The 115,343-nt window shown below is 51.2% G+C and carries 107 protein-coding genes, 1 tRNA gene, 2 pseudogenes and 1 riboswitch (2 of these 111 running past the window's edge); of the genes and pseudogenes, 68 read left to right on the forward strand and 42 right to left on the reverse strand.

Going from position 1 to position 115,343, the window contains the following annotated elements:
• The 6 genes from OGY83_RS19255 to ttdA all read right to left on the reverse strand — a co-directional run.
• Positions 1-44, reverse strand: the start of a protein-coding gene (locus OGY83_RS19255; protein ID WP_071446135.1) for an urease subunit beta. The gene continues 277 nt to the left of window position 1, outside the view; the window shows 44 of its 321 coding nt (coding positions 1-44); it begins with the start codon at positions 42-44; the stop codon falls past the left edge of the window.
• Positions 45-53: 9 nt separating this feature from the next.
• Positions 54-356, reverse strand: coding sequence for an urease subunit gamma (locus OGY83_RS19260; protein ID WP_003024678.1), 303 nt, complete (start codon positions 354-356; stop codon positions 54-56).
• A gap of 10 nt (positions 357-366) precedes the next feature.
• Entirely contained in the window at positions 367-1,191 is an 825-nt protein-coding gene (locus OGY83_RS19265) for an urease accessory protein UreD (RefSeq protein ID WP_286636767.1), read from the reverse strand.
• Between the two features lie 123 nt (positions 1,192-1,314).
• On the reverse strand, positions 1,315-2,778 hold the full coding sequence (locus tag OGY83_RS19270) for an anion permease (RefSeq protein ID WP_286636669.1): 1,464 nt from the start codon (positions 2,776-2,778) through the stop codon (positions 1,315-1,317).
• A 48-nt stretch (positions 2,779-2,826) separates the two neighbouring features.
• Positions 2,827-3,432 (reverse strand): L(+)-tartrate dehydratase subunit beta, encoded by a 606-nt coding sequence (ttdB, locus tag OGY83_RS19275; RefSeq protein WP_003828447.1) that lies wholly within the window; start codon positions 3,430-3,432, stop codon positions 2,827-2,829.
• Positions 3,429-4,337 (reverse strand): L(+)-tartrate dehydratase subunit alpha, encoded by a 909-nt coding sequence (ttdA, locus tag OGY83_RS19280; RefSeq protein ID WP_003828445.1) that lies wholly within the window; start codon positions 4,335-4,337, stop codon positions 3,429-3,431. The genes ttdB and ttdA overlap by 4 nt, the downstream gene beginning before the upstream one ends.
• Positions 4,338-4,550: 213 nt before the next feature.
• On the opposite strand from ttdA, the gene ttdR reads away from it, so the two are divergent.
• Positions 4,551-5,492 carry an L-tartrate utilization transcriptional activator TtdR gene (gene ttdR / locus OGY83_RS19285; RefSeq protein ID WP_079939810.1) on the forward strand — a complete coding sequence of 314 codons (942 nt, stop codon included), beginning with the start codon at positions 4,551-4,553 and terminating at the stop codon, positions 5,490-5,492.
• Between the two features lie 31 nt (positions 5,493-5,523).
• Here the strand turns inward: ttdR and plsY are convergent, their stop codons facing one another.
• Complete coding sequence (gene plsY, locus OGY83_RS19290; protein WP_003828443.1) at positions 5,524-6,141, reverse strand: glycerol-3-phosphate 1-O-acyltransferase PlsY; 618 nt, start codon at positions 6,139-6,141, stop codon at positions 5,524-5,526.
• 106 nt (positions 6,142-6,247) lie between these two features.
• On the opposite strand from plsY, the gene folB reads away from it, so the two are divergent.
• Complete coding sequence (gene folB / locus OGY83_RS19295; protein WP_003024659.1) at positions 6,248-6,616, forward strand: bifunctional dihydroneopterin aldolase/7,8-dihydroneopterin epimerase; 369 nt, start codon at positions 6,248-6,250, stop codon at positions 6,614-6,616.
• A gap of 86 nt (positions 6,617-6,702) precedes the next feature.
• The gene (bacA, locus tag OGY83_RS19300; protein ID WP_003828439.1) at positions 6,703-7,521 is read left to right on the forward strand and encodes an undecaprenyl-diphosphate phosphatase; all 819 of its coding nucleotides are present in this window, start codon (positions 6,703-6,705) and stop codon (positions 7,519-7,521) included.
• Between the two features lie 109 nt (positions 7,522-7,630).
• Here the strand turns inward: bacA and OGY83_RS19305 are convergent, their stop codons facing one another.
• A complete protein-coding gene (locus OGY83_RS19305; RefSeq protein WP_286636672.1) occupies positions 7,631-8,866 on the reverse strand; it encodes a multifunctional CCA addition/repair protein in 1,236 nt (411 codons plus the stop codon).
• Between the two features lie 62 nt (positions 8,867-8,928).
• Positions 8,929-9,549 carry a TIGR04211 family SH3 domain-containing protein gene (locus OGY83_RS19310; protein WP_003828434.1) on the reverse strand — a complete coding sequence of 207 codons (621 nt, stop codon included), beginning with the start codon at positions 9,547-9,549 and terminating at the stop codon, positions 8,929-8,931.
• A 241-nt stretch (positions 9,550-9,790) separates the two neighbouring features.
• On the opposite strand from OGY83_RS19310, the gene OGY83_RS19315 reads away from it, so the two are divergent.
• The 4 genes from OGY83_RS19315 (at position 9,791) to glgS (ending at position 16,055) form a co-directional block, all read left to right on the forward strand.
• Positions 9,791-11,092 carry a CYTH domain-containing protein gene (locus tag OGY83_RS19315; protein ID WP_286636673.1) on the forward strand — a complete coding sequence of 434 codons (1,302 nt, stop codon included), beginning with the start codon at positions 9,791-9,793 and terminating at the stop codon, positions 11,090-11,092.
• Between the two features lie 125 nt (positions 11,093-11,217).
• The gene (gene glnE, locus OGY83_RS19320; RefSeq protein ID WP_286636674.1) at positions 11,218-14,058 is read left to right on the forward strand and encodes a bifunctional [glutamate--ammonia ligase]-adenylyl-L-tyrosine phosphorylase/[glutamate--ammonia-ligase] adenylyltransferase; all 2,841 of its coding nucleotides are present in this window, start codon (positions 11,218-11,220) and stop codon (positions 14,056-14,058) included.
• 59 nt (positions 14,059-14,117) lie between these two features.
• Positions 14,118-15,551, forward strand: coding sequence for a bifunctional D-glycero-beta-D-manno-heptose-7-phosphate kinase/D-glycero-beta-D-manno-heptose 1-phosphate adenylyltransferase HldE (hldE, locus tag OGY83_RS19325; RefSeq protein WP_003828429.1), 1,434 nt, complete (start codon positions 14,118-14,120; stop codon positions 15,549-15,551).
• Between the two features lie 297 nt (positions 15,552-15,848).
• On the forward strand, positions 15,849-16,055 hold the full coding sequence (gene glgS / locus OGY83_RS19330; RefSeq protein WP_123267894.1) for a cell surface composition regulator GlgS: 207 nt from the start codon (positions 15,849-15,851) through the stop codon (positions 16,053-16,055).
• Between the two features lie 33 nt (positions 16,056-16,088).
• Here glgS and ubiK read toward each other — a convergent pair whose 3' ends face one another.
• Positions 16,089-16,385, reverse strand: coding sequence for a ubiquinone biosynthesis accessory factor UbiK (gene ubiK, locus OGY83_RS19335; RefSeq protein WP_079939815.1), 297 nt, complete (start codon positions 16,383-16,385; stop codon positions 16,089-16,091).
• A gap of 132 nt (positions 16,386-16,517) precedes the next feature.
• Positions 16,518-16,667, forward strand: a riboswitch (FMN riboswitch).
• 106 nt (positions 16,668-16,773) lie between these two features.
• Between ubiK and ribB the strand changes: the two genes are divergently transcribed.
• Positions 16,774-17,427, forward strand: a complete 654-nt coding sequence (gene ribB, locus OGY83_RS19340) for a 3,4-dihydroxy-2-butanone-4-phosphate synthase (protein ID WP_038633931.1) — start codon at positions 16,774-16,776, stop codon at positions 17,425-17,427.
• 85 nt (positions 17,428-17,512) lie between these two features.
• Here the strand turns inward: ribB and dsbI are convergent, their stop codons facing one another.
• From dsbI to assT, 3 genes are read right to left on the reverse strand one after another with little or no spacing between them, the layout of a single operon-like run.
• Complete coding sequence (gene dsbI, locus OGY83_RS19345; RefSeq protein WP_191213917.1) at positions 17,513-18,190, reverse strand: protein-disulfide oxidoreductase DsbI; 678 nt, start codon at positions 18,188-18,190, stop codon at positions 17,513-17,515.
• 14 nt (positions 18,191-18,204) lie between these two features.
• The gene (locus tag OGY83_RS19350) at positions 18,205-18,873 is read right to left on the reverse strand and encodes a thiol:disulfide interchange protein DsbA/DsbL (RefSeq protein ID WP_079939817.1); all 669 of its coding nucleotides are present in this window, start codon (positions 18,871-18,873) and stop codon (positions 18,205-18,207) included.
• 23 nt (positions 18,874-18,896) lie between these two features.
• Entirely contained in the window at positions 18,897-20,693 is a 1,797-nt protein-coding gene (gene assT / locus OGY83_RS19355; RefSeq protein ID WP_286636676.1) for an arylsulfate sulfotransferase AssT, read from the reverse strand.
• Between the two features lie 395 nt (positions 20,694-21,088).
• On the opposite strand from assT, the gene OGY83_RS19360 reads away from it, so the two are divergent.
• Positions 21,089-21,265 carry a hypothetical protein gene (locus tag OGY83_RS19360; protein ID WP_079940016.1) on the forward strand — a complete coding sequence of 59 codons (177 nt, stop codon included), beginning with the start codon at positions 21,089-21,091 and terminating at the stop codon, positions 21,263-21,265.
• Positions 21,266-21,330: 65 nt separating this feature from the next.
• Here OGY83_RS19360 and zupT read toward each other — a convergent pair whose 3' ends face one another.
• Positions 21,331-22,104, reverse strand: coding sequence for a zinc transporter ZupT (zupT, locus tag OGY83_RS19365; protein WP_003024600.1), 774 nt, complete (start codon positions 22,102-22,104; stop codon positions 21,331-21,333).
• 147 nt (positions 22,105-22,251) lie between these two features.
• Here zupT and ygiD point away from each other — a divergent pair, with 147 nt between their 5' ends.
• Positions 22,252-23,040: a 4,5-DOPA-extradiol-dioxygenase gene (ygiD, locus tag OGY83_RS19370; protein WP_123267902.1), complete on the forward strand. Its 789-nt coding sequence runs from the start codon at positions 22,252-22,254 to the stop codon at positions 23,038-23,040.
• A gap of 85 nt (positions 23,041-23,125) precedes the next feature.
• Here the strand turns inward: ygiD and OGY83_RS19375 are convergent, their stop codons facing one another.
• From OGY83_RS19375 to tolC, 3 genes are all read right to left on the reverse strand, one after another.
• On the reverse strand, positions 23,126-24,286 hold the full coding sequence (locus tag OGY83_RS19375; RefSeq protein WP_123267903.1) for a glutathionylspermidine synthase family protein: 1,161 nt from the start codon (positions 24,284-24,286) through the stop codon (positions 23,126-23,128).
• Positions 24,287-24,291: 5 nt separating this feature from the next.
• Positions 24,292-24,969, reverse strand: a complete 678-nt coding sequence (locus OGY83_RS19380; protein WP_079940011.1) for a DUF1190 family protein — start codon at positions 24,967-24,969, stop codon at positions 24,292-24,294.
• A gap of 147 nt (positions 24,970-25,116) precedes the next feature.
• Complete coding sequence (tolC, locus tag OGY83_RS19385) at positions 25,117-26,607, reverse strand: outer membrane channel protein TolC (RefSeq protein ID WP_286636679.1); 1,491 nt, start codon at positions 26,605-26,607, stop codon at positions 25,117-25,119.
• A gap of 199 nt (positions 26,608-26,806) precedes the next feature.
• Here tolC and nudF point away from each other — a divergent pair, with 199 nt between their 5' ends.
• The 5 genes from nudF to parE are packed head-to-tail and all read left to right on the forward strand — an operon-like array spanning position 26,807 to position 31,212.
• Positions 26,807-27,439, forward strand: coding sequence for an ADP-ribose diphosphatase (gene nudF, locus OGY83_RS19390; protein WP_048225550.1), 633 nt, complete (start codon positions 26,807-26,809; stop codon positions 27,437-27,439).
• Complete coding sequence (locus OGY83_RS19395) at positions 27,436-27,858, forward strand: DUF1249 family protein (protein WP_003024582.1); 423 nt, start codon at positions 27,436-27,438, stop codon at positions 27,856-27,858. The genes nudF and OGY83_RS19395 overlap by 4 nt, the downstream gene beginning before the upstream one ends.
• 24 nt (positions 27,859-27,882) lie before the next feature.
• Positions 27,883-28,710: a 3',5'-cyclic-AMP phosphodiesterase gene (gene cpdA, locus OGY83_RS19400; RefSeq protein WP_008785825.1), complete on the forward strand. Its 828-nt coding sequence runs from the start codon at positions 27,883-27,885 to the stop codon at positions 28,708-28,710.
• Positions 28,710-29,291: an esterase YqiA gene (gene yqiA, locus OGY83_RS19405; RefSeq protein ID WP_286636681.1), complete on the forward strand. Its 582-nt coding sequence runs from the start codon at positions 28,710-28,712 to the stop codon at positions 29,289-29,291. Before cpdA ends, yqiA begins: the two co-directional genes overlap by 1 nt.
• 28 nt (positions 29,292-29,319) lie before the next feature.
• Positions 29,320-31,212, forward strand: a complete 1,893-nt coding sequence (parE, locus tag OGY83_RS19410; protein WP_003024571.1) for a DNA topoisomerase IV subunit B — start codon at positions 29,320-29,322, stop codon at positions 31,210-31,212.
• 107 nt (positions 31,213-31,319) lie between these two features.
• Here parE and OGY83_RS19415 read toward each other — a convergent pair whose 3' ends face one another.
• From OGY83_RS19415 to qseB, 4 genes are all read right to left on the reverse strand, one after another.
• Positions 31,320-31,634 (reverse strand): putative quinol monooxygenase, encoded by a 315-nt coding sequence (locus OGY83_RS19415; RefSeq protein ID WP_003024557.1) that lies wholly within the window; start codon positions 31,632-31,634, stop codon positions 31,320-31,322.
• A gap of 30 nt (positions 31,635-31,664) precedes the next feature.
• Entirely contained in the window at positions 31,665-32,246 is a 582-nt protein-coding gene (locus tag OGY83_RS19420; RefSeq protein ID WP_003838153.1) for an NAD(P)H-dependent oxidoreductase, read from the reverse strand.
• Between the two features lie 109 nt (positions 32,247-32,355).
• Positions 32,356-33,705 carry a quorum sensing histidine kinase QseC gene (gene qseC / locus OGY83_RS19425; protein WP_286636682.1) on the reverse strand — a complete coding sequence of 450 codons (1,350 nt, stop codon included), beginning with the start codon at positions 33,703-33,705 and terminating at the stop codon, positions 32,356-32,358.
• Entirely contained in the window at positions 33,702-34,361 is a 660-nt protein-coding gene (gene qseB, locus OGY83_RS19430) for a quorum sensing response regulator transcription factor QseB (RefSeq protein ID WP_123267910.1), read from the reverse strand. The genes qseC and qseB overlap by 4 nt, the downstream gene beginning before the upstream one ends.
• A 150-nt stretch (positions 34,362-34,511) precedes the next feature.
• Here qseB and OGY83_RS19435 point away from each other — a divergent pair, with 150 nt between their 5' ends.
• From OGY83_RS19435 to ftsP, 4 genes are all read left to right on the forward strand, one after another.
• Positions 34,512-34,910, forward strand: coding sequence for a YgiW/YdeI family stress tolerance OB fold protein (locus OGY83_RS19435; protein WP_079940003.1), 399 nt, complete (start codon positions 34,512-34,514; stop codon positions 34,908-34,910).
• A 118-nt stretch (positions 34,911-35,028) separates the two neighbouring features.
• The gene (gene parC / locus OGY83_RS19440; protein ID WP_123267912.1) at positions 35,029-37,287 is read left to right on the forward strand and encodes a DNA topoisomerase IV subunit A; all 2,259 of its coding nucleotides are present in this window, start codon (positions 35,029-35,031) and stop codon (positions 37,285-37,287) included.
• 195 nt (positions 37,288-37,482) lie between these two features.
• Positions 37,483-38,220: a 1-acylglycerol-3-phosphate O-acyltransferase gene (gene plsC, locus OGY83_RS19445; RefSeq protein ID WP_003024540.1), complete on the forward strand. Its 738-nt coding sequence runs from the start codon at positions 37,483-37,485 to the stop codon at positions 38,218-38,220.
• Positions 38,221-38,291: 71 nt separating this feature from the next.
• Positions 38,292-39,704: a cell division protein FtsP gene (gene ftsP, locus OGY83_RS19450; RefSeq protein WP_008785819.1), complete on the forward strand. Its 1,413-nt coding sequence runs from the start codon at positions 38,292-38,294 to the stop codon at positions 39,702-39,704.
• 16 nt (positions 39,705-39,720) lie between these two features.
• Here the strand turns inward: ftsP and OGY83_RS19455 are convergent, their stop codons facing one another.
• Positions 39,721-41,196 carry a TrkH family potassium uptake protein gene (locus tag OGY83_RS19455; protein WP_079940000.1) on the reverse strand — a complete coding sequence of 492 codons (1,476 nt, stop codon included), beginning with the start codon at positions 41,194-41,196 and terminating at the stop codon, positions 39,721-39,723.
• Between the two features lie 199 nt (positions 41,197-41,395).
• Between OGY83_RS19455 and OGY83_RS19460 the strand changes: the two genes are divergently transcribed.
• Positions 41,396-43,567 (forward strand): YgiQ family radical SAM protein, encoded by a 2,172-nt coding sequence (locus OGY83_RS19460; protein WP_003024532.1) that lies wholly within the window; start codon positions 41,396-41,398, stop codon positions 43,565-43,567.
• A 103-nt stretch (positions 43,568-43,670) separates the two neighbouring features.
• Here the strand turns inward: OGY83_RS19460 and OGY83_RS19465 are convergent, their stop codons facing one another.
• From OGY83_RS19465 to yqhD, 4 genes are all read right to left on the reverse strand, one after another.
• The gene (locus OGY83_RS19465) at positions 43,671-44,126 is read right to left on the reverse strand and encodes an HIT family protein (protein ID WP_008785817.1); all 456 of its coding nucleotides are present in this window, start codon (positions 44,124-44,126) and stop codon (positions 43,671-43,673) included.
• 44 nt (positions 44,127-44,170) lie between these two features.
• Positions 44,171-45,625, reverse strand: a complete 1,455-nt coding sequence (locus OGY83_RS19470) for a DASS family sodium-coupled anion symporter (RefSeq protein WP_286636685.1) — start codon at positions 45,623-45,625, stop codon at positions 44,171-44,173.
• 188 nt (positions 45,626-45,813) lie between these two features.
• Positions 45,814-46,641, reverse strand: coding sequence for a 2,5-didehydrogluconate reductase DkgA (gene dkgA, locus OGY83_RS19475; RefSeq protein ID WP_286636686.1), 828 nt, complete (start codon positions 46,639-46,641; stop codon positions 45,814-45,816).
• A 103-nt stretch (positions 46,642-46,744) separates the two neighbouring features.
• Positions 46,745-47,908 (reverse strand): alcohol dehydrogenase, encoded by a 1,164-nt coding sequence (gene yqhD / locus OGY83_RS19480; protein ID WP_048215537.1) that lies wholly within the window; start codon positions 47,906-47,908, stop codon positions 46,745-46,747.
• Between the two features lie 194 nt (positions 47,909-48,102).
• Here yqhD and OGY83_RS19485 point away from each other — a divergent pair, with 194 nt between their 5' ends.
• Positions 48,103-49,002 (forward strand): AraC family transcriptional regulator, encoded by a 900-nt coding sequence (locus OGY83_RS19485; protein WP_153983661.1) that lies wholly within the window; start codon positions 48,103-48,105, stop codon positions 49,000-49,002.
• Between the two features lie 90 nt (positions 49,003-49,092).
• Here OGY83_RS19485 and yghB read toward each other — a convergent pair whose 3' ends face one another.
• Positions 49,093-49,752, reverse strand: a complete 660-nt coding sequence (gene yghB / locus OGY83_RS19490) for a DedA family general envelope maintenance protein YghB (RefSeq protein WP_003024510.1) — start codon at positions 49,750-49,752, stop codon at positions 49,093-49,095.
• A gap of 131 nt (positions 49,753-49,883) precedes the next feature.
• Positions 49,884-51,071, reverse strand: a complete 1,188-nt coding sequence (gene metC / locus OGY83_RS19495) for a cystathionine beta-lyase (protein WP_286636687.1) — start codon at positions 51,069-51,071, stop codon at positions 49,884-49,886.
• A 250-nt stretch (positions 51,072-51,321) separates the two neighbouring features.
• On the opposite strand from metC, the gene exbB reads away from it, so the two are divergent.
• Both exbB and exbD read left to right on the forward strand, forming a co-directional pair.
• A complete protein-coding gene (gene exbB, locus OGY83_RS19500; protein ID WP_079939993.1) occupies positions 51,322-52,056 on the forward strand; it encodes a tol-pal system-associated acyl-CoA thioesterase in 735 nt (244 codons plus the stop codon).
• Positions 52,057-52,062: 6 nt separating this feature from the next.
• Complete coding sequence (exbD, locus tag OGY83_RS19505) at positions 52,063-52,488, forward strand: TonB system transport protein ExbD (RefSeq protein ID WP_003828370.1); 426 nt, start codon at positions 52,063-52,065, stop codon at positions 52,486-52,488.
• 77 nt (positions 52,489-52,565) lie between these two features.
• Here exbD and OGY83_RS19510 read toward each other — a convergent pair whose 3' ends face one another.
• Together OGY83_RS19510 and OGY83_RS19515 are read right to left on the reverse strand one after the other, a co-directional pair.
• Complete coding sequence (locus OGY83_RS19510; protein WP_079939990.1) at positions 52,566-52,973, reverse strand: cytoplasmic protein; 408 nt, start codon at positions 52,971-52,973, stop codon at positions 52,566-52,568.
• Between the two features lies 1 nt (position 52,974).
• Complete coding sequence (locus tag OGY83_RS19515) at positions 52,975-53,379, reverse strand: hypothetical protein (RefSeq protein WP_286636689.1); 405 nt, start codon at positions 53,377-53,379, stop codon at positions 52,975-52,977.
• 104 nt (positions 53,380-53,483) lie between these two features.
• Between OGY83_RS19515 and OGY83_RS19520 the strand changes: the two genes are divergently transcribed.
• Positions 53,484-53,987 carry an ESA_00282 family adhesion-associated protein gene (locus OGY83_RS19520; RefSeq protein ID WP_079939988.1) on the forward strand — a complete coding sequence of 168 codons (504 nt, stop codon included), beginning with the start codon at positions 53,484-53,486 and terminating at the stop codon, positions 53,985-53,987.
• Between the two features lie 68 nt (positions 53,988-54,055).
• On the opposite strand, the gene OGY83_RS19525 is transcribed toward OGY83_RS19520, so the two are convergent.
• A complete protein-coding gene (locus tag OGY83_RS19525) occupies positions 54,056-55,096 on the reverse strand; it encodes an aldo/keto reductase (protein WP_079939987.1) in 1,041 nt (346 codons plus the stop codon).
• A 155-nt stretch (positions 55,097-55,251) separates the two neighbouring features.
• Here OGY83_RS19525 and yghX point away from each other — a divergent pair, with 155 nt between their 5' ends.
• The 11 genes from yghX to hybG all read left to right on the forward strand — a co-directional run bounded on the left by yghX (position 55,252) and on the right by hybG (position 65,120).
• Positions 55,252-56,139: a YghX family hydrolase gene (gene yghX, locus OGY83_RS19530; RefSeq protein WP_286636768.1), complete on the forward strand. Its 888-nt coding sequence runs from the start codon at positions 55,252-55,254 to the stop codon at positions 56,137-56,139.
• Positions 56,140-56,354: 215 nt separating this feature from the next.
• Positions 56,355-57,995: a methyl-accepting chemotaxis protein gene (locus OGY83_RS19535; protein ID WP_123267921.1), complete on the forward strand. Its 1,641-nt coding sequence runs from the start codon at positions 56,355-56,357 to the stop codon at positions 57,993-57,995.
• An 84-nt stretch (positions 57,996-58,079) separates the two neighbouring features.
• Complete coding sequence (locus OGY83_RS19540; RefSeq protein WP_003024490.1) at positions 58,080-58,367, forward strand: DUF2623 family protein; 288 nt, start codon at positions 58,080-58,082, stop codon at positions 58,365-58,367.
• 189 nt (positions 58,368-58,556) lie between these two features.
• Positions 58,557-59,675 (forward strand): hydrogenase 2 small subunit, encoded by a 1,119-nt coding sequence (gene hybO, locus OGY83_RS19545; protein WP_003024486.1) that lies wholly within the window; start codon positions 58,557-58,559, stop codon positions 59,673-59,675.
• 2 nt (positions 59,676-59,677) lie between these two features.
• Positions 59,678-60,664 carry a hydrogenase 2 operon protein HybA gene (hybA, locus tag OGY83_RS19550; protein WP_003828357.1) on the forward strand — a complete coding sequence of 329 codons (987 nt, stop codon included), beginning with the start codon at positions 59,678-59,680 and terminating at the stop codon, positions 60,662-60,664.
• Complete coding sequence (gene hybB / locus OGY83_RS19555) at positions 60,654-61,832, forward strand: Ni/Fe-hydrogenase cytochrome b subunit (protein WP_003828354.1); 1,179 nt, start codon at positions 60,654-60,656, stop codon at positions 61,830-61,832. Before hybA ends, hybB begins: the two co-directional genes overlap by 11 nt.
• Entirely contained in the window at positions 61,829-63,532 is a 1,704-nt protein-coding gene (gene hybC / locus OGY83_RS19560) for a hydrogenase 2 large subunit (protein WP_003828353.1), read from the forward strand. Before hybB ends, hybC begins: the two co-directional genes overlap by 4 nt.
• Positions 63,532-64,026, forward strand: a complete 495-nt coding sequence (locus tag OGY83_RS19565; protein WP_032944999.1) for a HyaD/HybD family hydrogenase maturation endopeptidase — start codon at positions 63,532-63,534, stop codon at positions 64,024-64,026. The genes hybC and OGY83_RS19565 overlap by 1 nt, the downstream gene beginning before the upstream one ends.
• A complete protein-coding gene (gene hybE / locus OGY83_RS19570; RefSeq protein WP_286636690.1) occupies positions 64,019-64,507 on the forward strand; it encodes a hydrogenase-2 assembly chaperone in 489 nt (162 codons plus the stop codon). The genes OGY83_RS19565 and hybE overlap by 8 nt, the downstream gene beginning before the upstream one ends.
• Positions 64,500-64,841, forward strand: coding sequence for a hydrogenase maturation nickel metallochaperone HypA (hypA, locus tag OGY83_RS19575; RefSeq protein WP_003828349.1), 342 nt, complete (start codon positions 64,500-64,502; stop codon positions 64,839-64,841). Before hybE ends, hypA begins: the two co-directional genes overlap by 8 nt.
• Positions 64,842-64,871: 30 nt before the next feature.
• Positions 64,872-65,120, forward strand: coding sequence for a hydrogenase maturation factor HybG (gene hybG / locus OGY83_RS19580; RefSeq protein ID WP_003024459.1), 249 nt, complete (start codon positions 64,872-64,874; stop codon positions 65,118-65,120).
• A 94-nt stretch (positions 65,121-65,214) separates the two neighbouring features.
• Here hybG and yghU read toward each other — a convergent pair whose 3' ends face one another.
• The gene (gene yghU / locus OGY83_RS19585; protein ID WP_286636692.1) at positions 65,215-66,081 is read right to left on the reverse strand and encodes a glutathione-dependent disulfide-bond oxidoreductase; all 867 of its coding nucleotides are present in this window, start codon (positions 66,079-66,081) and stop codon (positions 65,215-65,217) included.
• Positions 66,082-66,299: 218 nt separating this feature from the next.
• On the opposite strand from yghU, the gene OGY83_RS19590 reads away from it, so the two are divergent.
• From OGY83_RS19590 to OGY83_RS19730, 28 genes and pseudogenes are all read left to right on the forward strand, one after another.
• Positions 66,300-68,588: an FdhF/YdeP family oxidoreductase gene (locus tag OGY83_RS19590; protein WP_286636694.1), complete on the forward strand. Its 2,289-nt coding sequence runs from the start codon at positions 66,300-66,302 to the stop codon at positions 68,586-68,588.
• Between the two features lie 153 nt (positions 68,589-68,741).
• Positions 68,742-70,604 (forward strand): bifunctional glutathionylspermidine amidase/synthase, encoded by a 1,863-nt coding sequence (gss, locus tag OGY83_RS19595; RefSeq protein ID WP_191213930.1) that lies wholly within the window; start codon positions 68,742-68,744, stop codon positions 70,602-70,604.
• Positions 70,605-71,072: 468 nt separating this feature from the next.
• Positions 71,073-71,570 (forward strand): type VI secretion system contractile sheath small subunit, encoded by a 498-nt coding sequence (tssB, locus tag OGY83_RS19600; RefSeq protein ID WP_286636695.1) that lies wholly within the window; start codon positions 71,073-71,075, stop codon positions 71,568-71,570.
• Between the two features lie 65 nt (positions 71,571-71,635).
• On the forward strand, positions 71,636-73,165 hold the full coding sequence (gene tssC, locus OGY83_RS19605; RefSeq protein WP_194211388.1) for a type VI secretion system contractile sheath large subunit: 1,530 nt from the start codon (positions 71,636-71,638) through the stop codon (positions 73,163-73,165).
• Between the two features lie 23 nt (positions 73,166-73,188).
• Positions 73,189-74,526 carry a type VI secretion system baseplate subunit TssK gene (gene tssK, locus OGY83_RS19610; protein ID WP_286636696.1) on the forward strand — a complete coding sequence of 446 codons (1,338 nt, stop codon included), beginning with the start codon at positions 73,189-73,191 and terminating at the stop codon, positions 74,524-74,526.
• 5 nt (positions 74,527-74,531) lie between these two features.
• Positions 74,532-75,173, forward strand: coding sequence for a type VI secretion system protein TssL, short form (gene tssL, locus OGY83_RS19615; protein WP_286636698.1), 642 nt, complete (start codon positions 74,532-74,534; stop codon positions 75,171-75,173).
• A 3-nt stretch (positions 75,174-75,176) separates the two neighbouring features.
• Entirely contained in the window at positions 75,177-76,841 is a 1,665-nt protein-coding gene (locus OGY83_RS19620; RefSeq protein ID WP_286636699.1) for an OmpA family protein, read from the forward strand.
• Positions 76,842-76,857: 16 nt separating this feature from the next.
• The gene (tssD, locus tag OGY83_RS19625; RefSeq protein ID WP_003024437.1) at positions 76,858-77,349 is read left to right on the forward strand and encodes a type VI secretion system tube protein TssD; all 492 of its coding nucleotides are present in this window, start codon (positions 76,858-76,860) and stop codon (positions 77,347-77,349) included.
• Between the two features lie 161 nt (positions 77,350-77,510).
• Positions 77,511-80,135 carry a type VI secretion system ATPase TssH gene (tssH, locus tag OGY83_RS19630; RefSeq protein ID WP_286636701.1) on the forward strand — a complete coding sequence of 875 codons (2,625 nt, stop codon included), beginning with the start codon at positions 77,511-77,513 and terminating at the stop codon, positions 80,133-80,135.
• Positions 80,128-80,820 carry a hypothetical protein gene (locus tag OGY83_RS19635; RefSeq protein ID WP_286636769.1) on the forward strand — a complete coding sequence of 231 codons (693 nt, stop codon included), beginning with the start codon at positions 80,128-80,130 and terminating at the stop codon, positions 80,818-80,820. The genes tssH and OGY83_RS19635 overlap by 8 nt, the downstream gene beginning before the upstream one ends.
• Before the next feature lie 6 nt (positions 80,821-80,826).
• Entirely contained in the window at positions 80,827-81,228 is a 402-nt protein-coding gene (locus OGY83_RS19640) for a hypothetical protein (protein ID WP_286636702.1), read from the forward strand.
• Between the two features lie 54 nt (positions 81,229-81,282).
• A complete protein-coding gene (locus OGY83_RS19645; protein ID WP_286636703.1) occupies positions 81,283-83,793 on the forward strand; it encodes a type VI secretion system Vgr family protein in 2,511 nt (836 codons plus the stop codon).
• Between the two features lie 23 nt (positions 83,794-83,816).
• The gene (locus OGY83_RS19650) at positions 83,817-85,178 is read left to right on the forward strand and encodes an S-type pyocin domain-containing protein (protein WP_286636704.1); all 1,362 of its coding nucleotides are present in this window, start codon (positions 83,817-83,819) and stop codon (positions 85,176-85,178) included.
• Positions 85,179-85,685, forward strand: coding sequence for a DUF6392 family protein (locus OGY83_RS19655; protein WP_286636705.1), 507 nt, complete (start codon positions 85,179-85,181; stop codon positions 85,683-85,685). It begins immediately after the preceding gene.
• Between the two features lie 94 nt (positions 85,686-85,779).
• Entirely contained in the window at positions 85,780-85,956 is a 177-nt protein-coding gene (locus OGY83_RS19660) for a hypothetical protein (RefSeq protein ID WP_286548020.1), read from the forward strand.
• Positions 85,953-86,831: pseudogene (locus OGY83_RS19665) on the forward strand (S-type pyocin domain-containing protein); the annotation flags it as partial. The gene OGY83_RS19660 and the pseudogene OGY83_RS19665, both read left to right, overlap by 4 nt.
• Complete coding sequence (locus tag OGY83_RS19670) at positions 86,832-87,341, forward strand: DUF6392 family protein (RefSeq protein WP_286636706.1); 510 nt, start codon at positions 86,832-86,834, stop codon at positions 87,339-87,341.
• A gap of 451 nt (positions 87,342-87,792) precedes the next feature.
• Positions 87,793-88,506 (forward strand): hypothetical protein, encoded by a 714-nt coding sequence (locus OGY83_RS19680; RefSeq protein WP_286636708.1) that lies wholly within the window; start codon positions 87,793-87,795, stop codon positions 88,504-88,506.
• A gap of 14 nt (positions 88,507-88,520) precedes the next feature.
• Positions 88,521-88,835 (forward strand): annotated as a pseudogene (locus OGY83_RS19685) (SUMF1/EgtB/PvdO family nonheme iron enzyme); the annotation flags it as partial.
• Positions 88,836-88,946: 111 nt separating this feature from the next.
• Positions 88,947-89,213 (forward strand): PAAR domain-containing protein, encoded by a 267-nt coding sequence (locus OGY83_RS19690; protein WP_071692255.1) that lies wholly within the window; start codon positions 88,947-88,949, stop codon positions 89,211-89,213.
• Positions 89,214-89,217: 4 nt separating this feature from the next.
• Entirely contained in the window at positions 89,218-90,402 is a 1,185-nt protein-coding gene (locus OGY83_RS19695) for a KPHS_23130 family T6SS system protein (RefSeq protein ID WP_286636710.1), read from the forward strand.
• Entirely contained in the window at positions 90,374-93,760 is a 3,387-nt protein-coding gene (locus OGY83_RS19700; RefSeq protein ID WP_286636712.1) for an ImcF-related family protein, read from the forward strand. The genes OGY83_RS19695 and OGY83_RS19700 overlap by 29 nt, the downstream gene beginning before the upstream one ends.
• Complete coding sequence (gene tssA, locus OGY83_RS19705; protein WP_286636713.1) at positions 93,757-95,355, forward strand: type VI secretion system protein TssA; 1,599 nt, start codon at positions 93,757-93,759, stop codon at positions 95,353-95,355. Before OGY83_RS19700 ends, tssA begins: the two co-directional genes overlap by 4 nt.
• A gap of 19 nt (positions 95,356-95,374) precedes the next feature.
• Complete coding sequence (gene tssF / locus OGY83_RS19710) at positions 95,375-97,141, forward strand: type VI secretion system baseplate subunit TssF (RefSeq protein ID WP_286636714.1); 1,767 nt, start codon at positions 95,375-95,377, stop codon at positions 97,139-97,141.
• Positions 97,102-98,190 (forward strand): type VI secretion system baseplate subunit TssG, encoded by a 1,089-nt coding sequence (gene tssG, locus OGY83_RS19715; protein ID WP_286636715.1) that lies wholly within the window; start codon positions 97,102-97,104, stop codon positions 98,188-98,190. The genes tssF and tssG overlap by 40 nt, the downstream gene beginning before the upstream one ends.
• The gene (gene tssJ / locus OGY83_RS19720; RefSeq protein WP_286636717.1) at positions 98,165-98,698 is read left to right on the forward strand and encodes a type VI secretion system lipoprotein TssJ; all 534 of its coding nucleotides are present in this window, start codon (positions 98,165-98,167) and stop codon (positions 98,696-98,698) included. Before tssG ends, tssJ begins: the two co-directional genes overlap by 26 nt.
• Positions 98,698-99,141, forward strand: coding sequence for a type VI secretion system baseplate subunit TssE (gene tssE / locus OGY83_RS19725; protein ID WP_286636719.1), 444 nt, complete (start codon positions 98,698-98,700; stop codon positions 99,139-99,141). The genes tssJ and tssE overlap by 1 nt, the downstream gene beginning before the upstream one ends.
• Before the next feature lies 1 nt (position 99,142).
• The gene (locus tag OGY83_RS19730) at positions 99,143-100,483 is read left to right on the forward strand and encodes a VasL domain-containing protein (RefSeq protein WP_286636720.1); all 1,341 of its coding nucleotides are present in this window, start codon (positions 99,143-99,145) and stop codon (positions 100,481-100,483) included.
• Positions 100,484-100,537: 54 nt separating this feature from the next.
• On the opposite strand, the gene OGY83_RS19735 is transcribed toward OGY83_RS19730, so the two are convergent.
• The 4 genes from OGY83_RS19735 to OGY83_RS19750 form a co-directional block, all read right to left on the reverse strand.
• Positions 100,538-101,134, reverse strand: a complete 597-nt coding sequence (locus OGY83_RS19735; protein ID WP_286636721.1) for a dienelactone hydrolase family protein — start codon at positions 101,132-101,134, stop codon at positions 100,538-100,540.
• Between the two features lie 48 nt (positions 101,135-101,182).
• A complete protein-coding gene (locus OGY83_RS19740; RefSeq protein ID WP_286636723.1) occupies positions 101,183-102,316 on the reverse strand; it encodes a methyl-accepting chemotaxis protein in 1,134 nt (377 codons plus the stop codon).
• A 552-nt stretch (positions 102,317-102,868) separates the two neighbouring features.
• Positions 102,869-102,944: transfer RNA gene (locus OGY83_RS19745), tRNA-Phe, on the reverse strand.
• Between the two features lie 105 nt (positions 102,945-103,049).
• Positions 103,050-103,757 (reverse strand): DUF554 domain-containing protein, encoded by a 708-nt coding sequence (locus tag OGY83_RS19750; RefSeq protein ID WP_003825390.1) that lies wholly within the window; start codon positions 103,755-103,757, stop codon positions 103,050-103,052.
• Positions 103,758-104,225: 468 nt separating this feature from the next.
• Between OGY83_RS19750 and OGY83_RS19755 the strand changes: the two genes are divergently transcribed.
• The gene (locus tag OGY83_RS19755; protein ID WP_286636725.1) at positions 104,226-106,361 is read left to right on the forward strand and encodes an ornithine decarboxylase; all 2,136 of its coding nucleotides are present in this window, start codon (positions 104,226-104,228) and stop codon (positions 106,359-106,361) included.
• A 52-nt stretch (positions 106,362-106,413) separates the two neighbouring features.
• Here the strand turns inward: OGY83_RS19755 and OGY83_RS19760 are convergent, their stop codons facing one another.
• The 4 genes from OGY83_RS19760 to mutY all read right to left on the reverse strand — a co-directional run bounded on the left by OGY83_RS19760 (position 106,414) and on the right by mutY (position 110,402).
• Positions 106,414-107,670, reverse strand: coding sequence for a nucleoside permease (locus OGY83_RS19760; RefSeq protein ID WP_079938676.1), 1,257 nt, complete (start codon positions 107,668-107,670; stop codon positions 106,414-106,416).
• Between the two features lie 210 nt (positions 107,671-107,880).
• The gene (mltC, locus tag OGY83_RS19765; protein WP_003825397.1) at positions 107,881-108,966 is read right to left on the reverse strand and encodes a membrane-bound lytic murein transglycosylase MltC; all 1,086 of its coding nucleotides are present in this window, start codon (positions 108,964-108,966) and stop codon (positions 107,881-107,883) included.
• An 86-nt stretch (positions 108,967-109,052) separates the two neighbouring features.
• The gene (locus tag OGY83_RS19770; protein WP_003027126.1) at positions 109,053-109,322 is read right to left on the reverse strand and encodes an oxidative damage protection protein; all 270 of its coding nucleotides are present in this window, start codon (positions 109,320-109,322) and stop codon (positions 109,053-109,055) included.
• Between the two features lie 27 nt (positions 109,323-109,349).
• Positions 109,350-110,402, reverse strand: a complete 1,053-nt coding sequence (gene mutY / locus OGY83_RS19775; protein ID WP_286636727.1) for an A/G-specific adenine glycosylase — start codon at positions 110,400-110,402, stop codon at positions 109,350-109,352.
• 160 nt (positions 110,403-110,562) lie between these two features.
• Here mutY and trmB point away from each other — a divergent pair, with 160 nt between their 5' ends.
• The 4 genes from trmB (at position 110,563) to ansB (ending at position 113,612) form a co-directional block, all read left to right on the forward strand.
• Positions 110,563-111,282: a tRNA (guanosine(46)-N7)-methyltransferase TrmB gene (gene trmB / locus OGY83_RS19780; RefSeq protein ID WP_003825406.1), complete on the forward strand. Its 720-nt coding sequence runs from the start codon at positions 110,563-110,565 to the stop codon at positions 111,280-111,282.
• A complete protein-coding gene (locus OGY83_RS19785; protein WP_043017549.1) occupies positions 111,282-111,608 on the forward strand; it encodes a YggL family protein in 327 nt (108 codons plus the stop codon). Before trmB ends, OGY83_RS19785 begins: the two co-directional genes overlap by 1 nt.
• Positions 111,609-111,657: 49 nt before the next feature.
• Positions 111,658-112,377, forward strand: a complete 720-nt coding sequence (locus tag OGY83_RS19790; RefSeq protein ID WP_079938671.1) for a YggN family protein — start codon at positions 111,658-111,660, stop codon at positions 112,375-112,377.
• Between the two features lie 188 nt (positions 112,378-112,565).
• Complete coding sequence (ansB, locus tag OGY83_RS19795; protein ID WP_286636728.1) at positions 112,566-113,612, forward strand: L-asparaginase 2; 1,047 nt, start codon at positions 112,566-112,568, stop codon at positions 113,610-113,612.
• Between the two features lie 116 nt (positions 113,613-113,728).
• Here the strand turns inward: ansB and hemW are convergent, their stop codons facing one another.
• Complete coding sequence (hemW, locus tag OGY83_RS19800; RefSeq protein WP_286636730.1) at positions 113,729-114,865, reverse strand: radical SAM family heme chaperone HemW; 1,137 nt, start codon at positions 114,863-114,865, stop codon at positions 113,729-113,731.
• Positions 114,858-115,343 carry the 3' portion of an XTP/dITP diphosphatase gene (locus OGY83_RS19805; protein ID WP_286636732.1) on the reverse strand. 108 nt of this gene lie beyond the right edge of the window, so 486 of the gene's 594 nt are visible here — the last part of the coding sequence; its start codon lies beyond the right edge, outside the window; it ends in the stop codon at positions 114,858-114,860. Before OGY83_RS19805 ends, hemW begins: the two co-directional genes overlap by 8 nt.

Consider the following 115,343-nt stretch of genomic DNA (forward strand, 5'->3'; position numbering starts at 1 on the left):
AGTGCGATACTGCCTTTTGCGATCTGATATTCACCGGGGATCATTGCCGCTCCTTAGACGATCGGGTTGTGGACAGTGACCAGCTTCGATCCGTCCGGAAATGTGGCTTCAACCTGAATATCCGGGATCATCTCCGGTACGCCTTCCATCACCTGATCGCGGCGCAGGACGTGACGCCCGTCCTCCATCAGCGCGGCTACGGTTTGCCCGTCGCGTGCCCCTTCCATGATGAAAGCGCTAATCAGCGCCACCGATTCCGGGTAGTTCAGCTTCAGCCCGCGGGCCAGGCGACGTTCCGCCACCAGCGCGGCGGTAAACAGCAACAGCTTGTCTTTTTCTCTGGGGGTCAGTTCCATTAGGGTTCTCTTAGGTTTGCCAGATGCGCGGGAGTACGGGCGCTTTGTGTGTCAGCAGCGGGCGCAGAAATTGCCAGATGTCACGCATAACGCGCTGAACAATCAGGTTGTCGTCAGTAAGAAAACGGATTGTCAGCAGCGAGTCGTTAAGCGTTGCCCCAGCGTAATCGCCAAGCGCCGTAAGCCGCTCGCGCGTGCCCTCCAGCATGTGCTCGCTGGCCGGATAACACAGTAACGTACCGACCCAGGGATGATGTGCGACGCCGCTCAGATTCCCCTCCTGCAACTGCAAGCGTTCTATCAGCAGCGGCTGCCCATCTCGCCACACTTCCAGGCGATTTTGCAGCGTGCCGTGGCTGAAAGTTTCCTGCATGACAGGGCGTCCGAGACACAGCAGATCCCAGGCCAGCAGGCGGCTTGCGGATGTCAGATGAAAGACGGTCTGAATAGCGGCGTTGGCGCCGGGAAAGAGGATCGTATCCTGCGGTAGCCACTCCAGCGTCGCGTGAGGAGTGAGGGTAAAATGCTGGCGCAGTAATGCCTGTGGTCCACGACTGCGGTAAAACTTTCCCGCGCCAGGCTGGGTGATTAAGGCGTGGCTGTATTCGTCGAGCGTTACGGCGATATGGAGCTCATCTCCGCCGACGATCCCCGCCGGTGGATGAAGCAGATAAAGATGGCAGACGTCTTCTTCGGGGTAAAATGGGCGCTGAACCGTCAGTGGACCATGATGACGCGCCGAGGCGAGCACCGTTTTGTGCCCGGTGCGGGTAAAATGCAGATCCAGTTCGGCCTGCCAGCCCCGTGTGAGTGTCTCGTGCGCAACTGTGTCCAGGGCGTTTCCCCTATCAGCATGAGGGTGTTTGCATACAAAAAAGTATGCCTCAGCGCATCGGGAAATCGATCATATGAGAAGCTTATGGATAAAGGGGCGACGATACGCCGCCCCACCAGGGTTTTACAGTAAAACGAGGGGCATCCAGACCAGACCGGTAATCACCAGCAGCACGAGGAAAATCAGGCCAAAAATAGCACCGAGTCGCCAGTAATCCGCCGTTGGTAAATAGCCGCTGCCGTAGTAGATAGGGCTAGGGCCGGTGGCGTACGGGGTCAGAATGCTGCCCAGACCAATGGCGGCGCCGACCATCAGGCAGAAGACCGGTAGCGGGATTTCCGGCATCGCCAGCGCGGCGGCAATCATCATCGGCGCGAGGGCGGAGGTATAGGCCGTGGCGCTGGCAAAGAAGTAACGCAGCAGATAGAACACTACGATGAGCGCTACCATCACCATCATCGGCGAATAACCGCTCAGCCCGTTTGCCAGCAGCTTACCGAACCAGGTAATAAAACCGGTGTTATTGAGCCCGGTGGCCAGTGTTATCAGCGAGGCCAGCCAGAAAAAGACGTTCCATGCGGCTTTATTGCTGACGATGTCATCCCAGCTAATGATGCGCAGTACCAGCATCAACGCTACCACGCTGTATCCGACCATCGCGGCGTCAATATAATCACCGCCGAAGATCCACAGCACCAGTGCGCCGACCATCAGCACCAGCATCTTTTTCTCGCGAGCGCAGAGCGGTCCCATCGCTTTTAGTTCGGTATCCGCCCAGCGTGGAACCTGATCGCCGGATTTCAGCACCGGTGGATACAACACGTACGCCAGCCACGGCACAATCAGCACCAGCAAAATGCTCAGTGGCAACATGCCTAAGAACCAGTCGCCCCAGCTCAGCGCCGTGTGGGATGCGCCTTTCATCAGGCCTATCAACAGCAGGTTCGGCGCCATTGCCGTTAAGAAAATAGCGCTGGTAACGCAGTCGGCGACAATCCCCATCCACATGATGTACGAGCCAATGGAGCGTGAACTGGCGCTATTGGGCTGTGAGTTATACAGCGGCGGCAGGTTGCGGATAATCGGGTAGATTATTCCGGCCCCGCGCGCGGAGTTGGAAGGCGTGACGGGAGCGAGGATAAGCTCAGAGAACATCACCGCATAGCCGAGAAACAGCGTCCGGTGCCCCATCTTTTTCACCAGCATTAGCGCGATACGCCGACCAAGTCCGGTTTTCTCATAGCCAGTACCAAACATAAAGGCCGCGAAGATCAGCCAGATGACCGAGTTTGAGAATCCAGATACCGCCCACGACAGCGATTTGGCGGTAAATTTAAAACCGTCCTGCGCGAGTTGCTCCGGGCTGAACAGTAGCCACGGTGATAGGACGGCGATGATCGAAATACCAATCATCGCCACCACCGCGCCCGGTACAGGTTCCAGAATAAGTCCCACAATCACACCGGTAAAGACGGCAAAATAGAGCCAGGTGTGGCTCTCAAGACCGGTGGGAACGGGCAGAACAGCAATAATGGCGATGACCACCAGCGGAGCCAGGTATCGCCACCAACCAGCTAAAGGTGCCATTGTTGTATCCCTGCGAAAGGGGAGAGGCGTAGCGCCTCTCCGGGAGGGTTATTTGATGTAGTGCACGTGCTCGCAGATTTCATCGACGATAGGGTCGCGACGTTCAGCGAACAGCTTTTTGTTTTCAGCGATCAGGTTATTGCCGTGGGTATCGATGGAAACGATCAGCGGGCCGAACTCTTTTACCCGACACACCCACAGAGATTCCGGCATGCCGAGTTCCGTCCAGTGCACCTCTTCGATCTCTTCAACCTGGGTTGCCGCCACGACTGCGCAGCCTGCCGGGAAGATAACGTGCAGCGCTTTAAACTGCTTGCAGCCTTCTTCCGTCAGCGGTCCCATGCCGCCCTTGCCGACCACCAGCTTGACACCCGTCTGCTCGATAAAGTCTTTCTCAAACGCTTCCATACGCATGCTGGTGGTTGGGCCGACGGAGACCATTTCCCATTTTTCACCGTTCTTACGTACGATCGGGCCCGCGTGGAAAATAGCTTTGCCGTTCAGGTCATAAGGAATCGGGCGCTTTAGTTCGATCAGGCGGCGGTGGCAAACGTCACGGCAGGTCACCAGCGTACCGGTCAGGTAAATGACATCGCCAACGCGAATGTCTGCCAGATCTTCGGCTTTGATCGGGGTTGTGAGGATCTTTTTCATAACGCGCTCCGGGTGTGAGACAGGTTTTCGAAGGAGAGGTCAGCATGAACCAACAGCGTGCCGCGACGGTGGGCCCAGCAGCCGGTAGAGACGGCAACGCCGATAGTCGACGGGTGGCGGGCGGCGGATTCAATATGCACGCCCATCACCGAGCTGTTACCGGTCAACCCTTGCGGACCAATGCCCAGACGGTTAAGTCCTTCTTCCAGACGCAGTTCCAGTTCGGCCGCTTTCGGATTCGGATGACGTGAGCCGATAGGGCGCAGCACCGCTTTACGAGAAAGCACGGCGGCGGTTTCTACGGAGGTGGCAATACCGACGCCCACCAGCACCGGCGGACAGGCGTTGACTGCCAGCGTGGAGATATTTTCAAAAACAAATTTCACCACGCCTTCGTAGCCCTCAGAAGGCATTAACACCTTCGAGCGTCCCGGCAGCGTACAGCCGCCGCCTGCCATGTAGACTTCGATTTCCGCGTCATCGTTATCAGGGATGATGTCCCAGGTGACCCACGGCACACCGGTACCGGTATTTTTGCCGGTATTCACTTCGTCAAAAATCTCGACCGCGTTATGGCGCAGCGGCGCTTTTACCGTGGCGTCTTCAACGGCCTGCTTCAGGATGCTTTGCAGTTCTCCCAGTAGCGGAAAACGGGAACCGACCTTCACGAAGAACATAATTTCACCGGTGTCCTGACAGGCAGGGCGGTTCAGGTCGATAGCTTTCTGCATGTTGTCAAACATGGTGTGGTAAATGATTTTACCCATCGGCGAGGTTTCGCCTTCACGCAGCTGTTTTAATTTATCCACGACGTCGTCGGGCATGCGGGTAGAAATCATGGCGGTAAAATCGGCGACAATGTTCGTCAGCGTATTTATCGCATTTTGGTTATTTTGATTGCTCATCTTGTTAACTCCAGTTCTTTTATTTATCTGGAAATAAATTCTCCGTGACAAACTACCACTAAAAATGTGGTTTTATATTATTTGCCACTGTGAATATCCAATTAACAGTTCGTGAATGATGTCCGGATAAGGCAATAAAAATTGCGCAAAGGCAGGGTTTAATATGTATGAGGGAATTACACTGCGGTGAACAACATTACGGATAGACCGATCATGCTGAACACGTATCCCCTGGCGAAAGATCTGCAGGTGCTGGTTGAAATTGTGCATAGCGGCAGCTTCAGCGCCGCCGCCGCGACGCTGGGGCAAACGCCCGCGTTTGTGACGAAACGCATTCAGATCCTTGAGTCTACGCTGGGGACGACGCTGCTAAGCCGCTCCGCGCGTGGCGTGGCGCTCACGGAAAGTGGTCAACGTTGCTATGAACATGCGCAGGCGATCCTCGCGGGCTATCAGCATCTGGTCGATGACGTTACGCAACTCAAAACGCGCCCGGCAGGGATGATTCGTATCGGCTGTAGTTTTGGCTTTGGGCGCAGTTATATTGCACCAGCAATTACAGAATTGATGCATAGCTACCCTGAATTACAGGTGCATTTTGAACTTTACGATCGGCAAATCGATTTGGCACAGGATAATATCGATTTGGATATTCGTATTAATGACGAGATTCCGGATTATTATATTGCGCATTTGTTAACGAAAAACAAAAGAATATTGTGTGCGGCCCCGGCCTATTTACAAAAATACGGTCAGCCGACGACGTTACAGGAATTAAGTCGTCATGATTGTCTGGTCACTAAAGAACGCGATATGACTCACGGGGTGTGGGAACTGGACAATGGTCAGGAGAAAAAGTCGGTCAAGGTGGCGGGACATCTTTCCTCTAACAGCGGTGAGATTGTGTTGCAGTGGGCGCTACAGGGAAAAGGGATTATGTTGCGTTCTGAATGGGATGTGCAGCCGTTTCTGGCCAGCGGTGAACTGGTGCGTGTGCTGCCAGACTATGCGCAAAGCGCCAATATCTGGGCGGTTTATCAGGAACCACTGTATCGCAGCGTGAAGCTGCGCGTGTGCGTGGAGTTTCTGGCGACGTGGTGTCAGAACCGATTAGGCAAACCGATGGAGGGGTATCACATCCCCCACGCCGGATAAGACGCCGTTGCGTCGCTATCCGACAATAAAATCACTCGGGGTCTCGTTCGCGTTTTTTCTTCAGCTTGGTCCAGATCTTTGGCTCCTGACGACGCCACAGACGCTGAATGTTGTCATGGTGACGAAGCAGAATTAAGCACGACAACATGGAAACCGGGAAAGTGAACTGGGGATTGAACCACCAGACGTAAAAAGGGGCGATCAGCGCGCTGACGATAGCGCCTAACGACGAGTAGCCGCTTAATAAGACGGTCAACAGCCAGGTCCCGGCCATCACGCCGGTTAAGTCCCAACCAATCGGCGCTATCGCGCCAAAAGCGGTGGCAACGCCTTTGCCACCTTTAAAGCCGAAAAATACCGGCCAAATGTGGCCCAGACAGGCGGCGATTGCGATCAATCCCAGCCAGAAGGGGCTGACGCCTAGCGCATAGGCCCCCCAGACGGGTAACATACCTTTCAGGACGTCGAAAATCAGTACCGCGACGGCGGCTCCCTTGCCACCGATGCGCAGCACGTTTGTCGCGCCCGGATTCCCAGAGCCGCTGTCGCGCGGGTCCGGCAATCCAGCAAGGCGGCATACCAGAATAGCACTGGAAATTGAGCCACAGAGGTACGCGAAGATAATCATTCCAGGCGCGATTGCACTCATAAGCTGTTCCGTTTTGAAAATGTCGTGTAAAACGCTACTTCTGTGGATAATACGCATATTTCGCCGGAAGTGGTATCCGGGTTAGCCAAAAAGCAGGCAGGTCGTGATGGATATTGTATTTATAGAGCAACTTTCTGTAATCACCACTATTGGTGTTTACGACTGGGAACAAACGATCGAACAACGGTTGGTGTTCGATATCGAAATGGCTTGGGATAACCGTAAATCAGCTAAAAGCGATGATGTGGCTGATTGCCTGAGCTATGCTGATATTGCTCAAACGGTTGTTAATCATGTGGAAGGTGGGCGCTTTGCGCTGGTAGAACGGGTTGCGGAAGAGGTGGCAGATCTCCTGCTTAGCCGCTTTAATTCTCCCTGGGTACGGATCAAACTCAGTAAACCTGGCGCGGTAGCCCGTGCGGCGAACGTCGGGGTTATCATTGAGCGTGGCAATAATCTGAAAGAAAATAATTAATTTAATAATTTCTAAAACAAACGGGTATAAAAGGGTCCTTTCGTCGGCTCTTTTTTGCCGTGGTTTCTCTATCTAGGGGTTTATTAATGAGTGATATGCACTCGCTGCTGGTGGCGGCAATTTTGGGTGTGGTCGAAGGATTGACGGAATTTTTACCCGTTTCCAGTACCGGCCATATGATTATTGTTGGCCACCTGTTGGGTTTTGAGGGTGATACCGCAAAAACATTCGAGGTGGTTATCCAGCTAGGTTCTATTCTGGCAGTCGTGGTGATGTTCTGGCGACGTTTGTTTGGTTTGATTGGCATTCACTTCGGCAAGGCTCCGCATGAAGGCACTGGCAAAGGTCGGTTGACGCTGGGACATATTCTGTTGGGGATGATTCCAGCCGTTGTACTGGGGCTGATATTCCACGACACCATCAAATCGCTGTTTAACCCAATCAACGTGATGTATGCGCTGGTGGTGGGTGGTGTACTGCTGATTGCCGCAGAATGCCTGAAGCCGAAAGAGCCGCGCGCGCCGGGTCTTGATGATATGACCTATCGCCAGGCGTTTATGATTGGCTGTTTCCAGTGTCTGGCGCTGTGGCCGGGCTTTTCTCGCTCCGGGGCGACGATTTCTGGCGGTATGCTGATGGGCGTGAGTCGTTACGCGGCCTCTGAGTTTTCTTTCCTGCTGGCGGTGCCGATGATGATGGGCGCGACGGCGTTAGATCTCTACAAGAGCTGGTCTTTCCTCAGTGCATCAGATATCCCGATGTTTGCAGTCGGATTTGTGACGGCGTTTATCGTGGCGCTGGTAGCGATCAAAACCTTCCTGCAGCTGATTAAACGCATCTCGTTCATTCCATTTGCGATTTACCGCTTCATTGTGGCGGCTGCCGTTTACGTCGTGTTCTTCTGATGACTTACCGTGGTGCCGGATGGCGGCGTTCCGCCTTATCCGGCCTACGGGTTATATCCGTTTCGAACCTGCAGGCCGGATAAGCACAGCGCATCCGACAACGCAGTGTCTACGCTTTCGGGCACCGCTGCTCCTTCCAACTGGCCACCGCCGCGATGCGACGCCGGGTCAGTTCTTCACGAATTGCCTGACCTTTGAATCCCGCCTCAACGACGTCTTTCGTTGGCACTGCCTGCGCAACCTGCCAGGCTTCACGCAATAGCCTGCCTTGCGGATAATCTGCCGCTTCAAAACCGGTTCGCCCACGCACATCGGCCTCGCTGGTGAGGGCGATTTGCTCCACGCGCTGCGGTTTGCGCCAGGCATCGATGGAATCAAACAGCTTAACGACGGTTTTCGGCTGCAGGATCGGGAAGGTATGAATGAGGTCGTGGAACTCGGCAACCAGTTTGGCTAAATCACGGATGTCATTCGGTACGCGCAGGCGCTGGCACAGTTGTTCAACAAGCTTAACACCTGCCGGACCGTGACCATGATGGCGCGGCCACAGCGCTTTAGGCGTCAATGCCTTGCCAAGATCGTGGCACAGCGTAGCAAAACGCACATCGACTTCCGGACTTAACATGGCTGCCATCGACAGCGTCATCAGCGTATGAATGCCGGTGTCGATTTCCGGATGCCACTGCGCGGGGGCAGGAACGCCAAACAAAGCATCCACTTCCGGAAACAGGACGCGCAGTGCGTCGCAGTCGCGCAGGACCTGAAAAAATATCTGTGGGTTACGGGTGGTTAATGCGCCTTCGGTTTCTTTCCACACCCGCTCTGGTGTCAGATGTTCCAGTTCACCAGCGGCGGTCATGTCACGCATCAGCGTCATGGTTTCTTCAGCGATACGAAAACCGAGGTGCGCATAGCGGGCAGCAAAACGCGCCACGCGCAGCACGCGCAGCGGATCTTCGCTAAAGGCAGATGAAACATGGCGCAGCAGACGGTTTTCCAGATCGTCGCGTCCGTTATACGGGTCGATAATCTCCCCGTCGTCATCGCGGGCCATTGCGTTGATGGTCAGGTCACGACGCTGAAGATCGGCCTCCAGCGTGACATCTGCGGCGGCATAGCAGGTGAACCCGGTATACCCCGAGCCTGACTTACGTTCGGTACGTGCCAGCGCATACTCTTCACGGGTTTGCGGATGCAGAAACACGGGAAAATCGCGGCCTACCTGCTGGTAGCCCGCGTCGAGCATCTCTTGCGGCGTGGCGCCAACAACAACCCAATCTTTATCTTTAATCGGTAGCCCTAATAACGCATCCCGAACAGCACCCCCGACCAGATAAATCTTCACGCCACTTTCCTTTTGAAAACTATGATCCCTTAATCATATGTCAGTGTGGCGGAGAAGGCGATTCAGTTCATCCAGCGATCTTTGCGTTTACGGCTTGGTATCATGTGTGGCAGAACCAGGCCGAGCAGCAGACCAAGACCCAGCACGCCGCCACCGTACATAAACCACTGCATGATGATGGTGCGCTGTTTGTCATCAAGCTGAAGATTGGCTGCGCTGACCTTCTTTTGCGCCACGATAAGCTCGTTTTTCAGCTTCTGGTTTTCTTGTTTCAGCCCGTCGATCACGCTGTCACTTTGCGCGACCTTTTGCTGCATATCGGCGGTGCGCTGGTTCCACGTGGTATCGATATTATTGAGCTTATCGGTCAAGGTCTTAACCTGGTTTTCCAGGTCGGGAACGCGGGTACGCAGGCTCGGCGTACTGTTCAGCTCTTTCAGTGGGATCCAGGCGGTACGTCCGGTGCTGTCTTTCACCTGACCGTAGTTAGTGTTGGCATCGGTCTGTAATAGCGTGACTTCCTCGCCGGCGTTAACCGTACCCACGAGGCGATAATTATCTCCCGGACCGCTGCGGACCCAGGTGTTCAGTTCGTCAGAGACATAGCGCTTTTCTTCGGCATGAGAGACTGCAGTGGCGCTAAGTGCGAGTAAAGTTAATCCAATCAGGCGTAATTTTGGCATCAGGCTGTCGTTATTGTCATAGAAAGTGGAACGATAGTAGTGGCATCAGTGTCTCTACGCAAAGCATTCGACATCAATCGGAATCATCTGTGTCCTTTTTGCCACCACTCGAAACTTTTACGCCCGTCAAATTGCTCGTTGCATGGCAATTTGGCGCAAAATACTATCTACTGACCATAAAGAACGAACTTAGTTCGCAGTCAGTTTTCTCAACTGTGACATAACCCATAAGTACAAGACCATGGCCCAGGAAATCGAATTAAAATTTATCGTTAATAGTGACGCTGTAGATGCGCTACGTGAACGTCTGAATACGCTGGGGGGAGAGCATCATGCGCCCAGCCAGTTGCTGAATATCTACTACGAAACGCCGGATGCGTGGTTGCGTGGTCACGATATGGGGCTGCGTATTCGCGGTGAAAACGGCCATTACGAAATGACCATGAAAATTGCCGGACGCGTGACGGGCGGACTGCATCAGCGGCCGGAATATAACGTTGCGCTAAACGCGCCTGAGCTGGATCTCACCTTGTTCCCAACGGAAGTCTGGCCTGATGGTGAGCTGCCCGCTGAACTTGCTTCTCAAGTGCAGCCGTTGTTCAGCACCGATTTTTTCCGTGAGAAATGGTTGGTTGATGTTGATGGCAGCCGGATTGAAATGGCCCTCGATCTGGGGGAAGTGAAAGCGGGCGAGTTTGCAGAACCTATCTGTGAGCTTGAACTTGAACTGCTAAGCGGCGATACCCGTGCGGTACTGAAGCTGGCAAACCAGCTGGTTTCGCAAACCGGTTTACGCCAGGGTAGCTTGAGCAAAGCAGCGCGCGGTTATCATTTGGCTCAGGGGAATGCGCCGCGCGAACTCAAACCGACGCGTATTTTGAAGGTTCCGGCGAAGGCGAGCATTGAACAGGGGCTGGAAGCGGCGCTGGAGCTGGCATTATCACAGTGGCAGTACCATGAGGAGCTGTGGGTGCGCGGCGTCAAAGGGGCGAAAGCCGAGGTGCTGGCGGCAATGGGCCTGGTGCGCCACATTCTGATGCTGTTTGGCGGCAATGTGCCACGAAAAGCGAGCGCTCACTTACGTGATTTATTGACCCAGTCGGAAGCGATCATTGCGTCGGACGTTTCTGCCATTTCGGCGGTTTACAGCACGCAAACGGCAATGGCCAAGCTGGCGCTGACCGAATGGCTGGTGACCAAAGGATGGCAGCCATTCCTTGATGCGAAGGCGCAGGGAAAAATTGCCGACTCCTTTAAGCGCTTCTCTGATACCCATCTTTCACGCCATGCCGCTGAGCTGAAAACCGCTTTTGCGCAGCCGCTGGGCGATCAGTACGCCGATCAGCTTCCACGTTTGACGCGCAACATTGATAGCATGCTGATGCTGGCGGGATACTACGACGAAAATGTCGCATCAGAATGGATCGCCAACTGGCAGGGTTTGCGCCACGCCATTGCGGCCAACCAATATATTGAAATTGAACACTTCCGTAACGAGGCGATTGCACTGGAGCCGTTCTGGCTGCATAGCGGAAAACGTTAATCAGGGCCGAGGCCGGGATGCCTGATGGCGCTGTGCTTATCAGGCCTACGCGATGTGTGTAACTGTCATGTAGGCCGGATAAGGCGAAAAGACGCATCCGGCACCATTCAAAGGATAACCCGTAAATGAAGCAGCTCTCTTCACCGTTACAGCAGTACTGGCCGACCGTTGTTGAGCGGCTGCCAGCAGCAATATCTGAGTCCTCGCTTAGCGTTCAGGCGAAGTCAGTACTTACATTCAGTGATTTTGTCCGTGACAGCATTATTGCCCATCCCGAATGGCTGGCTGAGTTGGAAAGCGCTCCACCCCTGGCGGATGAATGGCAACACTATGCCGACTGGTTACAGCAAGCATTGGCTGACGTTAGTGACGAAAACACGCTGATGCGTGAGTTACGCCTGTTTCGCCGTCGCATTATGGTGCGTATCGCCTGGGCACAGACGCTGTCGCTGGTGACGGAAGAGAGTATTTTGCAGCAGCTAAGCCATCTGGCTGAAACGCTGATTATCGCCGCGCGTGACTGGTTATACGCCGCCTGCTGTCGCGAGTGGGGAACGCCCTGCAATTCTGAAGGTGTTGCGCAGCCGCTGCTGATTTTAGGCATGGGGAAACTGGGTGGCGGCGAGCTGAATTTTTCCTCCGATATCGACCTGATTTTCGCCTGGCCGGAACACGGCAGCACACAGGGTGGGCGACGCGAGCTGGATAACGCGCAGTTCTTTACCCGCATGGGCCAGCGGCTCATCAAGGTATTAGATCAGCCTACAATGGATGGGTTTGTCTATCGGGTGGATATGCGCTTACGCCCGTTTGGCGACAGCGGCCCGTTGGTACTGAGCTTCTCTGCGCTGGAGGATTATTATCAGGAACAAGGGCGCGACTGGGAACGCTATGCGATGGTCAAAGCTCGCATTATGGGCGATGCAGACGGCACTTACGTCAGCGAACTTCGCGCCATGCTGCGGCCTTTTGTCTTCCGCCGCTATATTGATTTCAGCGTGATCCAGTCGCTGCGTAACATGAAAGGGATGATTGCGCGTGAAGTGCGCCGCCGTGGCCTGAAAGACAACATCAAGCTGGGGGCGGGCGGTATTCGTGAAATCGAATTTATCGTGCAGGTATTCCAGCTGATTCGCGGTGGGCGCGAGCCGTCGCTGCAATCCCGCTCGCTGTTACCGACGCTTAGCGCCATCAATGCGCTGCATCTGCTGTCTGATACCGATGCGGAACAACTGCGAGCAGCCTATCTCTATTTACGCCGCCTGGAAAACCTGCTGCAAAGCATCAATGATGAACAGACCCAAACGCTGCCTGGCGATGAACTGAATCGCGCGCGGCTGGCGTGGGGAATGAACGTTGATGACTGGCAGCAGTTAACCGATGTACTGGCCAATCATATGGACAACGTGCGCCGGGTATTTAATGAGCTGATTGGCGATGACGAAGCCGAAACCCAGGAAGAATCGCTCTCAGAACAGTGGCGCGAACTGTGGCAGGACGCCTTACAGGAAGATGACACCACGCCGGTGCTGACGCATCTGGCGGATGACGATCGCCGGCGCGTGCTGTCTCTGATAGCCGATTTCCGCAAAGAGCTGGATAAACGCACCATTGGCCCACGCGGACGCCAGGTGCTGGATCATTTAATGCCGCATCTGCTGAGCGATGTCTGTTCGCGTGATGACGCTTCAGTACCGCTGTCGCGCATTACCCCTCTGCTGGTGGGGATCGTTACCCGTACGACTTATCTGGAACTGCTGAGCGAATTTCCCGGAGCGCTTAAGCATCTGATTTCTCTCTGTGCGGCCTCGCCGATGGTCGCCAGCCAGCTGGCGCGGTATCCACTGTTGCTCGACGAACTGCTGGATCCAAACACCCTGTATCAACCCACCGCGACGGACGCCTACCGTGATGAGCTGCGCCAGTATTTGCTGCGCGTGCCGGAAGATGACGAAGAGCAGCAACTGGAGGCACTGCGCCAGTTTAAGCAAACGCAGCTGTTGCGCATTGCCGCGGCTGATATTGCCGGTACGCTGCCGGTGATGAAGGTGAGCGACCATTTAACCTGGCTGGCGGAAGCTATTATTGATGCGGTAGTCCAGCAGGCGTGGACGCAGATGGTCGCACGCTACGGGCAACCCACCCATCTTGGCGAACGCGAGGGTCGTGGTTTTGCCGTCGTCGGCTATGGCAAACTGGGCGGTTGGGAATTGGGGTACAGCTCGGATCTCGATTTGATCTTCCTGCATGACTGTCCGATGGATGTGATGACGGACGGCGAGCGTGAGATTGACGGGCGACAGTTCTATCTGCGTCTGGCGCAGCGCATTATGCACCTCTTCAGTACCCGCACTTCGTCCGGTATTTTGTACGAAGTGGATGCGCGTTTGCGTCCGTCCGGGGCGGCGGGGATGCTGGTGACATCAGCCGATGCTTTCGCCGATTATCAGCGTAACGAAGCCTGGACATGGGAGCATCAGGCGCTGGTGCGTGCGCGCGTAGTGTACGGCGACCCGCAGTTGACCTCTCAGTTTGATGCGATTCGTCGCGATATCATGACCCTCGTCCGCGATGGGAAAACCTTGCAGACCGAGGTGCGTGAAATGCGTGAAAAAATGCGTGCCCATTTGGGCAATAAGCATCGCGATCGTTTTGATATCAAAGCAGATGAAGGCGGCATCACCGACATTGAGTTTATTACGCAGTATCTGGTGCTGCGTTTTGCGCATGAAAAACCGAAGCTGACGCGCTGGTCGGATAATGTGCGCATTCTGGAATTACTGGCGCAAAACGACATTATGGACGAGCAGGAAGCGCTGGCGCTTACTCGTGCATATACGACACTGCGTGATGAACTTCACCATCTTGCATTGCAGGAACTTCCGGGCCATGTGGCGCCGGAGCACTTCGACGCTGAACGTACGCTGGTGCGTGACAGCTGGCAGAAGTGGCTGGTTGCCGAGTGAAGTGTGCTATTATCGCGCGCAAATTTTAAGACACTCAGAGAATCTCTCAGGAGACAGGAATGAAAGTAACTCTGCCAGAGTTTGAACGTGCAGGAGTCATGGTTGTCGGTGATGTGATGCTGGATCGCTACTGGTATGGTCCTACCAGCCGTATTTCACCTGAAGCGCCTGTTCCGGTGGTAAAAGTGGATACCATCGAAGAACGTCCCGGTGGCGCAGCAAACGTGGCGATGAACATTGCCTCTCTGGGAGCGAATTCGCGTCTGGTGGGCCTGACTGGTATTGACGATGCGGCGCGTGCGCTGAGCAAAACGCTAACGGATGTGAACGTAAAATGTGACTTCGTGTCTGTACCGACCCATCCGACGATCACCAAACTGCGCGTGCTTTCCCGCAACCAGCAGCTGATTCGCCTGGATTTCGAAGAAGGTTTTGAAGGTGTGGATCCGCAGCCGCTGCATGAGCGTATTAACCAGGCACTGGGTTCAATCGGCGCTCTGGTGCTCTCCGACTACGCCAAAGGCGCGTTGGCAAGCGTGCAGCAGATGATTGCGCTGGCGCGTAAGGCGGGGGTGCCGGTGCTTATCGATCCGAAAGGAACCGATTTTGAACGCTACCGCGGCGCAACGCTGCTGACGCCGAATCTGTCTGAGTTTGAAGCGGTGGCGGGCAAGTGCAAAAGCGAAGATGAACTGGTTGAACGCGGTATGAAAGTGATTGCTGATTTCGACCTTTCCGCACTGCTGATCACGCGTTCCGAACAGGGCATGACGTTGCTGCAACCGGGAAAATCGCCACTTCATATGCCGACGCAGGCGCAGGAAGTGTATGACGTGACCGGTGCGGGCGATACGGTTATCGGCGTGCTGGCGGCGACGCTGGCGGCGGGTAATTCACTGGAAGAGGCGTGCTATTTTGCTAACGCCGCAGCCGGTGTTGTCGTTGGTAAGCTGGGGACTTCTACCGTTTCTCCGATTGAACTGGAAAACGCCGTGCGCGGTCGGGCCGATACTGGCTTTGGCGTGATGAGCGAATCTGAGCTGAAACAGGCCGTTGCCAGCGCCCGCAAGCGCGGCGAGAAAGTGGTAATGACCAACGGTGTGTTCGACATCCTGCATGCGGGCCATGTTTCCTATCTGGCGAATGCGCGCAAGCTGGGCGATCGCCTGATCGTGGCGGTAAACAGCGATGCTTCGACCAAACGTCTGAAAGGCGAAACGCGTCCGGTCAACCCGCTGGAACAGCGTATGATCGTGCTGGGTGCGCTGGAATCTGTCGACTGGGTGGTCTCTTTTGAAGAAGATACGCCGCAGCGTCTGATTGCTGGCATTCTGCCGGACCTGCTGGTCAAAGGCGGCGACTATAAGCCGGAGCAGATTGCGGGCAGCGAAGAGGTGTGGGCGAACGGCGGTGAAGTGCTGGTGCTGAACTTCGAAGATGGCTGCTCAACGACCAATATCATCAAGAAGATCCAGAAAGACAGCGATAAGTGAACTCTGACCTGATAGCCGGATAAGCGAAGTTCCGTCCGGCCTACAGGATGTATCGATTACAGGCCGGATAAGACGCTTGCGCGTCGCAATCCGGCTTTTTTTTCGCTTTAGTCTTCAGCCGCAGCGCCTCTTTCCCTGATATACCCGCCATATTTCAAGCCCTCTTAAATTTCATAGGAAACTGTGAACCCGCGCAGTGGATTTGCGCACAATATGTACAGAATAACTTCGTATCCAGGGAAATACTGAAATTAGAAAAAGCATATGGCCTTAGCAGATATTCAATAACTGGAGGGTATGCTCATGAACAGCAATATGTATTCACTGAACAATTTCGATTTCCTGGCCCGTAGCTTTGCCAGGATGCAGGCTGAGGGCCATCCCGTTGATATCCAGGCGATAACCGGGAATATGGATGAAGAACATCGTAGCTGGTTTTGTAAACGCTATGCGCTGTACTGCCAGCAGGCGACGGAAGCCAGGAAGCTAGAACTGGAACACTAACAGAAAAACGGGCCTTGCGGCCCGTTGTCGTTTTTACTCTTGCGGATCGACTGACGGGATCGCGGGGGCAGGTTTAACTTCTGCCGTTTTTTCACGCGATTCCAGCTCAGTCAGACGTTGCTCAAGCATCGCCAGCTTTTCACGCGTGCGCAATAAAACCTGAGTCTGTACATCGAATTCTTCGCGGCTTACCAGATCCAGGCGGGTCAGCTGGGACTGCAGCGTTTGACGAATTTTCTTCTCGACGTCTTCGCCAAACTCGCGGATCCCTTTCGGCATCGACTCGTGAACCTGACGAGCAATCTGCTCAATTTTTTTCGGGTCAATCATTGTGGTTTCCCTGAACTGGTACGTGTTGCTGCCTATTGTAGTGCGAACTGGCACAGGCATAAACCAGAATTGTGTGAAGCTAAGACGAGTAAAGGCGTTGATGAAGGTAATCAATAGCGTTATAGTTAACCCGCTTATTCTCAGGGCGGGGCGAAATTCCCCACCGGCGGTAAATCAACTGATGTTGAAAGCCCGCGAGCGCTTTTTGTTACGGCAAAAAGGTCAGCAGATCCGGTGTAATTCCGGGGCCGACGGTTAGAGTCCGGATGGGAGAGAGTAACGATCCAGTCGGGCATGGACCCGCTCACGTTATTTTTTTGCCGCTTAGACGGTACTCCTAAGACTGCCCTGATTCTGGTAACCATAATTTTAGTGAGGTTTTTTTACCATGAATCAGACGCTACTTTCCTCTTTTGGTACGCCTTTCGAACGTGTTGAACATGCGCTGTCTGCGCTGCGTGAAGGACGCGGTGTGATGGTGCTTGACGACGAAGATCGTGAAAACGAAGGCGATATGGTTTTCCCGGCAGAAACCATGACTGTTGAACAGATGGCGCTGACCATCCGTCACGGCAGCGGTATTGTATGCCTGTGCATCACTGAAGACCGACGCAAACAGCTCGATCTGCCAATGATGGTGGAAAACAACACCAGCGCTTACGGTACCGGTTTTACCGTGACCATTGAAGCCGCTGAAGGCGTGACCACCGGCGTTTCCGCAGCAGACCGTGTTACTACGGTGCGTGCGGCAATTAAGGATGGCGCTAAACCTTCCGATCTTAACCGTCCGGGGCACGTTTTCCCGCTGCGAGCTCAGGCTGGCGGCGTGTTGACCCGTGGTGGTCATACTGAAGCAACCATCGACCTGATGACGCTGGCAGGATTTAAACCGGCGGGTGTGCTGTGCGAACTGACCAATGACGATGGCACCATGGCGCGTGCGCCAGAATGCATCGAATTTGCCGGTAAGCATAATATGGCTGTGGTTACTATCGAAGACCTGGTGGCTTACCGTCAGGCGCATGAGCGCAAAGCCAGCTAATTGCTGACTACCGCGACAACCGTGGTAGGGATAAAAAAACCGAAGTCAGTTTTCTGGCTTCGGTTTTTTTGTTATTACAGCCTGGCTATTTTTTTCTGGCCAGTTTAAGTGCCCATGCTCCACTCATTACCAGCAACAGCACTAAACACAAACCAAAGGCGAGTAGGCAGGCCTGCGCCATATTCATAAAATGCCATGGCGGAAGCAGATACCAGCCTTCTGACTGTTGGTATAGATCGACAAACCACTTTTGCGTACTGCTGAGCGCCACGCCGTCGGGAACGATGGGCGCGTCATAGCCGCAATCTCCAGTGGGTTTAAACCACTCAGGAGCCCAGTTTGCCAGCGGCAAATTGAAAGGGAATGTCGGATCGGTGGAACATCCCTGTACACCAAAGAGTGAGTCCGGGTCCGGGTTATGTACTGCATAATGGATGCCATTAAGTTTGATGGAGAACTTAATACCCATAATGCTGCCATAAAATGCCGCAATGCAGCCGACCAGTTTTAGGATGAGGTTTTTAGGGTTTATTGCCGCGATCAGCCCACCGAAAACCATCACAAACATGGCAAAGCGGATGTATACACATTGCTCGCAGGGGGCCATGTAGAGATAGATTTGGAAGAACGAGTGCGCCAGAATAATTAACCCACCCATAGCACAAGCCATTAGCAACCACAAAAAGCGCCGCTCCTGCCATCGCACCAGGGTATCAACTGGTGTGGTACATAAGTCTCGCCACAATCCTTTAATAAAAGCCATAGCCGGTTCCCTGTTTATTTTGCCGCCAGCTCTCTGACAAGCTCAGCCATGGAATCAATCGATTTGATGCTTTTGGTGTAGATCAGGTACTTACCATTGACTACGTAAGCCGGAACCCCCTGGATTTTGGCAACATCATAGGCCGCTTTCCATTTTTCCAACGTTTGCTGGACGGCGGGGTCCTTCAATGCTGCGTCAAAGTCAGCCTGACTCATGCCGGCTGCATCCAGCCCTGTTTTGATGAATGACGCGGGATCTTTACCGTCAGACCAGCGTTCTTTTTTGTCGTGGTAGGCAGTGTAGTAAGCGAACTTGGCTTTTTTGAACTGTGATTTGGCGTCAAACAATGAGACCCCTGCGGCCTGATCCTTCGCAATCATGACTGCAAATACTTCACTGGCCTGTTTACCGTATTCTCCTTTGGTCTCGAGATGAAAAGGAGTGAAGGTCACGACATCGGCAACTTTGTCTGACACTGGGCCTGTCACGGCTTTATCATATTTGTAGCAGAATGGGCAGGCATAGCTGAATACTTTGATCAACGTTTTATCAGCATTGGGAATCGGTTTCTCCAGCACCATATAGTCAGTACCTTCAGTAAAAGCCGATGCTGCAAATGGTGTTGCCAGCGCCGCCGTTAATACCACGCTTTTAAATAATGAAGTAATCCATTTAGATGACATAATTAATCCTTAATCTAACGATATTATTTAAACATTTGTTGTGGGTGAACCAGTAATGCGCGGTAGTGCGTTTGGTTTGGTTTATCAGAAAGGACATCAATTTCGACTTTGACTTCTTTTGTTTTGTAGTCAATTTCGTTGATTTTTCCGATGGTTGGCTGTCCAACGTCAAATAAATTAATAGAACCACCAAATCCAAACATGGTGTCGCGGTCTTTTTGATATTCAATTACCGACGTGATAGGACTGTAGAAATCATAACCGCGCTCTTTCCCGTACTCCCAAATTTGCTGAACGGTTCCTTTTTTCTCGTCAATTTTATATTCGACGAACCGGGAATATTTCATTGTTGGTAGAGCCGGTTGTTCGAGTCCACGGCCATCGCCATTGTCAAAGATGGTTAGCGTTCCTTTGCTGGAAATCCAGGCGGTGTGTTGGGTGTAGGTAAAATCGAAATCAGTATTCTCGCATTTACCGTTTTCATCACACTTCAGCGCATTGCCCTTATCATCAACCGGTTTTAACAGTTTGCTTGCCAGCGACTTATTCCAGCCTTTAGACGGTGCCAGAATCCATTTAACCTGTTTATCACGACCGATTTTGACGACACCCTGATGGCGGGAAGAAAGAATGATGGAGTCATCTTTAGCGTCATAGGCAATGGAGTTGACGTGAGCCCAGTTACGGCCCGCACCAACGCCAAGGGCGTCACCATAGGGAGTATCGGGCTCCAGTTTCGCCTGTTGGCCTGCGTGAGCGAGATCCACGTTGACGCATACCGCGCCTGCGTCCAGCGCACCCAGCAGCGCGTCACGCATCGGGTCGAGAATTTTGGTTAGATCCCACACGTCAACAACACGTCCAGATTTATCGACCTCAATAATCTGGTCGCGGATGGTATGCACGTGAATGCCATCTTCCTTGCGATAGTCGCGTTTACCTACGCGCAGCAATACAGTGTTATTGACCGTTTCGATCGATTCATGTGATGCATCCATGAATCCACGGGGCAGCTTATGGTCGGCCAGAATCTGGCCCAGCATATCGAATTCATACCAGTGCTGGCCTTGTACGGCGGTGAATGTGCCGCGCGGTGTTTCGCGAATACCCATCAGGTAGCCGCGCTTGTTGATATCCATGTCGTGGCCGTCATAGAAGGTGTCCTGATCCAGCCACCACCGATATTCACCTTCCGTATCAACGACAAAGGTAAAGGGGGCGATATCAAAAGGGAGTGCGCCGCCAGCCGGACCCGCATCCAGGATGCCGGCATTTTTATCTTTTTCACCATGCCAGTGGAATTCTGCACCCTGCGGGGTAAAGGTATGGGTATTCACCAGATAAAGGCGATCTTCAAAACCAGGTGCTACTTTAATCACTTTTGTTTGCTGTAAATCAGATATAGAGCGGTTATCCATATAGTGATTAACGATGGCGGATGTTTGCACCACGTAATCATCTTTCATGGCTTTGCCATTTTCTTTATATTCAACGGTTACCTTATTTGCGAACTTTTGATAAAGGCCAAAAATAGGAATGCCATCGTACGTGGCGAGCGACTCTTTGCCGACGGTATAAGTTACCGGAACACCTTTTTCACCTTTACCATGGACGGTAACTTTAACATCTGAAATAACGTGGCTGTCTAATTCAACCAGCGCAGTAAGCGGGGCATTTCCATACGGGTCAACCACTATTGCGCCCAATTTTCCTGCAGGTTGGGCCGGCTGAAAACCAGCGGCAAGAGAGTTTCCTGCTGCTAATCCAAATGTTAGTGCCAGAGTCCCTGCCAGAAGTGTTTTTCGGTATTGTGTAAACATGGATATATCTCCTTATATTACCTATAAATATAATTTTGCTGAATATATTATGTTTTTACGATTTTGATAAAACAAAATGGTATTACTAATGCTACTTTCACAATGTATTAATTAATGTTGATGAAATGTATTATTCTGCAGGAGCTAATTTTTATTATTTTTGGATAGTATGAGTGAGATATTTTAAGAACAATATTTATTATTGCGTAGTGTGATCTTATCTACATTGTTTTAATTGTTTATAACGAGTTTGGCTAATAGCTTAGCCGCTGATTTATATGATCGAAATCATATATTTGTTTCTGAAATATGCCACTATATGAGTATGTCAGAATAAGGTTGTGTAAAATTTTAACGTTAAATGTTTAATGATGTTAAATTTTAAGGGTAAAATAATGTTTATTGCCTGGTATTGGATTGTATTAATTGCACTCGTTGCGGTGGGTTATTATTGTCATATGAAACGTTATTGTCGGGCGTTCCGCCAGGATAGAGATGCCTTACTCGAAGCGCGTAACAAACTCTTCCGTCGTTCTGGTGAGGACAACAGCGCGATCAAGGAACAGGAATAGCCTCTCAGGTTCTGCTATGGATGAGCGGATGCTGTAAATTCGTAGGGTGGCATCCGCCCTCAGGATTATCCTATACCCATGGACTGGAGGATGACGAGACTTAACCCCATCACGGACATTCCACAAAGTACCCCATAGCTGGGATTATTATTTGGGTCGATCTCTTTTGCCAAAGGCATCAATTCATCAACGGACAGCGCCACCATAATACCTGCGACTGCCGCCATTATTGCCGCCATCACCACCGGTGATATCAGACTACCGAGAATTAACCACGCCAGTACGCCGCCCAATATTTCTGCCATGCCCGAGATCCCGGCCCAGAATATCGCCGTACGTTTGGAGCCTGTGGCGGCATAGACGGGACCCGCCACGGCTAATCCTTCAGGAATATTGTGCAATGCGACGGCAAGAGCAATACCAAAGCCCAGTTCAAGATTGCTACTGGCGGTAACAAACGTCGCAATCCCTTCCGGAAAGTTGTGCAGGCTGATGCCGAGCGTTAATAAAATCGCGGTGCGTTTAATCGATCCGGGTAGAGGTTGCGTTGTTTTCTGTACCAGATCCTGAGGGTGCGCGTGCGGCAATAGACGGTCCAGGCCAAAGTAACCCAGTAAGCCAACGATGAACATTCCGTAGCCTAATACCGGCGACATGCCTTCTGCGGCCAGCGCAGCAGGTAGCATCTCCATCAGAGAGATCAGTAGCATAATCCCGGCGGCGAAGCCTAAAGAAAAGGCGAGAACACGGTTAGACGGTTTTTGCCCTAACACGCCGAGAAATGCGCCGATAAACGTGGCGGCACCTGCCAGTAAAGTCAGAAGTAAGGGTACTGACATCGACAAATAAAACTCCTTATCAATCTGCTTTCCGGGTTGGATCGTCAAAATAACTGATGATCTTCATCATGGTTATCTGAGTTCTTCATCAACCGAATAAGCGTATTGTGGTGGTATCAAAATGACTCCCTCAGTAAGGATATCATCATGTCTTCAACTCGTATGCCAGCATTGTTTTTGGGTCACGGTAGCCCGATGAATGTTCTGGAAGATAACGTTTATACCCGTGCCTGGCAGCAACTGGGGGAAACGTTGCCGCGTCCGAAAGCCATTGTGGTGGTCTCGGCGCACTGGTTCACCCGTGGAACGGGTGTGACTGCGATGGAAGCCCCCAAAACGATCCACGATTTTGGCGGTTTTCCGCAAGCATTATATGACACCCATTACCCGGCTCCTGGCTCGCCTGAACTGGCGCAGCATCTGGTTAACTTGCTTGCTCCAGTGCCTGTTACCCTGGACAAAGAAGCGTGGGGTTTTGACCACGGTTCCTGGGGCGTGCTGATCAAGATGTACCCGAATGCGGATATTCCGATGGTGCAACTGAGCATTGATAGCACCAAACCCGCGGCCTGGCATTTTGAGATGGGCCGTAAGCTGGCGACGCTGCGTGATGAGGGCATTATGCTGGTGGCCAGTGGTAACGTGGTGCATAACCTGCGCACTGCGCGCTGGCACGGTGAGAACACGCCTTATCCGTGGGCGACCTCATTCAATGATTATGTTAAGGCAAACCTGACATGGCAGGGACCGGTTGAGCAGCACCCACTGGTGAACTATCTCGATCATGAAGGTGGATCGTTGTCGAATCCGACGCCGGATCACTACCTGCCGCTGCTGTATGTACTCGGGGCTTGGGACGGTAAAGAGTCTGTCACGATCCCGGTAGATGGTATTGAGATGGGAAGTTTAAGTATGTTGTCAGTGCAGGTTGGATGATGAATGCCCGATGGCGCTAAGCTTATCGGGCATTAAGTTCGTGCCGTAGGCCGGGTAAGGCGAAGCCACCACCCGGCACTCTCAATCATTCGACAAAAATATGCGGATAGAAACGAGACAGATCCTGCGTGATCAACGCGCGGTCTTCTCGAATACCGATCCCGGCTGGTTGATCGTTGATCAGCCAGCTGCCAATCAGCATATAGCTGTCGCCAAACTTCGGTAGCTGATGGAACTGCTGCACGATCATACCCTCTTCACCGTACGGACCTTCCACGGATTCGATGGTTTTACCGTTCTCAATGATGGAGACGTTAGCTCCCTCGCGCGAGAAGATCGGTTTGACGACGAATTTATCCATCTGCGGGTAGTCGTCTTCGGCGAAGTACGCTGGCAGCAGGTTCGGATGATTCGGGAACATTTCCCATAACAGCGGTAACAGTGCTTTGTTGGAAATAATGCTCTTCCAGGCCGGTTCCAGCCAGCGAACGCCAGCGTCTTCCAGCTTGGTGGAGAACATTTCACGCAGCATGAATTCCCACGGATAAAGCTTGAACAGGTTAGCGATTACCTGATCCTGCATATCGGTGAACTGACCTTTTTCACCAAGACCAATATCTTCCACATAGAGGAATTCAGTGGCGATTTCAGCTTCGGCCGCGCAATCCTGTAGATACTGGATCGTACCGCGATCTTCCACCGTATCACGACAGCAGGTCAGATGTAGCAGTTGAAAGCCATACTGCTCACGCAGCTCAGTGAAACGCTCGATCAGCTTTTCCTGCAGACTGTTGAACTGATCGCTGCCTTCCGGCAGGTTGCCCGCATTGAGCTGATCTTCCAGCCAGATCCACTGGAAAAACGCGGCTTCGTACAGTGAGGTTGGCGTATCGGCGTTGTTTTCTAAAAGCTTGGGTTCACCCGTGCCATCCCACGCCAGATCGAGACGTGAATAGAGCGACGGTTGCTGAGTCTGCCAGGACTGGCGGACAAAGCCCCAGGTATGCTTCGGAATGCGAAACTTGGTCATCAGCTCATCGCTGGCGATGACCTTTTCCACCACCTTGAGGCACATTTGATGCAGCTCTGCGGTGACCTCTTCCAGCTTTTCAACCTGAGCAAGGGTGAGTTTGTAGTACGCGTCTTCACACCAGTACGGCTCGCCATACATAGTGTGAAAATTAAAACCGTATTCGGTAGCTTTGTCGCGCCAGTCCGGGCGCTCAACAATACTGACTCTTTCCATGACGATCAGCCACCCATTGAACGAGTGGTGGTGCCGCTTGCGCTACGCTGCATGGTGCTCTGTTTAGCCACAGACTCACCAAATCCGCCGCGGGTTACGGTAGAGGTGGTGGCAGGTTTCGGTGCCATTGCGGTTTTCGGTACGGTCATGGTGCGACCCGGCGTTGCTGCGCCGTAGTTTTTACCGCCTGCATCCGTATATTTGCCGTAAGCCGGGCTGGCCGGATTTTTCGAGCTGAACAGCGGTTGCTGAGCGCCCATTCCGCCACCCATCAGTCGGCCCATCATGTAGCCCGCCATCAGTGGCATCCAGAAGCTGCCGCTGCTTTGATTCTGCGCCTGTGCCTGGCCTTCACCGGTCGGCGCCATACCTGCTTGCGCAGGAGCCTGCTGGCACTGGCCTTCGCCGAATTCAGCAATACAGTCTTCGCGAGTGGCGTATTTTGGCGCGGTACGTTCAGCTTCTTTCAGCGCATTGTTAAACGCGGTAGTACATTCGGCACTTTTACCCGGATTTGCCGCAGAGCAGTCGTCAGCGTTCTGATAAAGCGAAACCGTTTCGTCGCTCTTTTCACAGCCCGCGAGCATAAACACAGCGGTAACTGCCAGGGCGACAGGAGTCAGGTGGCGCGCGCTCCAGCTTTTGCGGAACGAGGCGTGATGTATAGATTTTGTCCGTTTCATTTATGTCTTCCAGGACCCAGTGGTAACTCTGCTCAGAATAGTGGATGACTGGTCGAAATTGAAGCGTTAAGAGGCGAGAATGCGGAAGAAGGGGGAGATCTTTACGTTGTCTTACGTTCAGACGGGGCCGAAGCCCCGTCATCAGCATCAGTTACGGAACGGGTTGTTGCCGTTGCTACTGGTTGAACGTGCAGCAGTTGGCTGAGCTGCAGGCAGATTGCCGGTACCGTTGAAGTCATTCACGGCGGCATCTTGTTGCGGATTTTGCGGTGCCACGGTATCCGGCGTTGTGGATATCGGTTTACCCAGCGTACTATTCAGAGCCACCAGATCCTGCTCGTTCAGCGTACCGAGCGCAAATTTGACGTTAAGCTGGTTGATCAGATAGGTATAACGCGCATTCGCCAGTTGCTGCTTGGCGTTGTACAGCGTGGTGGTGGCATCCAACACATCCACAATGGTACGTGTACCTACGGAATAGCCGGCTTCCATCGCATCCAAAGAACTTTGTGCAGAGACAACCGCTTGTTTGTACGCGTTAATGCTACTGATAGACGCATTAATGTTGTTGAACGAAGAACGAACGGTCTGCACCACGCTGCGGTGTGCGCTTTCCAGTTGTTCACTCGCGCCAACAAAGTTGTACTGCGCTTGTTTCACCTGCGAGTTAACCATTCCGCCCTGGTACAGCGGCAGCGAGAAGCTCAGACCAATTTTGTTCTGGCCTTCATTGCTGTCGTCATAGCGTGTGCCCGCATCACTGGCACGAGTTTTAGAGCCGCTGTAAGAGGTATCAGATACGCCGGTAGAGGCAGTCAAATTCAGGGTCGGTAAGTGACCATCTTGCGCCTGACGAATCTGCTCACGCGCCAGATCCTGGCTCAAACGCGCCTGCAATAACGTCAGGTTGCGATTTTCTGCTTCTTTCAGCAGTGCGTTAACCGCCTGCGGTTTGTTGGTTTTGAAACCATCAACGTTCAGCGAAGCCAGTTCCGGGTAGTAGTTACCTGTTACCTGACGCAGTTGCTCTACCGCGTTGTCCAGATTGTTACGCGCAGTGACTTCGTTCGCCAGTACGGTGTCGTATTGTGAACGGGCGTTCTGTACGTCAGTGATGGCAACCAGGCCAACGTTAAAACGCTGAGTGGTCTGATCTAACTGACGATAGACCGCATCTTTCTGTGCCTGGGTGTAAGAAAGCACGTCAATTGCGTTCAGTACGTTAAAATAGGCCGTAGCGGTATTCAGGATCAGCGTTTGCTGATCGGTCTGATACGTCACATCCTGGATGCCCGCTGATTTTTCTTGCAGCGTCAGGGCACGCCATTTAGACATGTCGAACAGCGTTTGAGTCAATTGTAATGACGCGCTGGTTGCGTTGGAGTTGATACCATTTGAATCACGGTAACCATTGCTGTAGGTGTAATCGGCACCTAAACCCAGTTGCGGCAGCAATGGACTACGCGCTTCGTTAATTTTTTCGAATGCAGCATCGCGATCGGCGGCGGATTTACGCAATTCCGGGTTGCTCAGGCGTGCTTGCTGATAAACCTGCATCAGGTTTTCTGCCTGGCTCAAAGTACTGAACCCCGACAGGCTCAGGCCGATAAGGATGGGGAGCAATTTCTTCATTTGCATTCCTTGTTGTGAAGCAGTATTTAGCGCTGATCAAATTGTAAAAATATTTGCTGATTCTAGCAGAATCCGCCACTTCAAAAAGTTGGCGTTACGTGCCATACGGCGTTAATTTGCATCAATTTAACACAAGGGCGTTCAAACATCAGTCAAACGACCTTGAAATTCACATTTTAATCACTATTGGTTTCAGGACAGCACAATGCGTAAACCAGACAACTTGCCAATGACTTTCACTAAAAATGATGTAGAAATTATTGCACGAGAAACGCTATACCGCGGTTTTTTTTCACTGGATCTTTATCGGTTTCGCCACCGCTTGTTTAACGGGGGGATGAGCGGTGAGGTAACGCGCGAAATTTTTGAGCGCGGACACGCGGCAGTCTTGCTACCCTTTGACCCTGAGCGGGATGAAGTTGTGCTGGTCGAGCAGATCCGTATCGCGGCATTTGATACCAGCGAAAGCCCGTGGCTACTGGAAATGGTAGCCGGAATGATCGAAGAGGGCGAAACCGTTGAAGATGTAGCCCGTCGTGAAGCAATGGAAGAGGCCGGGCTGGAAGTTAAACGGACGAAGCCCGTTCTGAGCTATCTGGCAAGTCCGGGTGGCACCAGTGAGCGTCTGTCTATTTTAGTAGGCGAAGTGGACGCCACGACCGCGAGCGGGATCCACGGTCTGGCTGATGAAAACGAAGATATTCGTGTTCATGTGGTAAGCCGGGAACAGGCTTATCAATGGGTAGAAGAGGGGAAAATCGACAACGCAGCGTCTGTCATCGCCTTGCAATGGTTACAGCTGCACTATCAAGAGTTAAAAACTGAGTGGAAAAAATGAAGCGTTACACACCTGACTTCCCTGAAATGATGCGTCTGTGCGAAACCAACTATTCGCAATTGCGCCGCCTGCTGCCACGTAATGATGCAGCCGGTGAAACAGTGAGCTATCAGGTAGCAAACGCACAATATCGGTTAACGATCGTTGAATCGACCCGATACACTACGCTTGTCGCGATCGAGCAAACGGCACCGGCCGTCACTTACTGGAGCCTGCCGTCATTGACTGTGCGCCTGTATCATGACGCAAGGGTGGCTGAAGTGTGTTCAAGTCAGCAGATCTTTCGCTTCAAAGCGCGGTATGATTATCCAAATAAAAAGTTGCATCAACGCGACGAAAAGCATCAAATTAATCAGTTTCTGGCCGACTGGTTACGGTACTGTTTAGCACATGGAGCGATGGCGATTCCGGTTTATTAGCGTCGTGAAACCTAAGGACACCATTTGGAAAGCCTGTTAACCCTTCCTTTGGCTGGTGAGGCCAGAGTCAGGATCTTACAAATTACAGACACTCACCTGTTTGCCGAAAAGCATGAAACGCTGCTGGGTGTGAACACCTGGGACAGCTATCAATCCGTACTGGATGCAATACATGCAGAGTCGCCTGAGTACGATCTGATCGTCGCGACGGGTGATTTGGCGCAGGATCAATCGGCTGCGGCTTATCAGCATTTTGCTGAGGGCATCGCAAGTTTTCGTGCGCCCTGCGTTTGGCTACCCGGCAATCACGATTTTCAGCCGGCAATGTACAGCGCGTTGCAGGATGCGGGCATTTCCCCGGCCAAACGCGTTTTCATTGGCGAACAGTGGCAGATCTTGCTGCTCGACAGCCAGGTGTTCGGCGTTCCCCACGGTGAGTTAAGTGAATTTCAGCTCGAATGGCTGGAGCGTAAACTTGCTGATGCGCCAGAGCGTAATACCTTGCTGCTACTGCATCATCATCCTCTGCCTGCGGGCTGCAGTTGGCTCGATCAGCACAGTCTGCGTAATGCCGCTGAGCTGGATAACGTGCTGGTGAATTATCCTCGCGCCAGGTATCTATTGTGCGGGCATATTCATCAGGAACTTGATCTGGACTGGAACGGTCGCCGTCTGCTGGCGACACCGTCGACCTGCGTGCAATTTAAACCGCACTGCTCCAACTTCACATTGGATACCATCAGCCCCGGCTGGCGGACGCTGGAGCTTTTTGCCGACGGGACGTTGCAGACTCAGGTACGTCGTCTGCAGGGTAATCGGTTCCACCCTGATACCGCTTCAGAAGGCTACTGATGTCTACGCTTCTCTATCTTCACGGATTTAATAGCTCTCCTCGTTCGGCGAAGGCGTGTTTACTGAAAAACTGGCTGGCGGAGCACCATCCGCACGTTGAGATGATTGTACCGCAGTTGCCGCCGTATCCGGCCCAGGCCGCAGAGATGCTGGAATCGATTATTCTTGAACATGGCGGAGAGTCGCTGGGGATTGTCGGCTCCTCATTAGGCGGTTATTACGCTACCTGGCTGTCGCAATGTTTTATGCTGCCGGCAGTGGTGGTGAACCCTGCTGTACGGCCTTATGAACTGCTGGTCGACTATCTCGGTCAAAACGAGAACCCCTACACGGGGCAGCAATATGTGCTACAGTCACGCCATATTTACGATCTTAAAGTCATGCAGATTGACCCGCTGGAAGCGCCGGATTTGATCTGGCTGCTCCAACAAACGGGCGATGAAGTGTTGGACTACCGCCAGGCGGTGGCGTATTACGCCTCCTGCCGTCAGACAGTTATTGAGGGCGGAAACCACGCATTCACGGGCTTCGAAGATTATTTCAACCCGATTGTCGATTTCCTTGGACTGCACAGTTTCTGACGATCAATTCGAATTGCTTATTTAAACCATGACGCAAACTTATAACGCTGATGCCATTGAGGTACTCACTGGGCTTGAGCCGGTACGCCGTCGCCCAGGAATGTACACCGATACCACCCGTCCGAACCATCTTGGACAGGAAGTGATTGATAACAGTGTGGATGAAGCACTGGCGGGCCACGCGAAACGCGTGGACGTGATCTTACATGCCGATCAGTCTCTGGAAGTCATTGATGACGGACGCGGAATGCCGGTAGACATTCACCCTGAAGAGGGCGTTCCGGCGGTTGAGCTGATCCTCTGTCGTCTGCACGCGGGCGGCAAGTTCTCCAACAAGAACTACCAGTTCTCCGGTGGTCTGCACGGCGTGGGTATCTCCGTTGTTAACGCCCTGTCCAAACGTGTGGAAGTGAACGTGCGCCGCGATGGGCAGGTATACAACATCGCGTTTGAGAATGGCGATAAAGTGCAGGATTTACAGGTTGTCGGTACCTGTGGCAAACGCAATACCGGGACCAGCGTGCACTTCTGGCCGGATGAAAGCTTCTTTGACAGCCCGCGTTTTTCCGTTTCGCGCTTAACACATGTACTAAAAGCAAAAGCGGTACTGTGCCCTGGCGTTGAGATCACTTTTAAAGATGAGGTCAACAACAGCGAACAGCGCTGGTGCTACCAGGATGGTCTGAATGACTATCTGAGCGAGGCGGTGAATGGCCTGCCGACGCTGCCGGAAAAACCATTTATCGGTAATTTCAGCGGTGAGACGGAGACGGTGGACTGGGCGCTGCTCTGGCTGCCGGAAGGCGGCGAGCTGCTGACCGAAAGCTATGTGAACCTGATCCCAACCATGCAGGGCGGTACGCACGTTAACGGTCTGCGCCAGGGACTGCTGGATGCGATGCGTGAGTTCTGCGAATACCGTAATATCCTGCCGCGTGGCGTGAAGCTGTCGGCGGAAGATATCTGGGATCGCTGTGCATATGTGTTGTCGGTAAAAATGCAGGATCCGCAATTCGCCGGACAAACCAAAGAGCGCCTCTCTTCGCGTCAGTGTGCGGCATTCGTCTCTGGCGTGGTGAAAGATGCTTTCAGTTTGTGGCTGAACCAGAACGTGCAGTCAGCCGAACTGCTGGCTGAGATGGCGATTTCCAGCGCGCAGCGTCGTCTGCGTGCGGCGAAAAAAGTAGTGCGTAAAAAGCTGACCAGCGGTCCGGCGCTGCCGGGTAAACTGGCTGACTGTACCGCACAGGATCTTAATCGTACCGAACTGTTCCTCGTAGAAGGTGACTCGGCGGGCGGATCGGCCAAGCAGGCGCGCGATCGTGAATATCAGGCGATCATGCCGCTGAAAGGTAAGATCCTCAATACCTGGGAAGTCTCTTCCGATGAAGTACTGGCTTCGCAGGAAGTTCACGATATTTCCGTGGCGATCGGCATCGATCCGGATAGCGACGATCTGAGCCAGCTGCGCTACGGTAAGATCTGTATCCTGGCGGATGCCGACTCCGATGGTCTGCACATTGCCACACTGCTGTGTGCGCTGTTTGTAAAGCACTTCCGCACGCTGGTGAAACACGGTCATGTCTACGTGGCGCTGCCGCCGTTATACCGTATCGACCTCGGTAAAGAGGTGTATTACGCGCTGACGGAAGAAGAGAAAGCGGGCGTACTGGAGCAGTTAAAGCGCAAGAAAGGCAAGCCGAACGTGCAGCGCTTTAAAGGTCTGGGTGAAATGAACCCGATGCAGCTTCGTGAAACTACGCTGGATCCGAACACCCGTCGCCTGGTGCAGCTCATCATTGATGATGAAGACGATCAGCGTACCAACGCAATGATGGATATGCTGCTGGCCAAGAAACGTTCTGAAGATCGTCGTAACTGGTTGCAGGAGAAAGGCGACCTGGCGGATCTCGAAGGGTAATTGCATGTAGAAAAGCCGGAGACGGGCGTAAAATGCCTTATCCGGCTCTCATCTGACGAAGCGATTATATGCCGGATAGCAAAGCGTCATCCGGCAAATCGACAACCTTAAATACCCGACTCCAGAATACGAATATTCATGTCCAGCACGTCACCCTTCACGGCTTCGCTGTAGGCTTTCATATGCGGGGTCTGCAAATGCGCTTCAAGATGCGCGATGCTTTCCCACTGCTCAACCATCACGATTGAATCTGGCGCTGTGGTCTGAAAACTCACACCTGCGGCATGATCCACCATCGGCGCATAGCCGTGGCAGCCTTCTTCTTTCAGTACGGTCGGAACGATTTTAGCAAACTGATCCAGTACCGCCTGGCGGTGATGTTGACCTGGACGTGTACGGATTTCTGCAATAACGGTAAGCATGGTTAACTCCTTCTAATTCCAGGTTACCAGTTAACCAAAAATTTCGGTCAGATGCTTGCGATATTCTGCGATATAACGCGGGACGTCCGGCATTTTAATCACGTCATTGGTGATAAAGGTCGGCAGCGCTTCCATTCCCAGGAACTGATTTGCTTTATGGAACGGGAGATAAACGCCATCAACGCCAACGCCATGGAAGAACTGGTCTTTTTCAGTGAAGGCTTCCATCGGTGCGTTCCAGGTCAGGGACAGCATGTATTTTTTGCCCTGAATCAGCCCGCCGGAGCCGTATTTTTTAGAGGCATCTGAACGTGTGCGACCGTCGCTGGCATACAGCGTGCCGTGACCTTCGGTAAACACGTCATCGATGTATTTTTTCACGGTCCACGGTGCGCCCATCCACCAGCCGGGCATCTGCCAGATAACTGCATCGGCCCAGACGAAATTCTGTACTTCTGTTTTTACGTCATAATCGCTGTCTGCGCGTACGACTTTAACATCATGCCCGAGGTCGCGCAGGATACCGTCCGCGACCTCGGTCAGGGTGTCATTCAGTTGACCATTTGAATGGCCGAATTTTTTCGCCCCGTTGATAATCAGAATGTTGCTCATTTTGTGTCCTCAAGGAAATACGTTTGAGGACGATTTTACTCCCACCAGCGGTGCGGTGAAATTAGCAAAATGTGCAAAGTCTTTTGCTATATGAGCAACAATAACGCAATTACCAACTGACTTTTGCTTCAAAGCCACCTTCCGGAGCGTTGCCAAACGAGGCTGACATCCCATGTAATATCGCGATACGACGGACAATCGACAGACCGAGACCGCTGCCGGTCACGCTTTGTCCCGGCGGACGATAAAAGCGTTCACCGATGTGTGTAAGTACCTCCGGCGCAACGCCAGGACCATTATCTTTGACGCTGAAGTTACGGGCGTTGAGCGTCACTTCCACAATGCTCCCCTGCGGACTGTAGCGAATGGCATTATCCAGCAGATTTCGTACCATCAGGCTCAGCAACAGCGGCTGTCCTGTGCGCGTGATATTGTGAGCGTTAATCTGCAAACGTACGTCAATATGTGCCTGCTGGGCCGGGTGGTAGATATCCATCACCGCGGACTGTAGTAGCTCCTCCAGTGAGATTTCCGCCACATCCTGAAGATTATCGAGGGAGTCGAGTCGAGAAAGCGTCAGGAGCTGATCGACCAGTCGGGTGGCGCGTTCAATTCCCGCATGCAGCTGCGCCAGCGCTTTTTCCCGCGTTTGCGGGTCGTCGTCTGACAATTGCACCACTTCGGTTTGCACCTTCAGCGCGGTCAACGGACTGCGCAGCTCGTGAGCGGCGTCAGAGGTAAAGCGCCGTTCGCGGACCATCATAGAGTGGATACGGGTAAACAGCTGATTAAGTGATTCAACCAGCGGGCGCACTTCGCTTGGCACACCTTTCGGGTCGAGCGGTTCTTCTGATTCCGGGGCGCGCCAGCGCAGAGCCTGCGCCAGTTTTTTTAGCGGCCTGAGTTCACGACTCAGCATGACCACCAGGATCAGCAACATCAGCGGCAGCGCAACCAGCCACGGGGTTAACTGTGCGGTAAGGATCGACAGCGCCATATCCTCCCGATATTCCCACTCCTGACCCACCACAATGCGATATTTTCCATCAGCGGAATTTAGCCACAGGAAGCGCCAGGAATCGTTGTCGCCTCTGAGTTGGCCGTCGCTAAACCCTTCCCGGCTGTAGCTGTAGGGAATATCCTGGCCATTGTCGCCATCGTGTAGCACCATTTTGCCGTCGGTGGAGTAGATGGCAAACGCCAGTGCGTCGTCATCAATATGGCCGTGCTTCAGTTTCTTTGGCGTGCGGGCCATATTGCTTGAGGTGGTGACATCGCTGATATCCAGCGTGCTGAGTCGCTTGGCGAACAGCATAAGCTGGGTATCAAACAGCTCGTCGACATTATCGGTAGTCTGCCTCCAGGCTACAAAACTGGATACGGCCCAGGTGGCTGATGCCAGAATCAGAAAAATAAGCGTTAGCCTGACGCGCAGGCTGAGGCGTTGTGTGAGTTTCATGCGTCACCCAGGGTATAGCCAATGCCATGCACGGTACGGATAAAGTCGCTGCCGAGCTTACGGCGTAAGTGATGGACGTGGACCTCAACCGCATTGCTGGAGACATTTTCGTCCCAGGTATACAGTTTTTCTTCAATCAGTTTGCGGGGCAGGACGCGACCTTTGTTGCGCATCAGCAGTTCCAACAGCGCGAACTCTTTAGGTTTGAGTGACAAAGGTTCACCCGCCGCCGTGGCGACCAGCGCGCCGGGATCGAGCGTTACCTGACCATGGCGTAATGTGTTGCTGGCCTGGCCGCTGGCACGACGCACCAGCGCCTCCAGTCTGGCGGCAACTTCGATCAGCGCAAAGGGTTTGCACAGATAGTCATCTGCCCCCAGGCGCAGGCCTTCTACGCGTTCCGCCAGCGCGTCGCGAGCGGTCAGAATTAGCACCGGCTCCTGTTTTCCTTTTGCACGCCATTCGCGCAAAATATCGCGCCCATCTATGCCTGGCAGCGTCAGGTCGAGGATTACCGCATCATAAGGTGCGCTGTAGAGCGCTTCTTTCCCTTGGCGACCTTCGGTAAACCAGTCGATACTGAAACCCATTTTACTCAGACCTGTTTTCAGGCCATCGCCAATCAACGTGTCATCTTCGATCAGTAAAATACGCATATGTTCATCCCTGCGATAACTCATTTGCAGTCAGTAAACCTGTGGCTACAGTCTCTGTACAGCAAAAAAAGTATCTTTTTTTGCCTTAAGAACTTGTTAAGGATTAACTTATTTAATAGTCGTAAACCAACATGAAAGGGAGACATGACGATGAAAAAATTAGCTGCAATGGTTGCCGTAATGGCACTGTGTTCCGCACCTGTTCTGGCAGCTCAGCAGGGCGGCTTCTCTGGGCCAACGACAACCACCACGCAGAGCCAAAACGGCGGATTTGTCGGCCCGAACGGTAGCAGCACGACGGTAGAAAGCGCCAAATCACTGCGTGATGACACCTGGGTTACCCTGCGCGGAAACATCGTTGAGCGTATTTCCGACGACCTGTACGTGTTTAAAGATGCGACCGGCACGGTGAATGTGGATATCGACCACAAGCGCTGGAACGGCGTAACCGTTACACCGCAGGATGTGGTTGAAATCCAGGGTGAAGTGGATAAAGACTGGAACTCCGTTGAAATCGACGTGAAACAGATTACCAAAGTTACTAAGTAATCCCCATCAGGGCCGCATTCGCGGCCCTTTTCTTTGTGACTCAACACGCCAGATAGGGTAGTATCTGCGGCAATATTGCCCTTCAATAGAGGGGTACAAAGTTGAGGAACCACGATTAATGAGCGATATGGCAGAGCGCCTGGCGCTGCATGAATTCACGGAAAACGCCTATCTGAACTACTCCATGTACGTCATCATGGACAGGGCGTTGCCGTTTATTGGCGATGGTTTGAAACCCGTTCAGCGTCGCATCGTGTACGCGATGTCCGAACTGGGGCTGAATGCCAGCGCCAAATTTAAAAAATCCGCCCGTACCGTCGGTGACGTGCTGGGTAAATACCATCCACACGGCGACAGCGCCTGCTATGAAGCGATGGTGCTGATGGCGCAGCCGTTCTCTTACCGTTACCCACTGGTTGACGGGCAGGGGAACTGGGGGGCACCGGACGATCCGAAATCCTTCGCGGCGATGCGTTATACCGAATCACGTCTGTCTAAGTATGCGGAAGTCCTGCTGGGTGAACTCGGTCAGGGAACGTCGGACTGGGTGCCTAACTTCGACGGCACCATGCAGGAGCCGAAGATGCTGCCTGCGCGTCTGCCAAATATTCTGCTGAACGGCACGACTGGTATTGCCGTTGGTATGGCAACGGACATTCCGCCGCATAATCTGCGTGAAGTGGCAAAAGCAGCGATTACTCTGATTGAGCAGCCGAAAACGACGCTGGATCAGTTGCTGGATATCGTGCAAGGGCCGGATTACCCAACCGAAGCTGAAATCATTACCTCGCGCGCGGAAATTCGTAAGATTTACGAAAACGGACGCGGCTCCGTACGTATGCGTGCGGTCTGGACGAAAGAAGACGGTGCGGTGGTGATTTCCGCGCTGCCGCATCAGGTTTCCGGGGCTAAAGTGCTGGAGCAGATCGCTGCTCAAATGCGCAATAAAAAGCTGCCGATGGTAGACGACCTGCGCGACGAGTCGGATCACGAAAACCCGACCCGTCTGGTGATTGTTCCGCGCTCTAATCGTGTGGATATGGAGCAGGTGATGAACCACCTGTTTGCCACTACCGATCTGGAAAAGAGCTACCGTATCAACCTGAACATGATCGGTCTTGATGGTCGTCCGGCGGTGAAAAACCTGCTGGAGATCCTCACCGAATGGCTGGCGTTCCGCCGCGATACCGTGCGTCGCCGCCTGAATTATCGTCTGGAAAAAGTGCTCAAGCGCCTGCACATCCTTGAAGGTTTGCTGGTGGCGTTCCTCAACATTGACGAAGTCATCGAAATTATTCGTCATGAAGATGAACCTAAGCCAGAGCTGATGTCGCGGTTTGGTATTTCTGAAACTCAGGCTGAAGCCATCCTTGAGCTGAAATTGCGCCACCTTGCCAAACTCGAAGAGATGAAAATCCGCGGTGAGCAGGATGAGCTGGCGAAAGAGCGCGATCAGTTGCAGGCCATTCTGGCTTCCGAACGTAAAATGAGTAACCTGCTGAAGAAAGAGCTGCAGGCCGATGCAGACGCCTATGGCGACGATCGTCGCTCTCCGTTGCAGGAACGCGAAGAAGCGAAGGCGATGAGCGAGCACGACATGCTGCCATCTGAGCCGGTGACCATTGTGCTGTCCCAGAGTGGCTGGGTGCGTAGCGCGAAAGGCCATGACATCGATGCACCGGGATTAAGCTATAAAGCAGGCGACAGCTTTAAGTCGGCAGTGAAGGGTAAAAGCAACCAACCGGTGGTGTTCGTGGACTCCACCGGACGCAGCTATGCCATCGACCCGATTACTCTGCCGTCGGCGCGCGGTCAGGGTGAACCGCTGACCGGGAAGCTCACGCTGCCGCCGGGTGCGACGGTTGAGCACATGCTGATGGAAGGCGACGATCAGAAACTGCTGATGGCTTCTGATGCAGGCTACGGTTTTGTCTGCACCTTCAATGACCTGGTCGCACGTAACCGCGCAGGCAAGGCATTGATTACGCTGCCAGAAAATGCACGGGTCATGAAGCCAGTAGTGATTGAGGATGAAACCGATATGCTGCTGGCGATTACCCAGGCCGGTCGCATGTTGATGTTCCCGGTAAGCGATTTACCGCAATTGTCGAAAGGCAAAGGGAACAAGATCATTAATATCCCTTCAGCGGAAGCGGCGAAAGGCGAAGATGGTCTGGCGCAACTTTACGTGCTGCCGCCACAGAGCACGCTGACTATCCACGTCGGTAAGCGCAAAATCAAACTGCGTCCTGAAGAGTTGCAGAAAGTGACCGGTGAGCGTGGTCGTCGCGGCACGCTAATGCGTGGTCTGCAGCGTATCGACAGCATTGAGATTGACTCGCCTCGACGCGCCAGTCACGGCGACAGCGAAGAATAACGCTACCGTCCGGCTCTCCCTGTTAAAACCCAGGGAGAGCCAACGTTAAAAATTCCCGTGAAACCGTTGTTTATTCGTGCGTTGCGATTAACAATACGCTTTTCCAGAGAGCCGCCCTTAACAAAGCCCTAACCTGATACAGCATGATGAATCAGGTGACGTAAAATGCCAGGCTCTTAGGCCTTAGAGGTTGTTATGCTATATATTTTTCGTTTAATTATTACTGTTATTTACTGCGTTCTGGTCTGTATTTTCGGTTGCATATACTGTCTGTTCAGCCCACGAAATCCAAAACACGTTGCAACGTTCGGTCATATGTTTGGCCGCCTGGCTCCCCTTTATGGCCTGAAGGTCGAGTGCCGCATGCCGGCAGACGCGCAGAACTATGGTAATGCTATCTATATTTGTAACCATCAGAACAACTATGACATGGTTACCGCTGCGAATATCGTTCAGCCGCCGACGGTGACGGTAGGTAAAAAAAGCCTGCTGTGGATCCCTTTCTTCGGGCAGCTGTACTGGTTAACCGGTAACCTGTTGATTGACAGAAACAACCGCGCAAAAGCACATAGCACCATTGCTGCCGTGGTGAATCATTTCAAAAAACGCCGCATTTCTATCTGGATGTTCCCGGAAGGAACGCGTAGCCGCGGTCGCGGTCTGCTGCCGTTTAAAACCGGTGCGTTCCATGCGGCGATTGCTGCTGGTGTCCCGGTCATTCCGGTGTGCGTTTCCACAACCTCGAACAAGATAAAATTAAACCGACTCAATAATGGTCTGGCGATTGTCGAGATGTTGCCGCCGGTGGACATTAGCCACTTTGGGAAAGATCAGGTTCGTGAACTGGCAGCGCATTGCCGCACGCTGATGGAACAAAAAATCGCAGAACTCGATAAAGAAGTTGCTGAGCGGGAAGCCGCCGGTAAGGTTTAATCCGCGCAATTCGGGTTTTTTACAGGAAATGACTTCCTGCGTGTTAATAGCCAGTTTTTTATGGAGTTTATATGTCATTCAGTCGGCGTCAGTTCATTCAGGCATCGGGGATCGCACTGTGTGCAGGTGCTGTTCCGCTGAAGGCTAATGCTGCCGGTCAGCAACAACCGTTACCCGTGCCTCCGCTGCTGGAATCCCGCCGGGGGCAGCCGCTATTTATGACGCTGCAACGTGCGCACTGGTCCTTTACACAAGGCACGCGCGCACCTGTCTGGGGAATTAACGGCCGCTACCTGGGACCGACAATTCGCGTCTGGAAAGGGGATGACGTCAAGCTTATCTACAGCAACCGTCTGACTGAAAATGTCTCGATGACCGTCGCCGGGTTACAGGTACCAGGTCCGCTGATGGGCGGCCCGGCGCGCATGATGTCCCCGAATGCTGACTGGGCGCCAGTGCTGCCGATTCGCCAGAATGCCGCCACGCTGTGGTATCACGCCAATACGCCAAATCGTACTGCTCAGCAGGTCTATAACGGCCTTGCCGGGATGTGGCTGGTTGAAGATGAAGTGAGTAAATCACTGTCTATTCCCAACCACTATGGCGTGGATGATTTTCCGGTCATTATCCAGGACAAGCGGCTGGACAACTTTGGCACGCCGGAATACAGCGAGCCCGGCAGCGGTGGCTTTGTCGGTGATACGCTGCTGGTCAATGGGGCGCAAAGCCCGTATGTCGAAGTCTCCCGCGGCTGGGTGCGCTTGCGTTTGCTGAACGCTTCAAACTCGCGTCGTTACCAGCTGCAAATGAGCGATGGCCGTGCGCTGCATGTGATTTCCGGCGATCAGGGTTTTTTACCTGCGCCTGTTTCGGTGAAGCAGCTCTCGCTGGCTCCGGGCGAGCGTCGTGAGATCCTGGTGGATATGACGAACGGTAATGAGGTCTCTATCACCTGTGGTGAGGCGGCCAGTATTGTCGACAGGATCCGCGGGTTCTTTGAGCCTTCCAGTATTCTCATCTCCACGCTGGTGCTGACTCTGCGTCCAACGGGCCTTCTGCCGCTGGTGACCGACAGCCTGCCAATGCGCCTGCTGCCAACGGAAATCCTCAGCGGTTCGCCGATTCGCAGCCGTGATATCAGCCTGGACGACGATCCTGGCATCAACGGTCAGCTGTGGGACGTCAATCGTATGGATATTACTGCCCAGCAGGGCTCCTGGGAGCGCTGGACGGTGCGGGCGGATATGCCCCAGTCCTTCCATATTGAAGGTGTTTCGTTCCTGATCCGTAATGTGAATGGCGCGATGCCGTTCCCGGAAGACAGAGGCTGGAAAGATACTGTCTGGGTTGATGGCCAGGTTGAATTACTGGTTTATTACGGACAGCCTTCCTGGGCCCATTTCCCGTTCTACTTTAATAGCCAGACGCTGGAAATGGCGGATCGTGGCTCAATCGGACAGATGTTGGTGAACCCGGCGCCGTAATGCGCCGGGGTATTCGTTACGCCCGCCAGAACATGCGCGAGAACAGGATCAGAATGGGGTAAATCTCCAGACGCCCCATGATCATGGCCGCGCACATCAGTAGCTTTGCTTCCTCATTTAAGGTGCCAAATGTCGTGGCGGTGACGCCAAATCCCAGCCCCATATTGTTGATGCAGGCGGCGACGGTGGCAAAAGAGGAGAAGAGATCGTAGCCCATCAGATTGAGCGCCCAGATAAAAAAGCTGGTGAACAAAACGTAGAGAAAGAAAAAGCTCCATACCGAACGCACCACCCGGTCGCTTACCACGCTATTGCCCACTTTGATATTCAGCAGGGCGCGGGGATGCGCGAGCTGGTGTAACTCCTGACGGCACTGCTTGAACATAATCAAAAAGCGTAGCACCTTAATCCCGCCGCAGGTCGAGCCCACACAACCGCCGAAGAAACTGGCGCTGAGCAGCATAAAGATCGTGTGCGAAGGCCACTGCGCGTAATCCGCCGTCGACAGGCCATTATCTGTCAGCATCGAACTGGCCAGAAAAAAAGCATGCACCAGGCTGTCCGTTAATCCGTACATGCCTGCCCGCCAAACTTGCCAGGTGGCGATCAGAGTGACGACCAGCGCAATCAACAAAAAGAAACGCAGTTCGGCATTGCGACGAAAGGGCTTGAAGGTACGTTTCACGATAGCAACGTACCAGAGGGTGAAGTTAAACGCAGACAGCAGTGAAAACAGTCCGGCAACTAGCTCAATAGCGTGGCTGTTATAAAAGCCGATGCTCTCGCTGCGAGTGGAAAATCCGCCGAGAGAGACCGTCGACAGCCCGTGGCATAAGGCATCGAAGAACGACATCCCGGCAGCCCAGTAGGCCAGAGTACAAATAAGCCCCAGAATGACATAGGTCATCCACAGCGTACGTGCAGTATCAGCAAGTCTTGGCGTGAGGCGTTCTTCTTTAAAGGGGCCCGGCATTTCAGACTGATACAGCTTCATGCCGCCAATACCCAGCAGTGGTAACACCGCCACGGCGAGGACAATAACCCCCAGGCCACCAATAAAATTAAGCTGAGCCCGGTAGTACAGATACGATTTTGGCATGGCGCTGACGTCGCCAATTACCGTTGCGCCCGTGGTGGTGATGCCGGAAACCCCTTCAAACAGGGCATCCGCAAAAGAGAGGTTTAAGCCATCGTCCATCCACATCGGCATCGCGCTGATAAACGAAAACAACAGCCAGAACAGGACGATAATGACGAAACCATCCCGTGTTCGCAGTTGAATACCCGCATGTTTGGTTGCCAGCCACGCCCCGCCGCCGAGGGTGAAGAAAGTCATAAACGTGCTGAAAAAAGCGAACAAGCTCCGCTCTTTATTTAACAAAGCGATGGTCATCGGTGGCAGCATAGAAAAGCTGTAGAGAAGAACCAGAAACCCACACAGGTGAACAACAACCCGTAACTGGGAAATATGCAGTGAATCGTTGAGTCGCAATGAAAAATCCCCCGCCGAAAAAGAGTTATCTCAGCTGGCCGGCATGGTGTTAATTATGATTGATAAAAATGAGCGTCGTAAAATTTAACAATTTATATAACTTTCTACTGCTCTGGTTCAGACTCCACTTCATTTCTTGCCGGCATACAGCGTATAATCCCCGGCCTTTGATTATTTTTTTACCATTTTTGGAAGCATTATGAGCGCAATATCCCTGATCCAACCGGACAGAGACCTTTTCTCCTGGCCGCAGTACTGGGCTGCCTGTTTTGGCCCGGCACCGTTTTTGCCGATGTCACGCGACGAAATGGACCAACTTGGCTGGGATAGCTGCGACATCATTCTGGTTACCGGTGATGCATACGTCGATCATCCCAGCTTTGGCATGGCAATTTGCGGCCGTATGCTGGAAGCGCAGGGCTTTCGTGTAGGGATTATCGCCCAGCCGGAGTGGAACAACAAAGACGATTTTATGCGTTTGGGTAAACCGAACCTGTTCTTTGGTGTGACCGCAGGCAACATGGACTCGATGATCAACCGCTACACCGCCGATCGCCGACTGCGCCATGACGATGCCTACACGCCTGACAACGTAGCAGGTAAACGCCCGGACCGTGCCACGCTGGTCTATACCCAGCGCTGTAAAGAAGCATGGAAAGACGTGCCGGTTATTCTCGGCGGTATTGAGGCCAGCCTGCGCCGTACCGCGCATTATGACTACTGGTCCGATACCGTTCGTCGCTCTGTTCTGGTGGATTCCAAAGCCGACATGCTGATGTTCGGCAACGGCGAACGTCCACTGGTGGAAGTGGCGCATCGTCTGGCGATGGGTGAAACCATCGATCAGATCCGCGACGTGCGTAACACTGCGATTATGGTTAAAGAAGCGCTGCCGGGTTGGAGTGGGGTGGATTCCACGCGTCTCGACACGCCGGGCAAGATTGACCCGATCCCGCATCCGTATGGTGAAGATCTGCCGTGTGCTGACAACAAACCTGTGGCACCGAAAAAGCAGGAAGCGAAAGCGGTAACCGTACAGCCGCCGCGCCCGAAACCGTGGGAAAAAACCTACGTGCTGCTGCCGTCCTTCGAAAAAGTGAAGGGCGATAAAGTGCTGTATGCGCATGCGTCGCGTATTCTGCACCACGAAACCAATCCAGGCTGCGCGCGTGCGCTGATGCAAAAGCACGGCGATCGCTACATCTGGATCAACCCGCCAGCCATTCCGCTCTCTACCGAAGAGATGGACAGCGTCTTTGCGCTGCCGTACAAGCGCGTGCCGCATCCGGCGTATGGCGACAGCCGCATTCCTGCCTATGAGATGATCCGTTTCTCGATCAACATTATGCGTGGCTGCTTTGGCGGTTGCTCGTTCTGCTCGATCACCGAGCACGAAGGTCGCATCATCCAGAGCCGCTCTGAAGACTCGATCATCAATGAAATCGAAGCCATTCGCGACACCGTTCCGGGCTTTACCGGCGTGATTTCCGATCTCGGCGGCCCAACGGCAAACATGTATATGCTGCGCTGTAAGTCACCGCGCGCGGAGCAAACCTGCCGTCGTCTGTCATGCGTCTATCCGGATATCTGTCCGCATATGGACACCAACCATGAACCGACGATTAACCTTTATCGTCGTGCGCGTGATTTGAAAGGCATTAAAAAGATCCTCATCGCTTCGGGCGTGCGTTATGACATCGCGGTTGAAGACCCACGCTATATCAAAGAGCTGGCGACCCACCACGTTGGCGGTTATCTGAAGATTGCGCCAGAGCATACCGAAGAAGGCCCGCTGTCGAAGATGATGAAGCCGGGGATGGGCAGCTACGATCGCTTTAAGGAATTGTTCGATACCTACTCGAAACAGGCGGGTAAAGAGCAGTATCTGATCCCGTACTTTATTTCCGCGCACCCAGGTACGCGTGACGAAGATATGGTGAATCTGGCGTTGTGGTTGAAGCAACGTCGTTTCCGTCTGGATCAGGTGCAGAACTTCTATCCATCGCCGTTGGCGAACTCCACAACCATGTATTACACCGGGAAAAACCCGCTGGGTAAAATTGGTTATAAGAGTGAAGACGTGGTGGTGCCGAAAGGTGATAAGCAGCGTCGTTTGCATAAAGCCCTGCTGCGTTACCACGATCCAGCCAACTGGCCGTTAATCCGCCAGGCGCTGGAAGATATGGGTAAAAAGCATCTGATCGGCGGTCGTCGCGAATGTCTGGTTCCGGCACCTACGCTGGAAGAGATGCGCGAAGCGCGTCGCCAGAACCGTCATACCCGTCCGGCGTTGACCAAGCACACACCGGTGGCGCACCAGCGTCAGACACCTGCCGCAAACAAAAAACGCGGGAAAGTAGCGGGACGCTAATCTAGCTTGCCCGGTGGTGGAATGCTTATCAGGCCTACGAATAGCACGATTTTGTAGGCCGGATAAGTTGCTGGCACCGCCATCCGGCAGAGAGACTCAGTATTTATGCTTCACGAATTCTGGCCGCTAATGCGGCCAGTTTTGCATCATCCGCTCGTTCATGATCGTGTGATGACAAATATCCTTCATACTGCTCGAAAAATTTGTTCTGCCGCGCTTCAATCGGTTTCCAGTGGGTTAGATCGCCAGTGCCATGCATGGGGCTTAATTTGCTGTGCACATGGTCTACGCCGAAACCTTCGAAGAACATCCCGGTACGACTGACATCCGGGAAAGCCTTATCCAGTTTCTTAGCCACTTTTTGGGTTGCCAGCATCAGGTCAGCCAACGCCTGCGGCGGCATATCGAAGGCATAGCTGGGGTAATGCTTTTTCGGGATCACCACGGTAAAACCGTCGGTGTTCGGGAAAATCGACAGAAAAGCCAGATGGTGCTCGTCTTCCCAGACCTTATGGCAGGGTGCTTTACCTTCAACAATTTGACAGAAAATACAGGTCATTCCTTTTCTCCGCAGGTAAGGTATTTCGTCAGGACGCAGTCAGTTTAGTACAGACCTAACACCTTCCACCACATCAGACCTACGGTGATAAACACCGCCTGGTTAAACAAGCTGATGATAAATCCTGTGCGCCACCAGACGCCCGTTGGAACATACCCGGCACCAAACAGGATTGGACCGCGAGCGTGGGTGTACTGGGTGAGCGAGCAGTACAAACTGCTGGTGAAGGCCAGCATTAATGCCGTGGGGGCTGCGGGAATATTCAGATGCAGACCGACGCCGAGGAAAACGGCGTACAGCGCGGCAATCTGTGCATTACCGCTGGCAAAAAAGTAGTGGGTATAGAAGTAGGCGGCGTTCAGCAGCAGCAGGACGATCACCCAACTTGTACCGTGCATGGTACTGCTCAGGCTATCGCCGATCAGATTGCCAAACCAGGTGGTGAAGCCCAGTTTTTTCAGCTGGTTCGCCATCATCAACAGCGCGGCAAACCAAATCAGCGTGTCCCATGCGCCTTTCTCGCTCTTCACATCTTCCCAGCTCAGAACGCCGCTTAGCAATAAAATGGACAATCCAACGAACGAGGCAGTGGTGGCGTCGACGCCTAACGTATCGCCAAAAATCCACAGCACCAGCAGTACGCCGACGGTAGCCAGCATCAGCCATTCGCCGCGAGACATACTGCCCATTTCCGCCAGCTCTTTGCGCGCCAGATTCGGGGCATCCGGCGTGTGCTTAATTTCCGGGCGCACGATCCAGTAGACCAGCAGTGGAACCAGCAGTAAGGACACCAGGCATGGCAGCAGCGCCGCCATAAACCAGCCGCCCCAGGTCAGCGTGACGCCCGCATTGGCCGCCAGCTTCACCGCTAACAGGTTGCCGGTATAGCCGGTCATAAAGAGCGCGGCGGTGACGTCGTTGACGTTGCCAATACAGGTGATAAGAAAGGTACCGATTTTACTGCGGGACTCATCTTCCGGGTTCGAATGGAAACTGCATGCCAGAGAGTCGGCAATCGGATAGATGACGCCGCCGCAGCGTGCTGTATTACTCGGCATTGCGGGAGATAGAATCAGATCGGCAAAGGCCAGACCGTAGGCGAGTCCCAGCGTGCGCTTGCCGAGCAGGCGGATCATCTGCAGCGCAATGCGTCGTCCGAGGCCGGTTTTGATAAACCCGCGGGCAATCATAAAAGCCACGACGATAAGCCAGATAAGTGAACTGTTCAGCTCACTCAGTGCCGTGGTGATAGCGCCGCTGGCGGTTTTATCCCCGGCAGCATAAGCGAGTGCAAAAACCGTAATCCCAATAATGCCGACCGCGCCGATGGGTAAAACTTTTGCCACGATAGAGGCAATAGTCGCGACGAAGATAATTGCCGAATGCCAGGCTGGCGCACTTAACCCGGAGGGAGGGGTCAGCTGCCACAGTCCAGCAGAGATGAATATTATAAGAATTAATGGGAGCCATTTGACTCCGCTACTTTTTTTCTCAGTCACGTTTACGCACCTATGGATATGGTAAATACATTCACGAAATGAATATATTTATTTAATAATTAACATGTTATGTTGCGTAATGCTGCTCCAGCGACTGCAAGAAATACATCAATATATGTGTGTGAATTGTTTCCTGATATTTAAAATCAGTAAAGGCCCGACGAGAGTGTCGGGCTGGAGGGAAGGGGTTAACCGCCGAACTGATCCGGGTCTGGCCCCAGACGTTTGCCCTGATCAAGTTTCGCGATTTCGCCTAATTCGTCTTTATCCAGGCGGAAATCCCAGACGTTAAAGTTTTCTGCGATACGCGCCGGGGTCACTGATTTCGGAATAACCACCAGACCGCTATCCAGATGCCAGCGGATGACGATCTGCGCCGGTGATTTGCCATATTTCTCAGCGAGGTCACGGATGATCTTTTGATCGAAGACGTCTTTGCCGCCTTGCGCCAGCGGACTCCAGGATTCGGTCTGGATTTTATGCGTTGCGTTCCAGGCGTGCAGCTGGCGCTGTTGCATAAGCGGATGAAGTTCGATCTGGTTAATCACCGGAGGTACGTCGGTTTCATCCATCAGCCGCTGGAGATGATTGATCTGAAAGTTGCACACGCCGATGCTCTTAATCAGACCTTCTTTTTGCAGGTCGATCATGTTTTCCCATGCTTCAACATAGTGGTCGATCGCCGGAACCGGCCAGTGCATCAGGTACAGATCGAGGTAATCAAGCTGGAGTTTTTCCATGCTTTCAAGCAAGGCTTCCCGGGGGCGTTTTTGGTCATCATTCCACAGCTTGGTGGTAATGAATAACTCGTCCCGCGGTACGCCAGCATCGCGTATTGCTTTGCCGACACCTTCTTCGTTTTTGTACGCCGCAGCGGTATCAATTGAGCGATACCCCACTTCCAGCGCTTTATGAATGGCGGTGATGACTTCTTCGTTGCTTGCCTTCCAGACCCCCAGGCCCAGTTGCGGCATGACGTTACCATCCTGTAGTTTGATAATGGTTGGACCGGTCATAATTCCCCCCTGAATGACTGTCACCGGAGCAGCCCCCGGTGACATAGGTGTGACTTAAGCCTGGTATAAATACCCAAAAACGAAAGGCGGAGGTTAAAAAACCTTAGCGGGCAGCTTCGTAAATCCGACGGCTGACTTCAAGCGTAATGTCCTGATGTTCGCCCAGTTGCGTACCACCGTGAGCTTCCAGTTTTTCCAGCAACGCCGGGATGGAGCTACCGTCCAGACCATAGTCAGACAGGCGAGTTGGTACGCCCATTTGTTCGAAGAAAGCGCGGGTAGCGGCAATAGCGGCGTCGATGCGCTGGTCGTCGGAACCTTCGGTGATATTCCAGATACGCTCTGCGTATTGCAGCAGTTTGGCACGCTTGGTATCACGTTTTTCATTCCACAGCGCTGGCAGAACGATGGCCAGCGTTTGGGCATGATCCAGACCGTGCATTGCGGTCAGTTCATGGCCCAACATATGCGTTGCCCAGTCCTGCGGTACGCCTGCGCCAATCAGGCCGTTCAGCGCCTGGGTTGCCGCCCACATGACGTTCGCACGTACGTTGTAGTTTTCCGGCTCCTGCAAGGCTTTCGGGCCTTCTTCTACCAGCGTAAGCAGAATTCCTTCGGCAAAGCGATCCTGAATTTTCCCGTCCACCGGATAAGTCACATACTGTTCCACGGTATGCACGAAGGCATCCACGACGCCGTTTGCGACCTGACGCGGCGGCAGGGTGTAGGTGTAAACCGGATCCAGTACGGCAAATACTGGCTGCACAAACGGGGTCATAAAGGCCAGTTTATCGCCAGTGGTTTTACGCGAAATTACCGCGCCGGAGTTAGATTCAGAGCCGGTTGCAGGCAGGGTTAACACGGAGCCCATCGGGATGGCGCTTGTTACGTCGTTGCCGTGGGTTTCCAGAATGCGCCATGGATCGATGCCGTCTGCGTACTGTGCTGCTGCCGCGATGAATTTGGTGCCGTCCAGCACTGAACCGCCACCTACCGCCAGCAGAAACGTCACTTTCTCATCACGCACGATTTTTACTGCGTTCATCAGCGTTTCATAAGACGGGTTTGGCTCGATACCGCCAAACTCCAGCACGTCCAGCCCTTTCAGCGCGTCCTGAACCTGTGCCAGGACGCCGGTTTTTTTCACACTGCCGCCGCCGTAGGTAACCAGTACGCGAGCGTCCTGAGGAATTTGATCGCGCAGCTCAGCAATTGCGCCTTTACCAAACAAAATACGTGTTGGGGTATGGAGATTAAAGTTGTTCATTGCTCGTTCCCTTTGGTGGGTAATAAAAGAGGGCAGGTGAGTGTCTGCCGGATGATGAACATTGTGGTCGCCCGCCGCTCTGCTCTCAATGCTCATTTCTGCCGATGTCTTGCCCATTTCTACAGACTGCTGGAGAAAACGAATAAATCTGCGCATTATGTCAGGGTCGAAAACCGATGATGAAATGGTGCTACATGAACCGTGATGAGATCTGCCTTCTGCTGACAGATAAAATTAAGCAGCTGAAAAACAATGAAAATAAACTTAACGAACTGCTGCCAGATGTCCGCCTGTTACACGGTACGGAGCCTGCGGCGCGTACACCGGTCATGTATCAGCCAGGCATCATATTTCTCTTTTCGGGACATAAAATTGGTTATATCAATGAGCGCGTATTTCGCTATGACGCCAACGAATACCTGCTGCTAACCGTACCTTTACCCTTTGAATGTGAAACGTATGCGACGCCGGAGGTACCTCTGGCTGGTATTTACCTGAATGTCGATATTCTGCAATTGCAGGAGCTGTTGATGGACATTGGGGAAGACGAGCTGTTCCAGCCCGCCATGGCAGCCAGCGGGATTAACTCTGCGACGCTCTCTGACGAAATTCTCTGCGCTGCCGAGCGCCTGCTGGATGTGATGGAGCGACCGCTGGATGCGCGTATTCTGGGGAAACAGATTATTCGCGAGATCCTCTACCATGTGTTGACCGGGCCGCGCGGCGGCGCGTTACTTGCGCTGGTCAGCCGCCAGACGCATTTCAGTTTGATAAGCCGGGTGCTAAAGCGGATTGAAACCAAATACACCGAAAACCTCAATGTAGAACAGCTGGCAGCTGAAGCAAACATGAGCGTGTCGGCGTTTCATCATAATTTTAAAGCGGTGACCAGCACGTCGCCGCTGCAATATCTTAAGAGCTATCGCCTGCATAAAGCACGGATGATGATGATTCACGATGGAATGAAGGCCAGTGCGGCTGCCATGCGCGTCGGCTATGAGAGCGCATCGCAATTCAGTCGGGAGTTCAAACGTTTCTTTGGCGTAACGCCGGGGGAGGATGCGGCCAGAATTCGTATGATGCAGGGGAGCTGATTTCTTGTAGGCCTGCAGGTATACCGTAGGCTTTGAGGCTGCGCGCCATCAGGCGTAATGCCGGGAATTACCCCGGCCTACGGATAATACTCAGGCGCTACAGTATTTTTTTTTAATCACCACGAACAATGTTCCCAACAATCCTGCGGTTAACAGGGCAATCGGCAGGATCATTAGAAAGGTCATCACCTGATCTTCATGGCGTTTAACGAACGGGATCATGCTCAGCGCATAGCCGAAACTGGTGACGACGGTGACCCACAGCAGGCCACTCAGCCAGTTAAAAAACTGGAATCGACGGTTAGGAAGCCCTGAAATGCCCGCCATTGTTGGCAGCAAGGTACGAACGAACGCCAGGAAACGCCCTGCCAGCAGCGCCATCAACCCGTGTTGGTCAAACATGCAGGTGGCGCGCTGATGGTATTTTTCCGGTAATTGCGCCAGCCAGCCTTTCACCGTGCGCGTGTTGCCTAGCCAGCGTCCCTGAATGTAGCTCAGCCAGCAGCCCAGACTGGCTGCCGCCGTCAGAATAGCTATGGTAGGTAAAAAACTCATCACGTCCTGAGCGATCAGCGCTCCTGCCAGCAATAACAGGCTGTCGCCGGGTAAAAAGGAGGCGGGCAGCAGGCCATTTTCTAAAAACAGTGTGGCGAACATGACGAAGTACACCACGCTCACAACGTGCGGATCCGCCAGTGCGGCAAAATCGTGTTGCCAGAGCGCGGAGACAATATCTTGAATGACTACCATGGACTTTCCTGTGGAACAGCGTTTATGTGTGGATTGTACTCCTGAATTGCCCGGGATGCCTTGATCCCGGACGCAACAATTGCAGACTTTTCCACCAGAAGTGTCTGCATATATGTCCATCTGTGGCAATTTTACTCGATTCGGGCAAATCCTGCGGCCAAATCGGCAATCAGATCGTCAACATTCTCTAAACCGATGTGTAAACGGATAAGCGTTCCGCTGAAGTCCACCTCGCCTTGCGGACGGATTGCTGCAATGTGTTCCGGCTGGTTGGCGAGAATCAGCGACTCAAAACCGCCCCAGGAGTAGGCCATGCTGAACAGGCTGAAGTGATCCAGATACGCGGCCAGCTCTTCATTATTGAGTTTCTTATTCAATACAAAGGAGAACAGGCCGCTGCTGCCGGTGAAATCACGCTTCCAGAATTCGTGCCCTTTACTGCCGGGCAGCGCCGGGTGGTTCACGCGGGCGACCTGCGGATGGCTGGCCAGCCACTCGGCGACCTTTAAGCTGCTTTCATGGTGCTGACGCAGGCGAACGCTCAGCGTACGCAGTCCACGGCTGGTCATATAAGCGGTATCGGCGTCCAGCATTTGCCCCATCAGATAGGCATTTTCGCGCAGCTGATCCCAGCAGCGGGCATTAGATACCGCCGTGCCGACCATGCCGTCAGAATGACCAATCAGATATTTGGTGCCTGCCTGAATAGAGATATCGATGCCAAAATCCAGCGCTTTGAACAGCACCCCGGCAGCCCAGGTGTTATCAATCATGATGATTGCATCCGGCGCGACGCTTCTGACGGCGGCAACAATAGCAGGAACATCATGCACTTCCATCGTGACAGAGCCGGGAGATTCCAGAAATACGACTTTCGTGTTCGGCTGTATGTGCTTAACGATATCGGCGCCAACCAGCGGATCGAACCAGTCAGTGGACACGCCGAGCTTGCCGAGAATTTTGGTGCAGAAATCCTGACTGGGTTCATAGGCGGTATTGGTCATCAGCACATGATCCCCTTGCTCTACAAAGGCAAGGATGGTGTTGGCAACGGCCGCTGCACCGCAGGGGAACAGGGCGCAACCCGCACCGCCTTCCAGTTCGCACATTGCTTCCTGAAGAGAGAAATGCGTCAGGGTTCCGCGACGTCCGTAGAAAAGCGCACCGTTCGCCCGGTTGTGCGTGGCCTGTTTTTTTGCCTCTACGGTGTCAAACACCAGCGAAGAAGCGCGCTGGATCACGCTATTTACCGAGCCCAGCGTGTACTTTTTACTGCGTCCTGCGTGAACGAGCTTGGTTTCAAGTTGCTTATCTGCCATGTTGTCTTACCTGTTTTTATACGTCTGGATGTCTAAACTACCATGAATCAAAGATGACGCATCCTGCGGAACGGTCATACAGTAGAAAATAATCTCAAAATGCTTCTGGTGACTTTTTTACTGCGTAAGCGCAAGGAAAAGAAACCAAAGGTGCGGCAATATGTAAATAGTAATGAGAACGACTATCAATTCGACGTCTTTTTGATATCATTACGCTCAGATTTTGTGATTTGCGTCCTGGAGATACAGAGTGGGTAATAATTTGATGCAGACGGATCTTTCCGTCTGGGGTATGTATCAGCACGCCGATATCGTGGTTAAGTGCGTGATGATTGGGCTGATTTTGGCGTCAGTAGTCACCTGGGCTATCTTCTTTAGTAAGAGCCTTGAGTTCTTTACTCAGAAACGCCGCCTTAAGCGTGAACAGCAACTGCTGGCTGAAGCCCGCTCTTTAGATATGGCAAGTGAGATTGCCGCAGGATTCGATGGCAAAAGCCTGGGCGCCCAGTTGATAAACGAAGCGCAGAACGAGCTGGAACTGTCAGAAGGCAGCGACGATAACGAAGGCATTAAAGAGCGTACCGGCTTCCGTCTGGAGCGTCGTGTGGCAGCTGTAGGTCGTCATATGGGCCGCGGTAACGGATACCTGGCTACCATCGGGGCTATCTCTCCATTCGTCGGTCTGTTCGGTACCGTATGGGGCATCATGAATAGCTTCATCGGGATTGCACAAACCCAAACGACCAACCTGGCCGTTGTTGCGCCGGGTATCGCAGAAGCGCTGTTAGCGACCGCAATCGGTCTGGTCGCAGCAATTCCAGCGGTTGTTATATACAACATTTTCGCACGTCAGATTGGCAGCTATAAAGCGATGCTGGGTGACGTCGCGGCACAGGTGCTGTTGCTGCAAAGTCGCGATCTGGACCTGAACGCAAGCGCATCCGCGCATCCGGTACGTGCAGCGCAGAAATTACGTGTAGGGTAATGTTCCATGGCAATGAGCTTTAATGAAAACCTGGATGATAACGGTGAAATGCATGAAATCAACGTGACGCCGTTTATCGACGTTATGTTGGTTTTATTGATCATTTTTATGGTGGCCGCACCGTTGGCAACGGTGGATGTGAAAGTGAATCTTCCTGCCTCCACCAGCACGCCGCAGCCACGTCCGGAAAAACCGGTTTATCTGTCTGTTAAAGCTGATAAAAGTATGTTTATTGGCAACAATCAGGTGACGGATGAAACCATGATTAACGAGCTAAATGCGCTAACTGAAGGGAAGAAAGACACCACGATTTTCTTCCGGGCAGATAAAACCGTTGATTATGAGACCATGATGAAGGTGATGGATACGCTGCATCAGGCGGGCTTCCTGAAGATTGGTCTGGTTGGCGAAGAGACTGTGAAAGCGAAGTAATCCTCATCATTGCCGGGTAATGGTTGCCACCTTACCCGGCGTGCCTCTCCTGATTCAACTCCCTTGCACACTTGTTCTTATCTGTTCTCATCTAACGCGACCGTGGTTATCCTGGTGGGTTCGTAGTTCCCTTCAGACAGCTTTCGGGTCAGGCGTAAGGTGGCTGTTTCCCGCGCGAGTATATGCTGGTAGGTGCTTTCCAGTCGGGCCATGATTTTGTCCCGCAGTTCTGGTTGTAGCTCCATAATGGCTTCGATCGCGGCACCGTAGATCTCTTCTTTAGCCTGTAGCGAGTAAATTTCACGCCGATTTTGCCATTTCATCCGCACCAGTGCAGCGGGAATAGAGACTATCTCTTGAGCAACGCTTTCCAGCGTGGCGTTTTTATTGGCAATCAACACGGCTAAATTTTGCTTTAAGACAAACTCATCGCTTTTATGGTTATCTAAAGCCAAATAAACATTATTATCCTCAACATCTTTCATTTTATTTCTCTTCCAGAGAATAAAAAATAGGGTCGCTGGTTTCACGCGTAATTAAATTAAGCCAAATTTTGTTGCCCTGTTCATTTATGATGGCTGTTTTTTGAGTCAAAATTTTACTTAATTCTTGTGCGTTAATGTCGCCCTCTGCCTGTAGTGAATTGAGCAGGCGAGAGAATGACTCAATTTTTGCTACACGAAACAGACGCTCTTTTAAATGACGGTCGCACTCTTCAAATAGCATATTGCGTGACTGACCGGTAGCAGTAGAGCTAATCAAAATATCGGATTCGTAATCGCTTAATGTTATCTTCCCCTGAGTCAAATTTTCATTATTATCTGCGGGTTTAGTATTGGTAGATGAGCTGGATAAGTGAAAACGCGAGGGAACAAGATGCTCGGGAAGCATGTTGAAATATCCTTTGATGCCAATGATATGTTGTTTTAAATAAACCATGCCGCGTTGACAATAGCATGGTGTAATTTTAAAATCAAAAAAAATGGAGCCAGTATATGAACAGTATATTTTATTCTGTTATTACCCTGCTATTGCTGACTTGCGGGGTACTTTTGTTGATGCGCAGTGCAAATAAAGACCGCAATGCAGAAAATGGATACGCTGAAAACCAACCGGAAATACTGAGTAAAGAAGAGGGTGAAGATCATTTCTCGATACTGATGAATTCGATTACTCCGGTTTGGTATTGGCGCGTCAATCACGAATATATCGATTTTATCCACTCGACGATCAAACGGATGACAATGGTGGAGCTGAATGAGACGCCAGGGCTATTTGATGCGCAGCGGCGTTGCAGCGATCTCAACTCTGCGGTGTATAAATATTACGACAATATTAAAAAACGCTGTCTGAGCGGTGAGAAGGTCCCGCATGCCGATCTGGACGTGCTTAACTTACGTCAATGCTTCAGGGAGTTCAGCCTGGAAGCCTATCCTGCACTTGTCGCGCTGGTGTGGCCGGAATATCAACGTCCAGAGATTAAAGCGGAAGAGGTGTGAGGGAGTGGCTGGCCCGTATTACGTGCCGGGGAGGCTAACGCTGCCACCCGGCACGGTGTTACATACGGCTATTTGTCAGATGAGGCCTGCCACAGGTTCAGCTTACCGTCCGCGACGTGCTTATCGATCTGCGCCAGTTCTTCGGTGCTGAACGTTAGATTCGCCAGCGCCTGAACATTCTCTTCCAGTTGCTCCGGTCGGCTGGCGCCAATCAATACCGACGTTACCCGGTTGTCTTTTAGCAGCCAGCTTAAGGCCATTTGTGCCATCGACTGTCCGCGCTGTTGCGCCATCTCATTGAGCAAACGCAGGCTGGTAAGGTTTTCTTCCGTCAGCATGTTTTCCGTTAACCCACGAACTTTTTTCCCTTCACGCTGCATGCGTGAACCTTCCGGAATACCGTTGAGGTATTTCCCCGTCAGCAGTCCCTGAGCCAGCGGCGTAAATGCGATACAGCCCATGCCGTTGGATTCCAGCGTATCCAGCAGGCCGCTGCTGTCTACCCAGCGGTTAAGCAGGTTGTAAGACGGCTGGTGGATCAGCAATGGAATTTTCCATTCCCGCATCAACTCGGCCATTTTCTGCGTACGTTCCGGGGAATAGGATGAGATGCCGACATACAGCGCTTTGCCGCTTTGCACGGCGTGGGCCAGCGCCGAGGCGGTCTCTTCCATTGGCGTATTTTCGTCAACGCGGTGCGAGTAGAAGATATCGACATAGTCGAGGCCCATGCGTTTCAGACTCTGGTCAAGGCTGGCGAGCAGGTATTTGCGAGAACCGCCAGAACCGTATGGTCCTGGCCACATGTCATAGCCTGCCTTGGTGGAGATAATCAGTTCATCGCGATAGTGGGCAAAATCCTCGCGCAGTAATCGGCCAAAATTCTCTTCTGCGCTGCCTGGTGGCGGCCCATAGTTATTGGCTAAATCAAAATGCGTGATGCCTAAATCAAATGCTTTACGCAACAGGGCGCGCTGTGAATCCAGCGCCTGAACGTGCCCAAAACTGTGCCATAAACCCAGCGATAGCGCGGGTAAACGCAAACCGCTGCGTCCACAATAGCGATAGAGCATCTGCTCATAACGTTCAGGATTGGCAAACCAGGCCATGAGATCTCCTTAGTGCAGGTGGATTTCGAAACAACGTTTCTATTCTAGCGGGTTCACGGTGAATATCCCGTTCACCAGGTCACACTGAGATGAAAAACTGGGCAAAAACAGGCCACTGTGCTTTGCTTAAAAAAACATCAATCAGGAGTGCGACGATGCCGCGTTTGACTGCCAAAGATTTTCCGCAAGAACTGCTCGACTACTATGACTATTACGCTCATGGAAAAATAACGAAACGCGAGTTTCTCAATTTGGCAGCGAAATATGCAGTGGGTGGCATGACGGCATTGGCCTTATTCAATTTATTGAAACCCAACTACGCTCTCGCAACACAGGTAGAATTTACCGATCCCGATATTCTGGCCGAATATATTACCTATCCCTCGCCTGAAGGGCATGGTGAGGTGCGGGGGTATTTGGTTAAACCTGCGAAGGTGACAGGGAAAGTTCCGGCGGTGGTGGTAGTGCATGAGAATCGTGGGCTGAATCCGTATATTGAAGATGTGGCGCGACGGGTGGCGAAGGCGGGCTTTATGGCACTCGCGCCTGATGGGTTAAGTTCGGTAGGGGGATATCCAGGCAATGATGATAAAGGTCGGGAATTGCAGCAGCAGGTTGATCCCGTAAAGTTAATGAACGACTTTTTTGCCGCCATTGAATTTATGCAGCATTATTCAGGGACAACGGGAAAAGTAGGTATCACCGGATTTTGCTACGGTGGCGGTGTATCGAATGCCGCTGCTGTGGCTTTCCCTGAACTGGCCTGCGCGGTGCCTTTTTATGGGCGTCAGGTTCCTGCATCAGATGTCCCTAAAATAAACGCGCCTTTATTACTGCACTATGCGCAATTAGATACCCGAATTAATGAGGGATGGCCTGCCTATGAAGCGGCGCTTAAGGCTAATAAGAAAGTCTATGAAGCATATATCTACCCCGGCGTTAATCATGGCTTTCACAATGATTCTACCCCCCGTTATGATAAAGCTGCCGCGGATTTAGCCTGGGAGCGTACTCTTGCGTGGTTTAATAAATATTTACGATAGAAAACAATAGATTATTTAATGCTTTAAACTATTTGCCTGAATAATAATGCTATCTAATTTCATTAGCATTCATATTGATATAGTGTGGAGAGGGAGTGGATGTACTTAAGAAAGTAAAAAAATAAAGAACGCATTATATCTTCTCTACTGCCTGCCGATAACAAGGATAAGTATCGCCTGATGGCGAAATCCTCATCAACGGCAAGGAAATTATTATGCGTTTGCTGAAAAACTTCACTATTCGTATTGTCATGTTGGCAATACTGGGACTTTTTTGCCTGCTCTGGTCGGGCGTGGGTTTATTCAGTCTTCATTCGTTATCAAAAATATCTGAAGGCAATGATATTGACCGTCATCTTGTCCATCAGATGACGGTTCTCAGTCAGGGTAACGATCAGTACTTTCGCTTTGTAACGCGCTTAAGCCGCGCCATGGATGTCAAAATGAGCGGCGGAACGCCTGATTTTGCGCCAGCGCAGCAGTCCCTGGAGAATATGAGTAAAAAACTCCAGGAGATGAAAACATTGTCTCCGGGTCCCATGGACCCTGAAGTCGCCACAGCAGTACTGACGAAGTGGCAGGCGTTGCTGGACAACGGCGTGATCCCGCAAATGCAGCTGGCGCAGCAGGGCACGCTTACGGCCTTTGCGGAGCATGCCAGCACCGTTACGCCAGCGTTGAGCCGTGAATTTGGCGCCAGTGCCGAGCGTTTTAACGCTACGGCGGGTGAGCGGCTTGATACCACCCGCGTGATGGTCGATGGCAAAACCTCTATCATCCGGACGTTAATTATCACCGCCGTGATCCTTGGGATTGCCCTCCTTTTCTTTACCGACCGCTACCTTGTTTCCATGATGGTGAAACCGCTGGGGCGTATTCGCCAGCAGTTTCAGCAGATTGCGCAGGGCGATCTCAGCCATCCTATTGAAGATTTTGGTCGTAACTGCGTGGGCCAACTGGTGCCGTTACTGTGCGCTATGCAGGACAGCCTGCGCGAAGCCGTCAGTACCATCCGTTCAGGTAGTGACAACATCTGGCGAGGGGCGACGGAAATTTCCACCGGGAATAACGATCTCTCCTCACGTACTGAAGAGCAGGCCGCAGCGCTGGAAGAGACCGCTGCCAGCATGGAGCAACTGACCGCAACGGTAAAACTGAACGCTGAAAACGCGCGTGAAGCCAGCCAGCTTGCCGATACGGCGACAGAAACGGCAGGTAAAGGGAGCACGCTGGTTTCAGAAGTGGTTGAGACGATGGACGGTATTGCCGCCAGTTCTAAACAGATCGCTGAAATCACGTCAGTTATTAATAGTATTGCTTTCCAGACCAATATTCTGGCGCTGAACGCGGCGGTTGAAGCTGCCAGGGCAGGCGAGCAGGGGCGCGGTTTTGCCGTCGTTGCCGGTGAAGTACGTAACCTTGCCAGTCGCAGCGCCGGGGCGGCGAAAGAGATTGAGACGCTGATTGGCGAGTCATCGCGTCGTGTCGATCAGGGTGCTCGTTTGGTTAAAGAAACGGGATTAACCATGGAGGCGATTCTGCGCGGTGCCACTGAAGTGACTGTCATCATGAAGCAAATTGCCTCAGCCTCGGAAGAACAGAATAAGGGCATCTCGCAGGTGAGCGTGGCGATCACGCAGATGGACAGCGTAACGCAACAGAACGCTGCATTGGTAGAGCAAGTCTCCGCCGCGGCCGTGGCGCTGGAACGACAAACAGAGGAACTGCAACGCTCGGTGCAACAGTTCCGCCTCTCAGCGAATGATGTGCAGTACGCCGCCGCCAATACCGCTTCCCCTTCAGCAGACAGCAAAACGTCTGCGGCAGCTAAAACGGATGAATGGGTGTCCTTTTAAGCTGGCATAAAAAGTTCGTGATACCTCTGGTCTTTGCTTAAAAAATCGCTATATAATTTATTATATAGCGATTGGAGGTTATGCATGGACAACCATTTTGGTAAAGGTCTGATGGCCGGATTAAACGCCTCAAGTGCGGACAGTGCGCGCTCAGTGGCGAATTTTTGTGCGGATTATAAGCGTGGTTTTGTGCTGGGATTTTCACATCGAATGTTTGAAAAAACGGGCGATCGACAGCTCAGCGCGTGGGAAGCTGGGATCCTGACGCGCCGCTATGGGCTGGATAAAGAGATGGTGATGGATTTCTTTAAAGAGAACCAGTCCAGTACAACAATTCGGTTTTTCATGGCTGGCTATCGACTCGAAGCTTGATCCGAAAGGGGTATTATCTTGCTTTAATTAATTACACTATTGACCTACGCCTTCGTTTTGTTGCTCCGCCGAAGTATTATAATGCACATAACCATATAAAAAGTGTGGTAATGGCGCGCCGATCGCAATATGCAACATGCGAATGGTGCAAAATAAAAAGCCAGGTCTTCGCAACGGAATAACTATAAAATGACTGGAGATAACTCTCTCATCAATTCGAGCGGCATTAATCGCCGTGATTTCATGAAGCTTTGTGCAGCACTGGCCGCTACCATGGGGCTCAGTAGCAAAGCCGCCGCAGAAATGGCCGAATCAGTTTCTCGTCCTCAGCGCCCACCAGTTATCTGGATTGGTGCTCAGGAGTGTACGGGTTGTACTGAATCGCTGCTTCGCGCGACACACCCTACAGTGGAAAACCTCGTTCTGGAGACAATCTCTCTGGAATACCATGAGGTGCTCTCTGCCGCCTTCGGCCATCAGGTTGAAGAGAACAAACATAACGCGCTGGAGAAGTACAAAGGGCAATATGTTCTGGTAGTGGATGGTTCTATCCCGCTGAAAGATAATGGTATTTACTGCATGGTTGCCGGTGAGCCGATCGTGGATCATATCCGCCGGGCCGCAGAAGGCGCAGCCGCTATCATTGCCATCGGCTCTTGCGCCGCGTGGGGTGGTGTTGCTGCCGCTGGCGTTAACCCAACGGGTGCCGTCGGCCTGCAAGAAGTTCTGCCAGGCAAAACCATCATCAACATCCCCGGCTGTCCGCCGAACCCGCATAACTTCCTCGCAACGGTCGCGCATATCATCACTTATGGTAAGCCGCCGAAGCTGGATACCAAAAACCGTCCGACATTCGCCTATGGCCGTTTGATTCACGAACACTGCGAACGTCGCCCGCACTTCGATGCTGGTCGTTTTGCTAAAGAGTTTGGCGATGAAGGCCACCGTGAAGGTTGGTGCCTCTACCATCTGGGCTGTAAAGGACCAGAAACCTACGGCAACTGCTCAACGCTGCAATTCTGCGATGTGGGCGGCGTGTGGCCGGTGGCTATCGGTCACCCTTGCTACGGCTGTAACGAAGAAGGCGTCGGCTTCCATAAAGGTATTCACCAGCTTGCTCATGTGGAAAACCAAACACCACGTTCCGAGAAACCTGACGTCAACATGAAAGAAGGCGGCAATGTATCTGCTGGAGCGATTGGGCTGCTTGGTGGCGTAGTAGGACTGGTTGCCGGCGTCAGCGTGATGGCGGTTCGTGAACTGGGTCGTCAGCAGAAGAAAGATAACGCTGACTCACGGGGAGAATAACCGTGAACAGACGTAACTTTATTAAAGCAGCCTCCAGCGGGGCATTGCTGTTGGGCGCTGCGCCGTCCATCAGCCATGCGGCTGCAGAAAACCGTCCGCCGATCCCAGGTTCTCTTGGGATGCTCTATGACTCGACGCTGTGCGTAGGCTGCCAGGCCTGTGTCACCAAGTGTCAGGATATCAACTTCCCGGCGCGTAACCCGGAAGGCGAGCAAACCTGGTCGAACAACGACAAACTGTCGCCGTATACCAATAACATCATTCAGGTGTGGCGTAGCGGAACAGGCGTTAACAAAGACCAGGAAGAAAATGGCTACGCATACATCAAGAAACAGTGCATGCACTGTGTTGATCCGAACTGCGTTTCCGTTTGCCCGGTCTCCGCGCTGAAGAAAGATCCGAAAACCGGCATCGTCCATTATGACAAAGATGTCTGCACGGGCTGTCGTTACTGCATGGTCGCCTGCCCGTACAACGTGCCTAAGTACGACTACAACAACCCGTTTGGTGCGCTTCACAAATGTGAACTGTGTAACCAGAAAGGCGTTGAGCGTCTGGACAAAGGCGGTTTACCGGGTTGTGTTGAAGTGTGCCCTGCCGGTGCGGTGATTTTTGGTACGCGTGAAGAGCTGATGGCTGAGGCGAAAAAACGTCTCGCGCTGAAGCCTGGCAGCGAATACCACTATCCGCGTCAGACGGTGAAAGCAGGCGATACCTATCTGCATACGGTACCGAAGTACTACCCACACCTGTACGGTGAGAAAGAAGGTGGTGGTACACAGGTTATGGTACTGACGGGTGTTCCTTACGAGGATTTGGATCTGCCGAAGCTGGATGATCTTTCAACTGGTGCGCGTTCCGAACATGTTCAACATTCCCTGTACAAGGGCATGATATTACCCCTGGCTGCGCTGGCGGGCTTAACCGTGCTGGTTCGTCGTAATACGAAAAACGACCATCACGATGGAGGAGACGATCATGAGTCATGATCCTAAACCGCTGGGCGGAAAAATAATCAGCAAACCGGTCATTATTTTTGGGCCGCTTATCGTCCTGTGTATGCTCCTGATCGTGAAACGTCTGGTCTTCGGGCTGGGCTCAGTCTCCGATCTGAACGGCGGTTTCCCATGGGGTGTATGGATCGCGTTTGACCTGTTGATTGGTACTGGCTTCGCGTGCGGCGGTTGGGCGCTGGCGTGGGCGGTGTACGTTTTCAACAGAGGACAATACCATCCGTTAGTTCGTCCGGCGCTGCTGGCGAGCCTGTTTGGCTACTCGCTGGGTGGTCTGTCGATCACCATTGACGTCGGTCGTTACTGGAACCTGCCGTATTTCTACATTCCGGGCCACTTCAACGTGAACTCGGTACTGTTCGAAACGGCGGTCTGTATGACCATCTATATCGGCATCATGGCGCTGGAATTTGCTCCGGCTCTGTTTGAACGTCTGGGGTGGAAAGTTTCCCTCAAACGTTTGAATAAAGTGATGTTCTTTATTATTGCCCTCGGCGCGCTGCTGCCAACCATGCACCAGTCTTCAATGGGTTCATTGATGATTTCTGCGGGGTATAAGGTGCATCCGCTATGGCAAGCTTATGAAATGCTGCCGCTTTTCTCGGTATTAACCGCCTTTATTATGGGCTTCTCGATCGTCATCTTTGAAGGCTCGTTGGTACAAGCTGGTCTGAAAGGTAACGGTCCGGACGAGAAAAGTTTGTTCATCAAGCTGACGAATACCATCAGCGTGCTGCTGGCTATTTTCGTCGTTCTGCGCTTTGGCGAACTGATCTATCGCGACAAGCTGTCCTATGCGTTCTCAGGCGATCTTTACTCCCTGATGTTCTGGCTTGAAGTCGTGCTGATGGTCTTCCCGCTTGTGGTGCTGCGCGTCACTAAGCTGCGTAATGACTCGCGCATGCTGTATCTGTCTGCGCTGAGCGCATTGCTGGGTTGTGCAACATGGCGTCTGTCCTATTCGCTGGTGGCGTTCAATCCTGGTGGTGGCTACCACTACTTCCCGACCTGGGAAGAGCTGTTGATTTCTATTGGTTTTGTGGCTATTGAGATTTGTGCATACATCGTACTCATTCGTCTACTGCCGATACTTCCTCCTTTAAAACAAAACGATCAAAATCGTCATGAGGCGAGCAAAGCATGAGCCAGAGAATTACTATTGATCCGGTAACCCGTATTGAGGGTCATTTACGCATCGACTGCGAAATCGAAAATGGCGTGGTATCTAAAGCATGGGCTTCCGGTACCATGTGGCGCGGCATGGAAGAGATCGTGAAAAACCGCGATCCGCGCGATGCCTGGATGATTGTGCAGCGTATCTGTGGTGTTTGTACGACCACTCACGCTATCTCTTCCGTTCGTGCAGCAGAAAGCGCGCTGAATATTGATGTTCCGGTAAACGCACAGTATATCCGTAACATCATTCTCGCTGCGCACACCACGCATGACCATATTGTTCACTTCTATCAGCTGTCTGCGCTGGACTGGGTGGATATCACTTCTGCACTGAAAGCCGACCCAGCGAAAGCATCTGCCATGCTGAACGGCGTGTCCTCCTGGCACCTGAATAGCGCAGAAGAGTTCACTAAGGTTCAGAACAAGATCAAAGACCTTGTTGCCAGCGGTCAGCTAGGCATTTTTGCCAACGGTTGCTGGGGTCACCCGGCAATGCAACTGCCGCCGGAAGTGAACCTGATTGCGGTTGCTCACTACCTGCAGGCGCTGGAATGCCAGCGTGATGCCAACCGCGTTGTGGCGCTGTTGGGCGGTAAAACGCCGCACATCCAGAACCTGGCGGTAGGTGGGGTTGCTAACCCAATTAACCTTGACGGCCTCGGCGTGCTGAACCTTGAACGCCTGATGTACATCAAGTCCTTCATCGATAAGCTGAGCGACTTCGTTGAGCAGGTGTACAAGGTTGATACCGCGGTTATTGCTGCGTTTTATCCTGAGTGGCTGGAACGTGGTCAGGGTGCGGTTAACTACCTGAGCGCACCGGAATTCCCGACAGATGGTAAAAATGGCAGCTTCCTGTTCCCGGGTGGTTACATCACCGATGCCGATCTGTCGACCTACCGTCCGATCACCTCTCACTCAGATGAGTACCTGATCAAAGGGATTCAGGAGAGCGCGAAACACGCGTGGTACAAAGACGAAGCGCCGCAGGCTCCGTGGGAAGGCACAACGGTTCCTGATTACACCGGTTGGTCAGACGACGGTAAATACTCCTGGGTTAAAGCGCCGACTTTCTACGGTAAAACGGTTGAAGTGGGTCCGCTGGCCAACATGCTGTGTAAACTGGCGGCCAAACGCGAGTCTACCCATGCCAAGCTGAATGAAATCATCGCGATTTACACCAAGCTGACCGGTAAAACTATCGAAGTGTCGCAGTTGCACTCTACGCTGGGCCGTATTATTGGCCGTACAGTTCACTGCTGTGAACTGCAGAACGTTCTGCAGGATCAGTACAACGCGCTGATTGTGAACATCGGTAAGGGCGACCACACCACCTTCGTGAAACCGGATATTCCGGCAACGGGCGAATTCAAAGGTGTTGGTTTCCTCGAAGCGCCACGCGGTATGCTGTCTCACTGGATGGTGATTAAAGACGGCATTATCAGCAACTACCAGGCGGTTGTACCGTCAACCTGGAACTCTGGCCCACGTAACTTTAATGATGAAGTGGGACCATATGAGCGCTCGCTGGTAGGTACGCCGATTGCCGATCCAAACAAACCGCTGGAAGTGGTTCGTACCATTCACTCCTTCGACCCTTGTATGTCATGTGCGGTGCATGTGGTGGACGTTGACGGGAACGAAGTGGTCTCAGTTAAGGTTCTGTAATGCGGATATTAGTCTTAGGGGTCGGCAATATTTTGCTGACCGACGAAGCCATCGGGGTACGTATCGTTGAGGCATTAGAGCAACGGTACATCCTGCCAGACTTTGTTGATGTTCTGGACGGTGGTACGGCTGGGATGGAGCTTCTTGGCGATATGGCGAACAGAGATCATCTGATCATTGCTGACGCCATTGTGTCGAAGAAAAACACGCCAGGAACGATGATGGTCCTGCGGGATGAAGAGATCCCGGCGCTGTTTACCAACAAAATCTCACCGCACCAGCTTGGCCTGGCCGACGTATTGTCGGCCCTGCGTTTTACCGGCGAGTTTCCGAAAAAGCTGACCTTAGTCGGCGTTATTCCGGAATCGCTGGAGCCGCATATCGGGCTAACGCCAACGGTTGAAGCGATGATTGAACCTGCGCTTGAGCAGGTTCTTGCCGCGCTTCGCGAATCAGGCGTTGAAGCGATCCCTCGGGAGGCGGCTCATGTCTGAGGAGTTTGTCGGTTTTCAGACGGCCCCGAAGACGCAGATTCAGGCAGCGTTTGAAGCGGTTGCCCGGCGTTCGATGCACGATCTCTCTTTCTTGCATCCGAACATGCCGGTATATGTCTCTGATTTTACGCTGTTTGAAGGACAGTGGACGGGGTGTGTTATCACACCCTGGATGCTCAGCGCACTGATTTTCCCCGGACCGGACCAGATCTGGCCGGTGCGTAAAGTCAGCGAAAAAATCGGGCTGCGTCTGCCGTATGGCGAGATGACCTTTACCGTTGGTGAACTGGATGGCGTATCGCAATACCTTTCTTGCTCACTGATGTCGCCGCTTTCGCACAGCATGTCGGCGCAAGAAGGTGTGCGTCTGACTGACGATTGCGCGCGCATGCTGTTATCGCTGCCGGTGAGCGATCCGAATGCGCCGCAGCTAAATCGCCGTGCGCTGCTGCTGGGCCGTCGGAACTGCGAAAATGCATGAGCTGTCCCTTTGTCAGAGTGCGGTTGAGATTGTTCAACAGCAGGCAGAGCAGCACGGTGTCAAACGTGTAACCGGCGTTTGGCTGGAAATCGGAGCGCTCTCCTGCGTTGAAGAGAGCGCCGTCCGTTTCAGTTTCGACATCGTCTGTCAGGGTACGCTGGCGCAAGGGTGTGAGCTGCATATTGATTACAAACCAGCCCAGGCATGGTGCTGGGATTGCAGTCAGGTTGTGGAAATCACCCAGCATGATGCGCAGTGTCCACTATGTCAGGGCGATCGTTTGCGGGTTGATGCAGGCGATTCACTGAAAGTGAAAAGTATTGAAGTCGAATAACCCATAGGTTGCTATGGGGCGGAGTCAGATATGTGTATTGGAGTCCCTGGTCAGGTTCTGGCCGTTGGTGAAGATATTCACCAGCTTGCGCAGGTTGAAGTGTGCGGCATCAAACGTGATGTCAATATTGCCCTGATTTGTGAAGGTGATACCGCTGAGCTGGTCGGGCAATGGGTGCTGGTGCACGTAGGGTTCGCCATGAGCATCATTGATGAAGATGAAGCTAAAGCCACGTTAGACGCACTTCGCCGCATGGAGTACGACGTCACCAGCGCGTGACAACCGGTTAGTGCCTGATAGCGTTGCGCTTATCAGGCCTACGCCTTCTATGTAGGCCGGATAAGGCATTTATGCCGCCATCCGGCATCTTGCGTTAACCCTGGCGTTTATCTTCGGTATTGGTGTCGAAGTCGCTGGCGTCATGACGTTCATGAAGCTGCTCGTTCAGCGGCCCGTTAGTGCGGTTTACAATACGACCACGCTTAACCGCCGGACGCGCTGCAATCTCTTTTGCCCAGCGCTGCACGTGCTTGTAACTTCCTGCATCGAGGAACTCTGCCGCGTCGTACACGTTGCCCAGCACTACATTGCCAAACCATGGCCAGACCGCCATATCGGCAATGGTGTATTCATCTCCGGCCACAAACTTATGCTGTGCTAACTGCTTATCCAGCACGTCGAGTAAGCGCTTGGCTTCCATAGTGAAGCGATTGATAGCGTACTCAATTTTTACCGGCGCATAGTTATAGAAGTGACCAAAACCACCGCCGAGGAACGGGGCAGCACCCTGTAACCAGAACAACCAGTTCAGCGTTTCAGTTCGTTTTGCCAAATCCTGCGGCAGGAAATAACCGTATTTTTCCGCCAGATAGAGCAGTATTGCGCCAGATTCGAATACGCGAACCGGTGGGTTTTGCGAGTGGTCACGCAGTGCCGGGATCTTCGAGTTCGGATTCACTTCAACAAAGCCGCTGGAAAACTGATCGCCATCGCCGATGCGGATAATCCAGGCATCGTATTCCGCGCCCTTCACGCCCTGAGCCAGTAACTCCTCCAGCATAATCGTTACTTTCTGCCCGTTTGGCGTACTCAGCGAATAGAGCTGTAGCGGATGCTTGCCAACCGGCAGCATTTTCTCGTGGGTGGCACCGGAAACAGGGCGGTTGATATTGGCGAATGCGCCGCCGTTCGATTTTTCCCACGTCCAGACTTTCGCGGGCTGATAGGTATTGTCTGACATATTGACCTGCCTTCTGAGTGGTTGTGTTGATGCAGTGTAGCAGTTAGGTAGAACTCAATTTAACAGATTGGGACTTTATGTCGCTTTGTGCTGAAAGGGGAAGACAAATCTAACCCGTTCATTGTACCTGGCCCGTACTCCATGAAGAGGAAATCAATGTTGGACGGAAATTGCTACCGTATTCACCATCAAAAATTGGCGGTGAATAAGCAGTAATAATGAAAAATGGTGTTCCAGGAGTAAGCGGTTATCAGGGCCCTGCGGGTGGGTGGGGCGCGGTAAAAGCCGTCACTGCTTCGGTGTTTTCGCAAAAGGCTGTCGCGCGCGACATTATCGCGATGTTCAAAATGAACCAGGTGAAAGGGTTCGATTGTCCGGGGTGTGCGTGGCCGGACCCAGGGCATCGTGCGCCAATGGAGCTGTGCGAAAATGGCGTTAAGGCGGTTTCCTGGGAGACAACCAGTAAGAAAGCGTCACCGGAATTTTTCAGCCGTCATCCGGTTTCTACGCTCTGGCACTACAGCGATTATGAACTGGAAAACATTGGTCGTTTGACGCATCCAATGAAATACGATGCAGTGTCAGACACCTGGCAGGCGGTGGATTGGGATATCGCCTTTCGGGAGATCGGCGAGCGTCTGCGCAGCTATGACTCAGCGCAACAGGTTGAGTTTTACACCTCCGGCAGAACGTCAAATGAGGCGGCGTTCCTGTATCAGCTGTTTGCCCGCGAATATGGCAGCAGCAACTTTCCTGATTGCTCAAACATGTGCCACGGACCGACCAGCGCAGGGCTAACGCCGGCCATTGGCCTGGGGAAAGGGACCGTTGAACTTGATGATTTTGACCACTGCGATCTGGTGATTTGTATCGGGCATAACCCTGGCACTAACCATCCGCGCATGCTGACCACCTTACGCGACGTTGCCAAACGCGGAGCCAAAATTATCTCCATTAACCCGCTGAACGAAAGGGGGCTTGAGCGCTTTAGCTTCCCGCAAAGCGCGAAAGAGATGTTCACCGGTCAGGCGACGGAGCTGAGCAACGACTACTACCAGGTAAAAATGGGCGGTGACGCCTCGTTGCTCAAAGGCATAATGAAGGCGCTGATCGAAATGGACGAAGCGCGGATCCTACTGGATCAGCAGCCGACGCTTGATCATGCGTTTATCGACCAACATACCGCGGGATATGCAGCGCTGTATGACGACTTACGTCAGCATAGCTGGGCGGAGCTGGAACAGGATTCGGGCCTGACACGTAGTCAGATGGAAGACCTGGCGCACAGCTACAGTAAATCCAGCGCCACGATTGTTTGTTATGGTCTGGGCATCACCCAGCATAAAAACGGCACTGAGAACGTCCAGCAACTGGTAAATCTGTTGCTGCTGAAAGGCAATATGGGTAAGCCGGGGGCGGGGATCTGCCCGTTGCGCGGTCATTCTAACGTGCAGGGCGATCGTTCTGTGGGGATCAACGAAGCGGCGCCTGAAGACTTCCTGCAACGCCTTGAGAAGCATTTTTCTATCCGAGTTCCTCGCAAACATGGCCGCTCCAGCGTGGAGAGCATTCGGGCCATCGAGCGGGGAGATGCAAAAGCGCTCATCTGTATGGGCGGCAATCTGGCGGTGGCGATGCCCCAGCCGCAGCGCACCTTTGCGGCGATGAAAAATCTGGATCTGCAGGTCCATGTGGCGACCAAACTGAACAGGTCGCATCTGCTGCTGGCAAAGCATAACTACCTGCTACCTGCATTAGGCCGAACGGAGCGCGACATGCAGGCGACGGGGATCCAGTCGGTGACCGTCGAAGATTCTATGTCGATGGTTCACGCTTCCTGTGGCGCGCTGAAGCCGGCTTCCCGCTGGCTAAAATCGGAACCCGCGATTGTGGCGGGCATGGCGCGTGCCACGCTACCGCTTTCACCAATCAACTGGGAAGCATTTACCGGGGACTACACGTTGATCCGTGACGCCATTGAAGCCGTGATCCCGGCGTTCCACGACTACAACACACGTATTGCCGAGCCGGGTGGATTTCGCATGGATACGCCTGCTTCGCGCCGTGAATGGCGAACGGAGAATGGCAAAGCCAACTTTATCGTCAGCCATCAGCGGGCAGTAGAGCGGGAACATCAGCCTGCTGATGCGCTGGTACTGGCGACGTTGCGTAGCCACGATCAATACAACACCACTATTTATGGTATGAACGATCGCTATCGTGGCATTACCGGTCGTCGGGATGTGGTGTTTTTAAGCGCCGAAGAAGCGACGAGTCGCGGTCTGAGCCAGGGCGATGTGGTTAACGTTCAGGCGCTGGACGACAACGGTCAGCCCTGCGCGGATCGCATCATGTACGGCTTAACGGTGGTGATTTACAACATGGCGGCTGGCTCAATTGGCGCTTATCTGCCTGAAGCGAATGTCCTGCTTTCGCTGGATGCGGTAGATACTCAAAGTTTGACTCCGGCGTATAAAAGCGTACCGGTCACTCTGACCAAAGCGTAGTTCCTGCTGTGAATTTTTCGCCTCTGAGCGCCAGCCGCTGCGTTGAGGTGTATGATGATGTCGACCTCTGTCCGGTTAGTGTCGCAGAGCAGGCAACCAGAGCGAAAAATTCACGCCAACCTGCTCAGGCTGTATTGTTTTGAGGTAAGGTGCATGAGCAAAGGAACGACCAGTCAGGATGCCCCATTCGGGACATTATTGGGCTACGCCCCAGGTGGCGTAGCAATCTACTCTTCAGATTACAGCTCCCTCGACCCACGGGACTACGACGATGATGCGGCATTTCGCAGCTATATCGACGATGAATACATGGGCCACAAATGGCAGTGCGTAGAGTTCGCACGCCGCTTTCTCTTCCTTAACTATGGCATGGTCTTCACCGATGTTGGCATGGCTTGGGAGATCTTCTCCTTACGCTTCCTGCGCGAAGTCGTGAATGACAACATCCTACCGTTACAGGCATTTCCGAATGGTTCGCCCCGCGCGCCGGTAGCAGGCGCTCTGCTTATCTGGCAAAAAGGCGGCGAATTTAAAGATACCGGGCATGTGGCGGTCGTCACCCAGTTGCTGGAAAACAAAATCCGTATTGCCGAACAGAACGTGCTCCATACACCGCTGCCTCCCGGACAGCAATGGACGCGCGAACTGGAGATGGTGGTTGAAAACGGTTGTTACACCCTTCGTGATACCTTTGACGACACCACTATCCTTGGTTGGATGATTCAGACCGATGATACCCGTTACAGCCTGCCGCAGCCGGAGATAGCCAATGACTCGCTGAAAATTGCCGGCGCACGACTGGAAGATAACGGGCAATTTGACGGTAAATGGCTGGATGAACAGGATCCGCTGCAAAAAGCCTACGTGCTGGCGAACGGCCATGTGATTAATCAGGACCCCCATCAGTATTTCACTATTACCGAGAGTGCCGAGCAGGAGCTGATTAAAGCCACCAACGAGCTGCATCTGATGTATCTGCACGCGACTGACAAGGTGCTGAAAGACGACAACCTGCTGGCGCTGTTTGATATCCCGAAAATCCTCTGGCCGCGCCTGCGCCTTTCCTGGCAGCGTCGTCGGCATCATATGATTACGGGTCGTATGGATTTCTGTATGGATGAACGCGGACTGAAGGTGTATGAGTACAACGCCGATTCAGCCTCGTGCCATACCGAAGCCGGTTTGATTCTCGAAAGATGGGCCGAGCGTGGCTACACTGGGCGGGGACACAACCCGGCTGAAGGGTTGATCAACGAACTGGCGGGGGCCTGGAAGCACAGCCGCGCACGTCCGTTTGTCCACATCATGCAGGATAAGGATATCGAAGAAAACTATCACGCGCAGTTTATGCAGCAGGCGCTGCGTCAGGCCGGGTTTGACAGCAAAATCCTGCGAGGTTTGGATGAGCTACGCTGGGATGACGCCGGTCAACTGATTGACGGTGACGGTCGCCTGGTGAACTGCGTCTGGAAGACCTGGGCGTGGGAAACCGCGATTGAGCAGGTGCGCGAGGTCAGCGAAACGGAGTACGCCGCGGTGCCAATTCGTACCGGGCATACGAATCAGGAAGTGCGTTTAATCGACGTGCTGCTGCGCCCGGAAGTGCTGGTCTTCGAACCTCTTTGGACGGTTATCCCTGGCAACAAAGCGATTCTGCCGATCCTCTGGCAACTGTTCCCGCACCACCGTTATCTGCTTGATACGGATTTCACTGTTAATGAAGAGCTGGCGCAAACCGGTTATGCGGTGAAACCTATTGCAGGACGTTGTGGCAGCAACATCGATCTGGTGAGTCATCAGGAAGAGCTACTGGATAAAACCAGCGGTAAGTTTGCCGAGCAGAAGAACATTTATCAGCAGCTTTGGTGTCTGCCAAAAGTTGCCGGTAAATATATCCAGGTTTGTACCTTTACCGTAGGTGGTAACTACGGCGGTACCTGCCTGCGCGGTGACGAGTCGCTGGTGATTAAAAAAGAGAGCGATATCGAACCGCTGATTGTGGTGAAAGAACACTAATCTTTCTGCTCGCTCACGAATGAGATGTGAAAAGCCGGAGTATATCTCCGGCTTTTTTTATTTGTGGTTAGATTGATAGTATTTATATTTAAATAAGTATCTATATTTATATAACTGACAGAAATCATTCTCATGGTAAATGACATTTAATGATTAATGCATTCATTAAGTGAATGCATTAATCATTAAATGGTTACTTTTGTTTGTATTAGATAAATATCTTCTTGATTGTCATTTTAAATATAAAAATATAATGTGTTATTCGATTAATTAATGACATTGATCATGTTTTTATCTATGGAATATATCGGATTGCATTAGCGTGATAATTATAATAGTTAATTGTCATTAACAGCCATTGTTGACTGCCTGCAGAAATGACGTTGTAAGAAACATGTTGAGCGATTGGAACGTGCTCCGTTAGGAAATGCAAAATACCGGCAGGAGTCGCCGGTCTGAGAGGGACGTATGGGTGACAGTTTTCAGAATGAAGTGCCAACGGCACGCGTTAATATTAAGTTAGATTTACACACCGGAGGCGTTCAAAAGAAAGTTGAATTGCCTTTGAAACTACTGACTGTCGGTGATTTCAGTAATGGCAGAGAGCAGCGCCCATTATCTGAGCGCGAAAAGATAGATATTAATAAAAATAATTTTAATGATGTATTGGCCAAGTTTTCACCAATGGTTAATTTGAGTGTTAAAAATACGTTAGCTGATGATGACAGAAAGGACGATATTAACCTTACCTTTAAGAATATCCGCGATTTTGAACCTGAGCAGGTCGCACGAAATATCCCACAATTACGTGTTCTGTTGGCTATGCGTAACTTACTACGTGACCTGAAATATAACTTACTCGATAACGCTGCTTTTCGTCGCGAGCTGGAAACAATCCTTAAGGATCCAGCCCTGAGTCAGGAATTGCGTAATGAGCTGGCAACTATGATGCCAGAAGAGATTTAACGCTCTACAGGGTTTCCTCCGCTAAATCGGCAGGAATAGTAAAGGAACATAAAAGGAATATGTTGATGTCTGTTCAGGAACATACCTCTTCAGCCGCGACCACCACGACCAGTGAACGCAGTGTTTATCAGTCCCTCTTTGAAAAAATTAATCTTTCCCCCGTCGCGTCATTAAAAAATGTAGATGCGTGGCAGAGTGATGAAGCGCTTTCTGATGCTGCTCCGGCTGAGCGTGTGACCGCTGCTATTCAGGTTCTGGTCTCATGTCTGGCGGATGCCGCACAACCCGTAGAACGCCTGGATAAAACGTTACTCGATGAGCAGATTGCTCGTTTGGATAAGCAGATTAGCGATCAGGTTAATGAAGTTATGCATCATGCTGAGTTTCAAAAACAAGAATCGCTCTGGCGTGGTTTGCATTCAATGATCTCTGGCATTGATTTTCGCCGAAATGTCCGTGTCGAAATGATGGATGTCAGTAAGGATGCGCTGCGTGATGATTTTGACGACGCGCCGGAACTTATTCAGAGTGGGTTATATCGTCATGTTTATATTGAAGAATATGACCAGCCTGGTGGCGAACCTATTGCGGCAATGATTTCGGCGTACGAATTTGATAACAGCCCGCAGGATATCGCGCTGCTGCGCAATATTTCTGGCGTATCGGCAGCCTGCCATATGCCGTTTATTGGTTCCGTTGGGCCGAAATTCTTCCTGAAAGAAAATATGGAAGAGGTCGCAGCCATAAAAGATATCAATGATTATTTCGAACGTGCTGAATACATCAAATGGAAAGCATTTCGTGATAGTGATGATTCACGCTATATCGGATTAACTATGCCGCGTGTACTGGGGCGTTTGCCGTACGGCCCTGATACCATTCCTGTGCGCAGCTTTAACTATGTCGAAGAAGTTAAGGGCCCGGATCACGAAAAATATCTGTGGACCAGCGCATCTTTCTCTTTCGCTGTGAATATGGTGAAAAGTTTTATCAAGAATGGTTGGTGCGTTCAGATCCGTGGACCACAGGCAGGTGGCGCGGTAAAAGATTTGCCTATCCATTTGTACGATCTGGGGACGGGTAATCAGGTGAAAATCCCGTCTGAAGTGATGATCCCTGAAACTCGTGAATTTGAATTCGCCAACCTCGGTTTTATTCCGCTTTCTTATTATAAGAATCGTGATTACGCCTGCTTCTTCTCTGCTAACTCGGCACAAAAACCTGCGCAGTTTGATACCCCGGAAGCAACAGCTAACAGCCGGATTAACTCACGTTTGCCGTATATCTTCCTGCTTTCTCGTATTGCTCATTACCTGAAAATCTTGCAGCGAGAAAACATTGGTACGACCAAAGATCGCCGCCTGCTTGAGCTTGAACTAAACAACTGGTTACGCAGTCTGGTAACCGAAATGACCGATCCTGGCGATGATTTGCAGGCTTCACACCCGCTTCGTGATGGGCGTGTTGTGGTGGAGGACATTGAGGATAACCCTGGTTTCTTCCGTGTGCGCCTGTACGCGATCCCGCATTTCCAGGTTGAAGGTATGGATGTCAGCTTGTCGTTAGTTTCACAGATGCCTAAGTCGAAATCTTAACGGCGTAATGCACAGGAGGTGCGATGAAGATCTATCGTCCGTTATGGAGCGAGGGGGCTTTTCTGGCTCCCCAACAGTTTCAGCAACAGACACGTTGGGATGCTTACGTTGCTGACGTTGTTGCTCACATGTCACTTTCATCACCGTGGGGAGTCATCAGCGCGGAGTTTGATGAAAGTGCGCTAACGGTTTCCCGTTTGAATCCCGTTAATCTGGTTGTGCGCTTTCCTGACGGTACGTTAGTGGACACAGGTATTTCAGATAACCTGCCTCCAGCGTGTGATTTATCGCATCTTACTGGCTACAGCAGCGTTGATATCGTGCTGGCATTGCCGCTACTTTCAGCTAATGGCGGTAATCTTTCATCAGGCAATGGTGTCAGCCGTCCGTGTCGTTGGCAGCAGGAATGGCTGCCGGTTCAGGATCTCTCCGGTCAGGAACGGACTGATATGGCAGTGCTGCGGCATGCTATCACCCTCCGGTATGCCCATGACGATAACAGCGCTTACCTGACTTGTCCGATAGCTTGCCTTATTCGTAATGCTCAGGGGCAGTGGGAACTGGGACGTGATTTTTTACCCCCATCGCTTTCACTCTCAGCTAGCCCCTTATTAATCAATTCGCTCAGTGATTTGGTGCATCGTATCCAGGCTCGTTGTCGCCGCCTGATGGCCTTGCGCCGAGAAAGCAACGAACGAATGGCGGATTTTGCAGTAGCAGATGTTTCGTTGTTTTGGCTGCTGAATGCGCTTAATAGCTCGGAGCCTGTTCTGAAAGAAATGCTGCAAAACCCAGGCCGTCACCCCGAACTTTTGTGGCGTGAGCTGGCGCGGTTAGCGGGCAGCCTGCTGACCTTCTCGTTAGAGAACGATGTCAGCGTTGTACCTCCATATCAGCATGCAAATCCGCAGCAGGTATTCCCGCCGCTGTTTGCACTGCTGGTGGAACTGCTGGAAGCTAGCCTGCCATCTCGTGTTGTCGCTATTGAACTGACGCAGGAGCGACAGTTCTGGTATGGCGCTCTGTCGGATGCCCGACTGCGTGAAGATGCTGATTTTTACCTGTCCGTTCGCTCGTGTCTTCCTGCACATGTCCTCCTGGCGCAATTTCCACAGCTCTGTAAAGCAGGCAGTCGGGCGGATGTGTCAGATGTCGTCAATGTGGCACTCAGCGGTATTCCATTAAAACCGTTGACGCATGTACCCGCAGCCATCCCGTTACGACTTGAAAATCAATACTTTGCTCTTGAGATTGATCATCCAGCAGCCCAGGCCATGTTGGACGCTGGTAATTGCGCTTTCTATGTGCCGGGAACGCTGGGAGAGATTCAACTTGAGCTGTTTGCAGTATTAAGGGATTGAAATAAATGAATAAGGATATTGATCAGGTTTTCTGGCCAACCTGGCTTGCTGTCAGCCAGCTACGTGACGGGGCAGAAGTCGACGACGGAGCTGTTCTCTATCGTCGGGCCAGCCAATGGGTTGAATCCGCGCGTGAGGCATTGCGTGATATGGGATACAGCGAACACAGCGTTGAACATATGCTTTACACACAATGTGCGTTATTGGATGAGAGCGTGTTGAACCGCAACCGGCAGGATAGCGGTTATATCACCTGGCTTGCGACACCCTTACAGGCTCGTTATTTCAATACCACCAACGCAGGGGAAGAGCTTTGGGAACGCATCCGGTCTGTACTGCGTGAGCCCGTTCCTGATACCGCCGTAATAACCTGCTTTTATCGCGCAATCACGCTCGGTTTTGTGGGGCGCTATCGTGAGCAAGGTGACGAACGTCGTGAAGATGTTCTTGAGGCGCTGGCGACTCAGGCAAAGCCTTTTAAGTTAAAGCACGATGCGCCTGTAATCATGCAGGCGTCCGGTTTCTCTGGCGGTAAGCGTCGTTGGTGGCAGGCATGGATTGTCGGCGCGGTGGCGTTGGGGGCTTTATGGTTAACATTTTCTCATGTCTTACAAGGGCTGGTTGCTCAGCTTATTGGGCAGAGTTAAGACATGGCTCAGTTGCGAGGGATCGTTAACTATGTGCTGGCAGCTGTGCTGGCTTTGTTGCTGGTTTGGGGATTCAGTCCGTTAAGTGCGGGTGTCCGGGGCGGCCTGACCGTCTTTATTTTACTGTTTTCTATTCCAGGGATCGTTTATGGCTGGCGTCAATATGGCCAGTTGAGATCAGCGCGTTCCGATCATGAAGTTCCGCTGCCTCCGGAGAATTTCAGTGGGCCAGTTGTTCTGGTGTGTGGCGATAATGCCCCCTTGTTTGCCGGACGCAGCGGTTCTTGCGAGAGCTCGCAGGGCTGGTATTTATCTGTCCAGTCCCCGGAGCATTACATTGCTCTGGTTCGTCAGATAGCTGCTCAGCGTCCAGGGCTTCTTATGCGCGTCTCCGTAATGCTGGCATTAACTCCGGAACGGCATACTGATGAAGATGCGCTTAAGCACATACTGCTCAGTTGGCGGCGTGTGGTGACCCAGAGTCGGCGTTGGTTATCAGGTGTACCGCCGTTTTGGTTGTGCTGTTGGTTGAATTCTCCTCAATGCAATGAGGCTGTACGCTGGTTTATTCGAACCCCTCAGGATGCAGAAGTACAGTCGGCTACGGGATTAGACGACTTTGCTCCTTTCTCTTCGCAAGAGAGTCCAGCCCGCCATTTTCATCTTACACATGCGGTGTGGTTAGATAATTTACTGGGCTGGCTGAAGAAGGTACAAGGCGATACTGAACACCATGCTCTGCCTGTTTTCTTTGCATTACGGGTTGTATGTTTCACCTCATCAGCGGTCTGCGAAAATAACCTCTGGCAACGGCATATCATTGCTCAAACAACGCTTTCCTCTGCGTCGTCAGCAGCGCCCCCACTACTGCCTTTTCCAGATTTAGCGTTGCCATTCTTATCCCGCCGTCGGGCGCTGACAGCATTTCAACGGACGGTGGGCGTAAGTGGTCTGCTATGCGGCATTTTCATCGGAATGGCGATGGCATGCAGCTTTATCAATAACCAACATCTCATCAGGATCACAAACGATCACCTGACGCTATACCGCCAACTTAGCGGTAATCCTGCCGAGCCAAAGATTCAGGCCCAGGATCAACTTCGTCGTGATGCGCAACTGCTTGATCGCTGGTATCAGCGTGGCGAACCCCTTTCTCTTTCAATGGGATTGTATCAGGGGATGAGATTGATTCCCCCTTTGCAGGTTGCCATAAGTGACTGGTGGTCACCCGAAAAACCGAAAGCGACTGCCCCGCAAACTGTACGTCTCGACAGCATGTCGCTGTTTGATACGGGTAAGTGGGCGCTAAAAGCGGGTTCAACAAAAGTACTCATTGGGGCTTTGGTCAATATCAAAGCCAAACCCGGGTGGCTGATAGTTATCGCCGGACATACCGATGATGTGGGTGACGATAAATCTAATCAGCTGCTCTCTCTCAAACGTGCGGAATCTGTTCGTGACTGGATGCGAGATACCGGTGATGTCGCGGAGAGCTGTTTTGCCGTACAGGGCTACGGCGAATTACGCCCCTACAAAAACAACGATACGCCGGAGGGGCGGGCTGCCAACCGCCGTGTAGAGATCAGTCTGGTGCCGCAGGCAGATGCCTGTCGGGTGCCGGGCATGAAGGAACCGTCACCGCAAGGTGGTGACGCATTAGCGAAGTAAAAATGGAGAAAGAGTTATGGCAATTCCAGTCTACCTTTGGCTGAAAGATGATGGCGGCGCGGATATTAAAGGTTCTGTTGACGTAAAAGACCGTGTAGGCAGTATCGAAGTGGTGGCTCAGGAACATAACCTGTACATCCCTACCGATAACAATACCGGTAAGTTGACCGGCACTCGCATCCATACCCCGTTCCTTTTCACTAAGGAAATCGATGCCTCCAGCCCGTATCTGTACAAGGCTGTAACCACTGGTCAGACCCTGCGCCAGGCAGAGTTCAAATGGTATCGCATCAATGACGCGGGTCAGGAAGTGGAATACTTCAACACCACTTTGCACAACGTGAAAGTGGTGAAAGTAAACCCTGTGATGTACGACATCAAAGATCCCGCTAAAGAGAAGCATAACCACCTGGAACAAATTGAACTGCGCTACGAGAAGATCGTCTGGACGTATAAGGATGGCAACATTATCCATTCTGACGCCTGGAACGAGCGTACTACCGCGTAATGCACTAACGGATGAGGATTTCCTCATCCGTTTTTTTATGCCTTCTGCTGAGCGTCCGGGGCGGAGGTTAAGCAGAGAGTATCAACATCACTATTACCTTATGGGCATTGGATTACGGCTACGGGCGGTAGCGTGCCTGAATACAGGGAGTCAGGAAGCAAATGGAACACCATTCAGCAGTGCTATTACGACGTCTAAACCCCTATTGTGCTCAGGCGCTTGAAGCAGCGGCATCGTTTTGTCAGACGCGCGCGCATGCAGAAATTACTCCCGAACACTGGTTACTGAAGTTGTTGGAGCAGGGTGAAGGCGATATTACTGTCATTGCTCGTCGTTATGAATGGGATATCGATAATCTTTGGCAGTCGCTGCTGGTACATCTGGATGTTCAGCCTCGTTCCGTGAAAAGCCGTCCGCAGTTGTCTGATGCGCTCCTCTCTTTAATCCAACAAGCGTGGTTGTGCGCTGCAACGGATGAAAATTCGCAGATACGTGGTGTGCATCTGCTGATGGCACTGGTAGGAAAACCTTCGCTACTGAAGTGTGACGGTCTGTGGCCGCTTCTGAGCGCCGGACATACTCAACTGGAACGGCTCCTGCCGCTATTAAATTCCCAGTCGGATGAACGTCCTGAAAGACAGCAAGAAGCCGCTCTGGTGAAGGTTTCCCCTAATGATGAACCGCGTCCGGACCAGGCCCAGTCGACGTTGTCGCCAGCATTACAAGGCGTGCTCGATAAATTTACGCTAGACGTGACCGCGAAAGCGCGTACCGGCGATATCGACCCGGTATTTGGTCGCGATAATGAAATTCGACAAATGGTGGATGTGCTGTCCCGTCGGCGAAAAAACAACCCCATTCTTGTCGGGGAACCCGGCGTCGGCAAGACCGCTCTGGTGGAAGGACTGGCATTGCGTATTGCTGAAGGTAACGTGCCGGATAGCCTGAAATCAGTAACATTACGCATGCTGGATCTTGGGCTGTTACAGGCAGGCGCAGGGGTGAAAGGTGAGTTTGAGCAGCGGTTGAAAAATATCATTGATGCCGTTCAACAATCGCCAACGCCTGTTCTGCTTTTTATCGATGAAGCACACACCATCATTGGGGCCGGTAATCAGGCGGGAGGTGCTGACGCAGCCAATTTGCTAAAACCCGCTCTGGCCAGAGGTGAATTACGAACTATCGCGGCGACCACATGGAGCGAATATAAACAGTATTTTGAGCGTGATGCTGCGCTGGAGCGGCGTTTTCAGATGGTTAAAGTGGATGAGCCGGATGATGACACTGCCTGCTTAATGCTGCGTGGTCTGAAGTCACGCTATGCAGAACACCATGGCGTTCACATCACCGACGAAGCGGTTAGAACCGCTGTTACGCTCTCTCGTCGCTATCTTACCGGGCGACAATTACCTGACAAAGCCGTTGACCTGCTGGACACCGCAGGTGCAAGAGTGCGGATGAGTCTTGACACTGTTCCTGAAACCCTCACGCGTTTGAAGTCAGAGATCACCGCACTTGAAATAGAAAAACAGGCACTACTTGAAGATATCTCCGTAGGAAATGGTCAGCATGGTGAAAGGCTGTCCAGCATTGAACAGCGTGAAAATCTTCTGCTTGTCGAGTTGGATGAACGCGAAACTCAGTATGGTCAGGAATTAGCGTTCATAGAGCAACTGCTGGCCAGCCGCCGTGATATTTCTCGTCAGGCGGAAACGGTTGAATTGCAGCAGCAGCTTAGTGTGCTTCAGCAGGGCCATCCGCTACTGTTTCCGGATGTAGACGCGCGCACCGTGGCTACGGTGATTGCCGACTGGACCGGTGTACCTTTGTCTTCATTAATGAAGGACTCCCAGACAGACTTACTGACGCTTGAAACCCAGATGGGAAACCGGGTTGTCGGCCAGGATTACGCGCTGAATACTATCGCACAGCGGTTGCGGGCATCAAAAACAGGACTTACGCCGGAAAACGGCCCACAGGGTGTGTTTTTGCTTACCGGGCCGAGTGGAACCGGTAAAACGGAGACGGCGCTGGCCCTGGCTGACATTCTGTTTGGCGGTGAAAAATCGCTGATCACAATTAATTTGTCTGAATATCAGGAGCCGCACACCGTGAGCCAGCTAAAGGGCTCACCTCCGGGATACGTGGGTTATGGTCAGGGAGGGATCCTGACCGAAGCGGTGCGAAAACGCCCCTATAGCGTGGTACTGTTGGATGAAGTAGAAAAAGCGCATCGCGACGTCATGAACCTGTTTTACCAGGTATTTGACCGTGGTTTCATGCGTGACGGCGAAGGTCGTGAAATTGATTTTCGCAACACTGTTATTTTGATGACCTCCAATCTTGGCGGCGACGCAGTGATGCAACTGCTGGAAGAACAGCCGGAAGCCACCGAGTCTGAGCTGCACGAACTGCTGCGCCCACTTTTGCGCGACCATTTTCAGCCGGCGCTACTGGCCCGCTTCCAGACGATTATCTACCATCCGCTCAGTGAACCGGCGTTACGTACGATTGTACAAATGAAACTGGATCAGGTTAGCCAGCGATTACTGCGTCATTACGGCATCACCACAACGATATCCGAGAACCTTTTTGATGCCCTGACCGCCGCTTGCCTGCTACCGGATAAGGGGGCAAGGAATATTGATAGTCTACTCAACCAACAAATTTTACCTGTGCTTAGCCAGCAGTTGTTAACGTATCTTTCCCAGCAGCAAAAACCTCAGCAACTCACTTTAAGTTGGAGTGATGAAGAGGGAATAATGCTGGAGTTTAATGATGAGTAAACGTAACGATATTATTGAACCTTCCGAGTGGACATTGGATTGTAAAACAGGGCTTGTTTACAGCGAAATATTAGGATGGATAGATATAGGCCATGCACAGGGAAGTGATATTAAAAACCTACTGTCAGATATAAAACAAGGTGAATCAAGCCGTGATGGTTACTATGAAGTCACCTATAGCCAAAAGATGTTTGTATATCATCGCCAGTTTGGTACAGGAAAGTTTGTTAAGTGGCGTATCAAACAAGGTTTATCTACATGTGAGAAAAACAGCATTGCGTTAGCCATGATGATGATGACGGCGCGCTTGTTTGAAAGTTTGCAATCTAATTGGTGTTTTAGTTGGTATACCGACAGTGGATTTAGCGGTGAGGATCTTACCTCCGATCTTTTAGGCTTCTACCGGGCAATCCTTCCTTCAGACTACCAGTCAAGACTGAGGCTTGTCAGTAAAGAGCAGGCCCTGAGTAGATGGGATTTTTATGGGCCGATAGGTAATTATAATAATAAAGGATTTTTACCATTATTGTTTCCAGACCCCCTGGATAACTGTGCTGTGCATCAACCCTATAAGGGGGGCTTACCTTCGTTTATGACATGGGTGCAACCGTGGAGTGATTTCACTTCTGGTCGGGTAGAAATTATCACCGGGGATGGCGGTTATTATTCATTTTTGTCGAGGTGAATGGTAATGAGTTACTATAAAATAATACTGGTGACGATTGTTTTGATTTTCTTGTCACCGCTGTTAATACCCTGGCCAGATAAATTAGAATATCGGGAAAGCGATCTTTTTGACTACTATTTCTACACTGATGTTGATATCAAACAGACTCCAAGGATATCAAATAATTATCGCTTTGAATATATTTCTCCTGATGGAAGTACACGGGAAACAAATCTTATTGTTTTTTACGGTGGTGATGTGGGAGTTATTCGTGATTATCTAACAGGTCTTGGTTTTCATCTTTATGATTATAGTGATAATGGAAGAGAAGAACTTTGGATATCAAATGATAATCGTCGATTTACTTTTTCCATTGTCATTAACAAGAAAAAAAATTTGATCACTTTAATAAAAATAATGCGTTGACGGTGATTTTTCGTTCTGGAAATGGCTCTTTATAAAATTACAGGGGTTAAATATATGGGAGTGGATGAATCACTTGGCGGTGGGGTATCATTTATATCTGAAAATACGCTGAATCGTTATCAATTGTATATCCCTTCATGCAAGTCTGTACTGGATGTTATTAGCTTTAATGGTACCGAGGAAATGAGTTCGCTGTACCGATACGTAGTACATTTTTCCAGCCAGGATAAGGACATTGCGGCCGAGTCGATACTTAGAAAATCAACGACATTGATCATGGGAATGGGGAAGTTAAGTGAGTTAACTGCCCGAAAAATGGTACATGGTATTGTGACATCTTTCCATCGTATCAGTGGTTCAAAAGACCAGGCAACCTATCAGTTAATCATTGAACCCTTTGTCGCGTTGCTGAAAAACCAATTTCGCACACACCGATTCTTTATTAATATGTCAGTTCCGGAAGTTGTTACTCAAATTTTACAGGAACATGGTTTAAAAGACTGGGAATACAATTTTGATTTGGTAATGGAATATCCAAAAAGAGAGCAAATTAATCAATATCAGGAAAGCGATCTGGTTTTTATTGAACGCCTGCTCTCTGAAGTTGGAATTTTCTTCTTCTTCAGACTTCAGCCTGATGCTGGCACTGAGGTGATCTATTTTGCTGACAAACAAAGCGCATGGGAGTTTGGCAAAACATTACCGCTGAATAGTCCCTCCGGAATGAATGACAATGGCATCGACTCAGTCTGGGATATTCAGTTCCAACAGTCTGCGGTGCAGGCATCGGTTACTGCCGGGGACTATAACCATCGCCAGGCTCAGAAAATATTATTTTCTGCACAAGCCGATATGACTTACGGTGAATGTGACGAGGTGACTTACGGGGATGTTTACCACTATCGCCCACGCCATCTTGAAACGGGTGATAAGGTTTCGCCGGCGCCTGAGACAGGGAATTTTTGGGCGCGTCTGGAACATGAGCGTTATCTCTCCTCACAAGCGACAATCTCTGGATTATCAACCGATGTAAGCCTCAGCCCGGCTCAGGTCCTGAATATTACGGAATCCACACCTGTCCCAACGCTTCCTGTCAGTGTGCGTAACAGCTTGCTGGTTACGGCGGTTTCATTCAGCGCAAGCCGAAAGGAAGCGTTACAGGTGGTGTTGATGGCAACCATTTACAGTGAAACGCGCTGTTGGAGACCCCCACTCAAACCGCGACCAGTAATTAGCGGTACGCTAATGGCACGTGTTTCAAGCCCGAAAAAGAATGATGAATATGCTCATTTAAATCAGAGCGGGCTTTATTGGGTTAAGTTTGATGCGGACCGCGATGCTAAACAACAGGGCTACGAAAGTATGCCTGTACGCCTTGCCAAACCCTACGGCGGCGACACTTACGGTATTCACTTCCCGCTGATACAGGGCACAGAAGTGGCGGTGGCGTTCCATGAAGGTGACCCGGACCGACCCTATATCGCGCATGCGCTGCATGACTCCCGGCATCCTGACCACGTGACACAGGCAAACCATACCCGTAACGTCATCCGCACGCCCGCGAACAACAAGCTGCGCATGGAAGACAAACGGGGTGAGGAACACGTCAAGCTCAGTACCGAGTATGGCGGGAAGACGCAGCTTAATCTGGGGCATAACGTGGATGCGGGGCGTACGCTGCGGGGAGAGGGGGCCGAGCTGCGCACAGACGACTGGGTGGCGTTACGCGGCGGTAAAGGGGTTTTTATCACTTCGGACAGGCAGAGTGAAGCTTCGGACAGGATGCTGGAGATGAAAAATGCTGCCGCGCAAATGGTTCAGGCGCTTTCTGTGAGTGATGCCCTGGCGAATGCTGCCGATATCGCACAGGCCTGGCCGGCAGATTCAGAAACAGCAAAGGCACTGAATACAGCGTTAAATAATCTTACTCAGCCAGGGATTGTGCTCAATGCACCGGAGCACATCAGCATCAGTAGTCCGAAGTCGGTGCGTCTGTCGTCCGGGAGTGAAAGCGTGGGGCTGGTCGCGGGTGGTAATACTGATATCAGCGTGATGAAGAAATTTACTGCCGTGGCCGGGGAAGCCATCAGTCTGCTGGCCCTGAAGCTGGGTATACGTTTATTTGCTGCAAAGGGGAAGGTTGAAATCCAGGCCCAGGATGACGGGATAGATACCGTGGCGAAAAAGGACATTACCGTCACCAGCGTGGAGGGCAAAGTGGTTGTGACGGCAGCCGACGAGCTGGTGCTGAACTGTGGCGGAGCCTATATCAAACTCAGCGGCGGAAATGTGGAGATAGGCTGTCCGAAAAATATTCTGCTCAAATCTATCAGCGTGCAGAAAATGAGTATGACGGATTTTCGTATACCACCGATCGAGTTGCCTAAAGGGTTCGAAGAGCGTTTTACGGTGAGAGATAAAAAGAGTGGTGAGATTGTTCCGTTTGCCCGTTACCGGATAACCACTGAAAAAGGTCAGATATTTGAAGGGCGAACGGATACAGAAGGGAAAACGGCCAGTGTTTATACCGCATTGCCTGAATCACTGAAAGTAGAACTACTGTAAACCATGGAAGGGAGAAAGCCGTGATGGCACAGATACTGGGGACCGGAGAAGGGAAAACATCATCAGCGGCAAAAGAGCCGGTTGTTGAGCGCATGCCCGCACAGGTGTTTTTTGAATCAATGGCGTTAGCTAACTCTGCGGCTGGCACATACATTGAGCTTTCGCAAGCAGCACCAGCAACAGGAACAATGGGGGAAGTCTCAGGCACTCTGGGCAGGGCTGTTGGTCAAGCAGTCACCAGAGTTGGTGTAGAAACAGTTGCTACGGTTGGTCGGCGTTTTGCGCTGGGGGCACTCTTCTATTCGAAAGGGTTAAATGCAGGTGAGACGGAAATGCTACAGAGCATACGTGGCGACCAGCTCTACCATAACCTGATCCATGGACAAATACTGATTGGCGCATACACCCGTGAGAACTTAACCGTCACTCGGGAAGAGTATCTTTCTGAATATACTCTGAGGAGTATTGCTGAACAAAACGGGAAAGCCCGTACACGTGTACGTTTTCGTATTGAAGAAGACCCCGCGACAGGGAAAATGATTTCCCGCAGTTACGAGGTGGGGGAAAAAAGCGGGCTGGATCGGGTTCGGGTCCGGTTTGCAGAACAAATCAATGACGAGCTGTGGCAATTTGAAGATGCCTTATCTGGTGTGACGCTGCTCTGGTCGAGGTCTGCCGGGCAGGGGCGATTTGAGTGGGGAACCAGCCAGACCACTGTCCATGATGGTAAAACAGGCGGTTATTCCACGCCACCTACACCAGTTCCGGACTCTCGGGGTATTTGGGGATTGCCTAACCCGGCACCTGAACCGTTACCCCCCGTACCGGGCACGCCGATCCCGGAGGAGCAGAAGCCAAATATTGAAACATTTCCTATCGAAGACCGGGATTTCAATGACTTTATCATTGTTGACCCGAAGGGGGTTGTCCCTGCAATCTATGTCTATTTTCAGAAAGCTTCAGTTGGAGATTTAGAGGTTGACTATTACGGAAATTTTGAAGGCCGTTCAAGGCAGGGTTTAGAAGTAGATCATATTCCTTCAAAGGAAGCAGTTAGGATATATTTGAAAGGAAGATATCCGCACTTGGATAATGATACTATAGAGCAAATGACTGACAGGGTGGCTGCTGTCGCTATTCCGGCGGAAGTACACCGGCAATGTAGTGAAACCTATGGTGGAAGAAACAATAGTAAATTTAAAACAGAAGACGGGGAATTGATTCCTCAAAAGGTTCTGGATGCTAGTAATCTGAGAGCCGCAGTTGATTTTAACTGGGATGTTAATGCTGAGTGTCTTAAAGATTATTATAATGTTAGCAATGAAAAACTTGAGCAAATTAGAGCCAGGCTACATGAATTAAATCAGGACGCGGGGTTATATTAAATGAGCTTGAATGTTGAAAAATTGATAGAAAATATTGGGAAATCATATCAGGATATTTATGATCAAGGTTTAATTCCCTACAAAACAAAACCAACGGGTACTGTTAGTGATGATATTGCCAGGTTGAATATGAGGCGAGAAGGAATATTTTTATCTTTTATCAATAACCAGGAAAAAAATCTTGAAGAAGTGACTTTGCGGTTAGAAGATGAAAATAAAACGGATTGGTTATTTCCTAATCCGCTGCCATTTGGTCTTGAACCTGTAATGTCCCAGAAATGGGTAAGGGACAAACTTGGTCATCCAATGATTTACACTGATGCGCAGATAATCATGACTATTTATGTTGGTGTGAAGGAATTTTATACTTTGCCGGCCCCTCATCAATATATCGTTGCTGCATTTACCTATGACAAAGATTTTTTTGTACAAAAAGTCACATTCTACTCAATTGAGCGAGTCAAAGAAATACAAGCCGCGTTAGAGAAAAAACGGCTGGGTGGATAATGAGTGTGAGTGCTGAGGTGTTTTTATTAACCCCAGTCGTTAATGAATTTAAGCATGTTAGATGGGATTCTATTTATTAAACGGAGTTAACGCTATGAATATGGAACTAACAACATCAGGGCCTACGCTTAACCGCTACAGCTTAACGATCCCTTCATGCCCGCATGCTCTGGATGTGTTGCGTTTTGAGGGACTGGAGCAGTTAAGCGTCCAAAAAGGTCAGATATTTGAAGGGCGAACGGATACAGAAGGGAAAACGGTCAGTGTTTAGAAGAAGATCCCGCGACAGGGAAAATGATTTCCCGCAGTTACGAGGTGGGGGAAAAAAGCGGGCTGGATCGGGTTCGGGTCCGGTTTGCAGAACAAATCAATGACGAGCTGTGGCAATTTGAAGATGCCTTATCTGGTGTGACGCTGCTCTGGTCGAGGTCTGCCGGGCAGGGGCGATTTGAGTGGGGAACCAGCCAGACCACTGTCCATGATGGTAAAACAGGCGGTTATTCCACGCCACCTACACCAGTTCCGGACTCTCGGGGTATTTGGGGATTGCCTAACCCGGCCCCCGAACCGTTACCCTCCGTACCGGGCACGCCGATCCCGGAGGAGTAGAAGCCAAATATTGAAACATTTCCTATCGAAGACCGGGATTTCAATGACTTTATCATTGTTGACCCGATGGGAGTTGTATCGGCGATTTATGTGTATTTTAAAAAAACTGATGTGGGGGATCTTGAAGTTGACTATTACGGAAATTTTGAAGGCCGTTCAAGGCAGGGCCTATATGAAGTAGATCATATTCCTTCAAAGGAAGCGGTTAGGATATATTTGAAAGGGACATATCCAAACCTGAAAGATGATATTATAGAACAAATGACTGACAGGGTGGCTGCTGTTGCTATACCGATAGAGGTGCATCGGCAATGTAGTGAAACCTATGGTGGAAAAAACAATAGTAAATTTAGAACACAAGACGGAGGATTGGTCACTCAAAAAGTTCTGGATGCCAGTAATTTAGAAGCAGCAGTGGATGCTAACTGGGATACAAATGCTGAGTGCCTTAGGAATGAATATGGTGTAAGTGATAAAAAGATCGAAGAGATCAGAGCCAGATTACATGAGCTAAACCGGAAAGCGGGGTTATATTAAATGAGTTTGAATGTTGAAAAGTTGATAAAGAACATTGGGAAATCATATCTGGATATTTATAAGCAAGGATTGATCCCCTACAAAACAAAACCGAGTGGTACTGTTGGTGATGATATTTATAGATTAGATATGAAACGAGAAGGGGTATTTTTATCGTTTGTTAATAATCAAGATAAAAATCTTAAGGAAGTGACCTTACGGTTAGAAGATGAGAACAAAACTGACTGGTTGTTTCCTAACTTGCTGCCATTTGGTCTTGAACCAGTAATGACGCAAGGATGGGTGCGAGACCGATTTGGTCATCCGATTACTTACGTTGATGCCAGCGTGATTATGACTATTTATGTTGGGGTGGAGGAAACATATATTTTACCAACTCCGAATCAAAATATTGCAGCGGCGTTTTCTTACAATCAATATTTTTTTGTCAACAGGATCACATTTATTCCAGTGGAACGAGCAAAGGAGATTCAGGTGGCATTGGAGAAAAAACGACTTGGTGGCAAATGAACATTGACGTCGAAACTCTTGTGAGGCAATTAGGTACACCTTGTCAGGATATTTATGATCAAGGTTTAATCCCTTTCAAAACAGAACAAAACCAACGGGTACTTTTAGCGATGATATTTTAGGCTGAATATGAGGCGAGGAGGGATATTTTTATCTTTTATCAATAATATGGTTCGACCCGCATCCTGACGACACACCTCCCGCTAACGTCGGGAAGACGGACGATAAAACCATAGTCAGTAAAGAACGGAAATTTGCGGCAATTGCGAAGCTGGAAATGGGGGTATCGCTACAGGCGGGTGCCGGGGGAAGCGCGGTTTTATACGTTACCTACATCCAGGGGCGTTTTCGTATTTATTGCAAAGCGGCATTTTGCTGGGGAGCCGGTGCAAAGGGGAGTCTGGGGTTTGAGGTTGATGGCGGCTGCTATTTAGCCTTTATGAAAAGTTTTATGTACATGCTACGCAACGTTGATTATCAAAAGTTAGCCGACATGATGAAATTAGACGCCTTTCAGGCATTGTGCGCCATCCCCTTAATTATGGCGGCCCGTGGCGTCCAGGCGGCGGTCGCTATGGCGGATCAGGCAACGGGTATCGTTTCTCAATTACTTAATGATTTAACCGAGGAAAATAACCGGGTTAAGCTGATGGAGAGTGTGCTGAATAACCCGGATCAGTTTAAATACTCGCCACCGGAAACCAAAGGCGCACTGATTGCGCAGCTAATGGATATCAGTTGGGTGGACCCTCTCGACCCGCGAAACCAAAACAATAACTTGCTCACGTTTAACTCATGGAAGTTAGGACCAATGAAACGCCGTAAGCAGGCCATCTTCATGGCGTTGAAATGGGTACAAAGCAAAGCCGATTACGACAATGTTATGCAGCATATTACTGAAAGTCCTGGAAAGGTGAAAGGTGACCGTAATAAAAATGAGCAGACGGTAATTACATTCCTTTCCGACGGTGAGAATGATTCTGTGTTTTTTACCCATTACGGTAAGAAGCTACCTGAGTTATATAGACATCTGCCTGACTGCATTGCACCAGAAGAGCCGTTCAAACCGATACCCGATAAATTAATGGATCGGTATTTAGCGTTGATTGACCAGCAACAGACATATGACCCCATGAGTGATGATGGACAGACCAGAACGGCTTAATTAAGGATATCAAAATGAATAGGCAATACTGCGCCGCACTATTAGTAACAATAGCATTTTGTAATGGCTGTGATACCAGCACCAGTGCGGAAAGCCAGCAGCTCACCCAGGCGCTGGTGAAGCGTTCGCTGGATAATATGGTCCCGGTCGCGGGCGGTGAGTTTTTAATGGGGGACTTCGGCCCGCTGATTTGGGAAAAGCTGCCCTTCAGCTCGAACCAGGATGATAAATACCTGCATAAGGTCAGGCTGAGTGACTTTATGATTGGTAAATATAAGGTCACGCATAAAGATTATAATGAGTATATAAAAATCACCCATCGGAAAAAATCGTTTATCTTTATTAAGTGAAGGCTGTGCTTTGAAGAAGAAAGTGGCTGGCTTTTTTTTGATGTTTTTTATTAACTGTCGATTTGTTTTCTTTTTTTACTGGAGTGAAATATGTCAAAAGGCTTTGTTTTGCTTGGTGATAAAACGACTCATGGAGGAAGTGTGATATCTGCATCTTCTACCATGTTTGTTCAAGGGAAAAAAGTAGTTCTTCTGGGGGATCTGGTCAGTTGTCCGATACCCTTCCATGGCATTAATCCTATTATTGAAGGTTCATCAGAATGGTTTTCTGATGGTAAACCGATAGTTGTCGATGGATGCCATAGTCTATGTGGATGTCAGGTTATTTCAAGTGCGCCGGAAGCATCAATAGGATGAAACCATGGGCTGGGAACGCCATAGAATTATCACGCCCGTACCTCCTGAACCTCTTTCTCTCTGGCGATGGATACTGGTCGGTATATTATCAGTAATAGTAAGCATCTTACTTTTTGTATTGCATGCAACAGAGCATCTGTTTTTTATTAATGATGTCAATATCTGGCTGGTTTCACTTTTCCCAGTGTTCCTATGGTTAATAATTGCCAGTATTAGAGGGTGTTTATATGGGCGGGCGCTTGAATATTATGAGTTTTTGCAAAAAGAAATATTGCTTTCTCAGCGTGAATGGCAGTCTTGGGGGCAGCGCTCTATTGTCGTGATAAATAGCTGCGTATTGTTACCAGAGAAAATTACCGTTGCAATTATTGCTGGTAATTCAAAAAATACTGCGAACCAATATGATTTGGTTCATCGTATAAATTATTTACCTCAGGTCAAAAATCAATGCCATGCCGCGGCTGTGTTGCTTAACACTATAGCTGAGTCTCTGAGCATATTACCGACTGGCATTCCGTTGCATGTAACTCTCGTCACGGACGGTTCAACTGAAGAAATTTGCTTACTGCAAACCAACTTTCATCACATCTGGCAGACAAGTTTACCTGACAGCCTGCAGCCTTCCTCTGTACTGATTGTCACTGAGTTTCCGTGCCACCGACTGGATACAATTCTGAAAAATGCTGAAATCAGAAGCGATCTTTTTCTGATTTTGCAATTTAATGGGCAGGATAAATATTCTGATGGCATGGCTGTTTTTCTTTTAACCAGTGATGATGTTGCGCGCAATTACGGTTTGGAAGGCAAATGTCGTTTATTGCGTCCAATGCCTTTGGATAAATCGCGTTTGCCGCATGATTTAACCACTTTTATTACTACACAGGTCAGTGCGAAAAAAACCAGGACCATTGTGTCTGATTACCAGTCAATTGCTTCGTGGAGTACGCAACTCTATCCAATTGCTCATGAAAATGGTGTTCATTGGCAGGTTGAAAACACCATTGTTCTTGAACGATTTATGGGGATCCCCGGTCCATTTTCCGGTTGGCTATGTGCTGGTGTGACCGCTGATATGTCAATGCATCACTCAGCATCATATTTGATCGTTTCTGTTCAGGAACAACAGCCATATATCTGTACCGTTTTACCCTGGAGTGATAATGAATACGACAAGCCATCTATGGAGTAGGGGAAGCCAGGCTGTTTTGTTTTTGGTAGTCCTGGCGGGATTATCATGGCTGGCGAATCGCTTTGGTGAGTATCTGGGCGCAGATTCACCTACGAAGAAATTTCTCTTAGTTGTAGCCACGGCAATTTTAATTATTTTGATTCGCCTGTATCCGCATATCAGCATTTATGCAAGGGAGCATCTGTTTCGCATAAAAGAGGAAAACGTCGGAGTTTTTCCTGAAAATGAATCCCGAATAGAGGAAACACTCTCCAGGAATATGCGGACAGGAGAAATTCGTGATGCACTTAAAGAGAGTTACGGCCGCCTCTGGCGCGCCAAAACGCGTATCCTGCTGGTGATGGGAGATGCCTCTCAGGTTGAGCAACTGGTACCTAAACTCACTACTCAGCGCTGGGTTGAAGGGGATGGCGTGGTGTTAATCTGGGGAGGTACGATCACTGAAGCGCCAGATGCCTCGTTGTTTGATGCGATACGCAAGCTGCATCGGCGTCCGCTGGATGGGATTGTATGGGTAACCCCCAATTTTCAGCACCAGAATACACTGGTTCAATCGGCACCTGTTGTCTCTTTAACCGCAGAACAAATAGATAATGCCGCCCGCCATCTTCAGGCTGTTTTTACCACGCTTCGCTGGCGAGTGCCGTTATACCTTTGGTCGCTGCATGGTGCCCAATTCGTCCGGGATGACGTAACCCTACACTCTGCGACGTGTTTGTTCCCTGCAGGATGCACCAAGGCTTTATGTCGTTCACAGTTGACCTCGCTGGCAATGCAGATGGTGGAGCAGGGCACGCAGCAGGTTACGCGCAATATCCGCGATAGCTTCTTACTAAAAATGGCTAACTTGCTGATGCCTAATGCAGAAGCCATCAGCGAATCGTTGTCCACTTTTTTCAGTCCGCATCGGCCTCTGCCGCTGGCGGCGGTCATCCTGAGCCAGTATGCGGAAAGTACTTCATCGCACGTCGGGCATGCCTGGATACGTGATGAACGCTGGCGTGCGCTGCTTGATTCACTCCCTGCGTTACCTGCTGAACTTAAGGCACAGCGTACAGGCCGTTCAGGGATGCGTGTGTTGGCCGTGTGTACAGCCGGTTTGATGCTGCTATGGGGGGCGGGAATGGTGGTGTCTTTCCTGGCGAATCGCAATCTGATTGGCAAAAGTCTGGACCAGGCGAGCCTGGCAGGCGGTGTGGATAAACCGCTCGCCGAGCGTCTTACGGCGCTGTCTGCTCTGCAGCAAACGCCAGGTCAGCTTCGCTGGCGTCAGCAGAATGGGGTGCCGTGGTACTACCGCTTCGGCTTAAGCCAAAATGATGCTCTGTTGGATGCGCTATGGCCGCGTTATACACGTATCGCTATTCCACTCTTGCGTGATGAAGCTGTCCAGCATCTTACCCAGGAATTAACGGCGTTAACTCGACTGGCTCCAGACAGCCCGCAGTTTGCCGCCCAGGCAAAGATCGCCTACAACCAGCTGAAAATGTATCTGATGCTTTCCCGGCCTGAGCAGATGGATGCATTATTTTTTAGTCAGGCGCTGATGCAAGACTGGCCGGAGCGAGCGGGTATTTCGCGCGCATCATGGCAGGGCGTTGGCCCTGGGCTCTGGCAATTCTGGGGAGAAAACCTTCAGGCGCATCCTGAATGGAAGATAGCAGCCGATAAAAATCTTATTAGCCAGGTGCGAACGCTGTTAATTCGTCAGATGGGGATCCGCAATGGCGAAGCCGCCCTGTATCAGAAAATCATTGAACAGGTAACGCCGCATTACACCGATCTTCGTCTGGAAGACATGACCGGCGATACCCGGGCAGAGCACGTATTTTATACCCGAAATTCGGTTGCTGGCGTGTATACCCGCAAAGCCTGGGAAGAGGAGGTTTTGCCTGCCATAGAGAAAATCGTCAACAACCGTCGGGAAGAAATGGATCAGGTGCTGGGAGATGATACGCATTCTGCAAGCGACCCTCTCTCTCCACAGGCCTTAAAGGCGCGTCTTAGCGAGCGTTACTTCACGGATTTTGCCGACAACTGGCTGGATTTTCTCAACAGTATTCGCTGGAAGCGCACCCAGACGCTAAGTGATGCCATCGATCAACTCACGTTGATTGCAGATATCCGTCAGTCTCCTCTGGTTGCGTTAATGAATACGCTCGCCGTTCAAGGACGCACAGGGCTAACCGGTGAAGCGCTGTCGGACTCACTGGTGAAGTCGGCAAAGGATCTATTTAACACCAAAGAAAATCAAACCATTGACCAGCATGCGCGGGAAGAAGGCCCTATGGCGAGCACCTTCTCGCCAATCCTGGCCTTGATGGATGAACAATCGGCTGGACAGGATATCAGCCATCTGAGTCTGCAAACCTACCTGACCCGGGTAACGCAGGTCAGGCTAAAACTCCAGCAGATTACTAACGCTGCCGATCCGCAAGGCATGAGTCAGGCTCTGGCGCAAACGGTGTTTCAGGGCAAAACCGTCGATCTCACCACCACGCGTGACTATGGCAATCTGGTGGCTGCCAGTCTGGGGCAGGCATGGAGTGGATTTGGTCAAACGATGTTTGTTCAGCCGCTGGAGCAGTCATGGCAGCAGGTGTTGCAGCCAACCGCGGCGGGCCTGAATGCGCAATGGAAAGCGCTGATTGTGAATGACTGGAACAGCGCATTCGGCGGACGTTATCCGTTTCGCGATGTTGGCAGCGAGGCTTCTCTGCCGCTGCTGGCGCAATATCTGCGAAGCGATAATGGGCGAATCCCGCATTTTCTCGATAGTCATTTAAGCGGTGTGCTGCATAAACAAGGAAGTCACTGGGTTGCCGACACGGTGAATGCTCAGGGGCTGGAGTTTAATCCGGCGTTCATTGAGGCGATGGACCAGCTCAGTCAAATTGCGGATGTCGCATTTATTCGTGGAGATGCTGGGATGCGTTTTGAATTGCGTCCTGGAACGGCGCGCGATGTGATGCAGACTGACCTCGTGCTGGATGGACAGAAACTCACCTACGTTAATCAGATGCCAGCGTGGAAAAACGTTGTCTGGCCTGCTGATACTCAAGCGTCAGGGGCAACCCTAAGCTGGGTGAGCACGAATACGGGAACCCGAATCTACTCAGATAATCCTGGTACCTGGGGCTGGATAAGATTGCTTGAGAAAGCGGAGATAACCGATAACGCTGGCGTGAGCAGCGGTTTCAACCTGCGCTGGACTGCACAGGATGGATTGCCGCTGAACTATACCCTGCGAACGGAAGCCGGTGAAGGTCCCCTTGTATTACTCAAACTCCGTGATTTTGAACTACCAGAAGCAATTTTTGTTGTAAGCGGCAAGATTTCCTCAGAGGAAGAAGAATGAGCGCTTTGAAACGTCTACTGGCCGCCAGCACGGCTTCGCCAGATGAACAACAGCAACTAATGGAACAGGCGCAAACGCAGACTGCGCTATGGCAAAACTGGTTATTGCCCATTTCAGCAGCCAACCCCGGTGGTGAAGATCCTGGCTATGACGATGATTTTCAGCGCATGCGAGAGGAGGTGAATAAACTTTCTGGCGCACAAACGGATCTCATCATTGAGCTTGCGGAAAAACTATTGATCACCACCTGTAAGGATGTCCGCGTTGTCACTTACTACACATGGGCACGTTTGCATCAGGATGGTGAGCCCGGCCTGGCGGATGGTCTGATTTTGCTGGCTGGCCTGATGCAACAATATGGCGATTCTCTCCATCCTTTAAGAGCCAACAGCCATAAGGCCGCCCTTGAATGGCTGGCAGGCGGGAGGATGCTGGATAGTCTGGCACGTTTTCCCGAAGTTTCACGACCTGACGCGCAACGGATTGCCGGTGCGCTGATGCTGCTTGAGCAGCAGTTTAGCCAGCGAGAGGAGAGTATTCGTCCTGGGCTTGGGGGGCTGTATAGCGCGCTGGAGAACCGTCTGGTCCAATCTGGCGGGGCTCAGGCATTGGTGCCGCAAAATATCAGTGCTCAACCCAGTCGGCACAGCGCAGAAACCCCCGTCCTCAAAGGTATTGCCTCTGGCCGTGAGCTGCTGGAACAGGCTCGGGTGTTGGCGAAATACTTAAGCGATCAGCCGGATGGCTGGCTGGCGGCGCATCATTTGATGAAAAGCGTGCGGCTCGATACGGTCAGCCAGCTTCCACCGCCAGATGGCACCGGACGTACGCGCCTGGTACCGCCCAAGAGTGATTATCGCGCGCAGCTCAAACGTCTGTATTTGCAGCAAAGTTGGACTGAACTGATTGAGTTAACGGACAGCTTATTTGTTGAGGGAGTGAATCATTTCTGGCTGGACGTGCAGTGGTATCTTCATCAGGCATTAACAAGGGCGGGATCGCCATGGGATAAAAATGCCGCGATTATCATCAGCGACCTGAAAATGCTGCTGCATCGGATGCCGGGACTGGAAACGCTGGCTTTTAACGATGGAACCCCTTTTGCTGACGATGTCACCCGTGAGTGGATAGCCCGTGATGTGCTGCAGGAAAGTGGCTGGCAGACTGAAAAAATCGCCGCGGCTAGTGCAGGAGCGGACGACGATATTCTGCTACTTGAAAGCGAAGCTCTGACGCTGGCGGATAGCGAAGGCGTTGAAGCCGCGCTCGCCTGGGTTCAGGCACGTCCTGGTATTGTTTCACGTCGACAGCGTTGGTTGCGCCAGCTGTTGATGGCTCGTCTGACGGAACAATGTGGACGCAACGATCTCGCGCTGCATTTGCTTGGCGAATTGAATACCACAGCACACTCTCTCACTCTCAAACAATGGGAGCCTGAGCTGCTGTTTGAAGTTAAAGCTCGACGGCTGAAACTTCTGCGTTTAAAAGCCAACCGCAGTGAAAGCGATAAAGCGCGTCTGGCACCAGAGATGGACTCATTGTTGTCCTGTTTGGTCGCCATCGATCCCGCCAGAGCCGCCGTCTTGTGCGGCTAAAAAAAAAGCGAACTGTAAAATGGAAGATTTAACTCTGCGTTATTATGACGCGGAAATGCGTTATTTAAGGGAAGCGGCAAAAGAGTTTGCGCAGGCGCATCCGGATCGTGCAGCGATGCTGGATCTGGATAAAGCCGGTATTCCCGATCCCTATGTGGAACGGTTATTTGAAGGTTTTGCATTTTCGATGGGGCGATTGCGCGCCAAAATAGACGATCATCTCCCTGAATTTACCGAAGGGTTGATGAGTCTGCTGTGGCCACATTACTTACGTACCATTCCCTCCTTAAGTATTGTCGAGCTTTTACCTGATATTGATGTGCTGAAAATGAGCGAGCGGATTAACGCGAGGTTTGGCATATTGTCACAGCCCGTTGGCCCTAAAAAAACGGTATGTCAGTATCGTACTACCCAGCCCGTTACGCTTAATCCGCTGTCTGTCGTGGCGGTGAATATTGATGCCGAACCTGATGGGCGCTCGGTCATCCGTATGCGAATAAAGTGCAATCCACAGATGGACTGGTCGCAAACCGATCTGACGCGTCTCAGCCTTTACCTCAGCGGTGACGCGCCGGTAACCCACGCGCTACACCTTGCTCTGACAAAGCGTCTGGCTTCTCTTTATTTGAGACTCCCCAACAACGTAGAACGTATTCGACTGGAGGGTTTCTTTTCCCCGGGCGGATTTGCCGATGAAGACAGTTTGTGGCCAAAAGGCGATACGGCGTTTGGCGGCTGGCAATTATTGCTTGAGTATTTTACGTTCCGCGAAAAATTTATGTTTGTCCATCTTAACGGTCTGGAAAAAATATCGTTTCCTGAGGGTATCGACTGCTTTGAAATAGAAGCGGTACTGACTCAACAGTGGGATTCTGAGCTTCCTGTGGGGAGTGAAAACATTCGTCTTCATTGTGTTCCGGTTATTAATCTTTTCACTATCGAAGCCGACCCGCTGGTAGTTAATGGACTGGAAAGCGAATATTTGCTGCGTCCGCGAAGGTTGCAGGATGGACATACGGAAATTTATGCAGTCGATGCGGTTTCAGGATCACAGCGAACGCGTAACGCCGTTTATGCCCCTTTCACCAGTTTTCGCCACAAGGGAGGCATGATGCGCCGTAACGCACCCGAGCGTTATTACCATACGCGTGTCAGGCGCGGCGTATCCGGATTGTATGATACATGGCTGATCCTCGGGGGAGATGCCTGGGAGCGGGATCGCCTTGCTGAGTATGAAACCTTGTCTTTGAAAGTGACCGGAACAAACGGTCAGCTACCGCGGCGAGCTTTGCAAAGCACATTGCTCAATCGTTGTGAGCAGATCCTCCAGACACCGCTTGCCGTGCGCAATCTGTCTAAACCGACGCTACCTGCTTACCCTCCCGCTGAGGATCGTTTTCACTGGCGAGTGTTGAGTCACCTGGGATCCAGCTTTCTGAATATGATGGCCAGCGCTGAAGTGCTCAAAGGAACGTTGTCTCTCTATAACTGGCAGGATGATGAACTTAATTATCGTCGTCTGGATGCGATCATGGATGTTCAACAACATGAAATACAGCGCTTTGAAAAAGGATTTCTACTCCGTGGTGTGGACATCGAAGTAACGCTTGATGAAAACGGATTTACAGGCGAAGGCGATATTCATTTGTTTGGTGAAATGCTTAACAGCTTTTTTGCATTGTATGCGGATATACATTTGTTTAATCAGCTTACTTTAATCATACAGCCAGCAGGGAAAAGCTTGCGATGGAAAGAGAATCACAATCAGCGACTACCCGGTTGCTAACGAGCCTTGGTGAAAACCTGCCCCGTACCAATTTTTATCGTTTCTGTCAGTTGCTGGAACAGTGGAATCCGCAAGCGCCAAGTCCTGGAAGTCAACAAAGCCCACGCTTCGATGCTATTCGTTTTCGTCCTCATCCGGGGATGGGGTTCCCGGCGGGCGAGCTAAAAAGTGCAGAATATAATCCGCAGCAACCCACACTTCCACCAACGGTTCGTGTCAATTTTATGGGGCTGTATGGCGTGGAATCGCCGCTGCCGACAACCTATCAGGATGATATTGCCCAGCGTCAGGAAGGTGCGGACGTTGCCGCTGAGTTTCTGGATATTTTTAACCATCGCTTAATTACGCAGTTTTATCGAATCTGGCGTAAATACAGCTATCCAGCGACCTTTCGCTCAGGTGCGACAGATGAGACTTCACAATATTTGCTGGGGTTGACTGGGCTGGGAATTCAGGGGTGCGCCACACAAACAGATACCCCGGTATCGCGCTTTTTGGCGCTGTTGGGAATAATGAGAATGCCAACGCGTACTGCAGAAGGTATATCCGCGCTGGTTTCTTTATTATCACCAACAACAAATACCACCGTGACCCCTCATGATAAACGCTTAATCCTGCTGGATAAGGCGTTAAAAATGAGTGTGCGGCAACCCGTTAGCCTCCATTCTCGTCCGGTGATGGGACGTAGCGCCGTAGATATTAACAGTCAGGTGCTAATTACGCTTACAACGGACGTTCCCGATGAAGCTCGTGAATGGCTACCGGGTGGCCAGCTTTACCATGATTTTCTCGCGCTGATGCACGTTTATTTAGGTGCCAGAGTGAATGCGAGACTGCAATTACGCATTCCTCGATCGGTGCTTCCGGATGCTCGTCTTACCAGTAATCAAAGCGAGCACGCAGTTCAGCTTGGCCGCACGGCTGTGATGCGCCTGGATAAACAGGAAGCTAAGAATCAATTTATAACAATTAAGCTTGGGCTTTGGCAGAGCCTTACTCAACATGTTCAACGGAGGGAAGCCGATGAGACTGGCGATTATCGCTATTAATTTTGCCGTAATAACTGGAATGGTCAGTTTAGTTACCGGGTGTGGTCTGACACAAAAAGTATCTGAAGGTACCGTGTCATTAACGAAGTCGATTTTTTATAAGGAAATTAAAACCCTGCATTTGGATCTTTCCGCCAGAGAAGCCGCTAATAAAAATGCGCAGGGCATAGCGCTTTCGACGGTCGTGCGTATTTACCAACTCAAAGATCGAAAAGCATTTGACTCGGCTAATTATCAGTCCTTATTTGCGCAAGATAGTACGGTGGTGAAAGCAGATTTATTGGCTCAGAAAGATGTTCGGGTACGACCTGGTGAAAGCGTAACTGTCGATATTCCACTCGAAAACGAAGCGCAGTATGTTGCCGTGGCGGGAATGTTTATTTCTCCCGATCAGTCTGAAGATTCATGGCGCGTGGTCTTACGTCGTGAAGATCTCGATCCTGATAAGGCGCGAGTAATCGAATTAAATACCCAGACTTTGGCACTCATGGCGCAGGAGAGCGAGTAATGATCAAGCAGCCTTCTCTTTATGACATCTTATTGGGTAATTTTTCCGGTGGTTTCCCGTTGCATGCGGTTAGCGAAAATACGCAGGTCATCATATCCGTCCTCGATAATATGCAGCGCATTTTGAATACTCGTGCCGGTAGCCTCAAACATTTACCCGATTATGGTCTGCCGGATATGACCAAAATCCTCCAGGGTATGCCAGGAACGGCACATCAGCTTATCAGCACGCTTTCTCAGGTTTTGTTGAAGTATGAACCGCGACTAAAAGGCATTCAGGTAACGATGCTGGAGCAAGAAACGCCGGGGCATTTGCGTTATTCCATTGATGCGGAACTTCATGATCTTGGCATTGTTCGCTATGCCACTGATTTTACCCCTGAGGGGCGGGTTCTTATTCGTCATCTTAAGAAGCAGGGGTGGCTTGAGAAGGGAGTATGCTGACATGGAAAAGAATCGCATCAGCACCGGCGGCGATCCGCGTGCTTTCACGGAGTTTGGGCAGTTACGCGATGAAATCAGCAAGCTGACTCACCCCGCACGCCCGGACGTTGACTGGCAAAAGGTGGAACAGTTAAGCCTGGCGCTGTTTCGTCATAACGGTGTCGAACTGCAAACACTGGCCTGGTATACCGTCGCCAGAATTCGTAACACAGGTTTGGCGGGGCTCGCCGAAAGCACGGAACTGCTGGAAGCATTACTGACGCATCACTGGAGCACAATATGGCCGCAGCAAACCCATGCACGAATTGATGTGTTGGCATGGCTGTCAGCTCGTTTACAGCAAGAATTACGCACACTAACGTTGTCATATGCGGATTTATCGATGGTGTATCGGGTTGAGCAGAGTCTGAAACATGTCTGTGAAGTGCTGCAACGTCTTGAGTTAAAAACGTTAAGTAAACTAGATGCTGTCGTTACCTGGATGCATAACGCAGCTTTACGCCTGGAGAAGTCTGAAGCGGATTCGGGATCCGCCGTTGTGATGATACCGGCTTCAGGTACGAATAATCACGTTGAGACGTCTTTGCCGCAGTTGGTCTTTGTGGTTAATGAGGCTTCGTCGCCCGATCAATCAAGCGCAGCGGAGTTTGCTACTCAAACCGTTCATGGCCCCCGGCGGATGTGGTTGGGATTCGCCATCGGTGTCATGGTTACGGCAGTGGTGAGTACAGGCGTTTTTCTTGGTATCAGCCCCATGTGGGCCGACAGATTTGAACTGGTTCAGCCATTGCCACGAGGGCTGACACCTGAACAATTGTCCACATTGAAACATTCCTCAGATTTGAAGGAGAAGAAACAGGAATTAATCGCCGCAACGCAAGGGCAATTGGACGTTTTACATCGCCTGTCACCTTTGTGGTCAAGAGAATATGCCGCATCATTAGCACAGCAGTTAGTCACCCTGTGGCCGGAAGAATCGCAGACTACGGTATTCGCCAGCGGATTACAGAAACAGTTAAACACGGAAGCGTTGCCGGAAAGTGCTCTGCAAAACTGGCATCATGCCCAGCAGGGGCTGGAGGCGTTAACTGCACAGTTAAATTCGCTTGATGAACGCAAAGGTAAATATCTGACGGGTTCGGAGCTGAAATCGGCCATTTTCACTATCCGCCGCCAGCTTGACCAAACGCCGCCGACAGAAGAGTTATTGCGTCAAATCGATGAGGAATTAAAAAAGCAGGGGAGTGTATCACCCGCTTTGTATCAGCAGCTCGATATGCGGATTAATCAGCTGCTTAATCGTTATGCGCTGCTGAAACAAAATGGCATCCGAGGGCGATAGCACTGGAAAATTGCCAACCAAATACCATCAGATAAGTCAGACGGTTATATTAACTTAGTTAATGCTCTTCGTTATAAAATCATGCGAAAGAGTCAACGCTTTCGCTGATTCAGACGGATTGTATGCCTTATTAAAAGGATCGCAAAATCCGTGACGGCTGTTGAATATATGAAACGATACTAGTGAATACTTACTGAGTTTATGCTGAAGAAAGTAAGGGTCATAGGCTTCTTCATATTTCGCCTGGATCACCAGTGTTGGGCTGTTGGGCATGATATCAGTATAATCACGTATACGGCTTCCGTAGAAACTGACGATACCATCGCATTGTGTACTCTCCGAACAAAGCCATGCTAATGTTCCTCCAACACTGAATCCGACGATTATTATTTTTTTATAATGATCACGTATTCTTGTCAGTAAGTCGAAGATCATTGATGTATCGAATCCGCAGAACTTCATGAAATAATCGTATGCCTGACTATGTTGATCGTATGAGAAAGGTTCTTCGCGGTTTAAAAAGTTGGGGCAATATACATCAAGTCCGGAATTGTGCAGCTCTTTACATACTTGCTTGATATGATTATTCAATCCATAAATTTCATGTAAAACTATCACAGCATTTTCATTTTTAGATGATAAAGTAAACATCAACTGTCTCCAATAGCTTTTAACTATCTATTTTAATAATAAAGTTTGTCAAGGGTTATCACCGGGCGTAAATTTTACAACCTCCCTGAAAATCTCGTTACCAAGAATCTCAAGCTGATTCATTACCTCATCACTGGCCTGTTCCATTCTTTTTAACGCCAGGGACATATGCTCATGGTCACCTGAAACCGAATACTCGATAGCAAGAACGCCGGAATTGTGTAGCATCTGATGAGGGGCCTCCAGGTTTTTAAATCCCGTTAAATGAGCGAAGCATCTACCAGTATCTCCGTAATACCATTTCCCCAGTCTGCACTGGCTGTATGATGTCAACGTATCATCTAGTTTATTCTCGGTAAGTTTTTTATATAGATCTATCTTCCAGATTACATGATCCATTTTAATTATACTTAGAAACAGTAAGTTTGATATGTAATCAATAATAGACTTCATTGTGGCCGATTTTTCAATCACATTCTTAATTGAAAAAACAACTTTGTTCATATGCTGAGTGATTTTTGTGATTATTGCTAGCTGTGCTTCAATGGAAATATCAACCGTAGAACCATTATTCTGGAGGGTTTCTGTTTGTAAAAATATATGGTTAGTGCACGTTTTAACATTTTCAGCCAGTTGTCTAACTTCTTTAGAGATAACACTAAATCCTCTTCCCGCCTCACCTACACGGGCCGCTTCAATCGCTGAATTTATTGCAATTAAATTTGTATGATTGGCAATTTTCTGTATGTCTTTAATTGCATCATTAATTTCAATAAGCGATAACTTAAGCTGAGCCATTTGTTTTTGAATTTCTGCTGATTCTTTGCCTGCCTCATTGATCTCAATAACGAGTGATTCAAGGGAATGCATGGCTTTATTATTTTGTGCGTTTAACTCAGTTATTTTATCTTTTTCTGTGTTTAGTTGCTCATGAGTTGAAATTAACGATGTTCTTATCAGATTCAGGGTTGATATGCCAGAAGTGAAATGATGGCAGATAATTTTATTGTAATTTTCTGTTTTTTGTTCAGCGACGGAGGGTTCTGCTTCGATGATGCAGGTAGAGGTGTCATAATTATTATTTCTTTTAGCTATCTTTGCGATAATTTTCCTGATCATCTTATCAATCCTTTTTCGATAATAGGTTTTAGAAAGAAATTGTTTTATATGTTTATCTCCCATGTTATAGATTTCGTCAATATATATTTTAGTTAGTGTTGTTTGATATATAATGGTTTCTTGATAATTGCTTGATTGAATTATCTAGCGGAAGTTAGCTTGCATTTTATTGGTTTTTTTGTAAATGCGCGTGTTATTCTATTCAAATAAAGATTCAGCTTCAATTGAACACTATGGATAATGATATTTTAGTGTATTAAAATATCCATCTATTAGTTTAATATTTTGACTTAACCTAAACATTTCTTTGGTTTAACTTTGCAATCTGGTTATAAAAATGGATTGCATAAATTATGTTTAAATTAAAAAAAGTGCAGTATGTATTCAGATGTACCAACTTATATCGAATACACACATAAAGCCGAGTATGTGATAGCCGCCGGTTAAAATTCAACATTATTAATGTATTTGTAATCATAGTGGTACCCGGACGCGGACTAACGCCGCTGGCCCCGAAGGGGTGAGCCGCTGGCGGCGAATAATCGAACGGAGTTCGATGGAGAGTCCGTTTCTCCAAAAGCAAAAAACCCGCCATAGGCGGGTTCTTCTAAATAGTGGTGCCCGGACTCGGAATCGAACCAAGGACACGGGGATTTTCAATCCCCTGCTCTACCGACTGAGCTATCCGGGCAACGAGGCGCATTAAACCCGATTCGCTTCGTTTCGTCAACGAAATTTCTTCAAATCAATGCAGACTGCACAATCTATCACCACATTGCTGCAATTGCACGCATTCTCAGGCAAAAAATGCCGTCCATGCGGCGGAAAGCGGCATTGCCAGCAGCAGGGCGGGCAGCATATTCACAACTGCAAACATCTTGATTCCACAAATACGTAAACCGGTTGCCAACAACAGCAGCCCACCTACGGCGCTGAAATCAGCCATCATAGCTGGCGTCGTCAGGGGCAAAATAAGTGCCGCGCAGGTGGCAAGCGTTAGCTGGATTGCCAGCATCGGAACACAAATGGCAGATACCGCGATCCCCAGTGAACAGGCGAAGATGATGGCCGTGAAGAAATCCAAAAACGACTTCGCGATTAAAATATTTGGATCGCCGGTCATCCCTTCATGAATTGCCCCGAAGATCCCGGTACCACTTGCGCAAAATAGCACGATGATGGCCACATAGCTCTGGATGAAGGATTCGTGCGTGGTGTTGGCATCCGATCGGGTGAAAAGCTGCTGCGCTTTGGCAACCGCGGTATTGATCCCTTTTTCCAGATAACAGAACTCGCCAATTAATGCACCGACCAACGTGGCCAGAACCATCACCGGTAGGTTAGCGCATTTGATAACCAGCAAAATACCAATCCCCAAAGAGCACAGTCCGAATATGGAGGTCATGGAGGCACGAATGCGTTCCGGTAAATGCTGGCTGAGTAGCGCGCCGAGAACACCGCCAAATAAAATGGCGCCAGCATTAATAAAGGGTCCAATTACCACGTTTGCTCCTGCATACCCATTATCGTCTTGATGTTAAAGGCAACTCTCTGGGTAAAATATGTTTTCAGATTGCATTATTATGCCGCGATTGACAGGCGAAATGCTTGTTTATCTGTGAGGTTCAGGCCCCGGATTTTATCTTGCGCCTGAAAGTGAAAGGTGCCATGATTGCGCGAATTTTCTCCTGTCTGAATGGGCCTGCCTGGGATGATATTACTCCCCCTACATCGCCTTCAACATCGCCTTTTAGCGCGACGTTTGCCCCTTCCTGCGACTTACCTTTACGCTCCCACCATGCGGTGAGGGCAGCGCACGCTCACTGCAGGATAACAGTAAAATCAGAGGCTATCTGCTTTTACTGATGTCTAGCGGTCGGGGCTGGTAACCAGTTTGACCTGTCATTTCGTGGGCAAAGCAATGTGGCTTTGTCCGGGACTTTTGATTTTCCCGAAACGGGTTATTGCGCTTATGAAATCAATGAAAATTGCCGCCAGTGGAGAACTGGTTTCTCGTCTGTCCAGCCATCGTCAGGTGGTGTCGCTGGACAGTACTGATTTTACTGACGTTGCGGCAGTCGTCATTACCGTTGCGGATAGTCGCAGTGGGATCCTTGCTTTATTGAAACGCACCGGTTTTCATTTACCCGTGTTTCTGTTCGCAGAGTCGGATGTTGATCTGCCCGCGGGCGTGAATGCGGTCATTCGCGGTCAGGCACAGGACTGGCTGGAGCTGGAGTCTGCTGCCTGTCAGTATGAAGAAGATTTACTGCCGCCGTTCTATGACACGTTGACTCAGTATGTCGAGATGGGGAACAGCACATTTGCCTGCCCAGGACATCAACACGGTGAGTTTTTTAAAAAACATCCGGCGGGACGCCATTTCTACGAGTTCTTTGGCGAGAACCTGTTTCGCGCGGATATGTGCAACGCCGACGTTAAGCTTGGCGATCTGCTGATTCATGAAGGCTCGGCAAAACATGCGCAGAAATTTGCCGCGAAAGTTTTCCACGCGGATAAAACCTACTTTGTGCTGAATGGGACCTCAGCGGCCAATAAAGTAGTAACCAATGCGCTGCTGACGCGCGGCGATCTGGTGCTGTTTGACCGTAACAACCATAAGTCGAACCACCACGGTGCGCTGATCCAGGCGGGTGCGACGCCGGTATATCTGGAAGCAGCGCGTAATCCGTTTGGTTTTATTGGCGGCATTGACGAACACTGCTTTGATGAGGGGTATCTGCGCCAGCAACTTCGCGAGGTTGCGCCGCAAAAGGCAGAACAACCGCGTCCGTTCCGTTTGGCGATCATTCAACTCGGTACCTATGACGGTACGATCTACAATGCCCGGCAGGTGATCGACAAGATCGGTCACCTGTGCGATTACATCCTGTTTGACTCCGCATGGGTCGGCTACGAACAATTTATCCCGATGATGGCCGATGGGTCACCGCTGCTGCTGGAGCTTGATGCCAACGATCCGGGGATTTTTGTCACCCAGTCGGTACACAAACAGCAGGCTGGATTCTCGCAAACTTCGCAGATCCACAAAAAGGATAACCATATTCGCGGCCAGGCGCGGTTCTGTCCGCATAAGCGTCTGAACAATGCATTTATGCTGCATGCTTCTACCAGTCCGTTTTACCCGCTGTTTGCGGCGCTGGACGTTAACGCCAAAATCCATGAAGGCGAGAGCGGTCGTCGGCTGTGGGCGGAGTGTGTGACGCTGGGCATTGAGGCCCGTAAAGCGATTATTGCCCACTGTAAGATGATTCAGCCGTTTATTCCTCCGGTAGTTGATGGTAAGCCGTGGGAAAGCTATCCGACGCAGGTGATTGCCAGTGAGCGCCGCTTCTTTAGCTTCGAACCGGGTGCTAAATGGCATGGTTTTTCCGGGTATGCGCACGACCAGTATTTTGTCGACCCTTGCAAACTGCTGTTAACTACTCCGGGAATTGACGCACAAACCGGGCAATATACCGAGTTTGGTATTCCGGCGACTATTCTGGCGCATTACCTGCGTGAAAACGGTATCGTGCCGGAGAAATGCGACCTTAACTCGATTCTGTTCTTGCTGACCCCAGCTGAAAGTGCAGAGAAACTGGCACAACTGGTGGCGATGCTGGCGCAGTTTGAGCAGCATATTGAGGACGATACGCCGCTGGCAGATGTGCTGCCCACCATCTTCAACAAGTATCCGGTACGCTATCGGGATTACACGTTGCGTGAACTGTGCCAGGAGATGCACTCACTGTACGTCAGCTTTGATGTGAAAGATCTGCAAAAAGCGATGTTCCGTCAGGAAAGTTTACCTGCCGTGGCGATGAACCCACAGGATGCGAACAGCGCTTTTATCCGCGGTGATGTTGAACTGGTACGTATTAGTGAAGCCGCTGGCCGCATTGCGGCAGAAGGTGCGCTGCCATATCCTCCGGGCGTGCTGTGTGTTGTACCGGGAGAAGTCTGGGGCGGGGCGGTGCAACGTTATTTCCTGGCGCTGGAAGAGGGCGTAAACCTGCTACCAGGCTTCTCGCCGGAGCTGCAAGGTGTTTACAGTGAAACGGATGCAGATGGTATTAAGCGTCTGTATGGATATGTTGTGAAGTAAGCGCAAAAAAAGCGGGTTACCTTTTGGCAACCCGCTTTTCTCTGCGTAAACGTTAGTGCGCGATAGTCTGGGTTCCTGCTGGAACGCGTACGTGTTTGTATTTAAACAGCGCAACGAAGGCAAAAGCCAGAACCAGCGAGTAACCTGCGAAGATCAGCCACACGGTCTGCCAGTCGGTAATGCCGTTCAGCGTATAGTATTCAACGACTTTACCGCTCACCAGCCCGCCCAGAATACAACCGAAGCCGTTAGTCATCATCAGGAACATACCTTGTGCGCTGGCGCGGATTTCAGGGCGTACTTCTTTCTCCACGAACACGGAACCAGAGATGTTGAAGAAGTCGAAGGCGCAGCCGTAAACAATCATCGACAGAACCAGCAGCACGGTACCGAACGGCGTTGGGTCGCCGTAGGCAAACAGGCCGAAGCGCAGCATCCACGCCACAATACTGATAAGCATCACGTTCTTAATACCGTAACGGCTTAAGAAGAACGGGATGGTCAGGATAAACAGCGTCTCGGAAATCTGTGAAATCGACATCATCACCGATGCGTGTTCCACGATAAAGCTACCGGAGAACAGCGGGTTGTTATCGAAGCTGTGCAGGAAGGTGTTACCAAACATATTGGTAATCTGCAGCTCTGCGCCCAGCATCATTGAGAAGATGAAGAAAATCGCCATACGTTTGTTTTTAAACAGCGCGAAAGCATCCAGACCGAGCATTGATGTCCAGCTCTGGTTTTTCTGCTGGTTGGCAACTGGAATATGCGGCAGCGTCAGGGTGAACAGTACCAGTACCAGGGACAATGTCGCACCGATGTACAGCTGCATATGGCTCAGTTCAAAGCCGGAGAAGCTCACTGCCCACATCGCCAGAATAAAGCCGATGGTGCCCCAGATACGAATTGGCGGGAAGTCGGTAACGATATCCATCCCGGCAGATTGCAGGCGATAGTAGGAGATGGTGTTGATTAGCCCCAGTGTTGGCATATAGGCCAGGGAGTTAAGCAAGATCACAAAGAACATGGCCCCTGGCGTGGTGACTTCGGCTGCGGCAAACAGCGTTCCTGCACCGACCAGGTGGCAAAGGGCATAAACCCACTTCGCACTGATCCATTTATCGGCCACGATCCCTAACAGTGTTGGCATAAACACGGCGGCGATCCCCAGCGAGCTATACACCGCGCCAATGGATGCACCATCGAATTTAAGGGTGACAAACATATAGGAGCCGAGGGTAGTGAGCCAACTACCCCATAAGCAGAACTGCAGAAACGAGAGAACTTTCAGCTGCAGCTTAAGATTCATGTTAATTTCCTCACACCGTAATGCGGATGAATGTTTTAAAAGGCACATTTGCCGTGGCTATATGATGTGATTCTATCAATGAGAGGCACTCTTTTTTTGTTACCTGTGACAAATATTTGCAAACAATTTCTGATTGCAAAGCAAAAGAGTGATTGAGTTAACATTTTTGGTGCTTCAGGCCCCCGTTTTAGGGGGCTGAAGAGGGATACATTAGTGGCGTCGATATGATTTTTGTGCGGAATTGACCTTGTAAAGGTATCGGCGTGATTCAGCAGAGGGATGTCGGGTGGTCAGCGTTTGATAAACGTCACCTGGAGACATGCTGTTAATGATATTTGCAGCCTGAATTTTATCGTTCGAGAACACGCGTAGCACGCTGCCCGCGCCGCCGTTATAGGCGGTGATTACCGCATAGCGACGTGAGGTCGGATTATCGATACCGCCCAAATAGACATTGTTGAGCATTGCCAGATAGGCTGTACCGGTATCAATGTTGCTGGCCGGGTCAAACAGGAAGCTACGGCTTGGCGTGCCTGAGCGCCCCTGCGAGCGGAACACATCTTTCCCTGCGCTGTGCTGTACCACCTGCATCAGTCCCAGCGCATCGGCATGGCTCACCGCATACGGGTTAAATGAGGATTCGGTTTGCATGATAGCCAGAATCAGCGACTCGTCGACGCCATACTTACGTGAAGCCTGACGCACCATACCGACGTATTTATGCGCGCGCTTATCAAGGTGGTTAGGCACCAGGTTGATCGTCACGCTATAGATGATACGCAGGCCATTGCTGCGGCTTTTAAGCCGTGTTTGCAGCAGGTAGTTGGCAAAGTTGGTGGCACGTCCCTCCCAACGAATGGGCTGGCCGGTATTATCGACCACCTGTCCGTACAGGAATGGTTCTTTGGAAATCTTAATGTCGTCGACATCGGAATAGAGGTCGATAGATCCCGGATCATCGCCCATCAGCAATGTCTTGATAATCGCCCGACGCAGGTGTCCGGCGGGATCTGTCCCGGCAATGGTCTCGACGGTTATCGTACCGTCATCAAAGTTGATATGGCTGCGGGTTTGATACTGATCGGTATACTTTACGTAGTCCTTAGGACCCGCAATCAGCACTTCCTTAAATCCCCACAAATTCTCAATGTTATGGGCAAATTGCCCCATCAGAATATCAAAACCGTTGGTATCCTTGACCCAGGCTTCGTTATAGGAATCGCCTTTTTTGGTCGAACTGGAACAGGAGATGAGCAACGGCGCAATAACGGCAAGCGCGAGAAATTTTTTCATCATTCCGGGAGTGCGTGTTGTGTTTGTTGTTTGCAAGGACCAGATTAAATCGTAGGCCGGATAAGCGCAGCGCCATCCGGCAACGGTTCTTATGACTCTGGCGTATAGCCTTCAATATGCACATCCTTACCTTCAAACAGGAAGTTAATCATCTCCTGTTCCAGTAACTTACGGTGTTCGACGTTCATCATATTGAGTTTTTTCTCGTTAATCAGCATGGTCTGTTTATGCTGCCATTGCGCCCATGCTTCTTTAGAAATCTCGTTGTAAATGCGTTTTCCCAGATCGCCCGGGTACAGCTGAAAATCCTGGCCTTCTGCTTCGCGTTGCAGGAAAGTGCAAAAAATGGTTCTGCTCATAAAAAGTCCTCTCTATCGTCCGGTACGTTAAACGTGTGTACCGGCACGTAATTGCTGTAACAAACGCTCCACGGGAGCCGCCAGTCCGACCGACGGCGGTTGCGCTAAGTTATACCAGAGCGCGTTGCCTTCATCCATGCATGAGCTGAATGAAGACACGGGAAGCCACATAGGCACAATATCTAAGTGGAAATGGCTAAAGGTATGGCGAAACGCATTAAGTTGGGTCAGATTATCTGCGTTAATTTGTCGTTGCGCCAGCCAGTTGCGCAGTCCATCTTCGTCGTCAAACTGCGGAAAACAGTATAAACCACCCCATAAGCCGCTGGGCGGTCGCTGTGCGAGCAGTACTTCGTCATCATGCTGCATCAGTAAAAAATAGCCCGTTCGTTCCGGTAACGTCTGTTTGGGCTTTTTACCGGGATACAGAGCCCAGCTTGCATTGGCGCTCGCCACACAGCCATTTTCCAACGGACACAGGGAACATTTAGGTTTTGAGCGCGTACAGACCATGGCGCCTAAATCCATCATCGCCTGATTAAAACGCTCAACACCCTGGGCCGGCGTAACTTGCTCGCTCAACTCCCACAGCTTCTTTTCGACCTCTTTTTTACCCGGCCAGCCGCTTACAGCATAACAGCGAGCCAGCACGCGTTTGACGTTACCGTCGAGAATCGGAAAATGCTGACCCAGAGAAAGAGAAAGAATCGCGCCTGCGGTTGAACGTCCGACGCCAGGCAGGGCGGCCACCTCCTCAAAGGTTTGCGGAAATATACCGCTATGCAGCGTCACAACCTGCTGCGCGGCTTTATGCAGATTACGCGCACGGGCGTAATAACCCAGCCCGGTCCACAAATGCAGAACTTCATCCAGCGGCGCATGGGCTAAATCCGTTACCGTTGGGAAGCGCGCCATAAAGCGCTCAAAATAGGGGATAACGGTCGCAACCTGAGTTTGTTGCAGCATTACCTCAGAGAGCCATACTTTGTAAGGCGTCTTGTCAATTTGCCAGGGCAGCGTTTTCCGCCCGTATTTGTCGTACCAGCTCAAAACCTGAGCCGAAAATTGAGACGCTTGCATGATTACCGTTTCATTATTGCCGGGGGCAAGATTGCAGCACAGCGGCAACGGGGTGTAAACCGGAACTTTCCGCTGCTCACTTTCTTCCTTTACTTGCATCCGGCAACTAACTTTGGATAATGCCCGTTTTCAGAACTCAAACACAGCAGACTAAACTTTTATGAAGAACGACGTCATTTCACCGGAATTTGATGAAAACGGCCGCCCTCTGCGCCGGATTCGTAGTTTTGTTCGTCGCCAGGGGCGACTGACGAAAGGGCAGGAACACGCGCTGGAAAACTACTGGCCGGTGATGGGCGTTGAGTTCAGCGAAGAGCCTGTAGATTTTGCAGAACTGTTTGGTCGCGACGCGCCAGTCACGCTGGAAATCGGTTTTGGTATGGGAGCGTCGCTGGTAGCAATGGCGAAAGCGCGTCCGGAACAGAATTTCCTCGGCATTGAGGTTCACTCGCCGGGCGTTGGTGCGTGTCTGGCTTCAGCCCATGAAGAGGGTGTCGAGAACCTGCGCGTCATGTGCCATGATGCCGTTGAAGTCCTGCATAAAATGATTCCTGACAATTCTTTATCTATGGTTCAGCTGTTTTTCCCTGACCCGTGGCATAAAGCACGTCATAATAAACGCCGTATCGTTCAGGTACCGTTTGCTGAGCATATCTTAAGCAAGCTGAAGCTGGGCGGCGTGTTCCATATGGCAACCGACTGGGAAGCGTATGCGGAGCACATGCTTGAAGTAATGTCCTCGATTGACGGGTACAAAAACCAGTCAGAGAGTAACGATTATGTACCGCGCCCGGAATCGCGCCCGGTAACCAAATTTGAACAACGTGGTCATCGTCTTGGCCACGGCGTATGGGACTTAATGTTCGAGAGGGTGAAATAATGGCAAAGAACCGTAGCCGTCGTCTGCGTAAAAAAATGCACATCGACGAATTCCAGGAAATAGGATTTTCGGTTGCATGGCGTTTCCCGGAAGGTACATCTGGAGAGCAGGTCGATCAAATCGTTGATGACTTTATCAATGAAGTTATCGAACCAAACAAGCTGGCTTTTGACGGCAGTGGCTATCTGGCCTGGGAAGGTCTGATCTGTCTGCAGGAAATCGGCAAATGCACCGAAGAACACCAGGCAATCGTGCGTAAGTGGCTGGAAGAGCACAAACTCGAAGAAGTGCGTACCAGCGAACTTTTCGATATTTGGTGGGACTAAGTAGCACAGGGTCGGCAAATGCCGGCCCGATTTGTATTGAGGGAAAGATATGATGCGCAAAACGCTGCTGGCGGCAGTCCTAACGTTCACGGCGATGGCCGCACATGCAGATTACCAGTGCAGCGTCACCCCGCGTGACGATGTGATTTTGAGCCCACAAACGGTGCAGGTGAAGGGTGAGAACGGCGATCTGGTTATTACCCAGGCCGGTGATGTCACCTTTAATGGTAAGCAGTACAACCTAAACGCCGCACAGCGTGAGCAGGCCAAAGATTATCAGGCGGCGTTGCGTAGCAGCCTGCCGTGGATTGACGAAGGTGCCAGAGCGCGCGTAGAGAAAGGTCGCGTGGCGCTGGACAAAATCATCGCCAAAGAGGTCGGTGAAAGCAGCAACATGCGTGGCCGCTTAACCAAGCTGGATGCGCAATTGAAAGCGCAGATGAACCGCATCATCGAACATCGAACTGATGGCCTGACTTTCCATTATAAGGCGATTGATCAGGTCCGCGCGGACGGACAACAGCTGGTCAATCAGGCGATGGGCGGCATTTTGCAGGACAGCATCAACGAGATGGGGGCGAAAGCCGTGCTCAAAGGCGGTGGTAATCCGCTGCAGGGCGTGCTCGGGAGTCTCGGTGGTTTGCAAACCTCAATTCAGAACGAATGGAAGAATCAGGAACAAGACTTCCAGCAGTTTGGCAAAGATGTTTGTGCCCGCGTCGTGACGCTGGAAAACGATCGTAAAACGCTGGTTAGCACTCTGAAATAATCTTCACCTCTTCTTAACGGCACAGAAACATTCTGTGCCGTTTTATTTTGTATATTTCTGTTTTTTTGATATCCATCTCTAAGAATGGCAATTTGGCGGAGATATAAATCTGGTTAATTGGATCTCGTCACATTATTCATCTGTAGGATAGACATAATGCTGCAAATTCAAGTAACTGGAGAAATAACATGGAGTTTTTCAAGAAGACGGCACTTGCTGCACTGGTTATGGGTTTCAGCGGCGCGGCGCTTGCACTGCCAAACATCACCATTTTAGCGACCGGTGGGACGATTGCCGGCGGCGGTGATTCCGCGACAAAATCTAACTACACGGCAGGCAAAGTTGGCGTAGAAAATCTGGTTGAGGCCGTACCTCAATTGAAAGATATCGCTGTCGTGAAAGGCGAGCAGGTGGTGAATATCGGCTCCCAGGATATGAATGACAAAGTCTGGTTAACGCTGGCGAAAAAGATTAATACCGAGTGTGATAAAACCGACGGCTTCGTGGTAACTCATGGTACGGATACCATGGAAGAAACTGCCTATTTCCTCGACCTGACCGTTAAGTGCAACAAGCCGGTGGTACTGGTCGGCGCAATGCGTCCGTCTACGGGTATGAGCGCTGATGGCCCATTCAACCTGTATAACGCGGTAGTCACTGCCGCAGACAAAGCCTCTGCCAACCGCGGAGTGCTGGTGGTGATGAACGACACCGTTATGGATGGTCGCGACGTGACTAAAACCAACACTACCGACGTTGCTACCTTCAAATCCGTTAACTACGGCCCGTTGGGTTATATCCATAACGGTAAAATCGACTACCAGCGTACGCCTGCGCGTAAGCACACCACGTCTACTCCGTTCGATGTGTCTAAGCTGACTGAACTGCCGAAAGTTGGGATTGTTTACAACTACGCTAACGCCTCCGATCTGCCGGCAAAAGCGCTGGTAGATGCGGGTTACGCCGGGATTGTCAGTGCGGGTGTAGGTAACGGTAACTTGTATAAAACCATTTTCGATACGCTGGCAACCGCCGCGCATAAAGGTACCGTTGTAGTGCGTTCATCCCGTGTACCAACCGGCTTCACCACGCAGGATGCTGAAATTGATGATGCGAAGTATGGATTTGTGGCTTCAGGTTCTCTGAACCCGCAAAAAGCACGTGTTCTGCTGCAGCTTGCCCTGACTCAAACCAAGGATCCTAAGCAGATCCAGGAAATGTTTAATCAGTATTAATCGATGAAGGTGGCTGCGCTTACCGTCCTAACCCTGTAGGCCGGATAAGCGCAGCGCCATCAGGCAATTTGCCGGATGGCGGCTCAAGGCCTTATCCGGCCTACATCTTTACCGCATCATTCCGCCAGAAACAGTTCCAGCAGCGAATTCAAAAACAGCTTACCGTGTTGGGTAATCTGCCAGTATTCATCGCATTCACTCAGGTAGCCCTGGGCGATAGCCTCATCGATCTGTCGACGAATAACGTCTTCGGTAAGCCCGGTATATTGCGTGAACTCCGCGCGAGGCGCGGCTTCCAGTAGCCGGAAACGGTTCATAAAGAACTCGAACGGCTTATCGGCTTCGGCGACATCACGCTCGCTTTCGAGATAACGCCCTTGCATATACCCACGCGGATGCCGCGTTTTGGTGGTGCGCAGGATGCGTCCGTCAGGTAATGTGATCTTACCGTGCGCGCCGCAGCCAATGCCAAGATAGTCGCCAAAACGCCAGTAGTTAAGGTTGTGCTGACACTGATAACCCGGTCTGGCGTAGGCTGAGGTTTCGTACTGCTGATACCCTGCGGCGGTCAGCAACTGGTGGCCTTGCTCAAAAATATCCCACAGCGCGTCATCGTCCGGTAATACCGGAGGACGAGAACCGAACAGCGTGTTGGGTTCGATGGTCAACTGATACCAGGAAAGATGCGGCGGGTTGAGCGCGATGGCCTGCTGTAAATCGCCCAGCGCCTCTTCCAGCGTCTGATCCGGTAAACCATGCATCAGGTCGAGGTTAAAGCTGCGTAGCCCCAGACCGCTCGCCAGGTGTGCTGCTCGTTTGGCTTCTTCCGGCCCGTGAATCCGTCCCAGACGCTCAAGTTTGGCGGAGCTAAAGCTCTGTACGCCAATCGAGATACGGTTGACGCCAGCGCGTTGATAATCCACAAAGCGATCGGCTTCCACCGTCCCGGGATTCGCCTCCATCGTGATTTCTGCATCTGCGGCCAGATTCAGCCGTGCTCGCACGCCGTCTAGCAGCGTTTGCATCGCCGGGCCAGAAAGCAGGCTCGGCGTACCACCACCGATAAAAATCGTCTTTACTTCACGTCCCTGGGCGTGGGCCACCTCAGTATCCAGATCGCTCAGCAGATGCTGCACATAGTCGTCATGAGGGACTTCGCCCTTTAGTGCATGCGAGTTGAAGTCGCAGTACGGGCATTTCTGCACGCACCACGGGATATGAATATAAAGACTTAGCGGCGGAAGCTTAACCATTACGCAGGGCATCCAGCAACAGCTTCAGCGCCTGTCCGCGGTGAGAAATAGCACTCTTTTCTTCACGGGTCAGTTCGGCGGCGGTTTTCCCTTCAGACGGCACAAAGAAGATCGGGTCGTAGCCAAAACCACCGTTTCCGGCAGGTTCACGGGTAATCACGCCCGGCCAGCTTCCGTGACACACAACAGGCGTTGGATCGTCTGCATGGCGCATATACACCAGCACACAGTGGAACTGCGCCTGGCGCTTGTCATCAGGAACATCCTGCAGGGTGTGAAGCAGTTTTTCCAGGTTCTGCTGATCGGTCGCATCTTCGCCGGAATAGCGGGCTGAATAAATACCCGGCGCGCCGCCAAGGGCATTTACCGCCAGACCTGAGTCATCAGCTATGGCCGGTAAGCCGGTAATTTGTGCGGCATGACGCGCCTTCAGAATAGCGTTCTCAATAAATGTCAGTCCGGTCTCTTCTGCAGAATC

Source organism: Citrobacter sp. Cpo090 (assembly GCF_030332665.1).
Lineage (GTDB): Bacteria > Pseudomonadota > Gammaproteobacteria > Enterobacterales > Enterobacteriaceae > Citrobacter > Citrobacter portucalensis.

Excerpts from the sequence above, each read along its gene's own strand:
- OGY83_RS19640 (WP_286636702.1), top strand. The coding sequence starts at position 80,827 with ATGAGTTACTATAAAATAATACTGGTGACGATTGTTTTGATTTTCTTG.
- OGY83_RS19655 (WP_286636705.1), top strand. The coding sequence starts at position 85,179 with ATGAGCTTGAATGTTGAAAAATTGATAGAAAATATTGGGAAATCATAT.
- OGY83_RS19510 (WP_079939990.1), bottom strand. The coding sequence starts at position 52,973 with ATGAAAGATGTTGAGGATAATAATGTTTATTTGGCTTTAGATAACCAT.
- OGY83_RS19460 (WP_003024532.1), top strand. The coding sequence starts at position 41,396 with ATGAGCGCAATATCCCTGATCCAACCGGACAGAGACCTTTTCTCCTGG.
- OGY83_RS19535 (WP_123267921.1), top strand. The coding sequence starts at position 56,355 with ATGCGTTTGCTGAAAAACTTCACTATTCGTATTGTCATGTTGGCAATA.
- OGY83_RS19645 (WP_286636703.1), top strand. The coding sequence starts at position 81,283 with ATGGGAGTGGATGAATCACTTGGCGGTGGGGTATCATTTATATCTGAA.
- OGY83_RS19635 (WP_286636769.1), top strand. The coding sequence starts at position 80,128 with ATGAGTAAACGTAACGATATTATTGAACCTTCCGAGTGGACATTGGAT.
- OGY83_RS19695 (WP_286636710.1), top strand. The coding sequence starts at position 89,218 with ATGGGCTGGGAACGCCATAGAATTATCACGCCCGTACCTCCTGAACCT.
- tssL (WP_286636698.1), top strand. The coding sequence starts at position 74,532 with ATGAATAAGGATATTGATCAGGTTTTCTGGCCAACCTGGCTTGCTGTC.
- glgS (WP_123267894.1), top strand. The coding sequence starts at position 15,849 with ATGCTCATGAACAGCAATATGTATTCACTGAACAATTTCGATTTCCTG.
- OGY83_RS19730 (WP_286636720.1), top strand. The coding sequence starts at position 99,143 with ATGGAAAAGAATCGCATCAGCACCGGCGGCGATCCGCGTGCTTTCACG.
- OGY83_RS19435 (WP_079940003.1), top strand. The coding sequence starts at position 34,512 with ATGAAAAAATTAGCTGCAATGGTTGCCGTAATGGCACTGTGTTCCGCA.
- dkgA (WP_286636686.1), bottom strand. The coding sequence starts at position 46,641 with ATGACCGGTCCAACCATTATCAAACTACAGGATGGTAACGTCATGCCG.
- yghX (WP_286636768.1), top strand. The coding sequence starts at position 55,252 with ATGCCGCGTTTGACTGCCAAAGATTTTCCGCAAGAACTGCTCGACTAC.
- tolC (WP_286636679.1), bottom strand. The coding sequence starts at position 26,607 with ATGCAAATGAAGAAATTGCTCCCCATCCTTATCGGCCTGAGCCTGTCG.
- OGY83_RS19565 (WP_032944999.1), top strand. The coding sequence starts at position 63,532 with ATGCGGATATTAGTCTTAGGGGTCGGCAATATTTTGCTGACCGACGAA.
- ftsP (WP_008785819.1), top strand. The coding sequence starts at position 38,292 with ATGTCATTCAGTCGGCGTCAGTTCATTCAGGCATCGGGGATCGCACTG.
- yqhD (WP_048215537.1), bottom strand. The coding sequence starts at position 47,908 with ATGAACAACTTTAATCTCCATACCCCAACACGTATTTTGTTTGGTAAA.
- qseB (WP_123267910.1), bottom strand. The coding sequence starts at position 34,361 with ATGCGTATTTTACTGATCGAAGATGACACGTTGATTGGCGATGGCCTG.
- ygiD (WP_123267902.1), top strand. The coding sequence starts at position 22,252 with ATGTCTTCAACTCGTATGCCAGCATTGTTTTTGGGTCACGGTAGCCCG.
- hybC (WP_003828353.1), top strand. The coding sequence starts at position 61,829 with ATGAGCCAGAGAATTACTATTGATCCGGTAACCCGTATTGAGGGTCAT.
- OGY83_RS19620 (WP_286636699.1), top strand. The coding sequence starts at position 75,177 with ATGGCTCAGTTGCGAGGGATCGTTAACTATGTGCTGGCAGCTGTGCTG.
- hybB (WP_003828354.1), top strand. The coding sequence starts at position 60,654 with ATGAGTCATGATCCTAAACCGCTGGGCGGAAAAATAATCAGCAAACCG.
- OGY83_RS19785 (WP_043017549.1), top strand. The coding sequence starts at position 111,282 with ATGGCAAAGAACCGTAGCCGTCGTCTGCGTAAAAAAATGCACATCGAC.
- folB (WP_003024659.1), top strand. The coding sequence starts at position 6,248 with ATGGATATTGTATTTATAGAGCAACTTTCTGTAATCACCACTATTGGT.
- OGY83_RS19420 (WP_003838153.1), bottom strand. The coding sequence starts at position 32,246 with ATGAGCAACATTCTGATTATCAACGGGGCGAAAAAATTCGGCCATTCA.
- mltC (WP_003825397.1), bottom strand. The coding sequence starts at position 108,966 with ATGATGAAAAAATTTCTCGCGCTTGCCGTTATTGCGCCGTTGCTCATC.
- OGY83_RS19415 (WP_003024557.1), bottom strand. The coding sequence starts at position 31,634 with ATGCTTACCGTTATTGCAGAAATCCGTACACGTCCAGGTCAACATCAC.
- OGY83_RS19310 (WP_003828434.1), bottom strand. The coding sequence starts at position 9,549 with ATGCCAAAATTACGCCTGATTGGATTAACTTTACTCGCACTTAGCGCC.
- OGY83_RS19650 (WP_286636704.1), top strand. The coding sequence starts at position 83,817 with ATGGCACAGATACTGGGGACCGGAGAAGGGAAAACATCATCAGCGGCA.
- OGY83_RS19485 (WP_153983661.1), top strand. The coding sequence starts at position 48,103 with ATGAACCGTGATGAGATCTGCCTTCTGCTGACAGATAAAATTAAGCAG.
- ttdR (WP_079939810.1), top strand. The coding sequence starts at position 4,551 with ATGCTGAACACGTATCCCCTGGCGAAAGATCTGCAGGTGCTGGTTGAA.
- parE (WP_003024571.1), top strand. The coding sequence starts at position 29,320 with ATGACGCAAACTTATAACGCTGATGCCATTGAGGTACTCACTGGGCTT.
- assT (WP_286636676.1), bottom strand. The coding sequence starts at position 20,693 with ATGTTTACACAATACCGAAAAACACTTCTGGCAGGGACTCTGGCACTA.
- OGY83_RS19260 (WP_003024678.1), bottom strand. The coding sequence starts at position 356 with ATGGAACTGACCCCCAGAGAAAAAGACAAGCTGTTGCTGTTTACCGCC.
- dsbI (WP_191213917.1), bottom strand. The coding sequence starts at position 18,190 with ATGGCTTTTATTAAAGGATTGTGGCGAGACTTATGTACCACACCAGTT.
- nudF (WP_048225550.1), top strand. The coding sequence starts at position 26,807 with ATGCGTAAACCAGACAACTTGCCAATGACTTTCACTAAAAATGATGTA.
- tssA (WP_286636713.1), top strand. The coding sequence starts at position 93,757 with ATGAGCGCTTTGAAACGTCTACTGGCCGCCAGCACGGCTTCGCCAGAT.
- exbD (WP_003828370.1), top strand. The coding sequence starts at position 52,063 with ATGGCAATGAGCTTTAATGAAAACCTGGATGATAACGGTGAAATGCAT.
- glnE (WP_286636674.1), top strand. The coding sequence starts at position 11,218 with ATGAAGCAGCTCTCTTCACCGTTACAGCAGTACTGGCCGACCGTTGTT.
- OGY83_RS19540 (WP_003024490.1), top strand. The coding sequence starts at position 58,080 with ATGGACAACCATTTTGGTAAAGGTCTGATGGCCGGATTAAACGCCTCA.
- gss (WP_191213930.1), top strand. The coding sequence starts at position 68,742 with ATGAGCAAAGGAACGACCAGTCAGGATGCCCCATTCGGGACATTATTG.
- OGY83_RS19755 (WP_286636725.1), top strand. The coding sequence starts at position 104,226 with ATGAAATCAATGAAAATTGCCGCCAGTGGAGAACTGGTTTCTCGTCTG.
- mutY (WP_286636727.1), bottom strand. The coding sequence starts at position 110,402 with ATGCAAGCGTCTCAATTTTCGGCTCAGGTTTTGAGCTGGTACGACAAA.
- yghB (WP_003024510.1), bottom strand. The coding sequence starts at position 49,752 with ATGGTAGTCATTCAAGATATTGTCTCCGCGCTCTGGCAACACGATTTT.
- ansB (WP_286636728.1), top strand. The coding sequence starts at position 112,566 with ATGGAGTTTTTCAAGAAGACGGCACTTGCTGCACTGGTTATGGGTTTC.
- OGY83_RS19360 (WP_079940016.1), top strand. The coding sequence starts at position 21,089 with ATGTTTATTGCCTGGTATTGGATTGTATTAATTGCACTCGTTGCGGTG.
- yghU (WP_286636692.1), bottom strand. The coding sequence starts at position 66,081 with ATGTCAGACAATACCTATCAGCCCGCGAAAGTCTGGACGTGGGAAAAA.
- hybO (WP_003024486.1), top strand. The coding sequence starts at position 58,557 with ATGACTGGAGATAACTCTCTCATCAATTCGAGCGGCATTAATCGCCGT.
- plsY (WP_003828443.1), bottom strand. The coding sequence starts at position 6,141 with ATGAGTGCAATCGCGCCTGGAATGATTATCTTCGCGTACCTCTGTGGC.
- ubiK (WP_079939815.1), bottom strand. The coding sequence starts at position 16,385 with ATGATTGACCCGAAAAAAATTGAGCAGATTGCTCGTCAGGTTCACGAG.
- OGY83_RS19590 (WP_286636694.1), top strand. The coding sequence starts at position 66,300 with ATGAAAAATGGTGTTCCAGGAGTAAGCGGTTATCAGGGCCCTGCGGGT.
- OGY83_RS19770 (WP_003027126.1), bottom strand. The coding sequence starts at position 109,322 with ATGAGCAGAACCATTTTTTGCACTTTCCTGCAACGCGAAGCAGAAGGC.
- OGY83_RS19790 (WP_079938671.1), top strand. The coding sequence starts at position 111,658 with ATGATGCGCAAAACGCTGCTGGCGGCAGTCCTAACGTTCACGGCGATG.
- tssC (WP_194211388.1), top strand. The coding sequence starts at position 71,636 with ATGTCTGTTCAGGAACATACCTCTTCAGCCGCGACCACCACGACCAGT.
- ttdB (WP_003828447.1), bottom strand. The coding sequence starts at position 3,432 with ATGAAAAAGATCCTCACAACCCCGATCAAAGCCGAAGATCTGGCAGAC.
- OGY83_RS19690 (WP_071692255.1), top strand. The coding sequence starts at position 88,947 with ATGTCAAAAGGCTTTGTTTTGCTTGGTGATAAAACGACTCATGGAGGA.
- bacA (WP_003828439.1), top strand. The coding sequence starts at position 6,703 with ATGAGTGATATGCACTCGCTGCTGGTGGCGGCAATTTTGGGTGTGGTC.
- OGY83_RS19270 (WP_286636669.1), bottom strand. The coding sequence starts at position 2,778 with ATGGCACCTTTAGCTGGTTGGTGGCGATACCTGGCTCCGCTGGTGGTC.
- hldE (WP_003828429.1), top strand. The coding sequence starts at position 14,118 with ATGAAAGTAACTCTGCCAGAGTTTGAACGTGCAGGAGTCATGGTTGTC.
- parC (WP_123267912.1), top strand. The coding sequence starts at position 35,029 with ATGAGCGATATGGCAGAGCGCCTGGCGCTGCATGAATTCACGGAAAAC.
- hypA (WP_003828349.1), top strand. The coding sequence starts at position 64,500 with ATGCATGAGCTGTCCCTTTGTCAGAGTGCGGTTGAGATTGTTCAACAG.
- ttdA (WP_003828445.1), bottom strand. The coding sequence starts at position 4,337 with ATGAGCAATCAAAATAACCAAAATGCGATAAATACGCTGACGAACATT.
- OGY83_RS19315 (WP_286636673.1), top strand. The coding sequence starts at position 9,791 with ATGGCCCAGGAAATCGAATTAAAATTTATCGTTAATAGTGACGCTGTA.
- OGY83_RS19515 (WP_286636689.1), bottom strand. The coding sequence starts at position 53,379 with ATGCTTCCCGAGCATCTTGTTCCCTCGCGTTTTCACTTATCCAGCTCA.
- OGY83_RS19670 (WP_286636706.1), top strand. The coding sequence starts at position 86,832 with ATGAGTTTGAATGTTGAAAAGTTGATAAAGAACATTGGGAAATCATAT.
- tssF (WP_286636714.1), top strand. The coding sequence starts at position 95,375 with ATGGAAGATTTAACTCTGCGTTATTATGACGCGGAAATGCGTTATTTA.
- tssB (WP_286636695.1), top strand. The coding sequence starts at position 71,073 with ATGGGTGACAGTTTTCAGAATGAAGTGCCAACGGCACGCGTTAATATT.
- yqiA (WP_286636681.1), top strand. The coding sequence starts at position 28,710 with ATGTCTACGCTTCTCTATCTTCACGGATTTAATAGCTCTCCTCGTTCG.
- plsC (WP_003024540.1), top strand. The coding sequence starts at position 37,483 with ATGCTATATATTTTTCGTTTAATTATTACTGTTATTTACTGCGTTCTG.
- OGY83_RS19740 (WP_286636723.1), bottom strand. The coding sequence starts at position 102,316 with ATGGGAGATAAACATATAAAACAATTTCTTTCTAAAACCTATTATCGA.
- OGY83_RS19660 (WP_286548020.1), top strand. The coding sequence starts at position 85,780 with ATGAATATGGAACTAACAACATCAGGGCCTACGCTTAACCGCTACAGC.
- OGY83_RS19525 (WP_079939987.1), bottom strand. The coding sequence starts at position 55,096 with ATGGCCTGGTTTGCCAATCCTGAACGTTATGAGCAGATGCTCTATCGC.
- zupT (WP_003024600.1), bottom strand. The coding sequence starts at position 22,104 with ATGTCAGTACCCTTACTTCTGACTTTACTGGCAGGTGCCGCCACGTTT.
- OGY83_RS19760 (WP_079938676.1), bottom strand. The coding sequence starts at position 107,670 with ATGAATCTTAAGCTGCAGCTGAAAGTTCTCTCGTTTCTGCAGTTCTGC.
- OGY83_RS19700 (WP_286636712.1), top strand. The coding sequence starts at position 90,374 with ATGAATACGACAAGCCATCTATGGAGTAGGGGAAGCCAGGCTGTTTTG.
- hybE (WP_286636690.1), top strand. The coding sequence starts at position 64,019 with ATGTCTGAGGAGTTTGTCGGTTTTCAGACGGCCCCGAAGACGCAGATT.
- tssH (WP_286636701.1), top strand. The coding sequence starts at position 77,511 with ATGGAACACCATTCAGCAGTGCTATTACGACGTCTAAACCCCTATTGT.
- qseC (WP_286636682.1), bottom strand. The coding sequence starts at position 33,705 with ATGAAACTCACACAACGCCTCAGCCTGCGCGTCAGGCTAACGCTTATT.
- OGY83_RS19350 (WP_079939817.1), bottom strand. The coding sequence starts at position 18,873 with ATGTCATCTAAATGGATTACTTCATTATTTAAAAGCGTGGTATTAACG.
- OGY83_RS19520 (WP_079939988.1), top strand. The coding sequence starts at position 53,484 with ATGAACAGTATATTTTATTCTGTTATTACCCTGCTATTGCTGACTTGC.
- tssK (WP_286636696.1), top strand. The coding sequence starts at position 73,189 with ATGAAGATCTATCGTCCGTTATGGAGCGAGGGGGCTTTTCTGGCTCCC.
- OGY83_RS19680 (WP_286636708.1), top strand. The coding sequence starts at position 87,793 with ATGTACATGCTACGCAACGTTGATTATCAAAAGTTAGCCGACATGATG.
- OGY83_RS19735 (WP_286636721.1), bottom strand. The coding sequence starts at position 101,134 with ATGTTTACTTTATCATCTAAAAATGAAAATGCTGTGATAGTTTTACAT.
- OGY83_RS19375 (WP_123267903.1), bottom strand. The coding sequence starts at position 24,286 with ATGGAAAGAGTCAGTATTGTTGAGCGCCCGGACTGGCGCGACAAAGCT.
- OGY83_RS19380 (WP_079940011.1), bottom strand. The coding sequence starts at position 24,969 with ATGAAACGGACAAAATCTATACATCACGCCTCGTTCCGCAAAAGCTGG.
- OGY83_RS19395 (WP_003024582.1), top strand. The coding sequence starts at position 27,436 with ATGAAGCGTTACACACCTGACTTCCCTGAAATGATGCGTCTGTGCGAA.
- hybG (WP_003024459.1), top strand. The coding sequence starts at position 64,872 with ATGTGTATTGGAGTCCCTGGTCAGGTTCTGGCCGTTGGTGAAGATATT.
- trmB (WP_003825406.1), top strand. The coding sequence starts at position 110,563 with ATGAAGAACGACGTCATTTCACCGGAATTTGATGAAAACGGCCGCCCT.
- tssE (WP_286636719.1), top strand. The coding sequence starts at position 98,698 with ATGATCAAGCAGCCTTCTCTTTATGACATCTTATTGGGTAATTTTTCC.
- ribB (WP_038633931.1), top strand. The coding sequence starts at position 16,774 with ATGAATCAGACGCTACTTTCCTCTTTTGGTACGCCTTTCGAACGTGTT.
- tssG (WP_286636715.1), top strand. The coding sequence starts at position 97,102 with ATGGAAAGAGAATCACAATCAGCGACTACCCGGTTGCTAACGAGCCTT.
- hemW (WP_286636730.1), bottom strand. The coding sequence starts at position 114,865 with ATGGTTAAGCTTCCGCCGCTAAGTCTTTATATTCATATCCCGTGGTGC.
- tssD (WP_003024437.1), top strand. The coding sequence starts at position 76,858 with ATGGCAATTCCAGTCTACCTTTGGCTGAAAGATGATGGCGGCGCGGAT.
- tssJ (WP_286636717.1), top strand. The coding sequence starts at position 98,165 with ATGAGACTGGCGATTATCGCTATTAATTTTGCCGTAATAACTGGAATG.
- metC (WP_286636687.1), bottom strand. The coding sequence starts at position 51,071 with ATGGCAGATAAGCAACTTGAAACCAAGCTCGTTCACGCAGGACGCAGT.
- OGY83_RS19465 (WP_008785817.1), bottom strand. The coding sequence starts at position 44,126 with ATGACCTGTATTTTCTGTCAAATTGTTGAAGGTAAAGCACCCTGCCAT.